The following is a 113,661-nucleotide window of genomic DNA, read 5'->3' as shown; positions in this document are numbered from 1 at the left end:
CGCTGGCACAGCTCGAAGATCTCCTCCAGGCGGTGCGAGATGAACAGCACCGCCGATCCCTGCTCGCGCAGCGTCTCGACCACGCCGAACAGCCGGCCCACCTCGCTGCCGGTGAGCGCCGCCGTCGGCTCGTCCATGATGAGGACACGGGCGTCGAAGGACAGGGCCTTGGCGATCTCCACCAACTGCTGGTCGGCGATGGAGAGTCCGCGGGCCGGCTGGTCGGGGTCGAGGGCGACACCGAGGCGGGCGAAGAGATCGCCCGCGGCCGTCCTGACCGTGCGGTGGTTCACCCTGCCCAGGGAGCGCCTGGGCTGCCGTCCGATGAAGATGTTCTCCGCGACGGACAGGTCGGGGAAGAGCGTCGGCTCCTGGTAGATCACGGCGATCCCCGCGTCGCGGGCGTCCGCCGGGCCGTGGAAGTCCACCGGCTCGCCGTCGAGGAGGACAGTTCCGGAGTCCGGACGGTGCACGCCTGCGAGAGATTTGATCAGGGTGGACTTGCCGGCGCCGTTCTCACCCGCCAGGGCGTGGGCCTCGCCCGCGTACAGCGGCAGCGAGACGTCACGCAGGGCTCGGACGGCGCCGAAGGATTTACTCACTCCCTCCAGGGCGAGCACCGGAGTGGCCTCCGGTTCGGGATGAGTCATGGGTGCTCTCCAGTACGTGTGCCGAGCGGAACGCTGCAGTGAAATGTTTCAATGAAGTTGCCGGGAAGCTAGCTTCAGCGCGTCCGGGACGTCAAGGGTCGGGGACCCGCGCAGTCGCCGGATCTCGTGGCCGGGTGGCAGGAAGCAGCTGGGTCGAGCCCTGTGGAGACCCTTGACGGAGATTGCGTCACGGGTTAGTTTCGGCGACAACCTGAATCGATTCATACAACAGGTCAATTCAAGTGCCCCATGAAGAGGCAACTTGCGCATCCAGAGGTGGACATGCCTGACATCACTGCCGTGAGAACCGCACTCGCCGACCAGCGGGTCGAGACGCCTTCCTGGGGCTACGGCAACTCCGGCACGCGTTTCAAGGTGTTCGCGCAGCCAGGCGTGCCGCGCACCCCGCGCGAGAAGCTGGACGACGCGGCCAAGGTGCACGAGTTCACCGGCGTAACCCCCCGGGTGGCGTTGCACATCCCCTGGGACGAGGTGGACGACTACGCGGCGCTGGCCGCGCACGCGAAGGACCGCGGCCTGGAACTGGGTGCCATCAACGCCAACGTCTTCCAGGACGACGACTACAGACTCGGCAGTGTCTGCCATCCGGACGCCGCGGTGCGGCGCAAGGCGCTCGCGCACCTCATGGAGTGCGTCGACATCATGGACGCCACCGGCTCCCGCGACCTGAAGCTGTGGTTCGCCGACGGCACCAACTACCCCGGCCAGGACGACATCACGGCCCGCCAGGACCGGCTCGCCGAGGCACTCCACGCCGTCCACGAGCGCCTGGGCGAGGACCAGCGGATGCTCCTGGAGTACAAGTTCTTCGAGCCCGCGTTCTACACGACCGACGTCCCCGACTGGGGCACGGCCTACGCGCACTGCCTCAAGCTCGGTGCGAAGGCACAGGTCGTCGTGGACACCGGGCACCACGCGCCCGGTACCAACATCGAGTTCATCGTCGCCGTCCTGCTCCGCGAGGGAAAGCTCGGAGGCTTCGACTTCAACTCGCGCTTCTACGCCGACGACGACCTGATGGTCGGCGCCGCCGACCCCTTCCAGCTCTTCCGTATCCTCCGCGAGGTCATCAAGAACGGCGGCCTCGACCCCGCCGCCGGCGTGGCCTTCATGCTCGACCAGTGCCACAACATCGAGGCGAAGATCCCGGCGATCATCCGTTCGGTGATGAACGTCCAGGAAGCCACCGCGAAGGCGCTGCTGGTGGATGACGAGGCACTGGCCGCGGCCCAGGCAGCGGGTGACGTCCTGGCGTCCAACGCCGTCCTGATGGACGCGTACAACACCGATGTCCGGCCGTTGCTGGCGGAGATCCGCGAGGAGAAGGGCCTGAACCCCGACCCGGTCGCCGCCTACCGCGCCAGCGGCTGGCAGGAGCGGATCGTCGCCGAACGCGTGGGCGGCGAGCAGGCCGGCTGGGGCGCGTAGCCGCATTTCCGGGGCGCCGCGCGACCTCTCAGGCGTCCTCCGTCGTCAACTTATCCGAAGGAAAGAGCATCATGGCCTCCGCCGTTCATCCCGAAGTCGCCGGGCTCCTGGCGCGCTCGCACCGCCTGGGCTCGGACCCGCGCAACACCAACTACGCGGGCGGCAACACCTCCGCCAAGGGCACCGCCACCGACCCCGTCACCGGTGGCGAGCTGGAGCTGCTCTGGGTCAAGGGCTCCGGCGGCGACCTGGGCACGCTGAAGGCCGAGGGACTGGCCGCGCTGCGCCTGGACCGGCTGCACGCCCTGAAGGGTGTCTACCCGGGCGTGGAGCGCGAGGACGAGATGGTCGCCGCGTTCGACTACTGCCTGCACGGCAGGGGCGGCGCCGCGCCGTCCATCGACACCGCCATGCACGGTCTGGTCGACGCGGCCCATGTGGACCACCTGCACCCCGACTCGGGTATCGCGCTGGCCTGCGCGGCCGACGGCGAGAAGCTGACCGCCGAGTGCTTCGGCGACAGGGTCGTGTGGGTGCCGTGGCGGCGGCCCGGATTCCAGCTCGGCCTGGACATCGCCGCGGTCAAGGAGGCCAACCCGCAGGCCGTCGGCTGCGTCCTCGGCGGCCACGGTGTCACCGCGTGGGGCGACACCTCCGAGGAGTGCGAGTCCAACTCGCTGCACATCATCCGCACCGCCCAGGCGTTCCTCGCCGACAAGGGACGCCCCGAACCGTTCGGCCCGGTGCGGGACGGCTACGAGCCGCTGCCCGACGCGGAGCGACGCGCCCGTGCCGCCGTGCTCGCCCCGCACGTCCGCGCGATCGCGTCGGCCGACCGGCCGCAGGTCGGCCACTTCACGGACTCCGAGGCGGTGCTGGACTTCCTCTCCCGCACCGAGCACCGGCGTCTCGCGGCCCTGGGCACGTCGTGCCCCGACCACTTCCTGCGCACCAAGGTCCGACCGCTGGTCCTGGACCTGCCGACCGGGGCGCCGCCGGAGCAGGCGATCGCCCGGCTGACGGAGCTGCACGCCGAGTACCGCGCCGAGTACCGGGCGTACTACGAACGGCACGCCGTCCCCGGCTCACCGGCCATGCGCGGCGCCGACCCGGCGATCGTGCTGGTGCCCGGAGTCGGCATGTTCTCCTTCGGCAAGGACAAGCAGACCGCCCGCGTCGCCGGCGAGTTCTACGTCAACGCGATCAACGTGATGCGCGGAGCCGAGGCCGTCTCCACCTACAGCCCCATCGAGGAGTCGGAGAAGTTCCGCATCGAGTACTGGGACCTTGAGGAGGCCAAGCTGCGCCGGATGCCCGCGCCCAAGCCGCTGGCCACCAGGGTCGCGCTCGTCACGGGCGCCGGCTCCGGCATCGGCAGGGCCATCGCGCACCGGCTCGCCGCCGAGGGCGCCTGTGTCGTGGTGGCCGACCTCGACGCCGCCAACGCGGCGGCCGTCGCCGAGGAACTCGGCGGCCCGGACAAGGCCGTGGCGGTGACCGCGGACGTCACCAGCGAGGAGCAGATCACCGCTGCGTTCGCCGAGGCGGTACTCGCCTTCGGAGGCGTCGACCTGGTCGTCAACAACGCCGGCATCTCCATCTCCAAGCCGCTGCTGGAGACGACGGCCAAGGACTGGGACCTCCAGCACGACATCATGGCCCGCGGCTCCTTCCTGGTCTCCCGCGAGGCCGCCCGGGTGATGACCGCGCAGAAGCTCGGCGGCGACATCGTCTATGTCGCCTCAAAGAACGCCGTGTTCGCGGGACCCAACAACATCGCCTACTCCGCCACCAAGGCCGACCAGGCCCACCAGGTGCGGCTGCTGGCGGCCGAACTCGGCGCGCACGGCATCCGCGTCAACGGAGTCAACCCCGACGGAGTCGTCCGCGGCTCCGGCATCTTCGCCGGCGGCTGGGGCGCCGAGCGGGCCGCCGTGTACGGCGTGGCGGAGGAGGAGCTGGGAGAGTTCTACGCCCAGCGCACGCTGCTCAAGCGCGAGGTGCTGCCCGAGCACGTGGCGAACGCGGTCTTCGCCCTCACCGGCGGCGACCTCACCCACACCACCGGCCTGCACATCCCGGTGGACGCGGGTGTCGCCGCGGCCTTCCTGCGCTGACCCACGAGCCCGCCCTGACGCCGGCGCGACGCCCGCGGCGGCATCAGGGACACCACTCCTCACCGCGCACAGCGGAGGTAACACCACGTGACCACCACCCCGGCCTCCTCGGCCTTCCCCTCGGCGTTCGCCGCGGTCGACCTCGGGGCCACCAGCGGACGGGTGATCCTCGGCCGGGTAGGGCCGGACAACCTCGACCTGACCGAGGCGCACCGGTTCCCCAACACGCCCGTACGCCTGCCCGACGGACTGCACTGGAACCTGCTCGCACTGTTCCAGGGAACCGTCGACGGACTGCGGGAGGCGGCCCGGGCCGGTCCCGTCGTCTCCATCGGCGTGGACACGTGGGCGGTGGACTACGGACTCCTCGACGCCGACGGCGTACTCCTCGGCACTCCGTACCACTACCGGGACAGCCGCACCGACGACGCCGCCCAGCGCGTCCGGCCCCGCGTCGGGCCCGAGGAGCTGTACCGGATCACCGGGCTCCAGCACCTGCCGTTCAACACCGTCCTCCAGCTCGCCTCGGCGGCGGGCAGCAGCCAGTGGGAGGCTGCCCGCACCCTGTTGCTGATCCCGGACCTGCTCGTCCACTGGCTGACCGGAACCATCGGGGCGGAGGCGACCAACGCCTCCACCACGGGTCTCTTCGACGCCCGCGAACGCGCCTGGTCCGGAGAACTCCTCGCCCGGCTCTCCATCGACCCGGCTCTGCTGCCGCCCCTGCGTCACCCCGGCGACCCGGCCGGAACCCTCCTGCCGTACGTCGCCGCCCACACCGGTCTCGACGCGAGCACCCCGGTGGTCACCGTCGCCTCGCACGACACCGCCTCCGCGGTCGCCGCCGTCCCGGCCACCGCACCGCACTTCGCCTACATCTCGTGCGGTACCTGGTCCCTGGCCGGCCTCGAACTGGACGCCCCGGTGCTGACCGAGGCCTCCCGGGCCGCGAACTTCACCAACGAACTGGGCGTGGACGGCACTGTCCGCTACCTCCGCAACATCATGGGCATGTGGCTGCTCGAGGAGTGCCGCCGCACCTGGGAAGCGCAGGGCCCGCCCACACCCATCCCCGTACTCCTCGCCGAGGCCGCCCGGTGCACGGCGTTCGGCGCGGTCATCGACCCGGACGACCCCGGGTTCCTCGCCCCGGGCGACATGCCGGAACGGATCCGCGAGTACTGCCGCCGTACGGACCAGCCGGTCCCCGGCAGCCGGGGTGCCGTCGTCCGCTGCATCCTGGAGAGCCTGGCGCTGGCCCACCGCCGCACCCTGCGGCAGGCGGCCGAACTCGCCGGCCGCGACATCACCCACGTCCACCTCGTCGGCGGCGGCTCCCGCAACGACCTGCTCTGCCAACTCACCGCCGACGCCACCGGACTGCCCGTCGTCGCCGGGCCCACCGAAGCCACCGCCCTCGGCAACGTCCTCGTCCAGGCCCGAGCCGCGGGGCTGGTGGCCGACCTGGCGGCGATGCGCCGACTCGTCGCCTCGACCCAACACCTCCGGCGCTACACCCCACGCGGCGGCGGCGCGGCCTGGGACGCCGCAGCCGCCAGGCTCAGCCCTGTCCGAACGGAGCCCTGATGCGCGTAGCCCTCTTCGCCACCTGCGTCAACGACGCCCTCTACCCGTCCACGGCGATCGCCACCGTCAAGGTGCTGGAGCGCCTCGGAGTCGAGGTGGACTTCCCCGCCGCCCAGACCTGCTGCGGCCAGCCGCAGTACAACACCGGCTACCGGCGCGCGACCGAACCGCTGGTGCGCCGCACGGCCCGGGCCTTCGAGGGCTACGACCACGTCGTCACCCCCTCCGGCTCCTGCGTCGCCATGGTCCGCGACAACTACCCCCGCATCGGCGCCAAGGCGGTGGCCGAGGGCCGGGGTGGGGAGCTGGCCGACGCCGCCGCGTCCCTCGTGCCGCACGTGCACGAGCTGACCGAGTTCCTCGTGGACGTGCTCGGGGTGACGGACGTCGGCGCCTACTTCCCGCACACGGTCACCTACCACCCCTCGTGCCACGGGCTGCGCGTGCTCGGCCTGCGCGACCGGCCCCGCCGGCTGCTGGAGGCGGTCAAGGGACTGGAACTCGTGGAACTGCCGGGCGCCGAGGAGTGCTGCGGCTTCGGCGGAACGTTCGCCGTGAAGAACGCCGACGTGTCCGAGGCGATGGGCGACGACAAGATCCGCAACGCCCTGTCCACCGAGGCGGACGTACTGTGCGGCGCCGACAACTCGTGCCTCATGCACATCGGCGGAATGCTGCGCCGCCAGGAGGCACCGCAGCGGGCGCTGCACCTCGCGGAGATTCTCGCGAGCACGGAACAGGAGCCGCTGCGATGAGTGGGACCTATCTGGGGATGCCGGCCTTTCCCGAGGCCGCGCGTGCGGCCGTACACGATCCGGGGCTGCGCGGGAATCTGCGGCACGCGACGCACACCATCCGGGGCAAGCGGGCCCGGGCGGTCGCGGAGCTGGACGACTGGGCGCAGCTGCGGGAGGCCGGGAAGCGGATCAAGGATCACACGCTGCGGTATCTGGACCGGTATCTGGTGCGGGTGGAGGAGGCGGTGACGGCGGCCGGGGGGACGGTGCACTGGGCCGCCGACGCCGAGGAGGCCAACCGGATCGTCGCGGACCTGGTGAAGGCGACCGGGGAGTCGGAGGTGGTCAAGGTCAAGTCGATGGCGACGCAGGAGATCGGTCTCAACGAGGCGCTGGAGGCGGAGGGCATCCGCGCCTACGAGACCGATCTCGCCGAGCTGATCGTGCAGTTGGGCAGGGACCGGCCCTCGCACATCCTGGTGCCGGCGATCCACCGCAACCGCGGTGAGATCCGGGACATCTTCCGCTCCGAGATGGGCGAGTGGGGCCGCCCGGCCCCCGAGGGCCTGACCGACACGCCCGCCGAACTCGCCGAGGCGGCCCGGCTCCACCTGCGGGAGAAGTTCCTGCGCGCCAAGGTCGGCATCTCCGGCGCCAACTTCATGGTCGCCGAGACCGGCACGCTCGTGGTCGTGGAGTCCGAGGGCAACGGCCGGATGTGCCTGACCCTGCCCGAGACCCTGATCTCCGTGGTCGGCATCGAGAAGGTGGTTCCCACCTGGCGTGATCTCGAGGTCTTCCTCCAGCTCCTGCCGCGCTCGTCCACCGCCGAGCGGATGAACCCGTACACGTCCATGTGGACGGGCACGACCGACGAGGACGGCCCCCGTGCCTTCCACCTGGTCCTGCTGGACAACGGCCGCACCGACACCCTCGCCGACGAGGTCGGCCGCCAGGCCCTGCGCTGCATCCGCTGCTCGGCGTGCCTCAACGTCTGCCCGGTCTACGAGCGGGCCGGGGGCCACGCCTACGGCTCGGTGTACCCGGGCCCGATCGGGGCCATCCTCAGCCCGCAACTGCGGGGCACGGGCAGCGAGATCGACGCCTCCCTGCCGTACGCGTCCTCGCTGTGCGGTGCCTGCTACGAGGTGTGCCCGGTCGCCATCGACATCCCCGAAGTCCTGGTCCACCTGCGGGAGAAGGTCGCCGACCAGGGGGGAAAGGGGCACCGTCTGGAGGGGGTCGCGATGCGGACGGCGACCTGGCTGCTCGACCACCCGGCCGCCCTCAACGCCGGTGAACGACTGGCCTCCAGGACCCGGAAGCTGCATCCCAAACGGCTTCCCGGCCCCGGCGCGCGCGAGTGGACCAACAGCCGCGACCTGCCGGCCATGCCCGCCGAACCCTTCCGTGACTGGTGGAAGAAGAACCACGCATGACGTCTCCGTCCTCCTCCCGCGACCGTGTCCTGGGCAGGGTGCGCCGGGCCCTCGCCGAAGCGCCCGAGGCCCCCGGGATCACGCGCGACTATCTGGTGAGCCACACGCCGGACGACCCCGCCGCGGTGCTCGCCCTCCTGCACGAGAACCTCGTCGACTACCGGGCCGGCGTGCACCGCGGCACCCGGCAGGGGCTTCCGTCACTCATCGGCCGGCTCCTCGCCGACCACGGCGCACGTTCCGTCGTCGTACCGCCGGGCCTGTCCGGCGCCTGGCTGGCCGACTCGGACGCCCGGCGACGATACGACGACCCGCCCCTGGCCCCGGCGGAGCTCGACTCCGCCGACGCCGTGGTCACCGGTTGCGCCCTCGCCGTCGCGGAGACCGGCACCGTCGTACTCGACGCCGGCCCGGGGCAGGGCCGACGTGCCCTCACCCTCATCCCCGACCTGCACATCTGCGTCGTCGACGTACCCGGTCAGGTGGTCGCCTCGCTCCCGCAGGCCCTGCCGCGCCTCGACCCGACCCGCCCGACCACGTGGATCTCCGGACCGTCCGCGACGAGCGACATCGAACTCGACCGGGTGGAGGGCGTCCACGGACCCCGGACCCTGGAGGTCGTCCTGGTGGTGGACTGACCTCGCGGTCGACGGGCGGACAGACCGGCCCGGGCAGCCCTCGCGAGAGCGGCTCGACGCCCGGACAGCCGGCCGTCAACGCGAGACATGGAACTCGTTCCCGCCGGCGTCGAGGGAGTCGCCGGCCCCCCATCGCCATGGCTGACCTCCAGACGCAGCCGGTTCCGCCCCGCCTTCGGCGCCGCGGGCGGACCCATCACCAGCGAGACCGTACTGGTGGTCTCCCGGCGCAGCCGGACGCTCCACTCGTGGGACTCGACCGCGTGCCAGTCGGCCTCGGACTGCCGGCCGGCCGCCTGCGCTCAGCGGTTCTCCTCGGCGACGTCGCCGGTCGCACCTCCCGGCGACGGCATCCCCGCACCGGACATCACCGTCAGGCCGGTTGCCGGATCCGGGCGAGCGTCGAGAGGGTGAGGAGGTGCTCGGGTCGCCTCCTGGTCCACCAGGGCGCCCCTCGCGCAGCAGGAGGCAGGCGCCGGCCGAGCGGGCGGCGTCCAGGTCGTGTGTCGCATGGACGACGGTCACGCCGTCGTCCACCAGTTCCATCAGCAGCGCCGCTGTGCCCCCCTGGCCTCGGGGTCGAGTGCCGTGGTCGGCTCGTCCAGGGTGAGAGGCTGCAGCCGGCCAGGACGATCGAACTGCCCGGGTTCAACCGCGTCAACGCGGCAGACGACCACTCCCACGTCGGCCGACCACACCGCGTACGTCTCCGAACGGGGCAAGCGGAAGCTGCACGCCGTCGATATCGAGTCCGGCGAGAAGGTCGCGTCGGTGACCGGGCCGAAGAGCACGGACGAACTGTCCGGTGTGGCCGCCGGCCGCTGACCTCCGGCCCACCCAGGCACAACAGGAGGCACGCGCCTGGGTGGACAGGCCGCCACACCGCCGGGGCGCGGACGTGCGCCGCTCGCCCGGTAGTTCAGGGACCGGGCGGAGGGAGCTGTCCGCGCAGCCACTCGGGGTCGGGGTTGACGTGCGGCCTGCCTGCCACCATGACGGTCGGCACGGTCTCGTCGCCCTTGTTGGCGCTTCGTACCACCGCCGCCCCGGCCGGGTCACGCCAGATGTCGACCCAATGCAGCCGTCGGGAGCCGCGGCCCAACCGGAACCGCAGGCGCAGGCAGTACTTGCAGCCCGCCCGCCAGTAGACGATCGGCCGGCCGTCGATCGCGCTCCGGCGTTGTGCCTCCACCGCTCCGATCGACCGGGGGAACGCCAACGGCGAGTGCAGGCCGGCGAGCAGGGCGAATGCCAGCAGAACTGCAACGGCGACACCGGGAGACCCGTCGACGAACCGCGTGGTCGCGACGAGTGCGCCGCAGACCACGAACGCCATCGGCAACACCCACGCGCGCGTCATGAGGGAAAGACTATCCGGGGGCGTAGGGGGCGTAGGGGGCGTAGGGGGCGTAGGGGGCGGATCATGGAGACAGCGCAGAGTCGGCAGCGGGCACCCGGGCCCTTCACTTCCTTCACCCGTTTCGTGCTCTGCGGAGGCGGAGTGGGGATCGCCTTCAGCTTCGCCGTGGCGGTCACCGCCCTCTGGACCCCCTGGATGCTGGCCAACGCCCTGATCACTGTGGCCTCCACCCTGCTCGCGACCGGGCTGCACGCCCGCTTCACCTTCGGCGCGGGCGGGCACGCGACCCGGCGCCGGCATGCGCAGTCGGCCGGGTCCGCGGCGGCCGCGTACGCGGTGACCTGCGCGGCGATGTCTGCCCTGCGTCAGCTGGTGGCGGCGCCCGGTGCGGTGCTCGAGCAGGCCGTTTACCTGTCCGCCTCCGCACTCGCCGGTGTCGCGGTTCGCGGTGCTGCGCCTCGTCGTCTTCGCCCGGCATCGTTCGCAGGTCGCGGCCACCGTCCCCACCGCCCGCCCGGTGCCCGCGACCGTGGCCCGCGACTCCGCCCCGGCCGCCCCCGCGGTGCTCTGCCACGCCGCCTGACCAGTCCGCCGGGCGGCGTACCGTGAATGCCGCGGCCGCCCGAGCTCCGGGCTCAGCTCCGGGCGGATGCGACGTTTTATGGTGATCCAATGCGACTTGCCCCCAAATGGGTTCTGCTCTCGTCAGGGTGTGCGCCCGTCCTGCTGATCGGAGGCTGGACGGGTGCGGCACTGTTCGAAGGGCCCGCCTATGACCCCGGCACCGAAACGATCAGCGCCCTGGGGGCCTACGGGGCTTCCGGATTCTGGGTGATGACGGCGGCGTTCCTGGCTCTGGGCGCCTGCCACCTGCTGACCGCTTGGGGACTGCGGACAGCTGCCACCGCCGGACGCGTGGCGTTGGGCGGCGGCGGTCTCGCGGCGCTGGCGGTGGCACTGCTTCCCGCACCGACCAGTGGGGGTTCACTGCGTCACGGAGCGGTGGTGGCAGTCGGATTCACACTCCTGGCAGTGTGGCCGGTACTGGCCGCCAACGGCGGCGCAGCCGCTCCCTGGGCTCTGAGGCTTGCGCCCTCGATCGTGGTGACCGTCCTGATGGCCGCCGGTGGAGCATGGTTCCTGATCGAGATGCACCGACACGGTAACGCCGGCGTCGCGGAACGCGTCGTGACGTTCATCCAGTCGGTGTGGCCCTTCGTGGTCGCCACCTCCTGCCCCCACCACTCCGAGGTGCCGGCCGAGCGGACTGCCGGCCCCGGCTAGGAGATCCCGTGGTGGGCGTCAGGGCCTGCGCCAGGTCGGACAGCCGGTCGAGGCGATCGCGCTGGTCGGACGTCAGGTGGACGCGTTCCGCGGCGAGGTTCTCCTCCAGGTGGTTCACCCGGGCGGTGCCCGGGATCGGGAGGATGACGGGCGAGGTTCTGCACGCTCGCGACATCGACGATCTGGCGTGCCTGGTCAAGTTCGTCCACGGTGACCTCGGACAGCCCGATCCGGTCGATCCTGCCCTCGGCTCGCAGGTCCCTAAGCGTGCCGAGCTGATCGGCGAGCGGCGTCTCCGGATCGATCCGGTGCAGCTGGAGCAGTTCGATCCGTTCGACGCGCAGCCGGCGCAACGCCCGCTCGACCTGATCGCGCAGAACGGCCGGCCGCCCGTCGAGCTTCCACTCGCCTGAAGGACCCGATCGGGCAACGCCGACCTTGGTGGTGATCAGCAGCCCATCCGGGTAGGGGTGCAGGGCCTCGACCAGCAGTTCCTCGTTGGCGTCCCCGCCGTACATAGACGCGGTGTCGATCAGGGTGACGCCCAGCTCAACGGCCCTTCGGGCCACCACGAGAGAGTTCTCGCGGGCTGCACCCCGCTCCGTCGGCAAGTGCATGGCCCCGAACCCGAGCCGCCGTACTCTCAGGTCCCCGCCGATACGAAACGTAGTCGCTGTCACGTGCCGCCCCCTGGCTCAAGAGGCGAAGCCGGCACCGCAGTTGGTCACGACGGCGTCCGTCCCCGGCTGTCGGATCCGGGCGGCCGAACAGGGCGGCCATCGACGAAGCCGTCCGCGTCGCCCCATCCCATAACCTTGTGTGTGGAGACGTCGGATGGCATGTGGATCGACAATCAGGAGGCGATGGTGCTCGCAAGGGGCAGGTGGCTGCTCGCAGGCGCCATGACAGTGGTCTGCGTGCTGCTCGTCGGCCCCAGCGTACCGGGCGGCGCCCTCTTCGTGAGGTCACTGCCCGTCGATGCCGTCGGGGATGTGGTACCGAACCGGGTCATGACGTGGAACATCTGCAACCCCTGCGAGGTGAGCAACGTCGACCGGGCGGCGGAGATCGCGACCTACGCGCCCCAGGTCATCAGCCTGCAGGAAGCATGCGTGCGTGACGTCGAGAGGATCCGGGATTACCTGGAGACCCTTTACGGGCTGGTCTATCACGTCGAGTACGGAATGGTTCTCCAACACCGGGGCCGCTGCGGGGGAGCGCCGTGGAATCCGGGGGGCTTCGGTCAGGCGGTTCTCTCGGCAGCACCGATGACGGACCGCGTCCACGTGGAATACCCCGACGGTGGTTCCGAAGACCGTGGGTACATGGCGGTCACCACCCTGGTGGGCGGTCAGCCCGTCCGGGTCTTCAACACGCACCTCGCGCAGCGACGCCAGGAAGCAGTCCGAGCGGACCAGGCCGCCGTACTCGCCGCCGAGGTCGCTCGGCACGACCGCGCGGTAGTCCTCGGCGACTTCAACGCCGTGCCGGACGCTCCCGAACTCGCCCCGATGTGGGCCCTGGCCGCGGACACGGACCCCCAGTGCCGCCCCTCGCCCGCCGGCTCCTGCGAGCCGACCACCGACTGGCAGAGCAAGTTCGACTACGTCTTCCTGCGAGGCCTCACCCCGCTCGAACACCGCGTGCGACCTACTCCGTACTCGGACCACCACCTGGTGCACACCGACGTGGACCCGACCTGAAGGGCTTCCACGCCGGTCTCTCCCCCCGTGCCGGTGCCGAGCCTCGGCATGCGGCAAGTCTGCGGCGTCGGTCCCGTCGACGTGCTGCCGATCGCCGCATGCCCGGGCATGATCCACCGGCCCTCCGGGCAGGGGAGACGTTGTTCAGTACCGGGCACTTCAGGGGGGAGCCTCCGTGACCACAGGCGGACGAGACACCACTGCTTCGCCGGAGGGGGCGGGCGACGACACTCCCCTGCGGCGGGCCATCGGTCCCAAACTGCTGATCCTCTTCGTGATCGGCGACATCCTCGGTACCGGCATCTACGCGACCACCGGTCAGGTCGCGGGCAAGGTCGGCGGAGCGCTGTGGCTGCCGTTCGTCATCGGGTTCGTCGTGGCGGTCCTGACAGCGGCCTCGTACGTCGAACTCGTCGGCAAGTATCCGAAGGCGGCCGGGGCGGCGCTGTACACCCAGAAGGCGTTCCAGGTACCGTTCCTCACCTTCATCGTCGCCTTCATGGTCATGTGTTCGGGCCTGTCCTCGGCGAGCGCGGCGGCGCGCGCCTTCAGCGGCGACTACCTCGCCGAGTTCACGGACTTCTTCCCGCCCACGCTCATCGCGATCCTCTTCATCCTCGCCCTCGCGGCCCTCAACCTGCGCGGCGTGTCCGAGTCGGTGAAGACGAACGTGGTCCTCACCCTGGTCGAGTTGACCGGCCTGTTCGTCATCCTCGCCGTCGGCGCCTGGGCGGTCCTCACCGGTGACGGCGACCCCTCTCGGCTCGGCGAGTTCCAGGCCGGGGGCACCGGCTACGCGCTGGTCACCAGCGTGCTGGGGGCGACGGCCCTCGGCTTCTTCGCCTTTGTGGGCTTCGAGGACTCCGTCAACATGGCGGAGGAGACCCAGGATCCGGTGCGTACGTTCCCGCGCGCCATCTTCATCGGCGTCGCCGTCACGGGGACCATCTACGTCCTGGTCGCCCTGGTCTCCTCGCTGCTCGTCGACTACCGCGTGCTGGAGGGTTCCAGCGGCCCGCTGCTGGAGGTCGTCAAGGCAGGCGGGCTGGACTTCCCGCCGAAGCTGTTCGCGCTGATCGCCCTGTTCGCGGTCACGAACTCGGCACTGATCAACATCATGATGGCCTCCCGGCTCTGCTACGGCATGGCGAACGAACGCATCCTGCCGCGCGCTCTGGGCCGCGTTCTTCCCCGGCGACGTACGCCGGTCGTCGGGATCGTCTTCGTCTCCGTACTCGCCATCGGACTGGTCTCCACCGGGGAGATCGCGGGCCTCGGCGACACCACGGCCTTCCTGCTCCTGTGCGTCTTCGCCGTCGTCAACATCACCGTACTGGTCCTGCGCCGCGACCGCGTCGAGCACAAGCACTTCCGTACGCCGACCGCTCTGCCGGTGCTGGGCGCGGTCACCTCCCTCATTCTGGCCGGCCCTCTGTCCGACCGGCCCGCGCACGTCTACATCCGGGCGGGCGTGCTGCTGGTCATCGGCATCGGGCTGTGGGTGTTGAACAGGGCGGTGATGAAGGCACGCGGCGAGGGCTGAGCCACTACTCGGGGCAACCGGTGCCCGGGGCGCGCTGCTGCTGCGCGTCGAACAGGTCGCCCTTCATGTACAGGCAGGTGGGTGCGGAGCCCATGTCGTGGATGTTGGCGATCCGCAGGATCGCGAGGTTGCGCTCGTTCCCGATGCGTGAGGCCCGAAAGTCGATCTTCCCGGTCGCGCCCTGGTAGGTGTTCTCCCGCAGCTCCTGGGCGATCGCCGCCCGGTGCGGCCCCGCTCCCTTCGTCTTCGTGTCCAACTGCTGGTGCAGTGTGGAAGTGGCCTCGACGAGCAGTCCAGCAACGTCATAGGCCGTGCCGGTTCGTTCGGCCGGCCACGGCGTCTGCGGTGACTCCTTGTCGGGCAGCGCCTTCCCGAGTTCCGTGCGGAGTTTTCCGTAGCCCGCGCAGAACGCGTCCAAGGGCGTCCCGGTTCCCATCAGGGGCGCGGGACGCCCCTCTTGTGAGCACGACGCACCCGCCAGCGTGACGAGGCCGCCCATCCCGACGTACGACATCGACCGGTTCGCCAGCGCACTCTGCTTACGATTCTCCCCCTGCGCGACGAACCGGGAGACCGCGTCTGCGGCGACGATGAGGGGCAGCTTCCGCTGACTGGTACAGCCGTTGGTCGCGGACCGGATGAAGTCCCCGAAGTCGTCCTCGCGCCCTATGTAGTAGACGATCTCCTCGCTCCGGTCGACGCCGTCCACGCACAGGGAAGCGACCTCGCCGGCTGATTCATCCCATGTCGCCTCTGCCACAGGCACGTTCCGCTCGTCCAGTGCCGCGCCGGCTGCCTCGGCCAGGGTGTCGATGTAACTGTCCGTCTTCTCCGGGTGGTACAGAGTGACTTTCCGCGCCCCGAGCAGCTGTGCGTAGCCGGCGATCAGCTGGGCCTGCGCCGTGTTGTCCGGGACCATCTGGAAGTACAGCGCCGATCTGTCGCCCAGCCCCGAACCGGTCAGAGTGGTACCGACGGCCGGAACACCGGCGAGGCCGATCTCGGTGATCGCCTGCTCGGTCTCCCTGACCGTGCGGTCCAGCCCGACGACAGCGACCACCGAGGGATCCTCGTCGAAGAGCGGTCGGAGCATGTCACGCGCCACCTCGGGCGCCTTGCGCATACCGTCCCCGCCGTTCGCCACGATGACGCGCAGTAACGGCTGCGTCTTGGACTTGACGTTCTGTGCCCGCTGGCGCAGGAGGAGCCCTTCGAGTTCCTCCGCGGCGGCGTGATCGGTGTCGGGCGCGGCCTCCCGGTGGGTCAGGCCTACGAAGTGCACGATGCTGAGATAGGGGCGGCCGGGCTGCTGGCGGTGCAGCTTCGTCGCCACCTCGTTCTGCGCGAAGATGGCCTGCTGGGCCCAGCGCAGGCGCTTGTTGCTGCCGAAGATCTGCACGGCGTCGTCGCTGTAGCCGATGCACTGGCGGTCGCCCGGGCCGATCTCGACGGTCTTGACCGATACGCCGTCGTGGAAGCCGGAACGGAAGTAGACGCACTCGGCGGCCCACGAGTCGATGACGTTCCGGGTCACTGGAAGCAGTACCAGGACCATGGCGATCGTCAGCAGGGTCTCGCCGATGCCCCGTCGGGCCAGCAAGGGGGGCGAGGGCGGACGGAAGGCCCCTGCTCTCGTCCGGGCTTCCCGGCCGTCGGGCCGGCTCACTCGCGAGGGCGGCAGCGCGATCCACGGGTAACGGGCGTTCTCCACCAGGCGTTGCCGTCTGCTGGGCAGGTTGTCCAGCCACGCCGTCAGCGCGGCAGGGGCATCCTGGGGGCTCCAGAGAGTGCCGGAGTCCCCTGCCGCGAGCGCGGCCGGGCGTTCGTCGGTTGCCGCGACGACGAGAAGGGGGTCGAGTTCTCCGGTCTCGTTGCGGACCTCGCTGATGAGCCGCAGCAGTTCCCAGCCGCCGTTGCCGTCGGTGATGTTGTCGAGCAGGACGGTCGTGTAGGTCGTACGGCGCCATCCGGAGCGCTTGGGGAAGACGATCCAGCGTCGACGGCGGTACGCCCGGCGCAGATCTTCCAGGAAGGCGTGCACCAGCAGCTTCTTGACCTGCTCGGGGCTCTCCGCTTCCCGGCCGCGTTCCGTGAGCCGCTCGGCGAAACCACGGAAGCTGGTCGAGTGGCGGGGCACCATGAACGGCTGTCGCCGCATGAACCAGCGTGCCTCCCGTCCCAGGCCGGGGCTGCGCCGCCCCAGCCAGCGCAGCCCCATACGGCGGCCGGCCTCCACGAGCAGATACAGGGTGGATCCGATGAGGCTGAAGGCCGAGGGGGCGGCGGCCGTGGAGGTGGTGAGAGCGCCGGGGTCCGACCGGTGCGCCCGGCCACTCCAATGGCGCAGCAGGTCGGCGAGTTGTTGCTCGTGGCGTCCCGGTGTGGGCGACAGCCGCTGCCCGGTCAGCCAGTCGGCCAGCCGGTAGTAGTCGAAGCGGAAGGGACGCCCGGGGCCGAAGCGGTCTCCGGCGAGTTTGGTCCTCAACTCGTCGAGCAGCGGAATCAGCGGAAGCGACCGATCCTGGACGTCCTGCCAGCGGTCCGTCACCGAGTCGTCCACCGAGTGGGCGTCGATATAGGCGTGGGGCACCGAGGACCGGTGGTCGGACGCCTCCAGCCGCTCATTGAGTGTGGAGAGGAAAACGTCCGTACCTCGGTCGCGCACGAGACACACCAGAGGCAGTGGCCGTTCGCCTCGGACTTCGTCGTCCGATGTCCTGGCCAGAAACCGGGGTCGCTGAGCCAACTCGCCGATGGTGGAGAGCAGTTCGGATGCGCCGGTGAAAGGGGGCCCCGTCTCTGGCATATCTGGCAGGCTACCCGCGTCCGTCACGTCCGATGCGCCATTTGCGCCAGAACGTGCAAGGTGCACGAGTGACGGTGGCCCTCCGGGTGCGGGAGGCTTCCCGTGTGTTGGCCGATGCGGACCGGAGCGCTCGTTCGGCGGGCGGCCGGGGTCGGCGAACCCGGGAATCCGGTGTTCCGCCGGGGCCGGGTGGCGGACCATGTATCGCAAGGTGTGGCATCGCCCCGAAAACGCGCCGCGTCGAGGGCCGACGGGGAGGAGAAACGGTGGACGGGCATCGATCGGAAGCGGCGGCCGCGCAGGTGCGGGAGGCGGTGCGTGCGCTGCTCTCCGTGCTGGAGCCGGAGCAGGTGCGCGAGCTGCGTGCGGGGTCCGCCAGGCCGGACGCGCCCGAACTGCGGGAGTGGACCTATCTGCCGGGCCCGCGCCCCGGTCTGCCCACCGAGGGTCTCGGCCGCCGGCAGCGCGACGCCGTCGATGCGCTGCCGGCCGCGGCGCACAGTGCGCCGGGCGCGGCGTTGGCGCGCGGGGCGATCGAGGTGGAGCGGCACCGCCGCGCCATGGTCGGCGCCACGGGGGCCGACCGCTACTGGGTGCGACTGCTGGGCGACCCGGACGGTGACGGCCCCTGGGGCTGGCGGATGAACGGCCACCACCTCGCCGTACACGTACTGATCACGGCGGCCGGGATCCGGGTGACGCCGCACTCCATCGGCGCGGAGCCGGCGCGCATCACGGACGGTCCGCAGGCCGGGCGCCGGCTGCTGGGGCCGGAGGAGGATCTGGCCCGGGACCTGGTCACGGACCTGGACGTCGGCCGACGGGCGAGGGCGGTCTTCGCCGCCGCGCCGCCGGACGACATCCTGACCCGCGCCGACCCGTTCGCCGGTCCGGACCTGCTGCCGGCCGGCCTGCCGTACGCCGCCATGACGCCCGGCCAGCGGCGGCTGCTCGAGCGCCTGGTGCGCCGCTACCTCGGCCGCGCGCCCGCGGAGTACGCGCGGGAGTGCTGGTCCGACACGGTGGCGCGTGGACTGGACGCCCTCTCCTTCGCCTGGGCCGGTGGCCGCGCTCCCGGGGACCGGCACTACTACTGCGTCCGAACCCCGGACCTGCTCATCGAGTACGACAACACCCAGGACGACGGCAATCACGCCCATTCGGTCCGGCGGCATGTCCGCCACGACTGGGGCGCCGACCTGCTGCGCGCGCACTACACGGAGCAGCACAGGTAACAGCACGAGTAAGGGGAGTGCAGGTTATCGGAGCCCGCGCGGACCGGACCAGCACGACGGGCGTGTGTCAGCGCGGGGTGTCACGCTGGGCCCACACAGGACCTGCGAAAGGGTATCGCCGTGATCACCAACGACTTCGTCCCCGGCTCTCCCTGCTGGCTCGACCTCGGGACCCCCGACGTCCGCGGTGCCGCGGCCTTCTACGGCGCCGTGTTCGGCTGGGACTACGAGTCCATGGGAGAGGACATGGAAGGGGGCATGTTCCGCAAGGACGGCAAGATCGTCGCCGGGCTCGGCAAGCTCACCGAAGAGGGCGCGCGCCCCGCCTGGATGATCTATTACCGCGTCAGTGACGCGGACGCCACGACCCAGACCGTGCGGAGCGCGGGCGGCACGGTGCGGGTGGCGCCGATGGACCTCGACGACTGGGGCCGGATGGCCCAGTACAGCGACCCTTCGGGCGGTCAGTTCGCCGTATGGCAGCCGGGGAAGAACAAGGGCGTCGAGCTGGTGGACCAGCCCGGCTCACTGTGCTGGACCGAGCTGTACACGAGCGACGCGGCGGCGGCCAAGGAGTTCTACGGCGGTGTCTTCGGCTGGCGGTTCGGTGACATGGCGCTGCCGGGCGGAGGGGGCACGTACTCCCTCATCACTCCGGCCGGCCTTCCCGAGGAGCGCATGCACGGCGGCCTCATGCAGGTCCGCGAACAGGATCTCGCCCTGGCCAACGGCCGACCGTACTGGCACCCGGTCTTCGCCGTCGGCGACTGCGACGCCGCGGTGGCCGCGGTCACCGAGAACGGCGGCAGGGTGCAGATGGGCCCCGAGGACGCGGAGGGCGTCGGCCGGCTGGCCGTGTGCGTGGATCCGTCGAACGCGGACTTCGTGGTGCTCACCCCGGCCCGGGAGTGACCGGACCACTCGCCGGTCCGCTGCGCCGGCCCGGCGGTGGCTCACGCGCGTTCGGGTACGCGCGACAATGATCCCCCGACCGTCGGAACGGCCACCCCGAAAGCCCGAGAGGCCCACCCATGATCTTCATCACCGCCAGGTTCCGCGTCCGGCCCGAGCACGCCGAGGCCTGGCCCGACATCACCCGCGCCTTCACCGAGGCGACCCGCGGCGAACCCGGGTGCCTGTGGTTCGACTGGTCCCGCAGCGTCGACGACCCGACCGAGTACGTGCTGCTCGAAGCGTTCCGGGACGAAGAGGCCGGTGCCGCGCACGTCGGTTCCGGCCACTTCGCCGAGGCCCGGAGGACGTTGCCGCCACACCTGGTGGAAACGCCCCGGATCGTCAACGTCACGGTCCCGCAGGAGGACTGGTCCCTGCTCGGGGAGATGGCGGTCCCGGGAGACGCGTGAGACGCTCGGTCCGGTCCCGTCCGGCCCGGAAGGTCGTCAGCCCGCGACGTCCGGTCGGGGACGCTCCGCCAGGTCCTTGATCCGCGACAGACGGGTCTCCCAGGAGCGGCCCATCCGATCGAGCTCGTGGGCGAGCGCGCCGAGTCGGGCCCCGACGGCGACGTACACGACCTCACGCCCGCGCTGCTCGGACTGGACCAATCCGACCTCGCGCAGGACCTCCAGGTGCTTGCCGATCGCCTGCCGGCTCACCGGCAGGATCCTGGCAAGCGCGGAAGCCGACATGGGGCCCTGGCCGAGCCGGGTGAGGATCTCCCAGCGCGTCGCGTCGCCGAGCGCGGCACACACGTCGGGAAGGGCGGGGGCGGTCACGAGTGCCCCGTCGGGGCCGGCGCGCTCTTCTCGACGAACGCCTTCGCGGCCGCCAGCTCGGTGAGCCAGCCCTTGTCGTTGCCCTCGCGCTCCTTCAGCCACGCCGCCGGATCGTCGGCGAGGGTGGAGAACCCACTCTCCACCACGCGCAGGGTCACCCCGCCGCCGTCCCGCTCGTCGATCCAGAACTCGACCAGGGTCGAGGGCGTCGACTCGTCCCGGGACGGGGTTCCGATCCAGCGGAACGCCGCGTAGCGCGGCTTGTCCAGCTCCATCGTCCGGAACCGGAACTCGCCCAGCGAAGGATGGCGCACCACGGCCACGTCGCCCTCGTGGCTCAGGTCCTGCTCGTCCTCGACCGCGCCGTCATTGATGTACCAGCCGGGCCGTACTACCAGTTCCCATACCCGGTCGGCCGGGGCGTCGATGTCGATCTGCCGGGCGATCCGGTCGAGCTCGTCGAGCTCCGCGCCCGTGTGGGTGGTGTCGTTCATGGTTCTCTCCCTCGCTTCTCTCGCTGCAACTCAATGGTTGCACTTCTCGCCATCCAGTGCAACCGAATGGTTGCACCTAACTCGTCGATGACGGAACCGGTAGGGAGAAGCGACCACAGAACTAGGTCCTTGGTGCCGGTCCACCAGGGACCGCGGCCCGATTCGCCGCCCCGCCGGCAACGGCTAGCGTCTGACCATGCGTATAGGACTACTTGGTACCGGCAACGTCGCCCGAGCACTGGCCCACGGCTGGAGCGCCGCAGGACACGATGTGCTCCTCGGTTCGCGCCGGCCCGGGGACAGGACGGACCTCGGTCTGCCCGTAGCGGGCCTGAACGAAACAGCCGCCCACGCGGAGGTGCTCGTCAACGCCACTCCGGGGACCGTCTCCGTGGACCTGCTGCACTCCATTGGGGCACCGGCCTTGGCGGGCACACTGCTGATCGATGTCGGGGTCGGCCTCTCCGACGACTTCAGCGAGCTCTCCCACCCCAACGGCAGTCTCGGGGAACAGATTCAGGAGGCCTTCCCCTCGACTCCCGTCGTCAAGACGTTGTGCACCATGGACTCCACCGTGATGACCGCCCCGGACGGTCTCACCGGCCCGAGCACCGTCTTCCTCTCCGGCGACGACGCCGAAGCCAAGCGGACCGCCGGCCGACTGCTCACCGACCTCGGCTGGCCCGCGTCGTCCCAACTGGACCTCGGGGGCATCGACACCGCACGTGGACAGGAGCACTTCGCCCTGCTCTTCATGGGCATCGCCGGTGTCCTGGGGGCCCACACGTTCAACATCAACGTGGTCACCCGTTCCCCCGCCTAGGACTGTTGGCACACGGCCCCGGGATCGCCGGCGGAGGTGACTCAGCGGGAGGGTCCGACGCCCCAGGCGGCGGCTATGGCGGCGGCGGCCGCGCGGTTGGGCAGGTCGAGCTTGGCGAGGATGTGCTCGATGTGGGTCCCCACGGTGCGGGGCGCGACGTGGAGCCGCTCGGCGATCGCACGGTTGGTGCGGCCGGTGGTCAGTTCGGCCGGCACCTGGAGTTCGCACGGCATCGGAGACGGCGGCGATCCGGGCCGCATACGGCTCCTGCGGAAGTTCCTCGCGGCCCTGACCGAACAGCTCCGGTCCGGCCGGCTGCCGAGCGACCCCGTCCGCCTGTACCGGGTCGCCGACACCGCCACCTCGGCCCTGACGACCGACAAGGACCTCGGCTCCTTGCGGGCCCTGACGGCGCCGGCGCGCAGCCTGAACGGCATCGACCACGACGGCATCGACTTCCGCTCCCTGCCCCTATCGCCGTACCCCGAGGACCCCGGCCGCGTGGTGGCCGCCCAGCCCGGGGGCCACGGAGTTCCAGCAGGCGGTCCGCCGCGACGGGCCGCTCCCGCCCGCGTGGGCTCCTGTGAGAAGGCCCGCCCCTCCACTGGTTCCGGAAGTGTGACGCAGGTCACGTGGCGTGTCCGAACCGCATGAATCGGCCTCTTCTGCGATAACCGAATATCGGACAGTCACCGCCCGCCCTTTGGGAGGTGAGAGTGACACCGGCCAATGTCCTCTGCTGTGCAGGCATACCTACCAAGTTGCCTTCAATCCCATGGTGAAGTGGGTGGCGGCGAGCCGAGTCACGTAGCGGCCACCACGGAAACCGCAGGACTTAACGTCTTGTTCATGACTCAGCTGGACGTGCGGCTGGAGGCCCCCGAGCCGGGTGACGGTGCCTCCGCCGAAGGTATGCGCGCCAAGGGCCTCAACGGGAACTCCGTAGGCCTGATGGGCAGTGCCGTCATCGGCGTTTCCACCGTGGCCCCGGTCTACTGCCTCACCTCCACGCTCGGCTCGACCGCCGGCGAGGTAGGGCTGCAGATGCCGGCGGTGTTCCTCGCCGGCTTCCTGCCGATGCTGCTCGTCGCCTTCGCCTACCGCGAGCTGAACAAGGCGATGCCCGACTGCGGCACGTCGTTCACCTGGACGGTGCAGGCGTTCGGTCCGCGCCTGGGATGGATGTGTGGCTGGGGCCTGGTGATCGCCACGATCATCGTGCTGTCGAACCTGGCCGGCGTGGCGACCTCGTACTTCTGGTTGCTCGCCGGAGAGATCACCGGGAGTGCCGCGGTGGCCGAAGTGGACGGCAACAAGTTCGTGCACATCGTGACCTGCCTCGCGCTCATCGCGGTCGCCACGGTGATCAGTTATCGCGGGATGACGGCGACCAAGGGCCTGCAGTACGCCTTGGTGGCGCTGCAACTCCTGGTGCTGGCCGTGTTCGTGGCGATGGCCTTCTCGAAGGCCGGAAGCGCTGGTCTCCCCACCTCCACCGACTTCTCCTGGTCGTGGCTCAACCCGTTCGCCGTCCAGTCGTTCGCCGCCTTCACGGCGGGCCTCTCGCTGTCCATCTTCATGTACTGGGGCTGGGACGCCTGTCTGACGGCCAACGAGGAGACCAGCGGCAGCAGCCGTACGCCGGGCCGGGCGGCGCTCGTCGCCATGATCGTGCTCGTCGGTTCCTACCTGGCCACGGGCGTCGCCGCGCAGATGGCCGTGGGCTCCGGTGACCAGGGCCTCGGACTCGCCAACCCCGACACGTCGGACAACGTCTTCGCCGCGCTCGCCGGCCCTGTGATGGGCCCGGGCCTCGGCGTCCTGCTGTTCGTCGCGGTCCTCGCGTCGGCGGCGGCGAGCCTGCAGACGACGTTCATCCCCGTCGCCCGCACGGTCCTGGCCATGTCGACGTACGAGGCACTGCCGGCCTCCTACGCCCGGGTCCACCCGCGCTTTCGCACCCCGGGCCGTGCCACGGTCACCGCGGGCATCGCCACGGGCGTCTTCTACACGGTGATGACACTGGTCAGTGAGCACGTACTGGTCGACACGATCTACGCGCTCGGCCTGATGATCTGCTTCTACTACGCGCTGACGGCCTTCGCCTGCGCCTGGTACTTCCGCGCCGACCTGCTGAGGTCCGGGCGCGACCTGATGTTCAAGGGGCTCTTCCCGGTCGTCGGCGGCGGCCTGCTCGCGGCCGTCTTCGGCAAGACGCTGGCCGACATGTGGGACCCCGCCTACGGCAGCGGATCGTCCGTCCTCGGGGTCGGATCCGTCTTCGTGATCGGCGTGGGGCTGCTCGCACTCGGTGTGGTGATCATGTGCGTGATGTGCCGGCGCAGCCCCGCCTTCTTCCGCGGCGAGGTGCTCACCCGGTCGACTCCCGCCCTGATCGCGGAGGACTGAGACGCCGAGGCGGCCCGTGGCGGACTTCGGCACCCACACTCTTGAACAATCCTCAGCTTTCCTGATGTGATCTGCGGCACTGTCGACCGACCGTGCCGGAGGTCCCATGTACCGCCGTCTGTGCGCCGCGCTCGTCTGCGTCGTCCTGCTGTCCACCGGAGCCGCTCACGCGAAGGCCTCCGTCCAGGACCACCGGGACCCGCCCCTCGGCATACCCCGGCTCACGGACGACCGGGGCCGCGTCCTGACCCTGCGCGGCTGGAACGTCGAGGACAAGACCCACCGCGGCGAGGCCGCTCTGTCCGCGATCGGCGAGCGGCACTTCCGGGACCTGCGGGCCCGGGGTTTCAACTTCGCGCGGCTGCTGGTCTTCTGGGACGACCTCGAACCCGAGCGGGGCCGGTACAGCGAGAGGTACCTCCGCAGGATCGAGCGCGTCCTGGACTGGGCGCACAAGCACCGCGTCCACGTCCTGCTCGACGCGCACCAGGACGTCTTCGGGCCCGCGTTCGGACACCGCGGCATCCCCGAATGGGCGACGAGGACCGACGGGCTGCCCTTCCGGCCGCACCCCGACGACTGGTTCGCCGAGTACTTCGAACCGGCCGTGCAGCGTGCCTTCACCCACCTCTACGAGGACCCGGACCTGCGGCGCGCGCAGGCGGGCATGTGGCGGGTGCTGGCCGGACGCCTCGGGGACCATCCTGCCGTCCTCGGCTACGACCTGATCAACGAACCCATGGGCGAGATCGGGCAGGGCGAGGACCTGCCGACGGCGGCCCGGCGCATAGAGCGCGATCAGCTCACCCCCCTGTACAACCGCCTCGCCGACGCCGTGCGTTCCGTCGACGACGACTCCTGGATCTTCTTCGAACCGACCCCGATCGTGGGGGAGGGCGTCCGCACCGGGCTGGGCCGGATCGACGACCCCAAGGCCGTCTACGCGCCCCACTTCTACAACACGGCGATGGAGGCGGGCGCCGACTACGACCCTTCGGCCGGCTGGATCGAGGCGTACGAGTCCGCGGTGACCGTCTATCCGCGCCGGTACCGCGTTCCCGTCGTGGTGGGGGAGTGGGGTCCGCTCAACAACTCCCTGCCGAACATGGGGCGCTTCTACCGTGACGCCCTGTCGTCCCTGAACGGCTACAGCTCAGGCTGGGCGGGCTACGTGTGGTGCTACGGCGGCGGGTACTGCGCCGTCGACGCGGAGGGACGTTTCCGGACCAACAAGGAGCAAACCGCGGCGCCGTACGCCCCCGCGGTCGCCGGCCGGGTCACCGCCGAGGTCTACGAGCCGGGCAGCGGAGTCTTCCGGCTGTCGTACCGGGCCGGGCGCGGTGCCACCGAGATCTCCGTGCCGCCCCGGGCGGGCGGCTGGCGCATCGGGCTGACCGGCGCCCGCACGGCGACGCCCGTGCTGGCGGGGGACCGCGCGGCGATCGCGCGCGTGCGGGCGCGGCCCGGCGCGCATGTCACCGTCGTCGTGACTCCGCGCACGCCACGATGACCCGCGGGCGAACCGCGGACGGAGGCCGGCGAGCCGGAGGCGGGACACAAAAGTTGAGCAGTTGTCTTGTTTCAAGCATTCCCACGCCGCCTACCGGCCAGTACAACCCCTGGTAACACCCGAACCCACCAGGAGGTGCAGTGAAGGACGAACGGCACAGACACCACTGGCTGACGGCGGCCGCCGCCGCGGTGGCGGTGGCATGCGGATCCATCACCGCCGCCGCCCCCGCGCAGGCCGCCCGGCCCGGCCCCGCCGAGTCCGTCTCCTCCGTACCGCTCTCCTCCGAACTGGAGGCCATCCGCGCCGCAGAGGCCACCAAGCTCTACGGAAATCCGGCGGAACGACCTCTCGGCGACCGCAGGACCAGCCTGATCTCACTCGGCGACAGCGAGATCTCGGGCGAGGGGACCGGCACCTACGAACCCGGTACCAACGGCCCCGACAACTGGTGCCACCGCTCGCCGGACGCCGCCATCCACCGCACCGGGATCCCCGCCGACCTCACGCTCGACGTGTCGTGCTCCGGCGCGTACACCGGGAACATCCGCATCGGCGGCGCCAGGCAGTACGCCGACGAACTCGTGCAGAGCGACAGTCTCGCGATCAAGGCGCGCAACACCCGCGTCAAGATGGTGCTGCTGGTCGCCGGAGCCAACGACGACCTCCAGTTCGGCCCCGTCATGACCGACTGCGTCACGCGCTACCTGCTCCTCCAGGGCCCCTGCGAATCCAAGTACGCCCCCGGCTGGCAGGACCGCGTCGACGCTCTCGTGCCCAAGGTCGAGCAGACCGTGCGCGACCTGAAGAGCGTGATGAGGGACGCCGGCTATGCCGACGGCGACTACGAACTCGTCCTCATGGGCTACCCCAGCCCCATCGGCCCCGACTTCCGCGACAACCCGGCCTTCGCCGGCAAACTCGCCTGCGGAGGCCTGGGCTACGACTCCGACACCGTCTGGGGCCGCGACAGCGCGGTCCCCGCCTTCGAACGCGGAATGCGCGAGGCCGCGGCCGACACGGGTGCGACCTACCTCGACAACTCACGGCTCTTCCACGGCCACGAGGTCTGCATGGAGGACACCTGGGCCCGGGGCGCCTACATCGACCTCTCCAAGCCCGGAATGCCGGACGAGAACTCCCTCCGCCAGTCCTTCCATCCCAACAAGCGCGGCCATGCCGCCTTCGCCTCCTGCCTCACGCAGCTGTACGCCTCGGGTGCGGACGAGGCGAGCTGCGCGGACGTCGACTCCTCCGGCAAGCCGGTCCTCTTCCCGTACGCCTGGGACACGGCCTACCGACCGCTGACGAACCGGGCGACCGGCACCTGCGTGGACGCCGACGCCGCCGAGAGCGCCAACGGAACCAGCGTCCTCGGCTGGGAGTGCCACGGTGGCCGCAACCAGGGCTGGTGGTACGACCCGGCTCGGGGCACCATCCATACCGAGCTGACCCAGGACCGCTGTTTGGACGTCCCCGACACCAGGTATCCGGCCGGCACGGGCCTGGTCCTGTGGAACTGCCACGGCGGGGCGCATCAGAAGTTCGTCCGTGACGGGGCCACCATCCGGCCGACGTCCGCGCGAGGGCTCTGCCTCACCCTGGCCGGCCCGAGGGAGCCGCTGCGGATCCAGAACTGCGACGGCTCGGAGAACCAGCACTTCACGGCCCTATGACGTCGACCGGACCGCGGAGATGTCGAACTGCAGCCGGACCTTCTCGCTCACCATGGTGCCGCCCGCCTTCAGGCGCTGGTTGTAGACCAGGCCCCACTCCGTACGGTCGATGGTGGTGGTGCCGTCGAAGCCGGCCCGCTCGGCGCCGAACGGATCCAGGACCGAGCCGAGGTAGTCGAGTTGCAGGTCGACGGGCCGGGTGACGTCGCGGATCGTCAGGTCCCCGGTCATCCGGAAGGTCTCACCGCCCTCGTGGACGGTGGAGGTGCTGCGGAAGACCATCTCCGGGTACCGGCCCACGTCGAAGAAGTCGCGGCCGATGAGGTGCGCGTCCCGTTGTTCCACGCCCGTGTCGACACTGGCGACCCGGATGACGAGGTCGGCCCGCGACTCGGAGGGCCGGGCTCCGTCGAAGTACAACGTGCTGTCGTAGTCGGCGAAAGCCCCTCGCACCGTCGTGACCATCGCGTGCCGTACGGAGAACCCGATGCGACTGTGCGGTCGGTCGATGGTCCACTGCCCGGTCAGCGCGCGAAGCGCGGGGTCGAGCGCGACGCTCCGGGCCGCGGCCTCCGCGCCTGAGACGCCGGTGTCGTCAGCCGGGTTCCGTTCGATGACGGCGGTCTGGCGACGGCTGAAGATACCCATGATCGTGAGCCCTTTCCCATCTGGTACTCCGTGCTATCACGGCGTCGCCGGGCACCGCCCAGCGAGATGGGCCGCCTCGTCCGGGTTCCATGGGGTCGACTGCGAAGCTGCACAGGACCCACATAATGTGCTCGCGTCGCAGTGGTGGCCCGGCTCGGGAAGGGTCCCGCGGAGGCGACGGACACTGGTCGGTACGCCGTACGCCGGGAACCGAGGAGACCAGCGATGCCCCTCTCCGCCAGCCTCGCGCGCGGTGTCGCGCCCACCGCGCCCGGGACGCTGCACGCCCGCACGGTCACCGGTGAGCCACCGGTAGATCTGGACGCGGCTGTGGCGCCCGTGGAAGCCTCTCCGCCGAGCAGGTCGCGGTACGAGCCGACCGTCCACATGCCGCGCCGCACTCCGCGGGACTCGTACAAGTAGGAGCGCGGCACGGAGGCGTACTGGAAGACGCAGACAGTGTCCTTCCGCTCAGGGTATGACGCCGCCGCCGGCCCGTGGCGTCCGGCCCGGACTGCCGGCGTTCGGCCACGGCCCGACGGTCGCCGCGCTCACCCCGCGACCGGCTACTCGGCGGGGTCCTCCTCCGTCCGCCGGACGGTGCGCTTGACCTCGCTCTCGACGGCTTCCGCCGACTGGCCGCTGACCGTGGCGTGATCGGCGATCGCCGCCTGCGCAGCCAGGGCGGCCTCCTGCCAGGCCCGGTGCTGCACGTCGGGGTCGTCTCCGCGGGCGAGGCCTTCGACGCGGCGGACTTCCTCCGCGCGCTGTCCCCGCACATCAGCCTGGAACTGCACCCGTAGGAGGGCGCGGAGCCGGAACGAGTCCGGCACGGCGACGGCGCGGCGGTGCGTCGGCGGAAGCCGCCCGACGAGCCTCAGAGCGGATTGAGGCGGGCTTTGAGCAGGCAGAACTCGTTGCCTTCGGGGTCGGTCAGGACGTGCCACTGCTCCTGCCCCGTCTGGCCGATGTCGGCCGGGCGGGCACCCAGCCCGAGAAGCCGTTCCAGCTCGGCGTCCTGATCGCGGTCGGTGGCGTTGACGTCGATGTGCAGCCGGGACTTCCCCTTCTCCGGCTCTTCCCTGCGACTGAGGATGATGGTCGGCTGCGGGCCGCCGAACCCTTCGCGCGGCCCGATCTCCAGCGTGCCGTCGTCCTCGCGATCGAGCACGACGAAGTCCAGGACCTCGCACCAGAACCGCGCCAGCACCTCGGGGTCGCGGCAACCGAGCACAAGCTCACTGATACGACACGCCATTGACGAAACCTGCTCTCAGTTCTGGGGAAGGCAGGGGAGGCCAGACACGAACCCCCTGGCACCCAGCAGCCACAACGATGCCGCGACCGTACCGGACGAAGTACTCGTCATCGAGTGTCGGGGACGAGAACGACCTTGCCTGTCGTTTCCCGCGCCTCCAGGGCGGCGTGCGCCGCTGCGGCCTGGGACAGCGGGAAGGTCTGGAAGGCGGGCACCAGACTCCCGTCGGCGGCCGCCGCGAGTGCGCGAGTCTCGTTGGCCGGCGCGTCCTGGCCCTCCAACAGCAGGGCCAGCGCGTCGGTGAAGCGTACGCCGCGCTCCTTCATCTCCGCCTCGCCCGGGCGGAACTCCTCCCGGGAGGCCGCACCGATGCTGAGGTGGCGCCCGCCTTCGGCCAGCAGTCCGAAGGCGGCCCGTCCTTTGTCGCCCTCGACACCGTCCAGGACGACCGTGACACCGCGCGGGCCCAGGGTGTCGCGGACCGTGTCCGCCCAGTCCGGCAGGTTGTAGTCGACCGCGACATCGGCTCCCAGCTCCCGCACGGCCGCCGTCTTGGCCGGACCACCCGCCGCGCCGATCACCGTGGCGCCGAGGCGGACGGCGAACTGGACGACCAGGCGGCCGATTCCACCGGCGGCGGACGTGACCAGAACGACGTCGTCGGAGGTGAGCTCCGCGATGTCGAGCAGGCCGATGGCGGTGGTGCCGGTGACGACCATCGTGACGGCCGCCTCGTAGCCCAGTCCGGCCGGGATCCGGTGCAGGGACGCGACGTCGGCGGCGGCCAGTTCGGCGTAGCCGCCCGGCCTGCCGTGAGAGGTCACCACCCTGGCGCCGATCCAGGCCGTATCCACGTCCGGCCCGACCGACTCGACGACGCCGGCCACCTCGCCCCCGAAGACCGCCGGAAGCCGGGGAGGCGGCGGACCGATCTGTAGCCCTTCGCGCAGCGCCGTCTCGATCTGATGGACTCCCGCGGCCCTCACCGAGACGAGGACCTCGCCGGCGCCCGGAACCGGATCGGGCATCGTCTCGTAGCGAAGGTTGTCAGCGGGTCCGAACTCGTGCAGCACGACGGCGCGCATGGCCGTTCCTTCCAGTAGTTCTGCAGCGGAACTCCCAGTCTGCGACCTCGACCTGACTTGAGGTCAAGCCTCATCAGCACGACACTCCGTAACAGCGGACCATCGCGGCCGCGCGGTCGCGCAGGGAGGCGCGCAACCACTGCGGGGACAGCGCTTCCGCGTCCCTGGTGAGCTGCCACAGCGCCCACTCGGCGTGGCGTGCGTCCTGGTAGGTCACCTCCAGCCGCAGCCAGCCGTCTGCGTCGGGTTCCTCGGCACGGACGGCCAGCGCGGTGCTGACCAGTTCCTCCCGACGCGGCGGGTTCACCCGTACCAGCACGCTGACTTGGTCGCCGTCGGACAGGAACTGCGCGCAGCGGTCCCGCCAGATCCGGTCCAGATCGACCTGGTTCGGTCGCTCCGCCGGTTCTGGGAGTTCCTCGGCGGCCGACATCCGCGACAGGCGGTAGGTGCGGTCCGTGCCAGCTCTTGTGGCCAGCAAGTAGCCCCGGCCGCGCACGGTGACCAGGCCGATCGGGTCCACGGTGCGCCACCGCGGGGCCTGGTCCGTGGCCGCGTAGTGGATGCGCAGCTTGTGGCCGACGAGTACCGCGCGCCGGACCTCGACCATCGTGGGGTCGGGCAGCTCCTCGGCGGGAAGGCGGCGTGAGAGCAGGTCGGTCTCCGGGTCGACGAGCAGTCGCCGGGCGGCGTCGCTCGCGGTGTCCCGATGGCTTTCGGGCAGCGCGTCGGCCACCTTGCGCATGGCCGACGCGAGCTCTAGGCGGCCCTCCCGCCCACTCCGGCCCGGGGTCACCACGCCTCGATGACCGGCGCGCCGGATCCGTGCTGCCGCCAGGATTCGCTGAGGCGCGCGAGCCGGTCCGCGGCGGCGACGCCGTGCAGGGACGCGACCTTGCCCTCGCGCACTTCGAACGCGACGGCGCCCACCACCCGGTCCTCGATCACGGCCAGGACGGCCGGGGCGCCGTTGATCCACGCGATATGCATCGCCGGCGAACCGCCGGCCAGCCGCCGCTTCGCCGGAGTGGGCTTGAAGCCGGCCCGTACGTAGGAGGCGACGCGCTCGCGCGTCCTGTACCTCAGCAGCCGCCTGGCCAGTCCGGCGCCGTCCGAGACCGCCGTCACGTCGTCGGTGAGCAGCGCCACCAGTCGTTCCGTGCGCCCTGACGTGGCGGCGGCGAGGAACTCCTCGACGACCCGGCGGGCCGACGCGGGGTCGGCCTCGCCGCCGCGGCGCCGCTCGGCGGTGACCCGGCCCCGGGCCCGGTGAACGTGTTGCTGGCTCGCGGACTCGGTGATGTCGAGGATCCCGGCGATCTCGGCGTGACTGTACGAGAAGGCCTCACGCAGGACGTAGACGGCCCGCTCGACCGGCGAGAGCCGCTCCATGAGGGTCAGTACCGCCAAGGCCACCGATTCGCGCTGCTCGAAGGTGTCGGCCGGGTCGAGCATCGGGTCGCCATCGAGGAGCGGCTCGGGCAGCCAGGCACCGGCCGCCCGCTCGTGACGCGCCTGCGCCGAGCGGAGCCGGTCGATGCAGAGATTGGTGACGACCTTGGTCAGCCACGCTTCCGGCACCTCCACCCGTTCGTGATCCGCGGCCTGCCAGCGCAGGAACGTGTCCTGCACGGCGTCCTCGGCGTCGGCGGCCGAGCCGAGCAGCCGGTACGCGAGCGAGGCCAGCCGGGACCGGCTGGCCGCGAAACGATCGACGGCTGCACTGTCCATGCGCGACAGCCTATGCGGCGCCCGGCGCACCGGACCGCTCAGGCGTGGCGACCAGGCGACGCTTGCGCCTGGGCATGCCGAAGGTCGGGTGGGCGATGCCCCACCCGGCCCCCTTGAGCACCCCTGACTTGAATCGCGAGGCGGTCCGGCCGCCGAGGTACCAGGACTTCGACCGGACGTCCCCGTCCACCATCTGGAAGATCGCGTCCCGTCGCCCGAGGCTGATGTGGTTGCCGTGGTACTTCAGCCCGGTGGTCGGGACCTCGCCGCCCGTCAGGCGCGCGATGATCGCGGCGGTCGCCTGCATGTTGGTGAAGCCGGCCGAGGCACAGGACATCGGCAGCGGCCGGCCGTTGTCGCCGATCGCGTAGGCGCAGTCGCCGGCGGCGTAGACGTCCGGGTGCGAGACCGAGCGCATGGTGCGGTCGACGACGATCTGGCCTGTCTGGGCGACCTCCAGACCGCTGGCGGCCGCGATGGGGTGCACGGCGAACCCGGCCGACCACACGGTCACGTCGGCCGGGACGGAGGTGCCGCCGGCGGTGATCGTCCGTGTCGGCTCGACTGCTTCGATGTGGGTGTGTTCGTGGACGGTGATGCCGAGCCGGTCGAACGCCCGGCGCAGGTGACGGCGGGCTCCCGGCGAGAGCCAGGCGCCCAGCTCGCCGCCGGCGGCGAGCGCGACCGAGAGGTCGGGCCCGGACTCGGCCAGCTCGGTGGCGGTCTCGATGCCGGTCAGCCCCTCACCGACGACCAGCACGGTGCCGCCCTTGCCCAGGCCGGCCAGGCGCTCGCGCAGCCGCAGCGCCGAGGACCGGCCGGTCACATCGAAGGCGTACTCGGCCGCCCCCGGGACGCCGTGGTGGGCGACGGAGCTGCCGAGGGCGTAGAGAAGCGTGTCGTACGTGAGCTCGCCGTGCCCGTCCTCGCCGGTCACGGCGACGGTCCTGCGCTCCGGGTCGACGCCGGTGACGCGCGCCAGACGCAGCCGCACCCCGGTGCCCGCGAACACGTCGGCGAGCTCGCGGAACGCGACGTCCTGGCCGCTCGCGACCTGGTGGAGCCGCATCCGCTCGACGAAGACGGGCACGGCGTTGACGACGGTGATCTCGGTGTCGGCGGGGGAGAGCCGGCGGGCCAGGTTCCCGGCCGCGAAGGCCCCGGCGTATCCGGCTCCCAGTACGACGATGCGGTGCTTCATGGCGTTGCTCCTGTCTCGTTCGCGTGCCCCTTGAACGAGATGGCGTCCCGATTGCTGACAGGAGGCGGGTGTGACGCGGGTCACCGGCCTGGCGCGGGCGACTGAGCCTTGGACAGGCGCTCGGCCGCGCCTGGGCCTCTCGATGCCGGGAGCTGAGCAGCCAAACCCCCTGCTAGGGTGCGCCGATGTCATCGATCAAGCAGTTCCAGGTCACCTTCGACTGCACAGAACCCGAGCGCCTCGCGCGCTTTTGGTGCGAGGTGTTGGGGTACGTCGTATCGCCGCCGCCGAAGGGGTTCGCCACGTGGGACGACTTCGATGGCTCACGGCCGCGTGAAGAACGGGGCTCGTGGTTCGCATGCGGCGACCCTTCCGGTGCGGGCCCGCGACTGTTCTTCCAGCGCGTTCCCGAAGGGAAGGTCGTCAAGAACCGGGTGCACCTCGACGTGCGGGTCGGCACCGGGCTCGTGGGCGAGGAGCGCCTCGCCGCACTCGAAGCCGAGTGCGCACGCCTGATTCCGCTCGGCGCGGTACGCGTACGGCTTCTGTACGACGGCAACGACTCGTGCATCGTGATGCGGGACATCGAGGGCAACGAGTTCTGTCTCGACTGAGCATCCCGGCCCGGAGCGGAGATCGCCGCCTGGTCACCCGGGTTCCCTCCGCGACGCCGGCACGCCCCGCCGCGTGCCGCCGCCGGACGACGAGGACCTGACGGTGAGGCTCCGGCTCGGCTCGGCTCGGCTCGGATCCGATCCGATCGGCTCGGACCGGAACACTAGAGCAGATCGCGGGGCACCGTCTCGTTCCAGGTGCGCGAGAACACCCGTCGGCCGCCTTCGTACCCGTCCAGTGTGGCGTCGACGGAGAACCGGCCTGCGTCACAGGTGAGACGGGTATGAGTGACCACCCGTACGTCCCAGTCCTCGCGCCGGAAGCCCATGGTCCACGTGGACTCGCCGCTGACGGACGTGAAGTCGTCGCCGACCGAGGCGTAGCGTTCGTGCGCGCGCCGGCCGACGTCCAGGCCGATGTCCTCGAAGCGGCCCGTGCCCCGGTCCTTCACCGTGTCCAGCTCGGAGTGGTAGCCGACCAGGTCCCGCTTGACGTCCCACCGTTCCTCCGGCGGTGTCACCGTCGTGGCGTCGATTGTCGTGGTGTCGATTGTCGTGCACGAGCTCAAGCGGGCGGCGTGTCCGAAGACCACACGCCGAACCACTGCTCGGCACCGTACGCCTCGAACCGCTCCAGCTCGGTGAACCCCAGCTTCGCCGCGAGGCGCATCGAGCGGGCGTTGGCCGTCTGGGTGTAAAGCACGACCGGTTCACCGGGCAGCGCGCCGGCGAACCAGTCAAGTGCGGCTGTGCACGCCTCGGTGGCGTACCCGCGTCCCCACGCCTTGGGCAGGAACAAGTAGCCGAGCTCGGTCTCCCCGGCCTTCCGTCGCCCGGCCGGACGCTCGGGGTCGTGCGGATCGAGTTGTATGGTGCCGATCGGCGCCCCGGCGAGTTCGACCACGAAGAAGCCGGAGCGCCGTCCGGGCACCTCGGGCACCGTGCGTTCGAGCGCGGCGCGCGGTCGAGGGCCACCGAGGTAGGTGCCCACCTCGGGCGAGGCGTTCAGCTCGATGACCGCCGCACGGTCCCGGGCCTCCGACTCGCGGAGTACGAGCCGCTCGGTCTTGATCGGGGCAGGCGGCCAGGCGATGGGTCTCGGGTCAGCCATGCCGGCCAACCTATCCATCAGGCCCGGAAGCGATCAATGCTCGCGGACCGGTCGGCTTCCGGCCTCCGCGCCGACGGCCTCCGGAAGATCACTCGCTTGCCCTCGACCGCACTTGAGGCCAGACGTCTCTCCGCATGACCCGCGGAGCGCGCAGGCTCAGCACCGAAATGCAGGAGCAACACCCCATGGCCACCCGGCAGATCTCCGACGCCGAACTCGCCGGACAGCCCGCCGCGTACTGGACCGGTGTCGCCTACCGGGCGCTCATCGCGTACACCCAGGCCCAGCTGGTCGAGAAGGGCTGCACCCAGCCCCAGTCCTGGCTGCTGCGCAATCCGCCGGCGAACGACATCTCCCCCGACGGCGAGGGAATGACCCTGCCCGAGCTGCGGGAGGCCATTACCTCCTGCGTCCGTCCCGAGGACGATCTGGCGGCGGAGGCCGGGGTGCTCCTGGAACGCGGCTGGCCGGCCCGGGACGCCGGGCACCGTCCATGGCTCACCGAGGAGGGGGAGAGAGCCCGCCTCGACCTGGCGCGCGACACGCCGGCGATCCGCGCCGCCCTCCATGAGGGCATCGACGACGCGGACTACGTCATCACGCTGAAAGCGCCCCGGCGACTGATCCGCGACGCGGGCGGGACGGTCACCTGACAGCGCGGAGCCCCCGCCGCTGTTGTCCGACGGGAGCTCCGGTGTGTGTGGCTCAGTAGATGTCGGCGTCGACCTCGTCAGTGCCGTCCCCGCGTGCCACGTTGATCTGGGCGCGCAGCGAGATCTCGTCGTACACGCGGTACTCCCGCACGATCCGGCCGTTCTGGATCAGGAACTGGGAGACGCCGAGCACGGTCACCGGCTGCCCGGTCAGAGCGCCGAAGGCGGGCGTGCCCCGGTACGTGCCACGCATGGTCCACATGACGGCGACGCGCAGACCCGCGTACCGCTCGTTGTAGTTGGCCTGGACGTCACGGACGGCGAACCGTGCGTCCGGGAACGGGCCGACCATGGCCGGCAGATCGGCCTGGCAGCGCTCGGGTCGGATGACGGTGCGGTCGCCGATCGTGTGCAGGAACAGGTCGCGGTCCATGTAGTCATGGACCTTGTCCAGGCGCCGCTGCGACCACACCTCCTCGATGAACTCCAGCACCATCTCGCACTCGGGACGGAACTGGCCGGGGCGCTCCCCGCTGTCACCGACCCGGAGCACCTCCTTCGAGACCGGCCGGCCACCCCGGGAACTTCCCCTGTACGAGAGCCGGATCGACCCGGCGCGGTGGCGCGGCGGACTGTGAGCGGGCCGCTTTCTGCCTGGGCGCCAGGCCACCTCCTGCGGGCATCGGACAGCCGGCGCGGGCTGGAGCGTACGGGCGAGCGGAACGGCGGTGAGCACTGTGGCGTAGACCTGCCGGAACGGAGCATTCGCAGGGCGACGCCGCCGAACCTGGACCGCGGCCGTCAGAGGGTGGGGGAGACAGTCACTTCCTCTCGGTGCGGGCCGGCCGTGCGGCGGGGCCCACGGCAGACGCCTTGCCCGGGCAGTACGCCGACCGAACAAGCGTCTCCCGCGAGGACGAGACGCCGTCGGCGCAGGCCACGTCAGGCGTCCGCGGCCGTCATCCGCAGCGCGCGTCGTCACGCTCTCGGGCGTGGCCTCCCAGGTCTGCGCGACGGAGCCGGAAGAGCCCTGATCGTGGAGAAAACGCGCGAATCCACGCGAAGGTCAAGTGAGCCGGATCTCATCGGGGCGTGACGACTTGCCTATGCAACAAGTTGCATAGAAAGATCCGGAACATGGCGCTCGAACACGCGATCCTCGTCTCACTGTTGGAGAAGCCGGGCTCGGGGTACGAACTCGCGCGCCGGTTCGATCGATCCATCGGATACTTCTGGACCGCGACCCACCAGCAGATCTACCGCGTGCTGCGGCGCATGGAGGGCGACGGCCTGCTGGAAGTCCGGGAAGTGGCACAGCAGGGGAGGCCGGACAAGAAGGAGTACTCCGTCGCGGCGCCGGGGCGCACGGCGCTCACCGCATGGCTGCACGAGCCGGTCGAACCGGAAAGCATCCGGCACGAGCTCGCCGTCAAGATCCGGGGTGCGGCCTTCGACGAGCCGTCCGCACTGATCTCCGAGGTCGAACGTCACCGCGAGGCACACGACGACCGGCTCCGGCGCTACCTGACCGGAGAGCGACGGGACTTCAGCGGCCCGGACGCTCCCCGGCCGCTCGGCGTCGGCCAGGAGCTCCAGCACGTCGTGCTGCGCGGAGGCATCGCCTTCGAGCGGATGACCATCGCATGGCTCGACGACGTCCTCGACACCCTCCGCGGGCTCCGCGCCGCGCGACCCGGCAACCGGGACTGACTTCGAGCCCCATCGGCCCCGAAACCTGCCCTTGACCTTTCGACAATCGCCCGCGATCTGTCCGAATCCGCCTGAATCCGTTCGACCCGACCTCCGGAAGGCACCCTCATGGCCGACCAGCTCCTGTTCAACCCGCGCACGTACGACCCGGCGCACTTCGACCCGGAAACCCGCAGGCTGCTGCGTGCCACGGTCGACTGGTTCGAGGCGCGCGGCAAGCGCAGGCTGATCGAGGACTACCGCTCACGCGTGTGGCTGGAGGACTTCCTCGCATTCGCCGCGAAGGAGGGGCTCTTCGCCACCTTCCTGACCCCGGCGGCGGACGGCGACCGTCCGGACCAGCGCTGGGACACCGCCCGTATCGCCGCCCTCAACGAGATCCTCGGGTTCTACGGCCTCGACTACTGGTACGCCTGGCAGGTCACCATCCTCGGCCTCGGCCCCGTCTGGCAGAGCGGCAACGCCGCCGCCCGCGCCCGAGCGGCCGAACTCCTCGTCCAGGGAGAGGTGTTCGCGTTCGGCCTCTCCGAGAAGAGCCACGGCGCCGACATCTACTCCACGGACATGCTGCTGGAGCCCGACGGGCAGGGCGGCTTCCGGGCGACCGGTTCCAAGTACTACATCGGCAACGGCAACGCCGCCGGGCTCGTGTCGGTGTTCGGCCGCCGCACCGACGTCGAGGGGCCGGAGGGCTACGTCTTCTTCGCCGCCGACAGCCGTCACCCCGCCTACCACCTGGTCAAGAACGTCGTCGACTCCTCCAAGTACGTCAGCGAGTTCCGGCTGGAGGACTACCCGGTCGGCCGCGAGGACGTCCTGCACACCGGGCGCGCCGCCTTCGACGCCGCCCTGAACACCGTCAACGTCGGCAAGTTCAACCTGTGCACCGCCTCGATCGGCATCTGCGAGCACGCCATGTACGAGGCCGTCACGCACGCCCACACCCGCATCCTGTACGGCCGTCCCGTGACCGCCTTCCCGCACGTCCGGCGGGAGCTGATCGACGCGTACGTGCGCCTGGCCGGCATGAAGCTGTTCAGCGACCGCGCCGTCGACTACTTCCGCTCCGCCGGACCGGACGACCGCCGCTACCTGCTCTTCAACCCGATGACCAAGATGAAGGTCACCACCGAGGGCGAGAAGGTCATCGACCTGATGTGGGACGTCATCGCGGCCAAGGGATTCGAGAAGGACAACTACTTCGCCCAGGCCGCGATCGAGATCCGGGGCCTGCCGAAGCTCGAGGGCACGGTGCACGTCAACCTGGCACTGATCCTGAAGTTCATGCGCAACCACCTGCTGGACCCGGTCGACCACCCGCGGGTGCCGACCCGTCTCGACGCGGCCGACGACACCTTCCTGTTCCGGCAGGGCCCGGCCCGCGGGCTCGGCTCCATCCGGTTCCACGACTGGCGCTCCGCCTTCGACACCTACGCCGGGGTGCCGAACGTGGCCCGGTTCCGGGAGCAGGCCGATGCCCTGTGCACGTTCGTCACCACCGCGGCACCCGACGAGCGGCAGAGCCGCGACCTGGATCTGCTGCTCGCCGTCGGCCAGCTGTTCGCCCTGGTCGTACACGGCCAACTGATCCTCGAACAGGCCGAGTCGACCGACCTGGACGAGGACGTCCTCGACGAGCTGTTCTCCGTCCTCGTCCGTGACTTCTCGAACCATGCCGTCGAACTGCACGGCAAGGCCTCGGCCACGGAGCTCCAGCAGAGCTGGGCCCTCGGTGCAATCCGGCGCCCCGTCGTCGACGAGGCCCGGTCGGCCCGCGTCTGGGAGCGTGTCGAGGCGCTGTCCGGCGCCTACGAGATGGCTCCCTAGGAGGAGCCGGTCCCGGCATCGGCTCACGGATCCGGTGCCGGGGAGCCGCCGGCGCGTCCGCGGAGACGCCGACGGTCTCACGCGGCCTGGAGAACCTGTCGTCAGACTCCCGTCTGCCTCGCGACGCCATGCACGCACTCTCGCCGCACGGGCCCCGATCCGAGTACATCCAGTACGAGGATCAGGGCCCCGCGCGCCGAGAGCACGCACCCGACGCCGCGAGGCCCGCCCTCCGGGCGGACGACGGGAGCTTGACGACAGGACCTAGTGGAACCGCCCGAACGCCTCCCGTACGCGCTGTGCGTCGCGCAGGCGCTGCTCGTAGGTGGCTCCGAGCGCGAGCAGTACCAGACCGGCCAGTGCGGGAGGCGCCCACCGGGGGAGCAGGCCGACGACCTGGGCGACGTGCGGGGCGAGTTCGTGCAGTGCCACCAGCGCGAGCACGACCCCGCCGAGGACCAGCGGTGCTTTGAGCCGGTTGCCGGCTCCCACCAGGGTGGCGGCCAGCGCCGCGGTACCGAGCAGCAGGGGCCGGAGCCAGTGCGGGTCGCCCCACGCCGCGAAGAGGCTCGGCACCGCGGTGACGGCCAGGCCGGCACCGTACGCCGTCCAGGAGGAGAGGGCCGGGTCACGGCGGCGCCCGAGTAGACCGACAACGAGTGCGGGCACGGTCACGGGCAGGGTGTAGGCCTCCGGCGTGGTGACGTCCCAGGCCGCCCATCGCAACCAGGTGGCCAGCAGGAAGAGCACGGCGGCCACATGGGCGACCGGCCGCCGCTCTCGTCGCAGCGCGGTCCCGGCCGCGATGACCCCGCCGAGCGAGAGCACCAGAGCCAGCATCGGCGGATCGGTCGCGGCGAGAACGAGGGCGAGCAGCCCCGCCGCCACGCCCGCCCCTTCGACCGGTACGGTCGTGGACGAGCCGACCGGACGTGCCGCGACGAGGGCCGCGACGGCGGGCACGACGAGAACCAGCAGCGCCGTGTGCTGCGGCTGCAGGCCGATGGACGCGCCGATCGCGCAGGCCATGGCCGTGGCGTGAACGAGAGCCGCCGGTGCCGCGAACGCACCGGTCCCGGGGCGCGGACCTGCGGCGCCGAACAGCAGGGTCAACACCACGAGCACACCGATCGTCACCGCCTCGGACGCCAAGGAGACGAGAGCGAGGGCGACGGAGGTCACGAGGGCCAGCATCATGGCCGTGAGGGTCAGCGGCGACGCTGCGTCAGTCGCACGGCGGGTCCACTCCGCGCAGCCCAGCGCGCCCACGACCACGGCACCCTGCGCCACCAGGCCCGCGCCGTAGGAGAGTTCGAGCACGAGCGGAAGTACGAGCACCGCAGCCCAGCCCAGGACGAGCGCTCCCACCGCGGCCGAGGGCCGCCGTTCCGCACCGCGCCGGGCCACCACCGCCAGCACGCCCGCGACGACGGTGAGCACGAGCGGCACGGTGGCCGCGTGCGGGGGCCAGGGCACGTCCGTGAACACGGCGGCTCGGAAATCCCGCGGCACACCGGACCAGGGCCGCCCCATACCGGCCACCGGGCCGAGGAGCGTCCCGGCGACCACGGGCACCGCCCACGCCACCGCGAGACCCTGGACGGTCAGCGAAGCGAGCACAAGCCCCCTGCGCGATGCCCGGGGCAGCGGCGTCCGGACGGCCGCCAGCAGGGCGACGCCGCAGACCAGGAACCCCGGCACAGTCCACGCTCCGGGCAGCGACACCCGAATCACCCCACCTGTTCCGGCAGCCACGCACAGCCCCGCCGTCAGCGCCGCGCCCACCGCGACGTCCGGCTTCGGGACGAACCGGGCCGCAACCAGGGCGATCGCCGCAGCGAGGGCCAGCAGCGCGGCCGACCGCGCGGCGGTGCCCGGGGCGGAAGCACTCCAGGTGAGCAGACCGGCCGAGACAACTCCCACGGCCCCCGTACCGAGTGAGCCGACGACTGCGACGATCCGCACCGGGGCCGATCCCGTCCGCAGTGCGACGGCGGCTCCGGCCGCCGCGGTCACCAGCAGCACGGCCGTGAGCGTGGGCGGCCCCGCACCGACGGCGAGTGCCCACAGAAGCAGTGGGAGGTGCGCGGTCGCGGTGGCCAGGGGGAGGGGAAGACGGAGCACGAGCCGTGCCGCCTGCTGATCCGTGCCCTCCTCGCCCGGGGCGTCCGTCGCGGGCGAGGAGCCCGCGCTCAGGCCGTAGGCGGCCCACGCTCCCGCCAGGACGGCCGTCGCGGCGGCCGTGTACGCGAGAACGTCCGTGCCGGTGAACACCACCTGGTACAGCGCGTAGGCGTCGAGCACGGTGAGGGCGAGCCCCAGGCCGGCGACAGCCTCGGCCGTCGACGCCAGCCCTCGGCGCAGGAGCGCCACCGGTGCACCCAGTGTCCCCACGGTCACGGCGCCGAGCACCAGTGAACGTCCGGTGATCCCCAAATGGCCCCAGCCGACCAGGGTGAACGCGACCCCGGCGACCGTCAGCAGGACTCCGCCGAGGACGAGGAGCAGGTTCTGCACGCCGGGCGCGGTGGTCTCCGGCCGGTGGGTGACGGCGGAGTCCCGGCCCGGCCACGCCGCCGGCCCGGCACCGCTGTCCTGGCCGCCCTGGGACGCGGCTGCCGACCGCAAGGTGTGGATCATCCACGCGCGTCGCTGCAGCAGGACGGCCCGGCGGGCGTCGAGGCGCCACAACTCGGCGTCGAGGAGCCTCAGCTCCTCGGCCGGGGGCGGAAGATTCGTCATGCCTCGGAGTGTGCTCCCCGTCACCCCTTCGGGCATGAGCGCACGTACTCACTTCCTACTCAGGTACTGCCCGCGTCACGGAACACCGGCCGCACCGGCGGCAACTCGCCCCGGCCCGGGACGCGGAGGAGCCGTCCCATGACCTCGTGCGTGAAGACATCGAACGCTCCGCACCCGGGGACCGCCGGGTGCGGGCGGTGGAGATCGCAGCGGAAGGGCCGGAGCTGTTCGGCGCGGCGCACATCGCGGCCGAGCCGCTGGCCGAGCGGATGGTGGCCGACCAGGGCCCCGAAGGTTCCGCACAACCGACACGTCTGCTGACCCGGCTCGCCCAACCGGACGGTGGCCAGGAGCGGGAAGCAACGGGGCGAAGGCTGCCTCTGCAGTGAGCCGGGCAGCCTCGGTGTCACCGCCGGCTGTGTGCGGAGGGACGAACCGTGAGTTCCGCAGCTTTGGCGGCCGCGTCGCTGTGCGCGCGCTCCCGGGAGGTTCCGTAGCGCGGGACCAGCCCGGACATGGCCGGGTTGCGGGGTGCCATCGTGAGCTGGGGGACGATGAAGTCGAGGTCCAGCCCGAGAGTGCTCCGGGGGCTGCCGACAGACCGAACGACGCCGACGGTTCTCTCACCCCGCCCCACCGGAGCCGTCCGTCAGTCCCTGCCGACGACGACCACCTCGTCCTCGACCGCCCAGCGGCGCCGCTCGCCCTTGGGCGGATTGATCCGCACGCCGTAACCGGGACTCGTGGACGAGTCGTCGTGGCTCCGGTAACCGATGGCGCATTCGCCGCGCTGACGTGCCGCCGCCACGACCGTGGCGAAGGTCGTCTCGCTCCCTGGCAGCACGTAGTCCGGGGCCGGCCGCAGGCCGACGCCGCTGCCCTCGGCGGAGAACAGTTCCTCGAACACCGCCGCCAGGTGCCGGCTCTGGGAGATCTGGGCCAGGAGCAGGCCGATGAGCTTGCCGCTGATGATCACGTCGGCTCCGGGGCTGATGGGGGCCAGCGCCCGGTTGCGGTCGTCGATCAGTTCGGTGACGACCGGCAGTTCGCGGCCGGTGGCTTCTTCCAGCTGGCGCAGAAGCAGGAGGGTGACGAGAGTGCGGTTGTCGGGATCGTCCGGCGGCTGCCCGGGAAGGGGGTCCCGACCGAGCACGATCACACTGTCGTAGGAGTGAACGTCCAGGCGCCGCAGGGTGTCCGGACGGGTCACGTCGCCGTGGTGCAGTGTCAGGCTCAGACCGGTACCGCTGTGCACGTCGACCTCGCTCACCTGTCGTACTGTCGCTTCACCCCGGTCAGCCACCACGTCGACGACTGATCCGGGCCGGGCGAGGCGGCGCAACTGATCGACTATGAGCGGCGTCCGGCGATTCCAGCCCAGCAGGAGGATCCGCTCCGCACGCGCGGGCGTCGAAGGGACGGATGCCATCGCCGCCTCCTCGACCAGTTCCGCGCAGTCGTCGAGCCATACCGTGTCGTCGTCACGGGAGATGACGACGAGCAGGTCGTCCGCGGCGATGGGCGTATCAGGCGGCGGGTTGAGCAGGGGGGAGTCTCCTCGCATCAACCCGACGACGCTCGACGCCGAGTAGGACAGCAGCGCGTCGCCGAACGGACGGCCGACCAGGGAGGGCTCGCTGGACAGGTAGAACTCGTCGCCGGCGAAATCGAGAAGTTCCTGGTGGACGAGGGAGATCCCGGGGCGACGGGCGGCCTGGACGATCAGCCGGGCGGTGACGGTGTCGCTCTCCAGGACGACGCCGCTGGGGCCGGCGGCGAGACAGGCGGCCAGGCGGTACCGGTCGTCCCGGACGGCGGCGACGACGGGCGGACGGCCTTCCTCCCCGGCCAGTGCGGCCTTGAGCGCCAGCAGCGTCTTCACCACCTCGGCGTCGGCGTCGGGCTCGTCATGGGGGAGGACCAGCACCACACCGGCCGTGGCCGGGCTGGTCAGGGGGAGCACGGCCGGGTCGGTGGGGGGGCCGCTGCGGCAGATGAGCCGCGTACGGCCGAAAGAGCCCACCTTCGTGCTCAGGGCCTCCTCCATGACGGTCTTGTCCCGGTCGGCCAGCACCACCACCGCCGCGCCACGCTGGTTGGCATTGGCGGCCACCAGCTCGCTCACCACCGTGAAGACCTGTTCCGACCACCCCAGGACCACGGCGTGCCCCTGTTCGAGGACGGTGGAGCGGCCCCGCCGCAACGCGGAGAGCCGCTCCGTGAGAGCCGTCGTGATCAGGCCGACGAGCGTGGAGACGTACAGCAGAGTGACCAGCGCGAGCAAGACCGACATCATCGCCCGCAGCGGCGTACCCGTCGCGCCGCCCAGCCGCAGTGTCTCCCCGGTGAGGCGCCACACCCCGGCCAACCGGTCCGCCAGGGACGCCGGGACATCAGGGTCGGTCCACACCAGCACCGCACTGGCCGGAACGACGACGGCCAGACACAGCAGGGCCATCCAGCCGACGAGAGCGGCCGCACCGCGGGTCAGCGTGCTGTCGAACCAGTACCGGGCTCTGTCACCGAACGGAGCGCGCCGCTGCGTCACCCTTCCCCCTCCATCGCCTCGCGCTCTCGCGAAGCCGCGTCGGCACCGCATGGGTGATGCGCCGTGGGGCCCCGCCGGAGAGCACGGATGTGGACACGCATGTCGCAGTGTGGGGGATCGATGGTCACGGCAGACGGAGTTCGATCAACGTTCATCCCTTCGGGGACCCGAGCTGTCCACGTCGGCGGACCTGCGACGACGTCAGGGGCGGCGCGGGATTAGCTCCTTCGAGTCAATGCCGGAGCGAAGGGCGGGCGCAGGGCCCATGGACGCCGGTACAAAGACCGCCATGACTGAAGATCACACGGTGGTGCGTTCCGACGGCGGTCTGACGCGGAGGAGCTTCGCGGCGGCGGCCGGCACGGCCACGGTGGCCACAGCCCTGACCGGCGGTGTCGCCACGGCGCTGCCCGCACCGGCCGCTCCGGGCGACAGCCGTGACACCGACTTCGAGCGGTGCCTCGCCGTCGCCCGCGCCCTCCTGGTACTGGACTCCGACGACCGCCCCCTCGTGCCGGGTTACCAGCGCGTCCTGCAGAAGGGTCTGCCGGCTCAGCGACGGGCACGGCCCAAGAACATCCTGGTCGTCGGCGCCGGCCCGGCCGGTCTGGTGACCGCCTGGCTGCTCAAGAAGGCAGGCCACCGTGTGACGGTGCTGGAGGCCAACGGCAACCGGGCGGGCGGACGCGTCAAGACCTTCCGGAGCGGTGGCCACGAGCGCGCCGAGCAGCCCTTCGCCGACCCCCGCCAGTACGCCGAAGCGGGCGCCATGCGCATCCCGGGCAGCCATCCACTGGTGATGGAGCTGATCGACCAGTTCGGCCTGAAGAAGCGGCGTTTCCACTACGTCGACGTCGACGACGAGGGAGACCCCGCCTACCGCACCTGGATCCACGTCAACGGCATCCGTGTGCGACGCGCCGACTACGCCCGCGCGCCCCGGCGCGTGAACCGGTCGTTCGGCGTCCCCCGAGCCCGCTGGGACACCTCCGCCGCCGCCATCCTGCGCTCCGCGCTGGACCCGGTGCGCGACGAGTTCAGCTACGTCGACCGCGACGGCAAGCGGGTCGACAAGCCGCTCCCGGACCGACTGCGGGGCTGGGCACGCGTGGTACAGCGGTTCGGTGACTGGTCGATGTTCCGCTTCCTCACCGAGCACGCCGGTCTCGATGAACGGACCATCGACCTGATCGGCACCCTGGAGAACCTCACCTCGCGCCTCCCGCTGTCCTTCATCCACAGCTTCATCGGCTCCTCCCTCATCAGCCCCGACACGCCGTTCTACGAACTGGAGGGGGGCACGGCCGTGTTGCCGGACGCCCTGCTGGAACGCGTGCGCAAGGAGGTGCGGTTCGACCGCCGGGTGACGCGCATCCAGTACCACCACCCCGACCGTCCCTCACCGGACGTCGAGCACGTCCGGAGCAAGGGCCCGCACGTGTGGGTGGACACCGTGTCGGAGGGGCGCGGCGGTCCCGTCGTACGCGAGCAGTTCACCGCGGACGTCGCGGTGGTCACGGTTCCCTTCTCCGGACTGCGTCACGTACAGGTCGAACCGCCCATGTCGTACGGCAAGCGCCGGGCGGTCTGCGAACTGCACTACGATTGCGCCACCAAAGTGCTGCTGGAGTTCAGCCGCCGCTGGTGGGAGTTCGACGAGGCCGACTGGAAACGCGAGTTGCACGCCGTCGACCCGGGTCTGTACGACGCCTACCGCACCGGCCGCGCCGCCGCGGACGGCAGCCTGCTCGGGGCCCATCCCTCCGTGCCGGCCGGGCACATCACACCGGGACAGCGCACCCACTACGCCGCCAACCGCGCGATCGCGCGCGATCAGCCGGAGGCGGTCGACGTCGTCGGAGGCGGCTCCTTGTCGGACAACGCCAACCGGTTCATGTTCCACCCCTCCCATCCGGTCTCCGGCAGCCCGGGGGGCGTAGTCCTGGCCTCCTACAGCTGGGCGGACGACGCGCTGCGCTGGGACTCCCTGGACGACGAGGCGCGGTACCCCCACGCCCTGTGCGGCCTCCAGCAGGTCTACGGCCAGCGAGTCGAGGTCTTCTACACCGGCGCGGGCCGCACGCAGAGCTGGCTGCGCGACCCCTACGCCTACGGGGAAGCGTCCGTACTCCTGCCCGGGCAGCACACGGAGCTGCTGCCCTCCATTCCCGTGGCTGAGGGACCGTTGCACTTCGCCGGGGACCACACGTCCGTCAAACCCGCGTGGATCGAGGGAGCAGTGGAGTCCGCCGTGCGCACCGCGTTGGAGATCCACACCGCCTGAGCCGCGTGGTCCACGTGAGATCACGGAGTCGCCGGGCGATGCGTGTGGACCGGCGACTCCGCGCTCCTCATGGACCGTGGCAGCAGGAGGAGTTCGGCGGAGACGATCGGCCGGGGTGGGGGAGGGGACTCGGACGTACGAGCCAAGGGTGACAGTCCCCCGTACCAGCAGTCCGGCGTCGTCCTTGCTGCCAGAATCTCGGCAGGAAGCACGCCGGCGAGGGCGGGGGACAAGGCGTGACAGGCGTGAGCGAGCACGGCACTACCGGTTGCGTCACTGCGGGGGGAGCGGGGCCGGGCATGACGGACTACGACATTCAGGGCGGACACTCGGCGACGGAGGCGACGGAGGGCCTGCCGGGCGGGGAACGGCGGAGCGACGGAGCGGCGCGCGCGGTGCCCCGGCACGTGGCGTGCGTGATGGATGGCAACGGCCGGTGGGCGCAGCGCCGTTCGCTGCCGCGCACGGCGGGGCACCAGGCCGCCGAGACCACCGTCATCGACATCATCGAGGCGGCCCGGTCCGCCGGTGTCGAGTGGCTCAGCCTGTACGCCTTCTCCACCGAGAACTGGAACCGGCCCGGTGCCGAGGTCGACTACCTGATGCGCCTGGTCCGCCGGGTGGTGCGCAAGCACGCGCCGCTGTTGCTCGCCCGTGGAATCCGCTGCCGTTTCACCGGGGCGGCGGACCCTCGCATCCCTCACAAACTGGCCAGGGACTTCGACGACCTCACGATGCTGACCGGCGACAACCGCGGGATGACGCTGACCGTGGCCTTCGACCACGGCGGACGCCGGGACATCGTCGAGGCCACCCGAGCGCTGATCCTCAGCGGGACGCCGGCGGACGAGGTGACCGAGCGGCTGTTCGCGGAGTACCTGCCGTTTCCCGACACCCCGGACGTGGACCTCGTCATCCGTACCTCCGGTGAGCAGCGAATCTCCAACTTCATGCTCTGGAAGGTCGCCTACTCCGAGTGGATCTTCCCCGAAGTGCTCTGGCCGGACTTCCGAGCCTCCGACTTCCTCGCGTGCCTGCACACCTATCAGCATCGCGCCCGCCGCTTCGGCGGCCTGCCGTCCCAGACGAACGGAGACCCACGATGACGACCGGAACGACCGGTCCCGCCGGTACCGGCACCCAGCGGCCGGCCGACGTGCCGCCCCTGTTCGGACCCGACTCGCAGTTCCACGCGTTCTTCGACGACCCGCGCTGGGCGCTCGCCATGATCCGCGCGACCGTGCTCGAGGCCGCCCACCCACAGATCGGCGCCGCCCTCGTCGACAACTCGACCTTCGTCGCTCACCCATGGCGCCGGCTCCGCAACACCTTCCTCAGCATGCGGCGCATGTTCGGTGACGACCCCGCGGCACGGGAGCGGGAGGCCGCCCGGCTCAACCGGCTGCACGCCCGCATGAGCGGATCCGACACACGCGGCCGGTCCTACGACGCGATGGACCGCGCGGCTCGGGCCTGGGTGGTCGCCACTCTCTTCGAGAGCGCCGTCACCATGTGCCGGTTCAGCGGCCAGCCGCTCGACCAGGCCACCATGGAGCGGATGTACGCCGAGTACCATGAGTTCCTAGCCGCTCTCGACGGCGACTCCAGCGAACTCCCCGAAAAACTCGACGACTTCTGGCCGTACTTCGACCGGGTCGTCGAGACCCGGCTGGAGAATACCGAAGCCGCCCGCGTCATCCTCTACCGGCTCTTCGACCACCTGCCCGCCCCGGCGCTGCTCGACGGCGCGCCGACGCTGTGGGCGGCCGGCCGGGCCGTCGCCGGACCGCTGCTCGGTGCGATCACCGTTGCCTCGCTCCCCGAGCCGTACCGGCGACGGGCCGGCCTGCCGGAGATGCCCGGCGCCCAGACCCTCATGCAGGGCGCGTACCTCGCCGCCGGGCTGGCCCGATTCCTGCCCGACGGCTGGCTCAACGCCGGAAGCGTCATCGAACTGCTCTCCCTGTCACCCGGAAGCGACGACCCCCGCGCCCGGACCGTGACCGCCCTGCGCGGCCGCATGAAGCGGGCTTCTGCCCTGCTCCGTCTCCTCACCCCGCTGGGCGACGACCTCGCCCAGGACCCGGCCTCCGCGTCGGGCGCGGACGAGGGCCGGCGCTCGGCGGAGGAATTCTTCCACCAGGTGCTGGACCAGACCGGCGACGGCCACCTCGACTGGCCCGACCTCGCCGCCATGGCCCGTGAACTCGCCACCCGACTCGACTTGGACGAGCCCGAGGAGACTCGGCTGTACGACGCCTTCGCCGCCTGGTGGCGCGAACTCCAGACCGCCCTCGACACGGACGGCGACGGCCGGGTGAGCGCGCAGGAGTACGCCGCGGCCGTGCCCTCCCTCGCGGGAGCCGCGCTCATTCGCGTCGCCGAGGTCCTCTTCGACGCCACCGACAAGGACGGCAGCGGAACCATCGACGCGGAGGAGCACCGAAACCTCTTCCGCACCGCCTTCCACCGCGACCTCGCCACCACGGGCGGTGCCTACGGCCGGAGCGCCTTCGTGAGCGACTTCCTCTCCTTCATGTCCGCCCGCCGCACCAGCACCCCGTACGACCCCCTCCTCGCGGACGCCTAGGGTGCGTGTCGCCCGTCGGCGCGGCCGCTTTGAGGCGGCGTCGCCAGAACGGGCGGCGCTCACACCGGAGCGAACGCGGTGACCACTCGACCAGTTCCGGCCCGGGCGCGCTCACGACCGGCGACGACGCCCGCAGCGGAGCGCGAAATGGCGGCTTTCCTCAACCTCTCCCGCGTTGGCGCCGCATGCCAGGATGTCGCCCATGACCGGATCGTCTTCCGCGCCTCTCGCCGAGGGCACGCCAGGCAGCGGCGGCCTGGGTTCCCGTGCGGCTGCCGCGCTCGTCTTCGGGGCCTCCGCCGCGGTCCTGGTGGTCGAGATCGTCGCTCTGCGGCTGCTGGCCCCCTATCTTGGCCTCACCCTCGAGACCAGCACCATGGTGATCGGCATCGCCCTCACCGCGATCGCTCTCGGCTCCTGGCTGGGCGGGCGCGTAGCCGACCAGGTCAATCCACGCCGGCTTCTGGGCCCCTCGCTCGGGGTGTCGGGAGCGGTCGTCGCGCTGACCCCTGCCGTGCTCCGCACCACCGCGGAGTGGGCACCAGCGATGCTCCTGTTGATCGCGGCGCTGACTGTCCTCGTGCCGGGCGCGCTGCTCTCCGCGGTGACGCCCGTGGTGACCAAACTGCGTCTCACCACCATTGCCGAGACCGGGACGGTTGTCGGACGGCTGTCCGGCGTCGGTACCGTCGGCGCGATCTTCGGCACTGTCCTCACCGGCTTCGTCCTCATCTCGCGATGGCCGGTCAGCGGCATCCTCATCGGCCTCGGAACACTGCTGGTGGTCGGCTCGGCGCTGGTCGAGTGGCGCGTGCGCGGGTGGATCGGCACCCCTGCCCTCATACTCGTGGTCGTCGCCGGCGGCCTCGCCGGCAGTGTGGCGCCCGGTGCCTGCGACACGGAGACCCGGTACCACTGCGCACGGGTCGTCGCGGATCCCGACCGGGTCGGCGGCCGCACACTCGTCCTGGACGGTTTGAGGCACTCGTACGTCGACATCGACGACCCGACCTTCCTGAAGTTCACGTACATGCGCGCCATCGCATCGGTGGTCGACACCGCCTACCCCGGAGGAGAGTCACTCACCGCTCACCATCTGGGCGGCGGTGGGCTCACCTTGCCCCGCTACCTCGCGGCGACGCGTTCCGGGACGCACAGTGTCGTGTCCGAGATCGACAGCGGGGTCGTGCGCATCAACCACGACCAACTCGGTCTGACGCCGCAGGCCGGTATCGACGTACGCGCGGAGGACGGCAGGCTCGGCCTGCGACGACTGGACACGAACAGTCGTGACCTCGTCGTCGGCGACGCCTTCGGGGGCGTCAGCGTCCCGTGGCACCTCACCACGGTGGAAGCGATGACCGACGTACGCAGGGTGCTCGACGAGGACGGCTTGTACGTCGCCAATCTCATCGATCACGGCGCTCTGGAGTTCGCACGCGCCGAAGTGGCCACCCTGGCCGAGACCTTCGAACACGTCGTCCTCATCGGTGAACCCGGCGACATCGGCCTCAGCCGGACCACCACCTCGAAGGGCGGCAACATGGTGGTGCTCGCCTCCGACCGGCGGGTCGACCTGCGCGCGGTCCAGGAGGCGCTCGATGCCCGGCGAACCGGCTGGAGGACCGCCTCCGGCGACGACCTCACCTCCTGGATCGGCGACGCCCAGTTGCTCACCGACGACTACGCGCCCGTCGACCAGCTCCTCCAGCCCTACGGCCCACCGAACAGTCAATGACCGGACGTCCCTATATGTTGTGCGCGTGGCCACATTCAAGGACTTCAATTTCAAGCTCATCGTCGTCGAGCAGCTGATGTTCATCGATGAGACGCTCGCGCCTCAGTTCCGCCTCGCCGACCTCCTGAAGCAGAAGGGGCTCGGCGACTCCCCTTGGGAGTACGCCGAGCAGCACGGACTCGCGTACCAGATCGTGCCCGAGGCACGCAGCTACTTCGAGTCACTGGAGATCAGCGACGAACTCCTGGCCGGCGTCGAGGAGCTGTGCATGGACGGCGGTAACCAGGTGTACCAGGAGTGCGCCCCGGTGTGGGACGGCGAGGACGACCTGTTCGACGTGACCTCCCTCGACGACCTCGTGCTACTTCCCCATCTCCGACGTGTGCTCGGCTCCGAGTTCCTGGGACCGGAGCTGCTGAACGTCCTCAGCGCCCGCGGCATAGTCGCCGACTAGCATCGACCAGGACTTCCCCGGCACGTACGCGGACGCCAAGAAGTCCGCAGGCCAGGTGGCACGGACGGGTGAGGACCCTCCGGAGGCCCGGCTGTTACCGGATGAGCCGCGAGTCCCCCAAGACCGGCCCGGCCAAGCTGCGGGAGCTGTGTCCCTCACTCAGCAGCGTCGCGTCCCTGTCATGGTTCGGGTTCGCGAGCAGCTTGAGCGCGTACTGACGTCGCACCGTCGCACGGGGCCCGCCTCGCACGGAGAAACGTCGCCCCTGGACGAAGCGGAGGGTCTTCATGCCGCGATCCCGAGCAGCGTTGCAAGGGGGCACTCCCGGCGAACGGCGGGTCTGGTGCTCGCACTTGCCGTCAGTCTGCTGTCTCTGCTTGCGCCTCACGGTCTCTGGAGGCGGATTTCGTCGCCGCCCAGCCGTTGTGGGGAAGGGTGATCAAAACCCGTCAGGCGGCGGTGGTCATCAGCGCGGCGGCGGCCAACTCGCCGCCGGCCGAGGCGAGCGCGGCGAGCAGTCAGGATGTGCGCGGTGGTCGTTGCTCAGTACGGCCACGCTGGTGTCGTCACGCAGAGGGCGCGCTGCGCTACTGGCTTCGCGCAGTACGACCGCTGCGATCAGCGCGGGGTCGAGGGTGAGGAGCTGTGGGTCGGTGGGCGGCGTCCAGCGGCTGGGCAGGCCGTCACTGTGCACGAGGAGGAGGCTGTCGGTCCGCCACGTTCCGTGCTGCAGGGGCAGGGATGCCGGCAAGCGCGCCCCGACGATGCCCGGGTGGGACAGCAGCGGTCGCCAGGTGCTGCCGGAGTGAAGGCGCGCACCGACGTTGCCGACCCCGCAGAAGGTGAACCTGCCGTTGGCCAGGTCGGCCTGGCCAACGGCGACTGCCGCGCCCCGGGTGGAACGCAACGCGCCATGGATGCTGCGCAGGACCTCGTCCGGTGGCAGGCCCGCGGTGATCCGCAGCTGGGCGACGGCGGCGACGGCGGCCTGCGCGGCCCTGATGCCGTGTCCGAGCCCGTCGGCCAGCATGAGCGTCAGACGGCCGCCCGAGCGCACGCAGCCGAAGGCGTCACCCGAGTACTCGCCCTCAGCCAGCGAGACGTTGATGCCGCCGGCTCGCACATCTCGTCCGGGACGCAGCGTGCGAGCCCCGGCGGCGGGTGCGGGCCCGACGCGAGCCACTGCCACGGTGCCCTGTCCGCGTCGGCTGTGCAGGTCGAAGGTGTTCGACACGCGCAGGCACGTCCCCAGTCCGGCGCCGAGCGAGGCCGGAACTGTCGTGCAGCCATCACGCAGTGCCGCTTCCACGTCGGGGATGCCGGGTCCGTGATCGAGAGAGGTGATCTGGACCCACGACGACGTGCCCTCGTCGATGTCGGGATCCTGGGCGAGAGTGATCACGATGCGGCCGCCGCCCGCGTGTTTGAGCAGGTTGGTGGCCAGCTCGGTGGCCACCAGTGCGCCGACGGCGGTGCGCTGGGAACCGAGCCCGGCACGGGCGCACGCCGCCTCGGCGGCCACGCGTACATCCCGGATGCGTGTGGTGTCGTGCACCGGGACATCCCAGACGCGGCTCACACGACACCGCTGCGGGGAGTGGGCAGCGCGGAGATCCACTCGGTGATGGTGACCTTGGTGCCCTGTCCGGGGCGGCTGTCCAGGGAGAACTCCTGCACCAGGCGCTTTGCCCCGCTCAGACCCAGGCCCAGGCCGCCCCCGGTGGTGTAGCCGTCGGTCATTGCCATATCGATGTCGCGGATTCCGGGGCCTTCGTCGATGCAGGACAGTCGCAGCCCACGGGCCTGGCCGTCGTCCAGCGTGGTCATCTCCATATGTCCGCCGCCGCCGTGGACGAGGGTGTTGCGGGCCAGTTCGCTGGCAGCGGTGACCAGCTTCGTCTGCTGGACCAGGCTGAAGCCGAGTGCGGCCGATGCCTGACGCACCTGATGCCTCGCCCAGGCGAGGTCGGCGTCGGAGCCGATCGTGACCCTGGTCGTCAGGCCGAGTTGGGCTTGCATGACGCGCCCTCCTGCGGATGTGGGGACTGTGCCGCCGAGGGAGCGTTCCCCAGCAGGGCCAGCGCGCTCTCGACGCCCAGTGCGGTGCGCAGACCGGGCAGGGCGAGACCCAGTTCGACCAATGTGATCGCCACGGCGGGGCGCATCCCGGTCAGTACCGTCCGCGCCGCCAACAGGTGGGCACTGGCGGCGATCTCGGCCAGGACGCGGCCCAGGAACGAGTCGACGATCTCCACGCCGGAGATGTCGATGACGACGCCGTTCACCGGCTGCTGCGCGATGCGGTGAGTGATGTCGTGCTGGAGTTGCTCTGCCGCGCCGTCGTGCAGGCCTCCCTGCAGGGTGACCAGCAGGATGTCGCCCAGCTCCAGGACCGGTACGGAGACCGCGGGATGCGAGGTCACCGTCGGCCCGCGACCGAGGGTGTCCGCGGGGAGACCTCGATGCCCTGCCGGCCCAGGGCGTAGGCGAGGGCGTCGGCCAGGCCGGCGCGCGTGGTGATGGGCCCGAGGTCGATGCCGAGGTGGACGATGGTCTGCGCTATCGCCGGGCGGATGCCCGAGAGGATGCACTCGGCACCCATCAGCTGCGCGGCGGCCACGGTCTTCATCAGGTGCTGGGCGACCAGGGAATCGACCGTGGGAACACCGGTGATGTCCAGGATGGCGTACTGGGCACGCTGAGCGACGATTGCCTCCAGCAGGCTCTCCATGACGACTTGGCTGCGGGCACTGTCGAGGGTGCCGATCAGCGGTACCGCCACGACGCCGTCCCACAGCCGGATCACAGGGGTAGCCACCTCGAGGAGCTGCTCACGCTGACGCTCGACGAGCTCCTCGCCCGCGCTGAGCGCCGTCTCCATCACGACCAGACGCAGGGTGCCCATCAGAACGGTCAGAGCCAGCGCGGCATCCCGGCCCTGCTGGTCAGCGGGTTCGGGCAACTCCGCGAGCAGCAGCTCGGTAGCCGATACCCGCAACGTGGCGACCTCATCGGCGATTTGGGCCGGCGAGAATCCGCTCCGGGCACGGGACGCGGCCATACGCCCCAGCTGGTCACGGACTGCCGCGAAGCCGGTCGCTGCGACGTCCTCGGGCCGGCCGGAAGAGGCAACGACGGCCAGCGCGTCCACCACGGCCTTGCCCGCTTCGACCGCCTCGTCGCGGGAGACGGTGAAAACCGTGCGGAACAGGGGAGCGTCCGCCCAGCGCTGGGCGAGCTGCTCCCGGCGATGTTCGAGAAAGGCGCCTACCTGCCGCGCCGCCGGCTCCTCGGCCGCGTCCCGCTCCGACACTTACATCTCCCTTGCGCACAGACTCCACGCCGCCGAGCGGCATGCACTTCGACAATAATTGCTATATGGCAAACATTAGCCCGGAGGCGCGGGGCGAACAAGCGTTACCCGCCGCGGGCCGCCGTGCGGCACCACCGGTCACCGTCCCAGCCAGTCCAGGCAGACCACGAGAGCGTCGTCGTCCGGGATCCGCCGGCCGCGGTGGCCCGTGAGCTCCCGCAGGATGGCCCGCGGAACCTCGGCGGTCGGCAGCAGGCGCGTGGCCTGGATCGCGCGGGCCAGTGAGACGTCCCCGTAGGCCTCGCCCTTCGGTGAGGCGACCGAATGGACTCCGTCGCTGACGAAGACCAGGCGGTCGCCGGGCTCGACCCGGAACTCCTGGGCCACGTAGTCGGTCTCCTCGAACATGCCCAGCGGCAGCTGTGCCTCCAGCTCGATGCGCTCCACGCTTCCCTCCCGCAGCCGGAGCATCTGCGGCGACCCGGCGTCCACTACCCAGGCCCGGCCGGTGGCGAGCTCGAAGTCGAACATCAGCACCGACAGGTAACACTCCCCCCGGTACTGGGCGAAGACCGCCTGGTCGGCCAGGGCCGCCTGGTCGGGGAGCGGCAGGCCCGCACGCCGGGCATTGCGCAGGGCGCTGATGGCCAGGTTCGTCAGCAGGGAGGCCTCTATGCCCTCGCCCATGCCGTTGGTGACGTACAGCATCAGGTGTTCCGCGGTCGCGGACCAGTCGAAGTTGTCGCCGAAGATGGCATACGCGGGCTCCAGCTGAGCCCCCAGCTCGTACTCGGGTCGAGCGGAGGAGCGGCCGGGCAGGAGCTGCCACTGCATCTCGGCCGCCAGCGTGAGCCGGTCCCTGCGGCGCGCCTGCAGATACAGGTCGGTGTCCCGCTCCGCCACGACGACCTCACGCCCGAGCACCTCGGCGATCTCGGCCAGCTCAGCCAGGCATCCGCGGACGTGGTCCCCGCCCGGCAGCACGACCGACAGCACGCCCAGGCGGTCACCACGCACGCTCACCGGTAGGTGCGCACGCACCAAGCCACCCCCCGGCGCGTCCTCCACGTACGGCTCCTGGGCGCCGAACGCCCGGCCCTCGGCGGTGTTGTGCACCGACACCGGCTCCAGGGTGTCCGGCAGAACGGACACCGGCTGCAGCACCGTCAGCCCGTAATCGGCCATGAAGAGCTCGACGCCGTCCGCCGCGTACTGCTCGACCAGTACACGACGGACAGCGTCGAGCAAGTCATGCGGTGCCGCCGTACGGACAGCACGTTCAGCGACCACGAATCTGTTCACGATGGAAGGTCCAATCATTTGTCTGGCATACCGTGATTGCCGAAAAATGTCCGGTCATATGATCAAAGGGAGAAGGGTTGGCTGCCCGAGACATCGGTAGCCGGAGGGCGGCCCTAGTACGCTGACATCCGTCCCAGCGTCTGCGAGAGTATGGCCGTGAGTATTATCCGCCCCCGCCCACAGCCCGACGAGGTCGCGCGCGTGACCTCAACGGCCGCGGAGCTCCTGGAAGTGCTCTGGGGCCGCGCCTCGACGGCTCCTGTCTCGGCCTCCCAGCTGCGAGTGCTGCTCATCCTCGAACACCACGAGGGCATCAACCTGCGCACCCTCGCAGACTCCCTCGCCTCGACGCCGCCCTCGACCAGCCGGCTGTGCGACCGGCTCCAGGCCACCGGGTTCGTCGACCGCGTAGTGAGCCCGTCCGACCGCCGCGAGGTTCGCCTGCATCTCAGTGATCGAGGCCGCGCTTTCCTCGACGACCTGCGCCGGCGCAGGCAGCGCGAACTGCGGGCGGTGCTGGAGGTCATGCCCGCGGCCCAAAGGGCGGCGCTGCTCGAAGGCCTGGAAGCCTTCTGTGACGCGGCGGCAGGCCAGATACACCATGAGGCCGACTCCGCAGCCCGGTCCGCCTGAAGCGAGCCCTGCCGCGCCAGACGTTCCGGCCAGGCGGCATCGCGGCAGCCGGCGTGCGGTGCAACGCCGGCCCGCCGGAGCACCCTGGCCCCTCCTTCATCCGCGTTCTGTCGGTGGGCACTTTGTTGCCTCACGGCTATAGTTGTCAACTGTCAACAATCCCTCCCTTTCTCTCGTTCAGCCACCTGATACCCGCTGAGCCGCCGCGCAAGGCCACTGCCGCACGCCTTCACCTCCGCCCGCACCGAGCCGGCGGTGTGACCAACACGCGTCCATCACGTAGGGCCGCCCTCGGCGGCCACCTCGCCGAGCCCCTCACCGTCTCTCTCGCGTACCTCGCGCACGCTGTCGGCCCACGACACCCCGACGCCTCAATCGGCCGGTGCTGGGCCACGACTTGAGGTGCACGAAGCCCCGGGCTTGGGTCGTCGTCTTCCTTCGCAGATGAATCGCCCGCCGGGGCGTTCACCGGATTCACCTACCTCGTGAGAGTGCTGGACGACGTGAGTCGACCGCATGCCGAGTTCGCCGACCACTTCGCCGTGGTACGCCGGATGCGGGCCGAGGCCGGGCACCTGCCGCGCGGCCGCTGGCCGGCCCCGGTCCGTACCGCGCTCATCACCGCCGGGGTGCGGGCGTTCCTCCACGGTTACCAGCCTCGAACGGCCTGGGAGAAGGCTACGCGCGACACCGGCTCGCCGTCGGTGGGCTCGCTGGTGCGGGCCGCGCAGCGCGCCGACGCGTGTCCGGCGCGGACAGTGGTCGGGAACCTGTTTTGGGTCACAATCGTTTTTCTGCCTGCACACCTAGATGAGGAGTCATCGCTTGTCCGCCAGATCGACGGACCCTTCGGGGCACGGTCCCCGACCAGCCCGCCCGGCGTTTCCTGAGCACGGCACGCGGCGGGGTGGTGTCGGATGAGTGCCGTGGAAGCCTGGCTGGGTGTGCTGGCGGTGTTCGTGCTGACCGCGGGTACCGGCTACTTCGTCGCCCAGGAGTTCGCGTACGTCTCCGCCGACCGGCTCGCCCTCGCACGCGAGGCCGACGCCGGGGACCGGAGGGCCGCCCGTGCCCTGAAGGTGCTGGGGCGGTTGTCGTTCATGCTCTCGGGTGCTCAGCTCGGCATCACCGTGACGGGGCTGGTCGTCGGCTTCATCGCCGAGCCGTCCGTTTCCGCGCTGCTGAGGCCGGGCCTGTCCGGCATCGGAATCCCCGACGGTGCGGTCACCGGGATCTCCGTCGTGCTCGCCTTCGTCCTGGCCACGGTCGTGCAGATGGTGCTGGGCGAGCTGGCGCCGAAGAACCTCGCCATCGCCGTCCCGGAACGGCTGGCGAAGTCGTTGGCGGCATCCACGCTGGCCTACCTGAAGGTCGTCGGTCCGGTGGTCCGGATCTTCGACGGCACCGCGAACAAGCTGCTGCGCAAGGCCGGTATCGAGCCGGTCGAGGAACTGCACCACGGTGCCACCCTCGAGGAGCTGGGCCACCTGATCGGCGAGTCCCACGAGCAGGGCCAGCTGCCGCGCGGCACCGCCGAGCTGATCGACCACGCCCTGGAGTTCTCCGAGCGGACCCTGCACGAGGTGATGGTGCCGCGCGTCGACGCGGTCTTCGTCCGCAAGGACGCCACCGCGGCCGAGGCCATTGACCTCATCGGCAAGCACGGTCACTCCAACTATCCGGTGCTCGGTGACCACCCGGACGACGTCGTCGGGGTACTGGGGGTGCGGGAGCTGATGGGGCTGCCCGCCGGCCGGCTCACCTCCGCCACGGCGGGCGCGGTGGCCCGGGGGCTGCTGCTGCTGCCGGACACCCTGCCCCTGCCGGATGCCGTGGAGCGGATGCGGGAGCGGAACGACGAGTTCGCCGTCGTCCTCGACGAGCACGGTGGTGTGGCGGGCGTCGTCACCTACGAGGACGTCGCCGAGGAACTCGTGGGCGACATCGCCGATGAGTCGGACACGGTCACAGTGGTCGCGGTCGCGGACGGCGACGGCTGGCTGGTGGACGCCGGACGCCGTCTCGACGAGGTGGCCGACATCACCGGCATCGAGCTGCCGGAGGACGAGGACTACGACACCGTGGCCGGTCTGATCGTCGACCGGCTCGGCCGCTTCCCTGCCATCGGCGACCACCTCACGGTCGCACTGCCCGGTGGCGGCGGCGTGGCGATCGACGTACGCACCCTCGACCGGCACGTACCGGAGCGTGTCCGGATCGAGCGAACGGCCGTGCAGGCGGAGGAGCAGGCATGAGTTTCCCGATGGCGATCTTCGTCACCGTCCTCCTGCTCGTCGGCAGCGGGTTCTTCGTCGCGGCCGAGTTCGCGCTGGTCGCCGCCAAACGGCACCGCATGGAGAAGGCCGTCGCCGACGGTCGGCGTGGTGCCAAAGCGGCACTGGCCGGCATGCGCGAACTCTCGCTGATGCTGGCCGGCGCCCAGCTGGGCATCACCGTGTGCACCCTGGGGCTCGGTTCGGTGTCCAAGCCCGCGATCTCCCACGAACTGGACCCTCTGCTGCACAAGCTGGGTCTGCCCACCGCGCTCAGTTACGGCGTGGCCTTCGCCGTGGCGATGATCGTGGTCGTGTTCCTGCACATGGTGCTCGGGGAGATGGCACCCAAGTCCTGGGCCATCGCCCACCCCGAGCGCTCCGCGATGCTCCTCTCCCCGCCCTTCCGGGCGATCGTGAAGGCCGTACGCCCGCTCATCTGGGTCCTCAACAGAATCAGCAACGCCCTGGTCCGGCTGTGCCGTGTCACCCCGCGCGACGAACTGGCCTCCGTGCACAACCGCGAGCAGCTCACCCACCTGGTGGAGGAGTCGGAACGGCTCGGTCTGATCAGCGAGACGGACTCCGACCTGCTGACCCGCTCGCTGACCGAGCCGGAGACCCCGGTGCGCGACCTGCGGATCCCGGCCGCGGACATCATCGTGGTCGGCGCGGACGCCGACGCGGACCAGATCCTCGCCCTGGCGACCGACAGTGACCGCACCCGACTGCTGGTCCGCGCGGGCGCGGACGTCCTCGGCTCAGTGCACGCGCGAGACGTCCTGGTCGCACGAGAGCAGGGCCGGCCCACCACCGCCCGCGCCCTGGCACGCCCCGTGCCCGAACTCGCTGAGGACGCCACGGTGGCCGAAGCGATCGAACTGCTGCGCCGACGCCGGGCCACCCTCGCGGTGGTCCGCGACGACACCGGCGCTCTCACCGGCATGGTGAGCCTGGACGACCTGCTGGCCCGCTACCTTCAGCCCCACCCGGTCTGACCGTCTCCTGACGAGCGCCCCGGTCGACCGGGGCGCTCGCGCAATCCCGTCCGGACGGAGCGGTCCGGTGGGCGAGCCTCACCGCGAAGAGACAGCGTTGGCCGCTCTGTCCGCGCCGGCACGTCCCGGTGAACACGCGGTCGAGCTGGTCGTCCAGCGCGGCGAATACGGCCGATTTCGGTGTGCCGGCGCCATCGATGTGTGTGCAGGGCGAGCCCCTCGGTGAACGCGACGATACGCAGGGCGGGGGTTACCGCAGCGCCACACGATGACCGGCCGCGGCCGGGTCGGCCCAGGTTTCCAGAGGCAGTACCACTTCGTGCGATCGGTCGTCCGGTGCGCGGCCGACCCCTCGGGGCCGACGGGTGTGCCGGGGCCGCGGAGTGTTCCCGAGCCGGGGAGCCCGGAAGATCACCGCCGTACGCCGTGCTTCAGTCCGCGTCGGAGCTGCGCGCGGTGAGGATGCGGACGGTGCGTTCACCGGTATGGCCGTCCCGTCCGTGCCAGCAGCGGTAGTTGTCGAGGACCAGGATGTCGCCCTCGTCGAGAGGGAAACGCGGGAGCGACGGTTCGACGCCGTGCACGGCGTCTGTCAGGCGGGCGAGCTGGGCGCGGATGTGTTCGATGTCGGGGTCGCGGTGGATCGGCACGGCGCCGTCCGTGCGGCGTATGATGCGCCGTCCGGTCCGTGTGTACTCGACGTGCCGCCCGATCCTGGGGATCGCCGGGAGGCCGCGCAGGTCCGCCCACGCGCCGTACAGATCGACGTCCGAGCCGGTGAGGAAGGCGTGGAGAGCCGGGTCGGTCGAGGCGAGACCGTCGACGAAGGCGTAGGCGTCCAACGCGAAGGAGTCGCCCCCGTGGGGTGCCGGCCGTGTGCACTGGACGAGGACGTGGTCCTCGTCGGGGTGCCGGCGCCGGTGGAGCACCCCGACGATGTCGACGACGATGTCGAAGCTGTCTGCGTGCAGGTGGACAGGCGTGCCTTCGTGCGAGGTGCGGACCCGGTGCGGGTACAGCTCGCGGAGGCGGTCGCCGGTGACTTGGGCCGCGGCGACCACCAAGGCGTCGGAGGTGTTCTCGTGGCCGGTGAGGATCACCGCCCCGTCGCGGGAGAGGAGTTCGCGCGCTTCGCGAACGCGTCCGTGCGGGACGCGGGTGGGGACGATGCCTGGGCCGGGGCCGAGGCTCTCCTGTGGAGGGTGGGGATGAGCGTGTGTGTGCATGGCTCCAGGCTGCCCGGTCACGGGTGGGTTCTTCGCTGCGGCCGTCAGTGGGCGTCGCTGCGCCCGGGTGCGGCGGAGAAGGTGCGGGCGCTGGGCACCAGGGCGGCGGTGGCGGGTGCCGCGAAGCAGACGAGCGCGCAGCCCGCGAGGACCGCCTCGGGACCGAAGGCGTCGATGGCGGGGGCGATGACGGCGAGGCCGACCGGGGCGAGGCCGTAGGAGAGCAGGAAGTCCAGGGAGGAGACCCGGGCCAGCTTGTCCGGTGCGACCTCGCGCTGGGCGGCGGTGAACCACGGCACGTTGAACAGTTCGATGCCGATGCCCGCGACGGCGTAGGCGGCCATCACGACGACCGGGTGCACGGGGAGGATGAGGCTGAGCGGGGCGAATCCGTAGGCGGCGAGGCCGGCCAGGGCGGCCCGGCCGGGGGAGCGGGGGCGCCAGCGGGCGATGAGCAGCGCACCGCCCAGCGCTCCGGCGGTGTAGGCGGTCATCGCGCCCGCGAGGACGACCTCGGTGCCGTATGCGTCGCGGCTGACCATGGGAAGGGCGACGCCGGTCGCGGAGTAGCCGGTGGCTATGACGGCGGTCAGCGCGCCCAGACCGGCGAGGAACCAGGGGTGCCTGCGAGCCTCGCGGACGCCCTCGGTGAACTCGGCCAGGAAGGACGCCCTGTCCTTCGCGGTCGAGGGCTCCGACCTGTCTTCCGCGGCTCCCGGCCGTGCGCCGCGTCCGGGAACGCAAGCCGCGACCAGCCACAACAGCCCGATGCCCACCAGCAGCGCCCAGGTGTCCAGGAAGACGGCGAGCAGCGCGGCCAGGGAGGGTCCCACGAGCGTGGTGACCCGTACCGCCAGGGTCATGGCGGCGTTGGCCTGCTGCCTGCGGTCGGCGTCGACCACCTCGGCGGTCAGGGCCTGGTAGGCGGGTCGGCAGGCGCCCTGGCCGGCTCCCGCCACCGCGGAGGCCGCCGCCATCAGAAGCACCGAACGGTCCAGTCCGGCGGCGATCACCGGTGCTGCGGCTCCGGCCGCGAGCCCCGCCCACAGGACGACGCCCCGGCGGGAGTGCCGGTCGGCCAGTACCCCGGCCACGGGTACCGCGGCGAGGAACCCGACGGTGCGCGCGGCGAGCAGCAGGCCGAGGTCGGTGGCGGTCAGGGTTCGCTCGAAGACGGCGAGGCCGAGGACGAAGGGCAGGGCCCAGGTGGCCAGGCCCGACGCGGTGGCGCCCGTCCAGAGGCGGAGGAAGGCCAGGTCGAGCAGGATCGAGCGCTGCTTGAGGGGCGGAGCCTCGGCGGAGGCGGGAGGGGCGGAGGGGGTGGGCACGAAGGCACTCCTGTCCTGTGGATGGGGCGACGGGCCGGGCGCGAACCGGCTGCAACGGCCCTGCCTGACAGCGAGGTTGTGCGGCGGGAGGGGCCGTGGCACGCGGCGGGCAGCGCGGCTTCGGCAACACACTATCGCAGTGATAATCATTTCCATTAGAGTGCTCTCGGCCGTTGCCTCGGGGTGGGGGCCGCGGTCCTGTGGCGCCTGCCGGTCCGAGATTTCCGTCGGGTCGGGTCCGCATGCGGGTCTGCATGTCGGGTCCGCATGCTAGGTTTTCGCATATGAACATGATTTTCATTAGCGAGGGAAAGTGAAGGTGACGCACGTGCCTCCGTCCTCGACCTCCGTGGCCTCGGCCGACGGGGACACGGCCGAGGCGTCGGCACCGCGGCCCGTGGCGCCTGCGCGGGGCCGGCTCGCATCTCGGAAGGCGCTCCTGCTCGGCTGCGTGGTGCTGGCCGCCGTCCTGCTCGTGTCCGTCGTCGTCGCCATCGGTCTCGGTCCCGCGGTCGTCAGCCCGGGGGAGACCGCCCGCCATCTGTGGGCGGCTCTCAGTGGAGGACGCATCGGCCCCGACGAGGTGACGACCTATCAGATCATCTGGCAGATCCGTACGCCTCGCGTGGTGCTGGCGGCACTGGTGGGAGCCGGACTGAGTGCGGTCGGAGTGGCGATCCAGGCCATGGTGCGCAACGCGCTGGCCGACCCCTTCGTCCTCGGTGTCTCGTCGGGCGCCTCCGTCGGTGCCGTCGGCGTCACGGTCACCGGAGGGTTCGCGATACTCGGCATCCACGCCGTCTCCGTCGGTGCCTTCGTCGGTGCGCTCGTCGCCTCGATCCTGGTGTACGCCGCATCCTCCAGCCGGGGCGCGCTCTCACCGCTGCGCCTCGTACTGACGGGCGTGGCCATGTCGCTGGGCTTCCAGGCTGTCATGAGCCTGATCATCTACTTCGCGCCGGACAGCGAGGCGACGAGCATGGTCCTCTACTGGACCATGGGCAGCTTCGGCGCCGCGACGTGGGGCGCGCTGCCCGTCGTCGCCATCGTGGTGCTGGCCGGTCTCGCGGTCCTGTACCGGTACGGGCGGGCACTGGACGTCCTCTCCCTCGGCGATGAGACCGCCGCGAGCCTGGGCTTCGATCCCGACCGGTACCGCAAGGTGCTGCTGGTCCTCGTCTCGCTCGTCACGGGCGTCATGGTCGCCGTGAGCGGCGCCATCGCCTTCGTCGGACTCGTCATGCCGCATGTGGTGCGGATGGTCGTCGGCGCCACGCACGCTCGCGTGCTCGCGGTGGCCCCACTGGTCGGAGCGATCTTCATGGTGTGGGTCGATCTGGCGGCGCGAACCCTGGTCGCCCCGCGCGAGCTGCCGCTCGGGGTCATCACCGCGCTCGTGGGGGTGCCCGTCTTCATCGCCCTGATGCACCGCCGGGGCTACACCTTCGGAGGGCGCTGACGTGGACCTCGAACTCGATGAACTCTCCGTGGTGATGGACGGTAAGAGTCTCGTGCGCGGGCTGTCCCTGGAGGTGCCGGACGGTCAGGTCGTGGGACTCGTGGGGCCCAATGGGAGCGGCAAGTCCACCGCGCTGCGGTGCGTGTACCGGGCGCTGCGTCCCAGCTCCGGAACCGTCTGGGTGGGCGAGCAGGACCTGACCCGGCTCCCGATGAGGCGCAGCGCGCAGACCGTCGCGGCCATGACGCAGGACGGCGGCGTCGACTTCGATTTCACGGTCGAGGAGGTCGTCGCGCTCGGACGCGCGCCCCACCTCCGTGGGAACCAGGCGCTCAGTGGCCGAGAACGCGGCCTGTGCGAACGGGCGATGGACCAGCTCGACATCGGACACCTCGCGCACCGGGGCGTTCTGACTCTGTCGGGCGGTGAGCGCCAGCGCGTTCTGCTGGCCCGGGCGCTCGTGCAGGAACCGGAGATCCTCGTCCTGGACGAGCCGACCAATCACCTGGACGTCCGCCACCAGGTCGAACTGCTCTCGCTCCTGCGCGGGGCGGGACTCACCGTCCTCGTCGTCCTGCACGACCTCAACCTCGCCGCGGCCGCCTGCGACCGGCTCGGCGTGCTCTCCCAGGGCCGCCTGGTCGCCTCCGGCGCGCCCGTGGACGTGCTCACGACGCAGCTCGTCGGTGATGTCTTCGGTGTCACGGCCAGCGTCGTCCCCCACCCGCTGACCGGCGACCCCCAGCTTCTGTACTCGCTCAACTCCGCCCGCTGAAAGGCTACTCGCACATGCGTACAACCCGAACCCTCGCCACGGCCCGCCGGCCTGCCGCTCTCGGCTCCGCCCTGGCGGCGGCCCTGGTGCTCAGCGGATGTGGCGCCGAGGTCACAACGGACGCCAAGGAGTCCGGCAAGGTCACCGTCGAGCGCTGCGCTGAACCGGTCGAGTACACGGTGCCCGAGCGGGCCGTCGCCTACGAAGGAGGCAGCGCGGACAAGCTGTTCGCCCTCGGTCTGACCGACCACGTCCACGGCTATGTGATGCCTCCCGCGAACCCGCCGGTGAGCGAGTCCCCGTGGGCGTCCGAATACGCGAAGGTGAAGATGCTCAGCGACGACCTCCTCAACAAGGAGGTCGTGGTCGAGGCGAAGTCCGACTTCGTCGTGGCCGGCTGGAACTCCGGCTTCAAGGACGAGCGGGGCATCACGCCCGAGATCCTCGACAAGCTCGGCGTCCAGAGCTTCATGCACACCGAGAGCTGCTTCAACTACCCCGGTTACCCCGAGAAGATGAGCCCCTTCGAGGCTCTCTACACCGACCTCGAACGGCTGGGCAGGATCTTCCGGGCCGACGAGAAGGCCACGGAGGTCGTCGGCGGGTTGAAGAAGCGCGTGGCGGAGGTCAAGGCCAAGGCACCGGAGGGCGATCCGGTGCCCGTCTTCCTGTACGACTCCGGCACCGACCAGCCGTTCACCGCGGGCAACCAGGTGCCCCCCAACGACATCATCAAGACGGCGGGCGGCCGGAACGTCTTCGACGGCCTCGACGAGCGCTGGACCCAGGTCAACTGGGAATCCGTCGCCGAGGCCGAGCCCGAAGTCATCGTCATCCTCGACTACGGCGACCTGCCCGCCGAAAAGAAGATCGACTTCCTGAAGAAATCCCCTCACACCAGGGGACTCCCGGCCGTGAAGAAGAACAACTTCTTCGTCCTCGACTACAACGAGGGCATCAGCGGCCCCCGCAACATCGACGGCCTGGAGAAGTTCGCCACCTACCTGCGCGAACTCAAGGGCTGAGCCACCGCGCGCCACGGCCTGCCCGGCGAACGTGAACGCCCGCCGGACAGGCCGGACTTCGACGTGGGTACACACCCCCCGCTATATGAGAAGAAAAGGACCCATGGACCGCTACTCGATCGGCCAGGCTCTTCTGGAGCAGCTGCCCCCGCCCCTGCCCGCCGACCGGATCATCGCCCTCAACCAGCCCAAGGCCGACCTGCACACCACTCGTTCCTACGAGTGGAACGGCTGGACTTTCGACGTACCGCCCGGCGTCTTCATACCCGGGTGGACCAGCCGCCTGATCCACGAGCGGGTGCTGGACGGCCGTATCGAGACCCGCGGCCTCCGGTACGCCGCCATGGGCGTCGGCCTGGGCGTCGAGGCCGTGGCGGCGGGCATCCGCGGCGCTCGGGAGATCCACGCGCTCGACGTCCACCCGGAGAGCGTGGCCGCCGCCACCGGTCACTACCGGCGCCTGGCCGGCGAGCGCCCGGACACCGCGTTCCTCCCCGCGGTGAGCGACGTCTTCGGCGCTCTCCCGGACGATGCCCGGCTGGACGTGGTCACCTTCAACCCGCCCGCCGTCAGCCAGACCGTCAGTGACGACCCCGACGTTGTACGCAATGTCTGCGTGGGCGCGCCGCTGCTGGCGAAGTTCTTCGCCCAGATCGCGGAACGGGACCTGCTGGCCCCCGGCGGCGAGATCTACGTCATCGCCTCCAACACCGCGGATCTGCGGGCCCTGGTCCAGCACGCCTTGGACCACGGGCTCAGTCCCCGCATCGACCATCTCCACGACTGGCAGGACGGCGTGCTGACCTTCCTCTTCCGTATCACCCACGACACGCCCCGCACCGGAGGACAGCGATGAAGAACACCGAGGAACTCCTGGCCGCCGTCCTGGCGGGCGAGCACGGCCCCCGCCCCGCCGACCTCGTCGCCACCAGCGTGTTCTGGGTGCACCACGGCACCCGGCTGGCCGGCGGGAACACCACCTACCTCAACCAGTACGTCCTCGTCCGCCTGGGCGATTCCTTCGGCGGCTGCGCCTTCGAGGCGGGCGAGGTCGACGCTTCCATATGCCGCGACGCCTCCGGAGCCACGCTCGACACGCTGCTGCGCGAGGCGCCGATGCCGCTGCGGATCGCCGCGCTCGACGCCTACCTCAGCGCCGCCCGACCGCACCGGGAGGCGACCGAGGCGGAACCGGTCACCCTGCCCGCCGGGACTCCCGAGACCCGGGCGCTGGCCCGGGACGCGGCCATCGCCGGGCTCCTGAACATCGATGCCGGGGCCAAGGTCGGTCTGATCGGGGTGGTCAACCCGCTCGTCGCGGCCATCCGCGAGCGCGGCGGTGATCCCCTGCTCTGCGACTTCAACCTGCGCACCACCCAATGGGGCGACCCGGTCACCGACGACATGCAAGAGGTCCTCGGCACCGCCGATGCCGTCGTGGCCACCGGCATGACCCTCGGCAACGGCAGCTTCGACACCGTCCTGGCTCGCTGCCGCGAACGCGGCGTGCCCCTGGTGGTCTACGCCCAGACCGGCAGCGCCGTGGCACGGGCCTTTCTCGGACAGGGTGTGACCGCCCTGTCCGCGGAGCCCTTCCCCTTCTCCCAGTTCAGCGCCGAACCCACCACCCTGTACCGCTACCGGGTGGCGGCCGGCGCATGACGGCCGCCACCCGCCCGCCGGAGGCCGCGGCCCGTGGCACGGAGGGCACCGGACGCGCGGCCTGCCACCACGGCGAGATCCTGCAAGGCGTCTTCCTCGACGAGCGGCGTCGCACCGTCCAGGCGCTGGTCACGCTGCCCATGAACGGACCCGGCAGCACCGCCCGGTTCGCGCACCGGCCCGGCAGCTCGCCGGACGAGGTGACGGTGACGCCCGCCGGCCGGACCAAGGCGCGGGCGGCGGCCGTACTCGCGGTACGGGAGTGCGCCGCACGCCGTGACGCGGAGCCCTGCGGCGGGGAGCTGACCCTCACCGGGGACCTCCCCGTCGGTCTCGGCATGGGCTCCTCCACCAGCGACGTCATCGCCACTGTGCGGGCGGTCGCCGACTCCTGGGGCGCGCTGCTGCCGGCGGAGACGATCGCGCGGATCGCGGTGCGCGCCGAAGGCGCCAGCGACCCCCTGATGCACGGTTCACGCCCACTGCTCTTCGCGCAGCGCGAGGGCCGTGTCCTCGAGGTCCTGGGCTCCGCGCTGCCGCCCGCCGTGGTGGTCGGGTGCGCGCTCGCCGGAGGCACACCGATCGACACCCTCGCCCTCCCCGCACTCCACCACGACGACGACCTCGCCGCCTACGGACACCTGCGCCGTATGCTCCGCAGGGCGGTGACCGACGTCGACACCGCCCTGCTCGGCCGGGTCAGCACCGCCAGCGCCCGTCTGCGCCAACGGGTCCTGCGGCACCAGGAGTTCCCGGTCCTCACCGGCATCGCCGACAGCACGGGTGCCGTCGGCGTGCAGATCGCCCACAGCGGCAACGTCGCCGGCGTCCTCTACGACCCCCGCACTCCCGGGCTGCACCACAGACTGCGCCGCTGCACCCGTGCCCTGGACCGCGAGGGCATCACACCGACCCGGACCTTCACCACCTTCGCGTCCGACACCAGCGAGGAGTTCCCGTGGACGAACACATTTCGGAAGCCATCGGCCGCCCGGACCTGATACGCCTCGACGACGGCCTCCTCTGCCTGCGCTTCGAGACCATGAAGGTCGTCTCCGCCCTGGCCGCCGTACGCCACCTGCTCGACACCGGATCCGTACGGCGCGGCGACACCCTCGTCGACAGCTCCAGCGGCATCTACGCCTACGCACTCGCCCTGGCCTGCCACCGCTACGGCATGCGCTGCCACATCGTCGGCTCCACCACCGTCGACAACACCCTGCGCACCCAACTGGACGTACTCGGCGCCCATCTGGAGCAGATGCCGCCCAGCAGCAGCCTCAAGCACGACCAGAACCGCCGCGTCGCGCGCGTCCGCGAAATCCTGCGGGAGAACCCGGACTTCCACTGGATGCGCCAGTACCACGACGACATCCACTACCTCGGCTACGAAGCCGTCGCCGAACACATCCACGACCGGACCGCCGGCGACGCGCTCACCTTCGTCGGCGGCGTGGGCTCCGGCGCCTCCACCGGTGCTCTCGCCCACTACCTGAGAAAACGCTCCGTCGACGTGCGACTCGTGGGCGTCCAGCCGTACGGGAGTGTCACCTTCGGCAGCGAGCACGTCGCCGATCCGGAGATCATCATCGCCGGCATCGGCAGCTCCATCCCCTTCGGCAACGTCCGCCACGACCTCTATGACACCCTGCACTGGCTCGCCTTCGACGCCGCCCTCTCCGGCAGTGTCGACCTGCTGCGCCGGCACGCCGTGTTCGCGGGCCTGTCCACCGGAGCCGCCTATCTCGCCGCCCACTGGGAACGCCGCCAAGAGCCCGGCCGTACTGCGTTGTTCATCGCAGCCGACACCGGCCACCGCTACGTCGACACCGTGTTCGCCCGGCACCGAAAGGCCGCGCGTATCGAGGATCTGGCCCCCCGGTCGGTACGCGGCACGGACGAACTGACCCTCCCCTGGTCACGTATGAGCTGGGACGGGGCACCGGCGCCCGCGGGAGCGGTCCTCGGATAGGTCGCCACTGGAACGGGCCGCGTGCCGGCGGGAGAGCGTCTCAGCGTCAGCGTCCCTCGTAGCCCGACGGCTCGGTGATCGCACGTTTGCGTCGCGGAGTCCAGCACCGGGGGCCAGGCCGCCGCCGAGGTCATGGGCTTCACCGAGGTCGAGCACACCGGCCTCCCCTGGGCTCTGCCGAGCAGCACGCCTGAACGGCCGGCAGCGGGGGAGGGGCCCTCATGACCTCGGCAGGCCAGGCGTCCGGAGCCGGGAGGACCAGTGCTGAGCGGGATCGGTGTGTGGGAGCGGGGCGGTGTGTGCTCACCGCGCCGACCGTCTTCGACCGGGCCGAGGAGGAAGGACTGTGTACCGGGCGGGACGGTGCCGTGGCCGCGACCACCGTCCGGCCCGGGGTCTCAGTGCCCCGTCACGGTGGTGAGGGGGGCGTGCTCGTGTGCGCAGCTCTCGGCGAAGCCGTAGGTGCCCCAGGCGGAGAAGGAGTCGAAGGCGGGCAGGGCTTCGCCCTCCTGCCAAGTGGGACGGGGAGCCGGGGCAGGCCTGCTCGAAGCGCGCCACCGAACCGGCCGGCGACCGGAGTCCCGTCACACGGGGTCGGCCGGCGAGGGCGAAGAGGCCCTTGGACCGCTGCCCAATGCCTCAGTGAGCGAACGTCCGCAACCGCCCGGGGTGGAAGGGCGTTCCGGAGTCGAAGCGGCCGGTGCCCAGGACCTCGCCGACCGGTACTCGGCACCGCACGGCCTGCACCACGCGGGCGACGGGGTTGAGCTTGTTGAGGACGGCGACGTCGGCGAACTCGGCCTGGTCCATTCCAGCCGGGCCAGTTCGCCGAGGGTGGCGCCGTCGTCGCGGGCGAAGGCGGAGGCGGCCGCCACCGGCATGGGTTCGGAGATACCGGAGGACTCGATGAGGAGGTGGTCGAAACGCCCCTCGCGCGCCAGTCGGTTCGCTTCCTCCAGTAGGTCGCCGCGCAGGGTGCGACAGATGCACCTGTTGGTCATCTCGACCAGGACGGTGACGGGAAGGCGCCGCGAGGGGGCGTAGGTGGTGCCGGGGTCAGCCTTCGGGACGGAGCAGGCCGCGCTCGTACGCCTTGGCCAGCCGCTGGGGGACGCGGTAGGCCGCGCCGTCCACCGTGACCGTCACCAGTTGCGACGTCGTGGCCTTCCACTGCGCGCGGCGGTGACGGGTGTTGCTGCGCGACATCTTGCGTTTTGGCACGGCCATGAGGACCTCCGGGTGCGATCGGTGAGCGAGGCAGACGATACATGAAAATGGATGTCATTACGATGAGGCGGTGCCTTGGCCGGCTTGGAATATCCGGATGTCGTAGGTCCCGGCGTCGATGGACCGCGGATCGGTGACCGTGCCGGGCTTGAAGTCGCTGAGCAGCTCGTCGCCGTCGGCGTAGACGTCGACCGTCATTCCCGGAATGCCGTGGAAGACGGAGACCATGGCCTTGTCCTGTGCCTGGGCGGGAGCCGCCATGGCGGGTGCGGTCACGCCGAGGGCCAGGGCGCAGGCACCGGCCGAGGCGGCGACGGCGATGTGGCTCCGGGATTGTATGGGGATCATCCCTTCGAGCGGAGTCTCGGTTGTGTTCCGCGGTTCCGCGGTGCCACGGATGCGCCCGCGGCATGGCTCCTTCGGTTCGGCCAGTCGGTCGTGCCGTGCGCGCGGGCCTGGTCGACCACCAGACGCAGCCGGTGCAGGCCGCGGCGGGTGTGACTCTTGACCGTGCCCAGGGGCACACCGGTGCGTTCCGCGATCTGGACCTGTGTCAGGTCTTCGTAGAAGGCCATGCGCAGCACCTCTCGCTGAGCGTGAGGCAGCTGGGACAGGGCATCGACGAGCAGTACCCGGTCCAGTACTTCGTCAGGTGCCGACTGGACGAACCGGGCGGGCGTGGACTCGTGAATGGCCGAGTCGACGAGGGCCAGACGCCTTGTCCTGGCTGCCAGCGCATCGACGATCTTGCGACGCGTGATGCCGACCAGCCAGGCACCGAGCGCGCCCCGCTCAGGCCGGAAACCGTGCCGCCCGCGCCAGGCGCCGATGAAGACCTGCTGCGTCACGTCCTCGGCCTCGTAGGCGTCGCCGAGGGACCGGGCGGCCATGGTGTGGACAAGCGAGCCCCAGCGCCGGTAGATGATCGCGAACGCTTCCTCGTCGGCGGCGGCCAGGCCACGGGCCAGGTCCTCCTCGTGCCGCGTCTCCTCCACGGGCGGGACGAGGTGGTTGACCGGTCGCATGTTCGTCTTCATGGCCTGGTTCCTCCTGCCGTGCGTCGTACGGGGACGGAAGGCCGTCCACCGAACGGTAAGTCCGCCGGTCCGCCGTGCCGGTCCGCCGGCTGCCGTGCGCGTGTCCCCAGTCTTGGGCCTATGAACGACGCAGACAACATGCGTCGTTTATGCGTCGTACAGTGGGTGAATGAGTGCGCTTGCGGGAAACGGTGAGGACCGGCGCGGCGAGGACGGCCCGCCGGGCGGTGGGCTGACAACGGGCGAGGTGGCCAGGCGTCTGGGGGTCGCCCCCACCACGATTCGTACGTGGGACCGCCGGTACGGGCTGGGCCCCGACGCGCGCGCAGGTGGCCGGCACCGGCGCTGGACTCCCGGGGACGTGGCCCGGCTGGAGCGGATGTGCGCGTTGACGGCGACCGGGCTGGCGCCGGCGGAGGCCGCACGCATGGCTCGCGGCGACGAGCCACCGACGGCGGCCCCACCCGGACGGACGACGGCCGTCGGGCCTGGGCGGAGTGCGGCCCGGGGCCGCGGCCGGGCGGGGAGCGGGCTGCAGCTGAGTGACGCACGCCAGGAATGCAGGGGGATCGCCCGTGCCGCCCTGCGCCTCGACGCCGCCACCCTGGACGAACTACTGCTCGCGGCGATCGCCGAGCACGGACTCGTCGCCGCCTGGACCGAGGTGATCGTACCGACTCTCCAAGCCGTCGGCCGCAAGTGGGAGACATCGGGCGAGAAGTACGTCGAGGTCGAGCACTTCCTGTCCTGGCACGTCTCCGGCGCGCTACGGCGAACCACGCCCAACACGGTCGCGGACCGTCCCGGCGCCACCACGGTGCTCGCCTGCGTGCCGGGGGAGAACCACACGCTGCCTCTGGAAGTGCTGTCCGCGGCACTGACCGAGCGAGGTGTTCCCGTGCGGATGTTCGGTGGTGCCCTGCCCGTCGAGTCGCTCGTGGCGGCGGTGCGCAGGACCGGGCCGGCCGCGGTGGTGCTGTGGGCCCAGTCCCGCGGCACCGCCAGCCGGCCGCTGGCCCAGCACGTGGCCGCAATGCGGTGGGGAGTGCGTGGCGCCCGCCGCGGGCCGGTTGTCCTGACCCTCGGCCCCGGCTGGGCGGGGCCGACAGTGGCCGGCTTGGCGCGCCCTTCGGGGCTTGCCGAGGCCGTCGCCGCTCTGGAGCCGCCGGTGTCCTCGTGACCTCGCCGTCCGGGGCGATCGGCCGTGGCGTCCGGCAACGCCCGGCGGGGAGCGTGGTCCGCTGGACCGGAGGTCGTTCCCGCGTCGTCACCGTGTCGCTCGTCGTCGAGCGGTCGCCGCTCCGGCGCCGCGTTGGGGCACGGGTCCGCGCCGGCGTGCCTTTGGGGCGCCGGCCGAGCGGCACTCACCGCGCCGGACGCCGTACTGCCCGTATGCGCTGCCAAGCGGTGCCGGGACCGCTCCGACTCAGCAGCCCTGTCCCGGGCGGAACTGTGGCGGCACCCTCCTCATGCGGCCTTCCCTGCGCGGCTCCGGGGCATGTCCGTCGCGCGCTGGACCAGCCTGGTGAACTCGTGCCGTACGGCAGGGGGTGCGCCGGCGCGCTCGAAGTGCCCGAGACTCATGTCCGTCAGCTCCGCGATCTTCGCTTCCACCAGGTCCAGCGCACCGGTGCGCTTCAGCGCGGCCCGCATCCGCTCGACGGCGTGCCCGGACCCGGGGGCCGCATCCGGTGCCAGCGCGGCGGCGGCGTGGTGGTCCCCGGTGGCGTCGGCGAGTCGCAGTGCGACAGCCAGGAGGTAGGTGAGCTTGCGCGACCGGAGGTCGTCGTCGGCCGGCTTCCCGGTCAGTGCCGGGTCGCCGAAGGCGCCGAGGAGATCGTCACGGAGCTGAAAGGCCAGCCCTGCGCATCGGCCGGCCGCCCGCAGCGCCTCCAGCGCGTGGTCGTCGGCGCCGGCCAGCGACGCCCCCAGGGCGAGGGGCCGGGCGACGGTGTACAGGGCGCTCTTCAGGGCGGCGATGGAGAGCGCCTCGTCGACACCGGACGAACGTGCGGCTTGAGCGCGCAGGTCGCGGTACTGTCCGGCGACCATCTCGGTACGCATCGCCTGCCACTCCTCGTGCAGGCGCCGTCCGTGCGGCGTGCCGAGTGCCGTCTCCGTCAGCAGGTCGTCCGCCCAGGCCAGCGCGAGGTCACCGGCGAGCACGGCGGCGGATGTCCCGAACGACTCCGCGGAGCCGTGCATGCCCGCGGCCCGGTGCGCGCGGGCGAGTTCGACATGCATGGCCGGGGCGCCCCTGCGCTGCAAGGACCCGTCCATCACGTCGTCATGTACGAGGGCGCACGCCTGGAGCAGTTCGAGGGCGGCTCCGGTGTGCAGCACCGCGGTGGTGTCGCCCGAGCCGCCCGCGGCGCGCCAGCCGCAGCAGGCGAACGCCGTGCGCAGCCGTTTGCCGCCTCGCTCGGCCAGCCGGGCCAGGCGATCGGCCAGCTCCTTGGCGAACACGGGATCCACGGCACGCGAGTGACGTAGGCGTACGTCGATGACCTGCTTGAGGACGGTGCCGACGGCGTTCGCGGCGTCGGACGCGGTGAGAGGGGCGTCGACGAGTTCGGCCGGTGCGGCCGCCATCGGCGGCATTTCAAGCATGCACAATCCCTTCCCGCTCTCGGCTGTCTGCCAGTCAGTGCTTCCGCCGAGTGCCCCGTCACGGATGCGCTGATGCCGGCCCGGTCCGGCCCGGCGCCGGTGCGGGCGAACTCACCTCAGCGGCCCATCGGCGCGGAACTCATGGCGGAGTGTCACCCCACGCCTCTTCCCGGTCGCGTATGTACGCGAGGTCGGCCCACCGGTCGAGCCGGCGTACGGGCTGGGTGACGCGGTGGTTGCCTGTCGGCCGTTCGCGGTGCCGACGGCTCGGGCAGATGCCGGTTCGCACGGGAGATCACCGATCTGCCGAAGCCACAGGCCGGGTGCGCGTCACCCGGGATGCCAGGTGTCCGTCAGGCCACGAGGCGATGGGCGAACGCCAGGGAGTGGGCGAAGAGCCCCTCCACCTGGACGTCGGAGAGCCCAAGCCAGCCATGGTCGGCGCGCTGTACCGTCCGCAACTCGACCGGCGACCCCGCCTGCTCCAGTGCCGAGGCGAGGGATCGGCTGTGTGAGCAGTCCACCATGGTGTCCTGCTCGCCGTGGACGAGAAGGAACGGTGGCGCGTCCGCGTGGACGTGGGTGAGCGGGCTGGCCCCACGGGCAAGCTCCGGGGCGGCGGCCGGGGCTGTGCCGAGCATGAGTGCCTCGGGGGTGGTGGCGTCCTCGGGAGTGAAGCGCCCCCGTGCGGCGGTGAGGTCGCTCGGTCCGTACCAGATCACGGCGCCGACCAGTGCCGGATCGGCGTGGGTCAGGGCGAGGAGAGAGGCGAGATGTCCGCCGGCGGACTCACCCCACACGACCGTTCTGCTGGTATCGATGCCGAGTTCGGCGGAGCGCAGGGTGAGCCAGCGCAGGGCGGCCCGCAGATCGTCGAGGGGGGCGGGGAAGGTGGCCTCGCCGCTGAGCCGGTAGTCGGCGCAGGCGACGGCGAAGCCCTCTGCCGCGATGCGTGCGAAGGGCCGGGGGGCCCAGTGCCGCGTGCGCATTCCCATGTCGTCGCGTCGGCCTCGTCGCCAGGCGCCGCCGTGTACGAACAGCACCAGCGGAAGAGGCCCTGGCCGGGAGGACCCGGGCAACCAGAGATCGAGTTCCAGGGGCCGGCTGCCCTCGACTTCGGCGTAGGGCACGCCACGCAGTTCGTGTACATCGGGCTCGCTCGGGGCGCGGGACGGCAGCGGAGCGTGGTCGGGGTGAGGTGCGGCGATCAGTTCCCGCAGCGAGTGCCCGGTTGCCGTCATCGGTTCCGCCACTGGTGGTCCGGCACGAAGCGCACGTCGTACTGCTTGGGGACGCTGGCGAACTTGTGCGGTGCCGGTATGACGGGCTGGTGCGGCAGGCCAAGTTCCTCCGCGGGCGCGCCCAGGTTCTCGAAGAACCGCTCGAAGGTGCCCCCGGGGCCGGCGGCGACGCCGACGACCTGGCTGTGGTGGCGCTCCATGCGATAGGCGTGCCGGCAGTTCCTGGGTACGAAGCCGAAGTCGCCCGGGGTGAGCAACTTCTCCTGCTGATTGCCCTCGGTGTCCTCGACGAACAGCCGAACGGCACCCTGGGTGATGTAGAAGACCTCGTACGTGTCGGTGTGCAGGTGGGCTGGGATTATGTCGCCCTTCGGGCCTTCGACGGTGAAGAAGTTGAAGGCGTTCTCGGTCTGCTCGCCGCCCGCGTAGACGGTGATCAGATCGCCGAACAGGTGGGCGCGGTCCCCCTCGCCCTTCTCGATGAAGTACGGCTTGCCCGGCTCCGGGGGAATGCGCGACGCCTGTCGGTAGCGGGTGGCGTACTCGATGGTCATGCCGTCTCCTCGGATCCACCATTGACGTTCATGTCAGGTAGCCTGACATGGGAGGTTGCCGAAATCAAGCCGTGAGGTGGTCGACGTCCTGCGGGCGACGTTGGAGGAGCCGTGGGGGCGACCACCCTCGCCGAGCTCGCGATGAGACCGCCGCGAGCCTTCCGGAACACAGCCGGGAGCCCCTGGGACCCCAGCTCGAGAATCTTCCGGTGCGCGTTGCCGACGTCCTCGGCGCGTAGTCGGACCCTTGAGGCACGGCGCCGGCGGGGGAGGAGTCAACTTCCGTGCAGGGCGGCACTTGGGCTGGCGGCGACCCGCGGCACGGTCCCGCCAACCATGACGGCACCGCCGGTGGACTTCTGCCGTTCGGATCAGGTACCGGCCCTCGCCTCGGTCCACGAGCTGCCAGGCATGGTCGCCGGTGCCGGAGTTGTCGAACTGCACGACGCGTGCGCTGTTGCGCAGGGACATGCCGTCGACGGCGAGGACCGTGCCGCTGCGCTTGTTCCGGATCCGCCGGAAGGGCGGTTCGGGCGTCCAGGGCCGTCCGTCCGGGGTGGCCGTGGGGAAAGCGGTGATACGCGGCCGCGCCGCGCCCATGGGGACGAGGGTGACGGTCTGCACGGGGGCGTCGCTGCGCGCCGGGCCGACCTGGCATTCCGTTCGGTCGGACAAACGTCGGCGGAACAGGGGCGGAGCGCTCGGTCACCGCCTTGTCAGCGTGGCGACAGCGAATATATAACGTTGTAAAACTAGCGCACGGGCTCGGCGCACGGCTCACGGTGACGGACACTGAACCCGCACCGACCACCCGAGTCGGGCGGTTCGGGAAAGGAATGACGTGCGGGTCAGCCTCAAGGACGTCGCCGCGCACGCGGGGGTGTCCATCAAGACCGTCTCCAACGTGGTGAACAATTTCCAGCACGTCACCCCCGCCATGCGCGAACGCGTCCAGCGCTCCATCGACGAGCTCGGCTACCGGCCCAATCTGACCGCCCGGCACCTGCGGGCGGGACGCACGGGCATCATCGCGCTCGCCCTGCCCGAACTCGGCAACCCCTACTTCGCGGAACTCGCCGCGGCCGTGATCGACACGGCGGCCGAGCACGACTACACCGTGCTGCTGGACCACACCGGCGGACGGCGCGAGCAGGAGCTCCTGGTCAGTCAGGGTTTCCGGGCGAGGGTCATCGACGGACTGATCCTCAGCCCCATCGAGCTGGAGACCGAGGACCTGCGCGACCGCGCGGAGAACGTACCGCTGGTACTGCTGGGTGAGCGGGACTACGACCTGCCTTACGATCACATCGCCATCGACAACGTCGCCGCCGCCCGCGCGGCCGTCGCGCACCTGGTCGGTCTGGGACGCCGGGAGGTCGCGTTCATCGGCGCCCGGCGTGGACGCAACGAGCCCGCCCAACTGCGCGTACGCGGCTGGCGCGAGGAACTGACCGCCGCCGGGCTCCCCGTCGATGAGGGGCTCGTCGCCGCTACCGACGGCTGGGGACATGCCGACGGCGCGGCGGCCATGACCCGCATCCTCGACGCCGGAAGGCGTCCCGACGCGGTCTTCGCCTACAACGACCCCATGGCCATCGGCGCGATGCGAGTGCTCCACGCGCGGGGGCTGAGGGTCCCCGAAGACATCGCCGTGGTCGGGTTCGACGACGTGGTCGAGGGGCGGTTCGGCGCGGTGACCCTCACGTCCGTCTCCCCGGACAAGGTGGCCATCGGCCGCCTCGCGGTGGAGTCGGTCCTCGCCCGGCTCGGCGGTGCGGCTCCCGAAGCGCGCCGCGTCTGGGCGGAATACCGCCTGGTCGAACGGGAGAGCACGCTGGGGCGCAGCGGTGCGAGCGAGGGCACGAGCGGCTGAGACGACGCGCCCGTCATCCATGGGTCTCGCCTTCACCGGCAGCGCAGGGCCGGGCGTGGCGACCGGCACGCGCCCGGCTCCGGGCGCCCGGCGGGCATGGTCACCAGAGTCGTCACCCTCGGCCGTGGCGGCGAGAGTCGAGGCGTCCAACGGCGTCCGGCTCTTCGTCGTCGCCGCGTCCTTCGGCAACGTGGCGGTGAGCCCAGCGCGGTGACGCCCGGTCGGCCCTTCACCCGAGGGTCTTCGCCCGGCGCCCGCCACTTCGGCGGGCGCCGCCTTGCTGCCGCGGACGGCCAGTTGGGTGGCGGGCCCGGGCGGGACGGGGTGCCGCGGACCGTGCGGCCCTGGCGAGTGAGCCGAGCGGCACTCGCCAGGACCGTCACAGGGGCCGGGGCTACAGTTTCTGCCGCGCGTGGAGCATGCGCACCTCCTCGGCGGTCAGAGCCCTGTCGTAGGCGTGGACCTCGTCGACGGAACCGTTCCAGAAGTCGCCGTCCTCGCCGTTCCACTGGGCGCGGCCCACCGCGAGCGGACCGGAGCCGACGTAGTTCGGGCCGGCGGCCGCGGTCGCCGCCGGCTCGCCATCGACGTAGAGACTTATCTGGTTGCTCGCGCCGTCGCGTACCCCGACGAGGTGGTACCAGCGGTCCGTCTCCGGTGTGGTCACCAGCCGGGCACGGTTCTCACCGGGCGTGCTGAAGGCGAAGGCACCCTGGCCGTACTGGAGGTAGAACGGGCTCGCCTGGAAACGGCTGTCCTGGCTCACGGCGGTGGCGTAGTTGCCGGGCAGCTCGTCGAGGGTCACCCAGGCCGAGACCGAGTAGCTTCCGGTGGTGTCGAGCACCGGTCCTTCGGTCTCGGCGTGCTGCCCCTCGCCGTCGAACGTCAGCGCGCTGCCGCTGACACCGGGTGTCCAGGTGGTGCCCTCGGAGAGTTCCAGGTCCTTGCCGTTCGGACCCTCGTCCCCGGCGGTGGTACCGGTGCCCTCGTCGAGGGACCAGTACCCGCCGCCGTTCGGCGCTTCCCGGTCGCCCGCGGCGGCACCGGCCGCGACGACCTTGCGGTTGGCCTCATGGACCCGGACCGGGTCGACCTTGATCTCCCGGCGGTCGTACGTGTACAGACCGTTGAGCTCGTTCTCCAGGTCGGAGATCTGCGTGTACACCGAGCCCGACAGCTCGGCGCCGGCCTGTTCGAGGTAGAACTCCTCGGTGTTCTCCACGTACTTGCGGGTCAGCGCCTCCTTGTCGGCGACGCCGCTGTAGATCACGGTCGGCGCGCCCGGCCACATGTGCCCCGGGTTGCGCAGGGTGAAGCCGCCGTGCTCGCCGTCCATGGCGGCCCGGTGGTCGGGGAACGGCGGGTCCTCGTTGTTGTAGTCGTGGTGGTCGATGATGTCGCCCTTGCCCGAGTCACCCTTGGAGTTGCAGCAGTTCACACCGCTGTGGGCGTTGACGATCCGGGAGGGGTCGGCCGCCTTGACGGCCTCGGCGATACGGCCGCTCTCCTCGCGGTCCCACTCGCCCCAGCCCTCGTTGAAGACGACGTTGCCGATGACGGACGGCGCGTTGTGATGCTGCCGCATCGCCTCCATGCCCTGGTCGACGAACGCCCTCTGGCCGGTCGTGTCGGTGATGTTCCCGGACACGAAGTCCTGCCAGACCAGCAGGCCGAGCCTGTCCGCGTGGTAGAACCACCGGTCCGGCTCCACCTTGATGTGCTTGCGGACGGAGTTGAAGCCCAGTTCCTTGTGCGCCTTCAGGTCGAAGGCCAGGGCCTCGTCGCTGGGGGCCGTGTACAGGCCGTCGGGCCAGAAGCCCTGGTCGAGGGTGGCGAGGGAGAAGACGGGCTTCCCGTTGAGCACCAGCTTCCGGTAGCCGCCGACCTCTTCGATGCCCACCTCGCGCATGCCGAAGTAGCCGTCGATCTCGTCCTTCGAGCTGCCGTCGGTGAGCTTGACGTCCAGGTCGTAGAGGTAGGGGTCGTCCGGGCTCCAGAGGTGCTGCTTCGCCACGGGCAGGCGCAGCTCCTCGTTGGCCGGACCGCCGACCCGGCCGACGACCTTGCCGCGCTTGTCGCGAGCGACGGCCTCGACGCGCGCCTGCGCGGAGGCGCCCCCGGACTCGACGGTCACCGCGAGGGTGCCGGTGTCGATGTCGGGGGTCGTGACTACGTTGTCAATGGAGGTGTCGGCGACCGGCTCCATCCACACCGTCTGCCAGATGCCCGACGACTGGGTGTAGAAGATGCCGCCCGGGTGGGTGGTCTGCTTGCCCATCGGCTGGTCGGCGCCGCCGGTGTCGGTGACGGCGACCACGATCTCCTGCGGCCCCCTGCCCCTCAGCGCGTCGGTGATGTCGGCGCTGAACGCGGTGTAGCCGCCCGTGTGCTCGGCGACCTCCTTGCCGTTGACCCAGACGCGGGCCTGGTAGTCGACGGCACCGAAGTTGAGCTTCAGCCGGTCACCCTTGTGGCCCTTGCCGACCTTCCAGTCCTTGGGCACGTCGACCAGCTTGCGGTAGAACATGTGGTCCTCGTGCCGCTCCAGACCGGAGAGCTGTGACTCGACCGGGAACGGCACGACGATCCTCTCGTCCAGGTCCTTGCCGAAGACCGGTTGCTCGCCCGCCTCCGCCGCGGCGAACTGCCAGGGCCCGTTGAGATTCTTCCACTTGTCGCGCACCTGCTGCGGGCGCGGGTACTCCGGCAGCGGGTTCTTCGGGTCGAGCTCGTCACCCCACTTGGTGGTGAGCCGGTGGGTGGAGTCGTTCTGCGCGTAACGGAGGATCTTCGGGACGTTCTCGCCGCCGGAGGTCAGCCCGCCCTCGCCGTCGTACACCACCCGGACCTGCTGGTTCTTCTGGACCGGCTCCGCGAGGGTGATCAGCAGGGCGTTGCGGTCACCGGGGGCGACACTGACCGAGCCGATCGGCATGGGGGTGGTGTCGGCCTCGACCTCCAGGTGGTCCGCCAGCGTCTTCACGTCGCCGCCGACCCTGCCCTCGAACCGGGCGCGCACCTGCCGGCCGTTCTCGGGGACCGACGGTTCCACCGGGTAGACCTCGAACCCGGCCGGCGGGGTGAACGCCGACATCGGGACGACCTGCTTGGGCAGGCTCCGGGTCGACCAGCGCAGGAACATGTTGGCGCCGCCGGTGTCCTGGAACATCTCCAGGCGGAAGTCGTGCTTCTCGCCGGCGGCCAGCCGGACCGGCACGCTGGTCTGTTCGTTGTCCCAGTCCGGCTCCCAGTGGTCGATGACCGGCTCGCCGTCGATGAAGAGGCGGAAGCCGTTGTCGCCGCTGGCGTAGAAGGTGTAGTCACCGGTGGCGGGTGCCTCGATCTGCCCCGTCCAGCGGGCTGTCGTGTGCTCCGTCCGCCCGGTCAGCTCCTCGAAGGTGCTGGTCAGTCCGGAGAAGTTGACCTGCGGGTCGAGCAGGGTGCCACCGAGTTCGGCGAAGTCCCGCGCGCCCGGGGCCGACATGCTGAAGTACTCGCCCTTCAGACCGTGCACCGCGACGGCTGCCTGCTCGGACGCGAGGGCCGACGCGCCGGCGGATGACTCGGTGGCCGACGCGGTGGACATCAGACCGGTCGTGGGCAGTGTGAGGGCTGCGGCTGTGAGCAGTGCCCACGCTCTCGCTCGTGGGCGGGTGTGTCGTTGTCTCATCGAACCTTTCCTCGCGTAGAGGTCCCGTCCCAGGACCTTTCGGCAGGCGGCACCGGCTTGGGCAGGCGCCGGGACAGCGGTTCTTCCAACGTTGGAAATTCTTGACAGCGGAATGACAACACGTCACCCGGCGACTGTCCAGACCTCGCGCACCACGTGCCCGGCTCCCCGGGAGGCCTGACGCCTCCCGGGGAGCCGGGCTGCTGATCAGAGCGCCCAAGGCGCCGCGAGGGGTGTCACTTTCGAGTCGATCAACGTCCCAGGTGCGTTGCTGCGGCATCACGCCTCGCAGGTGTACATCGCCTCCGGCGGCGGCACCGGTGACGTCTTCGACCGTCCGCAGACCCTTTCCGCCGACAGCAGTTGGGTGCCGCCGCCGGCACCGTCCCAGCTCGGTGAATCGTTTGGTGTCGCCAGCCAGGAGCGGGGCGGCGGTGCGCGGGAAGGACGTCGAGGGGAGGACACTGGCTTGGAGGATGGGGGAGACGGCGTCGGCGGTGGGTACCCCGCGGTTGACGACCGCCATGTCGCTGGGGGCGGGCCCCGCTCGCACGTGCAGGGCGTGGACCGCGGTAGGCAGCTGTTTGGTGGTGCTGAGGTCCGGGCCCCGGGGCCGCCGGGCCGGGGTGCCGGTCCTGGACCGGAGCTCCTCCGACTCCCACGCGGCGCGCAGCAATACCGGATCGGCCCCGCAGGCCTGGGCGAACCTGCGGGCAGCGCTCAGTGAGAACGCGTTCGCCAGACAGGATGTCCGGCGGCCGACTTCGTTGTTGGTCAGCTGGGCGGTGCGGATCAGCAAGGGCAGCCGGTTGCAGACGGCCCGAGACGGCCCGAGACGGCCCGAGACGGCCCGAGACGGCCCGAGACGGCCCGAGACGGCCCGAGACGGCCCGAGACGGCCCGAGACGGTTCGACCGGCGCGGTCTGCTGGTCCGGGTCTTCACCACGGTCGGCAGCCGTGTCACCGCATTCGCCGTCCGGAGAGGACGGTGCCCCTTGTCGCCTTCACTGCCTCCGGGTACCCCAGGGCATGCGGGACCGCAGGGGAGACAGCCTAGGGGCGGCCCAGGGCCCGGTGGAGCCGAGCAGAATGAGGCAGACGAGGCAGACGCCGAAGAACCGCCTCGGTGTCTCCACTTCGGAGCAGGCTTCTGCCCCGTCGCCGCCCCGCCGGTCCTCGTTTTCACCAGCCGTGACGGCGGTCCCGCAGTCAAGTCTGACCATGGACACGAGTCCGTCCTGTCCGCCGGTGTCGTCGTCTTCGAAGAGGCCACCCGGCAGGGTCATGGCCTGGTCGCTCGTGTCCCAGGAGTACAGGACGCTCACGTCGTACGGATGGCCTTCGTCATCGACGACATACGAGGCCGTTCGGGGGACCAGGATCAGCCGGCCGGCCCCCGGAAGCGCGGCAACTGACGCGAGTCGCACCCATAACTCCGGCCTGCGAAGGAATTTCATGGCCCGGGTCGTAGGAGATATCGCCTGGGACCGGTCCCGGCAGGTGACTGCTCTGCCGGGGAGGGTGGGTGAGCATGTGGTGGCGACGGCTACTGGTCAGCCTCTGCCCGGGCAGGTACGGGAGGTTCTGGAACGGGCCTCGAACGCCCGGTGCCATCGGGGGCGGCTTCGGCGTCCGCGTGGGAGGGGCGGTTGGTGTCCTGGCCGCCGTTCGTGTCGGTGTCCCCGCCTGCCTTGCTGAAGTCGAGCACGTCGGCGGCCTTACGCAGGGCGTTGGCCGCGACGTGTGCGGCGTCGGCGACGACGTCGCCGCGTTCGGCTATCAGACGGTCGTAAATCGGGGCGGGAGTTCTGTCGATGGCTTCCACGGCACAGTCCGTTTCTCGGCTAGTGGTTACGGGGCGGCCGGCCCGTAACCGGTCCAGGATCCGCTCCGTGGTCTGCGTCCCAAACCATCAGTCCGCTACCCCGATCTTCTGCCCCTCATGTCGCAGACCTGAAGGCCGACGACTGGTGTCTGCCCGCCCGGCAACCGTGTCCTCCGCAGCCGTCGTCCGAGGGGCAGGCGCATGCCGGCCAGATGGCGAGGAACAAGCCGCACGATCTGCGCGACCCACCGAGGACACCGCCAACCCCATCGAATCGATCAAGCAACGCGGCAATCGCTCCGCAAGGCCTCTGCTGGAACCGGAGCTGATCGGACAGGCCGGAGAGGGCAGTCAGCTCCAGCGAGTTCCTGGGTGCTGCTTCTGTCGGCGGCCTTCATGCCTTGCCCTGGTGGGCGGCGCCGCAGTCGTAGTCGTTCACCGCGTCGAAGGCGGGACGGTTGCGCTCGCCGTACACGGGGTCCACGACGTCACGCGTCTTGGCACCCGGTTTCAGATGGCCTGCCGAGGTGGCGATCGCCTTGAGCACCGTGCGGAAAGTGTTTGGCGACGTCCGGCGGCGCGCTCGCCTGCCCCCTCTCACCCATGTCGGCGATCAGGACGGCCTTCCTCCGCAGCTCTTCGAAGTCCAGCGGCTCCCCTTCGATCGGCGCACCGACTTCGGCGCCGGTGTCCGGTCCGGGAGCAACGGCTCGATTCGCGCCCACTGCGTATCCGTCAACGCCACACCGGACCATCGACCGACTGATCCAAATCCAACCGCCTCCAGGTCAGCTCGTCGGACCGGCCGGCTTTGATGCGGGACCACTGGGCGATGGGGCGCCCGTTCGTTCGCCACTCCTCGGGGTTCTCGGCGGAGTACCAGGGCTGGGGCCAGCCGCTGGGGGAGTCCTCCCAAGCCTCCTGGCGTCCGTAGACGGTCATGTCCAGCAGCCCGTGGGTGGGTGCCATGACCTCGACGCCGCGACCGCCGGTGTAGTACGTCTCGAACACCCGCTTTCCGTCGCGGACGTAGCAGACGAGGTGGTGACGCTGCCAGTCACGACCCTCCAAGAGCTGGGGCGCCGTCTTCCCGAGGCCCGGCCGGCACCGTGCAGCCTTGAGCGGTTCGGGCGGGCTTGGTCAGTACCGGCCAGTGGAGGGGACGGTTCCCATGCGCATGGCTGACCCTGCGGGGTCGCGCGATCTCATCGACCAGTACGAAGCCCTGCAGATGCTGCATGCGTCCGAGGCGGGCAGACCAGCAAGGTCCACTTCGCCCGGGAGCCGGGCGGGCGCCCGGTGCAGCTCGACCACGACTGGAGACGCGCCCCAGTGGGGGCAGGTGGCGAAGACGATGTGGTCGACGACGTCGTGCGTGCTGGAGCGCTGCCGGTAGGCGGCGCGCTGGCGGTCGGCACCGGTTCCTTCGGCGCGCAGGCGCTGCCACTGCACCGCACACCACGGGTACGTACGCGGTCCCAGCTGCCCGCCCCGACCTGTCGCCCATCGGCGTCGGCCACCAGTACCTCGGCCCCGAAGCAGGTCGAGCGCACTGAGTACCCCGAGCACTCCGAGCCCGTCACGACCTCGGCTCCCAGGAGCCGCCGTCGCCGCGTCAAGATCATCCTGGGAATCACCGCGCTGACGCTGGCCGCGGCCGCGGGTGGCGGATACCTGTGGCTCAACGCCGTCTCCGACGTGAAGGATCTCGGTGTGAGCGACTGCAACGCGGTCAAGCCACAAGTCACCGCCACCCCGGCCGGCGCCGCGGCCGCCGACGACCAACGAGCCGTCTGCCAGACCCTGCGCTCGATGAAGGACGCGTGGGCCCGACACGACGCCACCGCGTACGGTGATCAGTTCACCCAGGACGCCACCTACACCAGCTACGTGGGCACCGCCTATCAGGGCCGGGACGACATCGCCGAAGCCCACCGCGCCCTGTTCGACGGATTCCTCAAGGGCACCAAGCTCTCCGACTCGTGGCTCAGCCTCCGCTTCTACGGCCCCGACACCGCCGTGGCCACCAGTCGCGGCGACACCTATGAGGGCGGGGAGCCGGAGGCGGCCGATCTCTCCAGGACGCAGAGCTACACACTGGTCCGCCAGGCCGACGACACCTGGCGCATCGCCGCCTTCCAGAACACCAAGCGCCAGCGCGTCATGGAACGCATCTCGTTCCTGTTCTCCCCCGACACCAAGCCCGCGGCCGAGAAGTGAGCGCCCGCGACGACAAGGACTCCGCCAGAGCCACCGCGCTGGTTGCCGGTGAGTTCGCCGTGGGGGTCCGGGACGGGTGAAAACCAGGGGAGCGGAAAGCCGCGCGCTGCTACGGTCGGGCTCCATGAGCTGGCTTCCTGATGACTTCGTCCACCCTGCCCTGGTACCGCTGCCGGGCGGTGGTCATCACCTGCGGCCGATCCGGGAGGCGGACACCCCGCTCGACTATCCGGCTGTGATGGGTTCGCGCGAGCGGCTGTGGAGCATCTTCGGCCCGGCCTGGGGCTGGCCCGCGGCCACCATGACCTACGAGGCCGACCAGGCCGACCTGTTGCGGCACGAGAAGGAGATCGCCGCACATCAGTCCTTCAACTACGCGCTGTTCGACGCGGGGGAGACAGCTCTGCTCGGCTGTGTCTACATCGACCCACCGGAGAGGGCCGGCGCGGACGGTGAGATCTCCTGGTGGGTGGTGGACGAGCTGGTGGGCAGCAAGGTCGAGCAGGCCCTCGACGCGCTGGTGCCGCAGTGGATCGCCGCCGACTGGCCGTTCGAGCAACCGCGCTTCCTCGGGCGCGAGGTCTCCTGGTCGGACTGGCTCGCCATGCCGGAGTATCCCGTCGCGTAAGTAGCTGCTGAGGTGATCCAGAGCGCCGAGGCTGTCGGATAGGGCTGGCGACGACCGATGAGTTTCTCCATGATGCACAGTCATGGATCGTGATTGGTGCACCGCAGCCCCGAGGGTGGAAACGTGCACCGGCCGCACCCGCTGAGATCCAGACACGAGACATCGAGGAACCGAGATGCGCACCCTGATCAGCACTGCCTTCATATCGCTCGACGGCGTCGTGGAGGGCCCGGGAGGCGAGCCCGGTTACAGGAACTCCGGATGGACATTCAAGGACGTCGAGTTCCTCCCCGAAGCCTTCGAGATCAAGGGCCGGGAGCAGAAGGAAGCTGCCGCGATCCTGATGGGCCGTACCAGCTACGAGGCGTTCAGCCCGGTGTGGCCCGACATGGAGGACTTCGCCGACTACAAGCTGATGCCGAAGTACGTCGTCTCCACCACCCTCACCGAGGACGACCTGGCAACGAACTGGGGCGAGACGACGATCCTGCGCAGCCTCAACGAGGTCGCCGCGCTGAAGGAGACCGAGGGCGGCCCCATCATCGTCCACGGCAGTGCATCCCTCAACCGGGCCCTTTCGGACGCCGACCTGATCGACCGTTACCACCTGCTCGTCTTCCCGCTGCTGCTCGGCGCGGGCAAGCGGCTCTTCAGCGGCACCGACAAGGACACACAGAAGCTGAAGCTCGTTGAGCACGAGGCCTACGCCAACGGGCTGCAGAAGAACGTCTTCGACGTCATCCGCTGACAAGCCTCCCGCGGTCCCCCCGCCGTCGTGGCACTCGGCGGCCCGCGCCCGGCACGCCGCTGCGGACGGTTTCGCCTCGGCCACCATCGAACTCCCCGGAAGCGGTGACCGGCCCCGTTGGACCGCCGCCGAGCAGGCCGCGCCGACCTGCGCCGCACACTGGAAGCCGGCGAGCCGGTCGGCGACGAGATCGTCGACGCCCTCATGCCGCCCCTGGTCGAAAGGTCGGTCCCGGAATGGCGGGCCGCCCTGGACGCCCTTCTGACGCTGCCGGAGATCGGTGGCCCGGTCGGCTACTCGGGAGGAATCATCTCCATCGGCGTCCGCCTCGCGCTGGTCGAGCCGCGCATCTCGGCCGCTGTTCCGCTCGCGGGGAGTTGCGTGCCTCGCGTCATACTCGAGGAGGCCCGCCAGGTCACCGTTCCGCTGCACGTCCTCCTGCAATGGGACGACGAAGCGAACGACCGGCAGTCGGTCCTGGACCTGTTCGACGCTTTCGGCTCCGAGGAGAAGACGCTGCACCCCAACATGGGCGGGCACACCGGCGTTCCGCAGCACGCGGGGGACGCCGCGGCCCGGCTCCTCAGCCGGCACCTGAAGTAAGGCCGTGGCTTCGGGCCACCGGCAGACGGTAGTCCGCGGCGGCCAGGACGCCCGGCGCGGACGCCATCGTGGCCGGCGTCCAACGCGAGCTCCACAATGGACCGACGATCTTCTGCACGCCCGCCGGGAGGGGGACCGTTGACCAGCCTTCGCGGCCCCCTCAACGGGTGAAGCAGGACTCAGTAGTTGCGCCACTCGTCCAGGACGTAGTCGAGCACGGCGGGGTCCATCAGAGTGCTGGCCCGTACGTCGGTGCGGCGGCGGTCGACGGGGAACACGGTCGCCGCCCTGAGCACCGCGTCGTCCAGGTACCGCAACTCCGGGACGTCCGAGGGGAGTCGCAGGGCCGGGGGTTCGGTGCCCCGGCCGGCGAGCACGAACCCCCAGTTGCCGAAACTCGGCACGTCGACCTGGAACTTCGTCGTCGCGTAGCCCGCCGTCTCGATCGTCTTGGCGATCGACCAGTACGTCTTCGGGGCGAAGAACGGTGATCCACTCTGCACCATCACCTTGCCCTCCGGCCCCAGGACCCGGCCGAGCAGATGGTAGAACTCCACCGAGTACAGCTTGGCCAACGACGCCGAATCCGGATCCGGGAAATCGATGATCACCGCGTCGTACTGCTGCCGGGCACCGCGCAGCCAGCTGAAGGCGTCGGCGTTCACCACCTCGACCCGGGGGTCGTCCAGCGCGCTCCCGTTGAGCGTGCGCAGTGGTGCGTAGGACCGCGCCAAGCGGGTCATGGCCGGGTCCAGCTCGACCAGGGTGACGTGCCGGACGTCCTCGTACCGGAGCACCTCGCGCAGCGCGAGCCCGTCGCCGCCCCCCATGACCAGCACGTTGGAGCGACGGCCCGAGAGCGCGGGGTGGACGAGCGACTCGTGGTAGCGGTACTCGTCGACGGAGCTGAACTGGAGATCGCCGTTGAGGAACAGCCGGATGTCGGGGCTCCCGGTGAAGGCGGTGGACCGGGTGATCACGATGTCCTGGTACGGGGTGGTCTCGGCGTGCACGATGGGATCGGCGTACATGTGCTGACGCGCCGTGACCTCCAGGTCATCGGCCAGCACGTACGTCGTGCCGAGCACGGCGAGCACGGCGACGACACCGGCCAGCAGGCCGGCCCGTACCGTGCGCCGGAGCTCGCGGCGGAAGATGAAGATTACGACGATGACGCCGGCGACCGCGTTGACCACGCCGACCACCAGCGCGCCCTTCAACTGTCCGAAGGTCGGCAGCAGCAACAGCGGGAAGCACAGACCGCCGACCAGGGCACCGATGTAGTCGACGGCGAACATGTCGGCGACGGCACTGCTTGCCTCCTGCCGGCGGATCCGCTGCAGGAGGGTCATCAGCAGCGGTATCTCGGCGCCGATCAGCAGGCCGACCACCAGGGACACCACGATCATCGCGGGCATGTACAGCTGCAGCCAGGCGAAAGCGGCGTACAGCACCAGGACGGACAGGCCGCCGATCAGTGCCAGTACCCCTTCCAGTACCGCGAACGCGACGACCGCGCGGCGGCGCAGCGGCTTCGCGGCCAGTGAGCCCACGCCCATGGCGAACACCATCACGGAGATGACCACGGAGGTCTGCAGTACCGAGTTGCCGATGAGGTAGCTGCCCAGCGCGGTCAGCGCCAGTTCGTAGACGAGGCCGCAGGCGGCACAGAGGAAGACGGAGAGCAGCAGAAGGAACCGCGCCCCCCGGGGAGGCGGTGATTCCGGGGGGCGGGAGGGAGCGGCCGCGGTGTCGCGGTCGTCCAGAGTGGTGGAGCTCATGGGTGGTGTCCTAGGAGAGGGCCGCGCCGACCATGAAGGCGGTGCCCAGGTACATGCCGGCCTGGACCCAGGCGGCGGGGTGCGGGCGGTTGTCTTCGTCCTCCAGCGCGATCGCGCCCATCTGACCCGGCGTGAGCATGCCGATCACCATGCCGACCAGCGTCATCACCAGCACGCCGGCCAGGCCGTAGAGGAGCGTGCTCAGCAGGCCCTGGCCCAGCCCCCGTTCCGACTCGCTCGCCCGGATGGCCTCCATGATGACCAGACCCACCGCGACGGACTGGCTGCCCAGCAGCACCGCCGCCCCGCGGTTGCGGTCCCGCCACACCACGTGGAAGAGCTTGCCGGGTGTGACGAGGTCGAGGGCGACGAAGCCGACGGCCATCACGGCGAGGCCCACGACTCCATAGAGCAGTGCCTGGCCGGCAGACTCGAAGATCTCGGTCACTGGGGTGCCTTTCTGGAGAGCGTCTGCAGGGTGGGGAGGTGGTGCCGGACTTCGAGCGCCGGAGTCACTTGCCTTCGCCGGGGCCGCCACCCCGGTAGCTCTGGCTGTTCGGGTTGGGCCAGTTCACGAGGTGCTGCTGGTGTCGCCGGTACCCGTTGCGGTAGTCCTCGATCTCGATCAGACTGCCGCCCTTGTGCGGTGAGACGGTCACCATGTCGTCGCCGTAGCGCAGGAAACGCATGCCGCCACCGGAGGACCGGTCGAGGGCCTTGCGGTGGTCGTGGATCGCGTTGGCGACCCGGGCCGGAGAACTGTCCTTGTCGAGCCATCGGGACCCGCTGGAAGCGGTGTACTCATCGCGGATCCAGGAGCGCGGGACGCCGTCGTCCCCGTCGCTCGAGCAGGCCGAGAGCAGGACCGTGACCAGCGCGGCGGCCACCGCTCCGCGGACGAATCGGACACTGTTCATCGAGTCTCCAGCGTGGTGTGCGTCGATACGATCTGCCCGTCCTGCGGGTAGGTGTGCCAGGTCCGCCAGGACAGCCGGGTGCGGCACACCTCGTCGGGCGCCTCGACGACCACTGCCGTCACGGCCTCCGGCGAACCTGGAAAGACTCCGCACAGACTGTGCTCCGCGTCGGCCGCCCGGCCGAGGATGTCCACCACCTGTGCGCTGAACTCGAGAGGGTCCAGGCGCGCCGTGGTGGCGCTGAAGTCGTAGTCCCAGGCGTCTTGTTGCCGAGTGAGCCTGGCCGGCAGGCCCCGGGCGGCACCCGGCAGGCACGCCACCGTCTCCCTCACGGGCCCGACGAAGACCTGGTGCGAGGCGCCGAGGAGCCTCATGCGTACGCTCACTCCCCCCACCAGCACCTCTCGTTCGGCGAGTGCCGGCCGTTCGGTCAGGTCCAGTGAGAAACAGAGCTGGTCCGCGGCCGTGTCCAGGTAGGGGGCTTGCAGAGAGAGCAGAGATAGAGCGTGCACGCGGCCCCCCGGTCCGATATTGCTACGAGCGGCGCTGAGTATCGCACATGAGCCCTCAGCGGCGCCTTGCGGCTGGGGTGCTCGCGTGGAAGCGCGCCCGCCGACCGCACGACGCGTACCCGCCGAGCGCGCAGGCCGGGCTCGCCGCCGTCGGCGAGTCCCTGAACCGGGCCCGGGCCCGCGCCGAGGAGACCGGTGAGCCGCTGCTGGACCGGCCGTGCAGCGCGGCGCTGCGCACGCTGCGCGCTTCGGCCGCCGAGGATCAACACGCCTTCGGTACCGCGCTGTCCGACCCCTTGGTCAGAGAGTCCACCCTGCACGGACCCTCAGCCTTTCCGAGCAGCCTTCTCCCGCTGGCCCCCATCGCCCTCGCCGCGCTGGCGTACCGCACTCTGGGCCGGGCCCCTGCCGTCCCCACCGGCTACCTGCCGCACACTTTGATCACCGGGTCGAGAGCCGAGGCCCCCGGTTCCTGGGATTCGGCCGGAACCGGCGGCGCGGTGCGGTGGCCGCGCACGGTGCAGGGCACCTGGTGGGGGAGCGACCGGACGGTGAGCGGACCGTGAGCGGGAAGCTCAAGACAATCGGCCGACACGGCGCTGGACTCGCTCCGCGATCTGTCCGGGGTCTTGGAGACTCAGGGCCGTGGCCACCATCATTGACTCGCAGTCAGTGAAGGCGGTCTCGGCAGTCGGCAAGGACCCCCGAGGTGCGACTCGGGGATGGAGATCAACGGACACAAGGGGCATTTCGTGGTCGACAGAAGCCGCCCCTCTCCGCCTCCGTGAGGTGCGCGCCGGTTGTCCTCCTCTTTCCAGTCAGGGAGTTCGCTCTCGCCGCGTTCGCGGCGGTGCGGGAGGGCCAGGCCTGTGCCCCGAATACAGCCCGCTCCATCGAGCTGCTCGCCGGGTTGGAGAGGAACGTCGGGGGCGTGATCGGGGTGCGGGTCGGGTTCGCCGTCCCGGAGCGAGGGAGCTTCCGGTGGGCCGTACAGCGGCTGCGTGGGGCACGTTGAACGGTCTGACCACGCCGTATCGTGGCCGGCCGGGCACAAGCCGTTGCCACAGGAACGGAACCGCCCCGGCTCGGCCGCCGACAGACAGCGTCGCGGGCCGGTGCGGCTCAGCGCGTCCGGTAGCGCGCGTAGATCAGTCCGCTGTCGAAGGCACGTTCCTCGACCAGCTCGAGATCGAGGCGGACGCCGTCGGGGAAGAACCGCTTGCCGCCGCCGACCACGCTCGTGGTGATGAACAGGTGGTACTCGTCCACGAGGCCGGCCGCGATCGCCTGGGCCGCGAGGTTCGGGCCGTCGACGGTGAGGTCGCGATCAGACTCGGCCTTGAGCTTGCGCACCGCGTCCGGGTCGAAGGTCCGCTCGAGCCTGGTCTGCGCGCTGGACACCGACTCAAGCGTCGTGGAGTACACGACCTTCTCCGCGGCCTGCCAGTCGCGGGCGTACTGCAGGATGTGCGAAGGCTGGTCGGGCTCGGTGTGCGCGGTCTCCCAGTAGAGCATCGTCTCGTACATCCGTCGGCCGTAGAGGTACGTGCCGACGGGGCGGAAGAGGTCGTTGATGAAGGTATGCACCTCCTGGTCGTCGGCCCCGGTGCCGAGGCCGCCCTCCGCCGCCTCGGCGTATCCGTCGAGTGAGGTGATCATCGAGTAGATGAGCTTTGCCATGCGTCTCCTTCGGGTACGACCGCGCCAGTCTGCCGGCGGCCCTGCAGGTGTGACCTCCGCACGACCCGGAACTCATCGGCCGGCCGGCCCGGTTTCGTCCACCGTCAGAGCCGGGATGAAGCGCACCGCGTCGGCGGGCCCAGTTGCGCGCTGCAGCTCACAGGCACGGCACCCCGCACGGTCTCAAGGACCGGCCGGCCGGTCGGCTCTATGGTGGAACGCCAGTCCACACCCGCGACGGACGGGGGCACGTGGAGGGGGCCGGGCATGGCGGGGTACCCCGTTCGTTGGTCACTCAGCCCGGGTTCTCGGCGGCCAGCCCGGCACTGACGATCTGTGCCTGGCGCCGGACCCGTCCATCGACGCCGGTCGTCACCATCGAGCGCAACGGCGTGCGGGTGACAGGGGACTCCGACGACCCGGCCGACGTCACCCGGATCGTTCGGGTGCTGTCGTCACCGACCCCAGACAGCCATCCGAGTTCATCAACGCCGTCCGACGCGCAGCCGCCGAAGCCACCGATGCACTTCTCGTCCACCACAGCGGACACGGCCCGAGACCCCGGTACGACGGAAACGCGCGGCCGGGCCGACGATGACGGCGAGCCGATCTCCCTGGTCCTACCCCCGCTGCCGACACAGACGCCGTAGTCGACGTCCGGCCCTGCGTGCCCCCTTCAGCCACACGCGCAAGCGCGGCCCCGGGGTCGGGCACGCCCGGCTGCAAGCGCGGCCGACCCGGGCGGCTGAGGGTGTCGGCATGCAAACAAACCGAGCGGGCAGATGAACGGTTCGCCACGGGAGGGGAGAAAATGAGTACGTCAACGGAGCCGGTCGAGTCGTCGGAAGCCGCGGCCGACCGGTGCTGTGGATGCGGCGACCACATGGCGCCTGTCCCGGGCGAGGCGCCCGAGACCCCGCGCGAGCGCGTCAACCGCAGATGGAACGAGATCATGCAGGAGACCCGGATCGCCCAGACGGGAGTGCAGATCCTCTTCGGCTTCCTGCTGAGCGTCGCGTTCACGCCCCTCTTCCGCGACCTGGGCACGTTCGACCACGTCGTCTACGTCATCACCGTTGTCTCGGGCGCCACCGCCACGGCCTGTCTCATCGCCCCGGTCTCCATCCACCGCTTCCTGTCGGGTCAGCGGATGAAGGACGAGATGCTGGAGGTGGCACACCGGCTCATGATGGGCGGCATGCTCCTGATGGCCGTGACCATCGGCTGCACCCTGCTCCTGATCCTCCACGTCATCGTGCCCGGCGTCATGGCGAAAGTTCTCGTGGGTGGCGTGATGCTCTGGTTCGCGCTGTCCTGGTACGCCCTCCCTCTGTGGATGCGTCGCCGGTCCGCCCGGCGCACCGCCCAGCAGGAGGCCTCCTGACGGACGTGCGCGCGGGAGCGGCGGCATCGTCACCCGCCACGGTCAGGGTTGCGCTCGAAGAACGGCAGGAGAACAAGCCGGCCCCCGTCAGTTGAGTGGGACGCGCGGCCAGAAGGGCCCGGGGGTGAAACGCCTCACCCGGGCCAACGGCATCGACGCGGAGGCGGCCAAGTGGCGGCGAGGACGTCGCGACCACCCCGGGACTCACTGGCGTCGGCCGTTGCCCGGTTCGCCACAGACCGAGCGGACGCCGCGACGAGCAGCGCCGGGGCCGTTACGGACCGGGCCGACGCACTGGCTGCCCAGGGTGTACGGAAGCAGGGCGAGCAGCACGAAGGCCAACGGGTGGACTCGGCCCGGTGCCAACGACGGGATCCCGACACCACTCGTCACTCAGGACCGGGAACGCCCCCTCTCCGCCGGAGGGCTGTGTCCGTGAGTACCGGTGACGCCGGAGGGCCTACGGTCGGAGCCGCCCACGAGGAGCCTCTGACCGAGACCATCACCCGCCAGGAACGCGCCGATCTCCTCCGGCGCCGGGTCCCGCCGGTCCTGCGGCGGCGTGGTACCTGGTGACGTGGGTGCAGAAGCGTTCGCGATCAGGCGGTCAGCGCCGCTAGCTCCGCGTCGGCACGCTCGGTGACCAGGGCGAGGACCCGGCCGGCGGCGGCCAGGTCCTCGGCGGGTACCCCGTACCAGATGCGGGCGGAGATGGGGGCGACCTCCGCGCCGACGGCGGCGAGCAGCTCGCGTCCCGCATCCGTGGGGCGGAGGTACGAGGCGTCCGCAACGAGCAATTGCCGGGCCAGCAGCTCGTCGAGAATGGCGCGGATATCGACCGGATCGGCCTTGAGGGAGCTCCGGACCTGGGTGACGACGTCGTCCGGTGTCTGCGGCGCGTCGGTGCTGACGGCGGCGCGCAGGACGATCTGCTGCCGGAACGTGACACCGTGCCGGTCCAGGACGTGTTCCAGGACGCCGCGGGCGGCGTAGTGGGCCAGGCCGAGGACGCGGGAGTCGGCGGCGGGTGCCGTGGGGGTGGCCGCAGTGGTGGTCATGGTGTTCTCCCCTTAGTTGTGTCGTCTAGTTGTGTCGTCGTTCGGTACGGACGGAGCGAGGGGTACGTCGAGCAGGGTCATCAGCTCGTCGGTGAACGCACGCGTCCGCGAGGCGTCGAGGCCGCCGAGAGGCTCCAGCAACTGCTGAAGCAGTTCGTGGACCACCACGACGGCCTGCCGAGTGACGGCCTGGCCCTGTTCGGTGAGAGCGAGCTGTACGGCTCGCGGGTCACTGGGATCGCGGGTGCGCTCGATCAGACCGGCCGACTCCAGGGCACGCGCCAGCTTCGAGACGTACAGCGCCTCCAGGCCGGTATGGTCGGCGAGCCGGCGCTGGCTGGGCCGCTCGCCGGCGCGCTGCATGCCGTGCAGCGACGCGACCAGTGAGTACTGCGCGTGGGTGAGGCCCAGTGGAGCCACCGCGCGATCGACCGCGACGCGCCACTTGTTGGCGAGCCGCCATACCAAGAAGCCAGGCGTAGGACCCGGTGAACCCTTACTCATGCCGATAGGTTACATGGCTACTATGTCCATGGCTACTATCCAGTGGATCTCGGTGCACCCCACTCGGCGGCGCGACGTCCCAGTAGAACGCCGCGAGTTCGTAGGCGCCGACCATGACTCCGGGATCTGCCGTGCCACCCCGCTGCGCGTGGCACGCAGAATCTCCGCGACCTCGCGGAATGAGGAAACGCACCGTTCTCGCGGGACGGCCGTGAAGCGCTGCTGACCCGTGCGCGCGCGGCCGGTCTCCCGGCGCACCGCATCGCGGAGCTGGCCGGCGAAGGGCTGACCAACGTCAGGCCGGGTCGATGGGCGGGCGCCGTTCGTCGGTCTGCTCAGGGCCCGGATCTCGCGCGGCCGCGCCTCGCGTCACTTCGTTACAGCTACGCCCTCTGGACAGCTACGCCCCTCTGGAAAACATGGCGGTTGTACCACGAGGTGGCTGCCCGGTCGGCTCTGCCCGGCCGTCGCCGCAATGATCCAAAGGCGCACCATCCACCATCCGGCATGGGGACGGATTGGGAACGCCACCAGCATGCGGGCGCTGCGGCAGGGCCACCGGTGTGGCCCGCCTGTCGCACGACCACCCGAAACGGGCTATTTAATCAGAAGATGCTAGAAAAGGGGTATGCAGGGGCGTACCGCTCGATCGAACCGTGCCGGTCAGCTCTCGGTCGACCTGACCGGTGAGGGAAGGAGCCCGGGCCGCTGGTGGGAGCTGCGTGGGCGCAGCGTCGCCGGGCAGGTGCTGTTTCTCCAGATCGTGGTCGCGGTGTTCCTCATCGCGGCCGCCGTCGCGGGTCTCACCCTGCAAGCACGCAACGACACCGAACAGGATGCGCAGGAGAGGTCACGGGCTGTCGCGGAGAGCGTCGCGCACTCGCCGGGGCTCGCCGCGGCACTGGAGTCGGACGATCCGACAGCGGCGTTGCAACCGTACGTGGCCGCGGCCCACGGGGGCACAGGGGTGGACTTCATCGTCGTCATGGCGAAGGACGGCACCCGCTACGCCGACACCGACCCGCAGCTGATCGGCAAGCGGGCGGCGGGCGTCGAGCGGGCGGCGGGAGGCGAGCCGTTCACCGAGATCTATGAGGGTGATCCGACGGATGCGGCACGAGCGGTGGTCCCGGTCACCAATGGTGACGGCGCGGTCCTGGGGCTCGTCGGGGCAGGGGTGAGCCTCCGAACAGTCGGACAGTCGCTGCAGAACCAGATCCCGGTGATCATGACCTCGGCCGGTGTCGCGCTGCTTCTCGCCGTCGGCAGCGCCGCGCTGGTCAGCCGACGCCTGCGACGTCAGACACGCGGCATCGGGCCCAGTGAGATGACTCGGATGTACGAGCACCACGACGCGGTGCTGCACGCCGTCCGCGAGGGGGTACTCATCACGAGCCGCGACGGTCGTCTGGTTCTGGCCAACGACGAGGCGCGGCGGCTGCTGCAGTTGCCGAAGGACTCCGACGGTCAGCACATCACGGAGCTGGGCCTGGAATCCGCCACGGTCGAACTACTCTGCTCCGATCGCCCCGTCACGGACCAGGTACACCTTGCCGGGGGCCGGCTGGTGGCCGTCAACACCAGGCGCACCACCCCGTCCGGCGGACCCTCCGGTCACGTGGCGACCCTCCGGGACAGCACGGAGCTGCGAGCACTGGCGGGCACGGCGGAGGTGGCCCGTGAGCGGCTGAACATCCTTCATGAGGCGGGGGTACGGGTCGGCACGACCCTGGAGGTTGCCCAGACGGCCGAAGAGCTGGCGGGTGTGGCGGTTCCGCGGTTCGCCGACTTCGTCACCGTGGACCTGCTGGACGCCGTCGCAAGGGGTGAGGAGCCCTCCGGCACGCCCAGGCAGATGCGGCGCACCGCCCTGCGCGGCATTCGGGAAGACCACCCGTTCCGGCCCGTCGGAGGCGTCGTTCCGCTCGACGTCACGGGCACGCCCGCTGCCTCGGCGCTGGCCAGTGGACGCGCGGTTCTGGAAGCCGACCTGACAGCCCTCCACACGTGGTCGGCCCAGGATCCCGAAGGGGCCGACGCCGTCCGCGCGTACGGCATCCACTCGCTCGTCACGGTGCCGTTGCAGGCGCGCGGCATCCCTCTGGGCGTGGCCCACTTCTGGCGTACGGAGGGCTCGGCACCCTTCGACCAGGAGGACCTGACGTTCGCCGAGGAGCTGACCGCCCGAGCCGCCGTCGCCATCGACAACGCTCGCCGCTTCACGCGCGAGCACACGATGGCGGAAGCCCTTCAGCGGAGCCTCCTGCCGCACGTCCTGCCCCATCAGAGCGCCGTTGACATCGCCTACCGCTACCTGCCCGCCCAGGCTCGGGTCGGTGGCGACTGGTTCGACGTGATCCCCCTGCCCGGTGCCCGTGTCGCGCTCGTCGTCGGTGACGTCGTGGGGCACGGGCTGCACGCGGCGGCCACCATGGGACGGCTGCGCACCGCCGTACAGAACTTCTCGACGCTGGACCTGCCCCCGGACGAACTCCTGACCCATCTCGACGAACTGGTCAGCCGCCTCGACCAGGAGGATCCCGAAGGTTCGAGCGGGGAAGCGGTCACCGGCGTCACCTGCCTCTACGCGGTGCACGACCCGGTTTCCGGCCGGTGCAGCATCTCGCGCGCAGGGCACCTCGCCCCCATGCTGGTCCATCCCGACGGCACCGTGGGGCTGGCCGACCTGCCCATCGCACCGCCACTGGGCCTGGGAGGCCTCCCGTTCGAGACCGCCGAGCTGCAACTGTCCGAGGGGAGCACGCTCGTCCTCTACACGGACGGGCTGGTCGAGCGGCGCGACCGCGACATCGACGCGGGCCTGGAAGCGCTGCGCAGCACACTCGCCGGGGCACACGAGCGCACTCCGGAGGAGACCTGCGAGGCCGTGTTCGACGGCATGCTGTCCGAGCACCGTCGCGACGACGTCGCACTCCTCGTCGCCCGTACCAGGCTGCTGGACCGTTCCCACGTCGCCGACTGGGACGTCCCCCGCGACCCCGCCGCCGTCGGCGCCGTCCGCAACGCGTGCAGCCGTCAACTGACCGCATGGGGTCTGGACGACATGGCGTTCACCACAGAGCTCATGCTCAGCGAACTGCTCACGAACGCCATCCGTCACGGTTCCGAACCGATCCACGTGCGGTTGCTCTACGACCGGGCGCTGATCTGCGAGGTGTCCGACGGCAGCAGCACCTCCCCCCATCTGCGCAGGGCGGCCACGACCGACGAGGGCGGACGCGGGCTGTTCCTCGTGGCACAGCTCGCCGAGCGCTGGGGAACGCGGTACACCTCGACCGGCAAGGTCGTATGGACGGAACAGTCCCTGACACAACCGTCCTCGGCCGAGGCGCCGTTTCCCGATCCACGTCTCTTCCCGGGGCTCGACGACCTGTCCGAGTTGGAGCCGTGACCGGTCCCCCAGGCGGCAAGGAACCGATGTGTCGCAGGCGTGGGGCCTACTTGTGTACCAAGGTAACGATCACTCCGCCGACCTGAGGTTTTTGCGCTGGTTGGCAATGAAGCGCGCTTTCTTCTGGCGATTCCCGCACGTGTTCATGTCGCACCATTTGCGGGTGCGACTTTGGCTGGTGTCGAAGAAGGCGGCTCGGCAGGTCGGTGAGGCGCACAAGGCCAGTCTTCCGTCTCGTTCGCCTGCGATGATGCTGATCGCGTCGGCGGCGATCACGCTGAGGGCGTCTTCCACGCGGGAAGCCGAGCTGAGTCTCCATTGCCGCTTGCCCTCGGGCGTGAGGATCGTCGCGGCCCGACCTTGAGCGCTGCGGCCATTGATGACTTGGACAGCCGGCGCGGGGAGGGCGTCCCGGACCGCAGCCGCTGTCGCGGCGGCGTGGATCGACTCCCTCAGTTCCCGGGCGAGGTCGAGCTGGGCAGGGGTGCAGGTGTCCACGGCGAGGCCGTTCACCTCCAGCCAGTCGACGAGTCGGTGCGGCACGGGAATGCGCTCCACTGGATCGCCGTGACGCTCCGACAGCGTCCCAGTGAAGCTGGTCGCCAGCACGTTGCCGAGGCGGAAGTCAGGGAATCCAGCACGCATGGAACCACCTTAGCCGGTTGCGGAGTGTCTCGAAGAACTGCTAGAACCGTCTTGGCCGGTTCTGCGATGGCCAGGAGGTCTCATGTCCCGCCCGACCAGCGACGTGCAAACATTTGAAGCCCACGCGACCGACGCCGACCTCGACGACCTGCGCGCGCGACTGGCCGCGGCGCGGTTACCGGAGGCCGAGACGGTCTATCGCGCCCCGCCCGGCCCTCGCCGATGGGAACAGGGCGTTCCGCTCGCCGACCTCGTCGATGTCGTGAACTACTGGCGCAACGGGTACAACTGGCGGTCGTTCGAAGAGCGCCTCAACCGGATCGGCCAGTTCCGCAGTGGCAGATCCGAAAGACGCAGACGCGCCGGCGTTCCACGTCGTGGTGCCGTCGCTGCCCGGCTTTGGTTACAGCGACAAGCCGGCAACCACCGGGTGGGGCACCGAAAGGATCGCGGCCGCGTGGGTGGAACTGATGGGAAGGCTCGGCTACAGCAGGTTCGCAGCCCACGGCGGTGACTGGGGAGGCAATATCACCACAGTTCTCGGCGGCAGGTTCCCGGCGCACGTTCTCGGCATCCACACCACGTTCGCGGAGGCGCCGCCCGGATTGACAACGGACGGGCTGACGTCGGTCGAGCGCAAGTGGATTGAGGAGACCCGCGAGTTCTGGCGCCACCGTGCGGCGTACGCGAAGCAGCAGGCGACCCGACCACAGACCATCGGCTACTCACTCGTCGACTCCCCGGTCGGGCTTCTCGCCTGGATCCTCGACAAGTTCGCCGAGTGGTCGGACACCGAAGACAGCCCGTTCGAGACGATCTCCAGAGACCGCGTTCTCGACGACGTCACTCTGTACTGGCTGACACGGACCGGGGCATCGGCCGCCCGCATCTACTACGAGAGCCACAACTCGCTGGACCCCGAACTTCGGGTCGACGTCCCAGCAGCGATCACCATGTATCCCCGCGACGTCGAGAAGTGCCCACGCCCCTGGGCACAGCAGCGGTACCGACAGATCGTCCGATGGAAGACGCCCGAACACGGTGGGCATTTCCCGTCGCTGGAGGTCCCCGAGTATTACGTCAAGGATCTGCAGGAAGGGCTCGCCGCAGTGCTGGACGCTCATTGGTGAACGCGGCCGGGTGCCGGCATTCGATCAGTGCCTGATCCGGCTCCAGGCATTGCCCGACGGCTTTACACGGGAGAGGAGGGCACCCCGAGGACATCCTGTCGCCCTGGCCTTGCAGCCCGATGTCCACCATGTGACCGCAGGCGGTACCCTCATCGTGGTGGGGTGCTCAGTGCTCCACCAGCAGCTCGGTCTACACCAACGTGACGTCTCCGGCTGCTCCCAGTTGCTCCAGGCACTGGAAGACCAGACCGGCCGCAGATGCCCACGTCGCCCCGCGGCGAGACGGCCGGCGAACGCAGCGCGACGAGCACCCGCCGGTACGGTGGGAGCGCGGCGCAGCCACTTCGACCGTGTGATCGGGTGGACCCCGAAGTCGGCGGCGATCTGTTCCAGCGTGACGCGGGGCTCGCGGTTGCGCGCGACCCGCACGACATCCTCGCGGAACACCCCGGATCCGGCTTGGGCACTGCAACATCCATGGAATAGAAGGTAAGGGCGGTCCCCACTGGCCCAGCCAGTACGGCGCCGGCCAGTTGCCGCGCAGTCTCGGTGACAGACGGGTCGTCCACCTGCCGACTCGCCAGGTGGGCCGCGGGCGCTGACAACGTCGTCCCGGGGCGCCGTCGATGAACTCGGCGCCTGAACGACGGCTACGAACCCGTGAACCGGGACCTATGTTCACGACTGACAGTGGCTAAGTGGCTGGCCTGGCCGGCAGGGCTCGGGGTGGGCCTGATGAGGTCAGCCTCCTTCGCTTCCTCACGGTCCGCGCTCACCGCGCTGGCGCAGGCCGGCAGGAGTGCCAGTGCCGCACAGGCGGCGCGCCTCTTGACGCGGGTGTGGCGCACAGCGGCGTAGCGGGTTGCGTACTCGTCGGCGGTTGGTCTGCGCGCGCGGCAACGGCCTGCAGCGGCTCTCCGGTCAGCCGGAGTCGTTGCTCGACGCAGCGACTGAGGGTGCCGAGGCCTCCGTCTGCCGTGGCGTCCCCCTCTCGGCCCACCCGCGCACAGCGTGCGTCGAGGGTGCCCCACCGGCCCTGCGCCCGGCCGCCGGGCTCACCCGTCTGCCGGGCACGGCCGCGAGGTCCGGGCGCCTGCGGCAGACTGAGGGCATGGGCGACCTCAAGGGCGCGGAGGCGTCGTCGCGACGGTTGCCGCGGCGGCCGCAGAGCGTGGCGGAGGCGCGGCGCTTCGTGCGGGCCGCTGCCGACGGCGTCGCGCCGGTCCTGGTGGACACGGTCGAGCTCCTGGTGAGCGAGCTGGTGACGAACGCCTTGCTGCATGCCCGGACGGACATCGACGTGTCGGCCCGCGTCGAGGACGGCACGGTACATGTGCGCGTGCGGGATCAGCGGCCGGACCGGAAGCTACTGCCGCAGGAATGTCCCGCGTACACCGGAACGGGACAGGGACTCGCCATCGTCGGCCGACTGGCGTCCCGGTGCGGTGTCGAGGCGGACGAGACGAGCAAGACCGTCTGGTTCGAACTGGGACCCGACGGAACGCCTCCGCGGGTGACTGACTGGGGGTCCGCCGAGCCGCCCGACTCCGGTGCGCATGTGACGCTCATCGACATGCCGGGCGCGCTGTACGTCGCGTCCCAGCAGCAGCGTCACACGTTGCTGCTCGAGACGATGCTCGCCGCGGCGGCCGGCTTCGATCTCGGCGTGCCGCCACGAGACCTCACCACCGCCCAGGACGTGAGCAACGTGATCAGCGCGCGGGTGACGGCCGCCCTGCGCCGGGAGCCCGCCGGGCAAAAGGCCCCGTCCCTTTCCGTGCGGCTGCCGGCGGACGCCGGGCCGGCGGTGGAGACCCTGCGCCGCGTGCTCGGCCTCGCCGAGGAGGCGGCCCGCGACGAGCATCTCCTCACCCTGCCGGCACTTCCCCGCAACGGTGTCTTCCAGCAGTGGCTGTTCGACCAAATCGTCGGCCAGCTCGCCGGCGGCCCCGCCACCGCCTGGACCATGGTGCCGCGCGAGCCCGGCGCCAGCCCCGTGGAGCTGGTGCCGTGGGACGCCGCGCAGGTGCGGTCCAGCAGGGTCCCGACCATTGCCGCCGACGAGCGCAACCGCATCATCGCGGCGAACGGTCCAGCGGCGGACATGCTCGGCTGGCAGCCGGACGACCTCGTGGGACAGCCACTCACCGCGCTCATCCCGGAACACCTGCGCAAACGCCATCTCACGGCGTTCACCTCCCTGCTGCTCAGCGGGCAGCCCCGAATCCTGGGCCGCTCGGTTCCGCTCCCGGCGCTGCACCGCGACGGCGGGGTGGTGCCCGTCCGGCTGTTCATCCAGACCCAGGAGACGACCGACGGCCACACCGTCTTCGTGGCGCAGCTCACTCCCAGGGCCTCCGCGCCCCCTGCTTCGGCCAAGTCGCCTCCCGGCCGCAGCCGGTCGGCCGCGGTGGATCCGCGCAGCGCGCCCTCGGACCTGCCGGGAGGTGAGGCCGTTCCGGACGGCGCCCCCGACGGTGCGGCGGCGGGTGCCCCGGGGAACGGCCCGGACCACGTCGGCCCGTCGGCCCTGGAACGCCTCTCTCTGCTGGTCGCCACCAGCGCCGCGATGAGCAACACCCCCGGTACTGAGGAAGGTCTGCGGGGTGCGGGCAGGGTCATGACCGAACGGCTGGCCGACTGGTGTGCCGTGGACCTGTTCACAGAGGACGCCCAGGCGGAACGGATCTGCGTCGTCCACCGCACCTTTCAGGACTTCGGTCCCGAGCGACACGAGGGCCTGCTCCCGCCCGTGACCGATGCCGCCCGCGGCCCCTTGGCGCGTGTACTGCGCGGAGCCGGGCCCTTGCTGCTCACCGGAGCACCGCCACCGGGCCAGTCGGCCAGCCCCCTGGACGCGCACTACCTCGATCTGCTGGGACATCTGCGCGCCCGCAGTGCCATCGTCGCCCCGCTGCGGGCGCGGCGTCAGGTGATCGGAGCCCTGACCGTGGCTCGCGGCGACGGGCGGCAGCCGTTCACGGAAGAGGACCTGCCCCTGGTCGACGAACTGTGCCGCGGGCTCGCCCTGGGCGTGGACAACGCCCGTCTGTACCAGGAGACCCGCAACATCGCCGAGCGGCTCCAGCGCTCGCTGCTGCCCGTACTGCCGAACATCGAGCACCTCCAGATGGCCGCCCGCTACGCCGCATCCTCAACGACCGCCCAGGTCGGTGGGGACTGGTACGACTGCTTCGTCGTCCCCAACGGCGAAACGGCGCTGGTCATCGGCGACGTCACCGGGCACGACCTCGACGCAGCCGTCGCCATGAGCCAGCTGCGCAGCATGCTGCGCGGTATCGCCGTCGACCGCCAGGAGCCCCCGGAAGCAGTCCTGCGCCGCCTGGACCTGGCCAACCAAACGCTCCACCGGGAGGCCACCGCCACGTGCATCTACGGTCTCGTCCGCGGAGGTACGGACGGCCCCTGGGAGCTGGTGCACTCCTCCGCCGGGCACCTGCCGCCGCTGCTGACCGCCCCGGACGGCCGGACCCGCTACCTGGACGCGGGCTCGGGGTTGCTGCTCGGCATGGACTCCGACGTGCCGCGTCCCAGCGCGACGGACGAGATCCCGCCTCACTCGACCCTGCTGCTGTACACCGACGGACTCATCGAACGGCGCGGCGAGTCCCTGGACGCCGCGATGGAGCGTCTTCGCCGGCGCGCCTCCGAGCTGGCCCGTGAACCCCTCGACGTGTTCTGCGACGAGCTGCTCATCGGACTCGGCGCCGACAACGACGACGACATCGCCGTTCTCGCCGTCCGACCGGTGCCGCCCGCCGCCTCCGGCTGAGGCGGCACGGGTGCGGTACGCCGCATCTACTACCGCCCCGCTCGGCGCTCGTGACATCCGCTGGGCGCCGCAGGTAGGAGCTGTGGACCGCGCTGATCCGGTTCCGCGTCCCAGGCAGGTGGCATCAGCCCCGGGGCGCCGTCCGATGCAGGCGTTGCCGATCCCCCGCATCAGCTCGTACGGCTGCGTGCCGGGAGGGCTACGCCCAGCAGCTCGGCCACGAGGTGCGCCCGACCGGGGTGTACGTCCCGTACGAGAAGGGCAGTTACCCGGACGGCTGGCACCGGCGTCTGCGCGACGCCCACCTCGCCACGATGGCTGCCCTCGGCCTCGGCGCCGGTCTCGCCCCCGACGGCTTCCTCGCCGCGAGGGGCGGCCGGACAACCGCGCGGCGGTCATTCCGTACTCGGATCACTCAGCAGGGATGAGAGGCACATGGCGACCAGGGAAGCGACCCGCACCGGACTCGGGCGCCGTACGGCGTCGACAGTGGCCCCCTACGCCGTAGGAGCTGCCGTCACCGGCGGGGCCTTTCTGCTCTTCAGGGGCTCCTTCGCGGACGAGATCGCCACCCGTTTCACGCTGGACGGGACAGCCGACGGATCTCACTCTCCGGGAGCCGCATGTGGCCTGTATCTAATGGTGTTCGGGATCGAAGCCGCCGGTTCCGCCGCCGCGCTACTTTCGATCAAAGGTCCTCGGACAAGAGGCTCGGTGGCCGCCTTCTCCTGGGGTCTGTCCGCCACAACGGCCTATCTCTTCGTAGTGGTGATGCAGGCCAGTACGCACCTCCGCAGCGGGGCGGTCAAGTTCCCTTCGTACCACCTCGGCATCGCCGTCGTCGCCGGCCTCGCCGCAGGAGGCGTGGCGTGGCTGGTCGGGAGGAGGCGCGCGTGAAGCGGCCTCCGGCACGCGGCACCGCCGCCGGCCGGCACCGCCCGGTGACAGCCGGCTGGAGGCTCGCGAGCGGCGCGGTAGCCACGATCGGTCTACTCGTCATCGCCGGGGGAGGAGAGACTGTGGGCCATGGCGAAGGCCTGGACACCTGGTCAGGACGGTGTGCTGTCGAAGTCCCCCAACGGGTCGAACGTCGGTAAGGGAGTCGGGGACCTACCGTCTACTCGGCTTCCCCGCAGCAGCGTTGCGGTCGGCCGAAGCCGGCCGATGGCGTGCGTCGCGTCAACGAAGCGCGACGCGAAGGTCAGTGACCGACGTCCCGTCCACTGCACGGGACTTGTGTGGACGTCGACGGTGGTGCCGGCGGTGCCGGAGGTGAGGGAGCCGGGGCCGAACGGGCATTATGCCCCGAATTGTTCCGATCTGCGCAACACTCGCCCCCACCCGGCTTCTGCCGTCCTCGCTGGAATCGGACAGGCTGAGCCGCATCAGCACGGGCTCTGCTCGGATGCCGGCCGCCCGGCTGTGTGGCCGGCGTCATGCGTTGGCGGGCCGTGTTCCCCATGCTTGGAAGAGTGTGGCGTGTACGACCAGGGTGTCAGGATCGTCGAGGTGCCGGGAGAGCGCTTCGATGTGATCGTCCAGTTCGGCGTCGGTGATGAGGTCGTGCTCGATCAGGGCCGATCGGCAAAGCTTGGCTCGGTCGACGAGCAGGGTTTGGTACGGGTCGGTGTGCTGGAAGACGTGCGTCGATGCCCGGACCTGAACGTCCTGGAGTCCTCGTCGGCGCAGCATGCCGGGCAGTCGGCGGCCCAGCATCACGTCCATGCCGTTGCGGCGCCAGAGTTCTGCGATCGCCGTGACGAGGCGGTCCCAGGAGGGATGGGGCGGTTCGCAGATCCGGGTCAGCCAGTCGACGTCCTGCACGGCCACGGTGCCGCCGGGCTTGGTCAGGGCCACCATTTCGTCGAGGACCTGGTCGGTGTGGGGGACGTTCATGAGGACCAGGCGGGTGTGGACCAGGTCGAAGGAGGACTGCGGCAGACCGGTGTCCGCTGCGTCCGCGTTGGTCAGCGAGACGTTGGACAAGTGGTGTTCGTCGATGGTGCGGCGGGCCATCTCGATCATGCGGGGTTCGGCGTCAACTCCCGTGACCTGGCCTGCTTCGCCGACTCGTTCCGACAGCGCGTCCATGATGCCGAGCGGTCCACAGCCGACGTCGAGGGCTCGGCCGCCCTGGCCCAGCGGCAGCCGGTCGAGTAGGGCGTGTGTGTCGTCCTTCAGTAGCTCCCCTTGGAAGATCAGGCGTCGGCGCTCCTCGTCCTCGGCTCCGAGGAGGTAGGGGGGCGGGGTGGAGGGGGTGGTGGTCATGGGCTTTCCTTCTGGTCGGGCGGGGACGCGGAGGTCTGCCGCAGCCGCTCCCGGAGTCCGAGGAGATGTCGGCTCAGGTCAGGCAGGTCGGCGGGGCGGAAGGCGGTGGGCAGGTCGGCTCCGTAGGCGCATAGGGCGGCGTGCGTGCCGGAGGTGAAGCGCAGCCAGCCGTCCTCGCCGAGCCGCACGCCGTCGAGATGCTCACGCTCGCGGTGGAAGGCGACCGCCTCGGTGCGGGAGAACCCTGGAGGCAGTCGCAGTGAGAGGACGGTGCCGGCGATGCGGACCGGGTAGCCGCCCGGCAGCCCCTGTGGCGCCGGCAGGTGACCCGTGTAGGAGGCGGTGGGGTCGGTGAGGGCGTGCAGCGCCGGCACGGCGCTCTGGGCGCCGAGTTCGTTGAGGAAGTCGCGGGGCATGGCACGGACCTCGTCGAGTACCTCCGGCAGTTCGATGAGCGGGACGCCGTCCAGCCATCCGGTGGCCTCGTCACGCGGGTCGTCCGGGGCGCTCAGGTGCGCGTGGTGTGCCAGCAGCGACAGGCGGCAGTCGTCACGCACGCCGAGCCGGGCGCGGGTCGCGGTGGCGAGGGTGGCGACGTTGCCCAGGCCGCACAGCACGGGCAGGCCCTCGGCGTGCAGCGCGGGGTTGACGAGGTCGGGGAAGCAGGCGTTGACCACCCGCGTGCTGGGTGAGGCGTCCATGCAGGCCAGTACGGAGTCGCGGACCAGTGCGGCCTGGAGCGGCAGTGTGGCGCCGAAGCCCGCCCGGCGCAGCAGCCGGGACCAGTCGGAGTCCTGGGTGCGTGCCTCGCTCGGCGACTGTGGTGAGGCGCAGACGATCAGCAACGCCGGTCGTAGGGCCTGCAGGAGGGGGCGTAGCCGGTCGGCGGGGGAGCGGCCGGCGTCGTGGGGGACGAACCTCACGTGCGTGCCGGCCAGTGTTCCGTGTCCGGTCGCGAGCGCGGCCACGCTGTCGGCGCGCTGGTGCGTGCGGCCGATGACGTGGACGGTGGTGACGCGCTCCGGGCCATGGGCCAGGCCGCGCAGCAGTCCCTGGGCGAATGCCCCGGTTCCCAGTACGGCCCACGCACGGGTCGGGCCGCTGGTCATGGCGCCACCGGTACCGGCGTCGGGACAGTGCCGTCGAACAGCGAGTTGACCGGGACGGTGTGCGGGACCGGCAGACTGGGACAGCGGGCGCTGAGGTCGAGTCGGGGCGGGCGTTGGTCGTCGGTGAAGTAGACCGGTACGAGTGAGCCGTCCGGCCGGTGGGAGAGCAGCGGGTTCGCCACGAGGAAGTCGCGCAGGGCGGGGGTGTCGCGGCGCGCGTACAGGCGGATGCGTTTGGTGGAGAAGTGATTCGGTGGGAGTTCGACGCGTGGGCCGAGGCGGCGTTTCCACTGGAAGATGCCCTTGCTGATGAACGCCTCCGTGCCGTAGAAGTCGACGCGGGGGACGCCTTGCGCCTGTGCCCAGCGCAGCAGGTGGTGGTACACCGCTTTGAAGGTACCGTCGCGGTAGAGCTGCTCGTCGCCGTCCAGGACGCCCAGGAGGCGGGTGGTGAGCGTGGTGCCGTCGGCCGACCAGTGGCACAGGACGCCCGCCACGCGGTGACCCGCGTCGGTCATGAAGAAGAGACTGCCGTTGGGCAGGATGGCGTGCCGGGCAACTTGCCATGCCTCGGTGCGGCTTCGGTCGCCGTGCCGGGTCGCCATGGTCGGCAGATGCATGCGCAGGTAGAAGAACTCGAGGGCGTCAGGAGTGGTGTCCTCCGTCCACGCCCAGTCGTGTCGTGCGTGGTCACGGCGGAACTGCCAGCGTTCGCGCTTGGAGATCTGCCGTTCCAGACCGTCGAGGTCTGCCGGTACGTCGACCGTGAGATGGATGCGGAAGGGTGCGGTGATGCCGCGTCCTGCGGGCAACTGGGCCAGTCGACCCGATTCGGCACCGATGACGACCAGGTCGGCCGGGGGCAGAGCGCCGCGGGCGAGATCGCGCCACGCCACGAGGGCTTGTTCCCGGCCGCCGGTGTCCATGCCGAGCCTGCTCCGCTGGTGCTCCAGCAGCTGGAGGATGTTGGTGCGGCCGGCGGGGAGCCCCACGTAGGCGATGTCCAAGAGACCGCGCCGCTCCCGGGAGACGACGGCCTGCACCCGCGTCGGCGCGTCGTCGATGAGGCGCCGGGTGGTCCGCCAAGCCGGGTGCCGACTGTTGTTCCAGGTGTAGCGCAGGCGCGCGGGCAGTGCGGGAACGAGATCGGCCGCCGGGTGCGGGGCAGCCGGACGGACCGGCGCGGCCGGTTCGAACGAGCGGGGTGAGAGCAGCAAAGGGGCTCCCTGTTGTGGCGGGAGGGCTGGGGTGGCGCGGGGCGCGGACCGGGCGCGGCCCCGCGCCGTTGCGGTCAGCTGACCGCTTCACGTACGGCGAGGGCCAGTTCTCCGGCGTCCGCGACCGGCCGTAGATGCTCCTCGGGAACCGCCTCGTAGTCGACGGCGGCGTAGGAACCGGAACCGTGGACGAGGATGTCGTCGGTGTCCACCAGATCGCGGTCGATGGCGTTGAGTACTCCGGTCAGTGCCATCACCAGGGACCACTCGCGCAGGTGACGCGGGTCGGCGGGAAGCTGGACACCGGTGGACGCGAGCAGGGAGCGCACTGCCGGATAGCGGTCGAGGCACTCCGCCAGGGAGACCACGATGCCGCCCCCGCCCTGGCGGCGGATGATCTCGTTCATGCGTGGTGAGGTCGCCGGCTGCCGGGTGTAGAACGTCGCGTCGAGTTGTTCGTCGGGCGCGTAGGCGACCCGGGGGAAGTGAGGGTCGTGGTCCTGCACGAGCCACCCGTCGCGCTCCGCCCAGCTCGGCCGGTAGTCGAAGCGGTCGTGGTAGAGGCTGGACACCATGTCCGGGGTGCCCAGGTGCTGGACCAGGAAGTAGCCGGCCGAGGTGTCCGGCCACTGCTTGCCGGTGATGTGCCGTTGCCCGTGGAAGTGCCCCAACAGTCCGAAGGCGCTGGACACGGCGTGGGCGTGCAACCGCGGCACGGCGGGCAGCCGGTCGCGCTCGAACAGGGCGCGCGCGGTGTCGGCGACGGCGTAGTTGAGCAGTTCCAGCGAGTGCCACAGCCGCACACCGTGCTCCCGGTGCAGGGCGGGGGACAGCGTGTCGGTGACGGTGCGGGCAAGCTCCTTGACCTTGCCCGGTTCGGCCGTATCCAGCACGGTCAGCGGGTTGGTCCGGCGCAGGTCCGGGTCGTCGGACAGGGCGGAGCGCCACAGCTTGGCGCGTGAGGAGGAGGGAACCACACAGGCGATGCCCAGAGCCTGTGGGGTGGCCAGGCCGCACTCGTGGGCGCGTAGCACGGCGTCTCTGAGCGCAGTCGCCTTGTTGGCGCTGGACGGGGTGAGGATGACAACCCGTTCACCCGTGCGCTCGATGTGCGCGACTGCGCGCGCGACGATCACCAGGGAGGCGTATGTCTTGGTAGTGCGGGTGCGAGGGTTGTGCATCAGGTGCAGCAGGGCCACGCGGCGGCCATGGTGTTCGGTCAGTGGGTGGGCGCTGATCGTGCTGGGGGCGAAGAAGGCGTCCAGCGCCGGGCTGGGGTGCGGCAGTTCCCAGCGCGGTACGAAGGCCGCGGAGTCCTGGTGTTCCTCTCCCGCGGTTTCGTGGAGCACCCGGCGCAGTTCCGTGTCGTAGTGGGCCAAGGCCGCGGGAAGTTCGACCTGGCCGGTGGTGAGGGGCGGGGCCGAGGTCACGAGGCAGCTCCTTCGAGCAGTTGGTCGCCCCGGACCAACTGCGCGGCGTCCGCCCCGGCGGGCACGTGAGCGGGGTCGGTGCCGATGTCCTGTGGGCGGTTGTGTCGGTCGACGAAGACGACGTCGGGCCTCAGCGTCCTCGCCTCCTCGTCGCTGACGGTGGCGTAGGCGATGATGATCACGAGGTCGCCGACGGAGATCAGACGGGCGGCGGCGCCGTTGATTCCCACCACTCCGCTGCCGCGGGCGCCCTCGATCACGTACGTGGTGAGCCGGTTGCCGTTGTCGATGTCGACGATGTCGACCTGCTCACCGGGTAACAGGCCGGCCGCGTCCATGAGGTCGCGGTCCAGCGTGAGGGAACCGACATAGTGAAGGTCGGCCTGGGTGACGGTGGCGCGGTGGATCTTACCGTGGAGCATGGTGCGGTGCACGGGTTTCTCCTTCTGGAAGGTCAAGCCGCTACCTGGATGCGCCGCAGATGCCGGCTGCGGTCGGTGAACGCGTTGCGGGCGTGCAGCAACCGCCAGTTGTCCCAGACCAGCATGTCGTTGCGCTGATAGGTGACGGCGATGTGCTCGGCCTCGAAGGCCCGCTTCCAGCGCTCCTGAAGGTCCGCCGCGGGGTCGTCGTCCTCCCGGAGGAGGTTGTTGCAGCTGAAACGGACGATGAGTCCCTTTTCGTGCTCCTCCAGGATCGGGTGCCGGGTCTTGAGGTCGAGTCCGAGGCGTTGGACGCCTTCGGTGGTCTTCCAGTCGTGGGTGTGGTCCAGCAGCCGCTTGCGCTCCTCGTCCGGCAGGGCCTGGACCCAGGGCCGGGTGTCGCACAGCGTGGTTTCGCCGCCGGCCCCGGAGGCCGGAGTGACGCACCACAGGGCGATGTAACGGGGCGGTAGGACGGCGAAGTCATACCCCTCGGTGTGCGGGGTCAGGGGGCGGGTGTTGCCCGCGTGGTAGACGTCGTCCATGCCAGGCTCCGGGCGGACGTCGCCGACAACGGCGCCCGTGTAGTTGGGCACGAAGGTGCCGAGTTCCCGGCAGAACCTGACCTGGTCGAAGGAGTCCAGGACATTGCACATGAGGACGTATCCGTGCTCGTCCATCAACTGGTGGAAGGTTTTCGCCAACAGCTCGTCGCTCAACGGATTTCCGTTGAAGTCGACCTGGGAAAGTATGCTCAGTGGGGAATGCGACAAGGCTGCTCCAGGGCGTAGGTCCTGCGGCGTTGAAGGCGCTGACGCCACTTGAGAGTTGCTTTCACGCGTTGGAACTCCATGACTGATGGATTCCTCCTCGGCTGACGACAGGGAGTGCCCGTCCAAAGAGTCTGCCAACGCGGCGACTCCAGCACGATAGGCCGCGCCCTGGGGAGCAAGTCAATGCCCGGAAGTGGTCGTTATTCGGTCATCAGCAGCAAGATCGACAAAAATCACTGACAGCCGAGAAGGCGCAGCCCAGGCACGATGATGCCAAGCATACGTGTCATGCTTTCCCCCGCATCCGATGGCCGGTTCGCATCTCTTCGACACGCCCGTGAATAGCCTTTCTGTGGAGGGGTACTCAGGCTGCTGCCGTCTGTCCGTATGTTCACTCCGGTGTCCGTGAGGGAATTACCATTCCCGCGCGCCGGGCGCTCGGGTACCTTTCTCACCGGAGTGTCGACGCTGTCGTACGGCGCGCTTTCTGACCCATCCGTACTAGGTGCGGGCCAGGTGTGAACGGGACGGAGAACAGGTGAGGGACAGCAGTGCGCCGAAATCTGAGATCGTGTCCAAGGCCGGCGTACAGGACGGCTCGGGCCAGGAGCGCGGGGCCGTACGGAAACTGCTGTACTCCGAGGCGGTGTCGGCCTTCGGCGGCGGCCTGTGGTTCAGCATGTGGGCCGTCTATCTGACGTCAGTCAAGGGAATCCCCGCCGCCTCCATGGGCTTGGCCATGGGGCTCGGCGGCGGGGCCGGCCTCCTCGCCGCTGTGCCGGTCGGCGCTCTCGCCGACCGGCACGGCGCCCGTCAGGTCTTCGTGTCCGTCAGCCTCGCCCGCGGACTTCTGGTATTGCTCTTCCTCACCACAAACGGTTTCTGGAGCCTGCTGGTGGCAGCGGCACTGTTCACCGCCGCCGAGACGTCTGGCCGAGGCGTGAAGGTCACCCTGGTGTACCTCCTGATGCCGGATCACCGGCGCCTCACGGTGCTGGCCCAGGCCCGGGTCGTCCAGCACATCACCTACGCCGCGGGCGCGGGCGCCGCCGCATGGGTCCTGTCCACCGACACAGCGGGCCCCTACTACGCCGCCCTGACCACAGTGGCCTTTTCGGCCTTCTTGTCCGCCGGGGTCCTCATCGGCCTGCCGCCCACCCCGCCCGTGCCCGCCGCCCGGCGGAGTTCCGGCACCCGCGCCGTACGCGACATCCCCTTCCTGACTCTGATGAGTACCACCGCGCTACTTTCCCTGTGCTGGCCGCTGCTCTCCAGCGGACTCCCCCTGTGGCTGCAGTACCAGACCGCCGCCCCCGTCTGGCTGGCACCGGTGGCCGTCGTCATCAGCTCCCTGTTCATCGCTCTCTACCAAGTGCGCGTAACCCGGCAGGGAGAGAGCCTGCGCGGCGCAGTCCGCTCGACCCGGAAAGCCGGCATCGCGCTGGCCGCCTGCTGTCTGCTGCTCGCCGCCGCAGCCTGGCCGGCAGATGCCCTGCTGTCCTCCCTCGTTGTCCTTGCCGGTCTCGGCGCGCACATCTACGGCGAACTGCACTACGTCGCTTCCCGCTGGGGTCTCTCCCTGCGCCTCATGCGCCGCGACGCCGAGGGCGAGTACCAGGGAGTGGCGGCGAGCACCGAAGGAGCAGTGGCCACCGTTGGGCCGGCAATGATCACCACTCTCGTCACAGGGGCACTGGTCGGCGGTTGGGCCGTGCTCGCCGTGATCTTCGTGGTGGCTGCCGCGCCCACTCCGACTCTCTGTCGGCGGGCGTTGCGGGCACGAAGGGCAGGGGGTTCGACCGGCCCGGCGCCACGCGAGGAGTCGGGCCGATGAGGAGGAGGTCGCCATCTGCTCAAGCTCGGCCCCCCGGGCCCCTGGGCCCGGGGGGACTGCTGCGTGATCAGGCGACACAGCGGGGTTCATGCAAGCAGCGCTGCGAGTGGGGTCATGATGGTCTCGTACTCGACAGGGGGCAATCCGGCCAGACGTCTCTGCCGCCGGACGCCGCCGGGCATCGGGACGCGGTCAGCTG

The 113,661-nt window shown here is 70.5% G+C and carries 98 protein-coding genes and 14 pseudogenes (1 of these 112 only partly in view); 57 read left to right on the top strand and 55 right to left on the bottom strand.

Annotated features, from left to right (window positions below; translation table 11 throughout):
- Positions 1-650: the start of a sugar ABC transporter ATP-binding protein gene (locus ACIQ1J_RS22555; protein ID WP_403559187.1), read on the bottom strand. It extends 880 nt beyond the left edge of the window; 650 of the gene's 1,530 nt are visible here — the first part of the coding sequence; it begins with the start codon at positions 648-650; its stop codon lies beyond the left edge, outside the window.
- Between the two features lie 282 nt (positions 651-932).
- Here ACIQ1J_RS22555 and rhaI point away from each other — a divergent pair, with 282 nt between their 5' ends.
- The 6 genes from rhaI (at position 933) to ACIQ1J_RS22525 (ending at position 8,617) form a co-directional block, all read left to right on the top strand.
- The gene (rhaI, locus tag ACIQ1J_RS22550; RefSeq protein WP_403559184.1) at positions 933-2,099 is read left to right on the top strand and encodes an L-rhamnose isomerase; all 1,167 of its coding nucleotides are present in this window, start codon (positions 933-935) and stop codon (positions 2,097-2,099) included.
- Between the two features lie 71 nt (positions 2,100-2,170).
- A complete protein-coding gene (locus ACIQ1J_RS22545; protein ID WP_403559181.1) occupies positions 2,171-4,216 on the top strand; it encodes a bifunctional aldolase/short-chain dehydrogenase in 2,046 nt (681 codons plus the stop codon).
- A gap of 87 nt (positions 4,217-4,303) precedes the next feature.
- A complete protein-coding gene (locus tag ACIQ1J_RS22540) occupies positions 4,304-5,803 on the top strand; it encodes a rhamnulokinase family protein (protein ID WP_403559179.1) in 1,500 nt (499 codons plus the stop codon).
- On the top strand, positions 5,803-6,558 hold the full coding sequence (locus tag ACIQ1J_RS22535; RefSeq protein ID WP_403559176.1) for a (Fe-S)-binding protein: 756 nt from the start codon (positions 5,803-5,805) through the stop codon (positions 6,556-6,558). The genes ACIQ1J_RS22540 and ACIQ1J_RS22535 overlap by 1 nt, the downstream gene beginning before the upstream one ends.
- A complete protein-coding gene (locus tag ACIQ1J_RS22530; RefSeq protein ID WP_403559174.1) occupies positions 6,555-7,979 on the top strand; it encodes a LutB/LldF family L-lactate oxidation iron-sulfur protein in 1,425 nt (474 codons plus the stop codon). The genes ACIQ1J_RS22535 and ACIQ1J_RS22530 overlap by 4 nt, the downstream gene beginning before the upstream one ends.
- Positions 7,976-8,617, top strand: a complete 642-nt coding sequence (locus ACIQ1J_RS22525) for a lactate utilization protein C (RefSeq protein ID WP_403559171.1) — start codon at positions 7,976-7,978, stop codon at positions 8,615-8,617. Before ACIQ1J_RS22530 ends, ACIQ1J_RS22525 begins: the two co-directional genes overlap by 4 nt.
- Before the next feature lie 373 nt (positions 8,618-8,990).
- Here the strand turns inward: ACIQ1J_RS22525 and ACIQ1J_RS22520 are convergent.
- Positions 8,991-9,228, bottom strand: a pseudogene (locus ACIQ1J_RS22520) (ABC transporter ATP-binding protein); the annotation flags it as partial.
- 308 nt (positions 9,229-9,536) lie between these two features.
- Positions 9,537-9,977, bottom strand: coding sequence for a hypothetical protein (locus ACIQ1J_RS22515; protein ID WP_403559168.1), 441 nt, complete (start codon positions 9,975-9,977; stop codon positions 9,537-9,539).
- 63 nt (positions 9,978-10,040) lie between these two features.
- Between ACIQ1J_RS22515 and ACIQ1J_RS22510 the strand changes: the two are divergent.
- Positions 10,041-10,560 (top strand): annotated as a pseudogene (locus ACIQ1J_RS22510) (hypothetical protein).
- Between the two features lie 89 nt (positions 10,561-10,649).
- A complete protein-coding gene (locus ACIQ1J_RS22505; protein WP_403559165.1) occupies positions 10,650-11,261 on the top strand; it encodes a DUF998 domain-containing protein in 612 nt (203 codons plus the stop codon).
- A gap of 28 nt (positions 11,262-11,289) precedes the next feature.
- Here ACIQ1J_RS22505 and ACIQ1J_RS22500 read toward each other — a convergent pair.
- Positions 11,290-11,941, bottom strand: a pseudogene (locus tag ACIQ1J_RS22500) (aldo/keto reductase); the annotation flags it as partial.
- Between the two features lie 159 nt (positions 11,942-12,100).
- On the opposite strand from ACIQ1J_RS22500, the gene ACIQ1J_RS22495 reads away from it, so the two are divergent.
- Both ACIQ1J_RS22495 and ACIQ1J_RS22490 read left to right on the top strand, forming a co-directional pair.
- The gene (locus ACIQ1J_RS22495; protein WP_403559162.1) at positions 12,101-12,964 is read left to right on the top strand and encodes an endonuclease/exonuclease/phosphatase family protein; all 864 of its coding nucleotides are present in this window, start codon (positions 12,101-12,103) and stop codon (positions 12,962-12,964) included.
- Between the two features lie 175 nt (positions 12,965-13,139).
- Positions 13,140-14,507, top strand: a complete 1,368-nt coding sequence (locus ACIQ1J_RS22490; protein WP_403559159.1) for an APC family permease — start codon at positions 13,140-13,142, stop codon at positions 14,505-14,507.
- A gap of 4 nt (positions 14,508-14,511) precedes the next feature.
- Here ACIQ1J_RS22490 and ACIQ1J_RS22485 read toward each other — a convergent pair whose 3' ends face one another.
- Positions 14,512-17,172, bottom strand: coding sequence for a hypothetical protein (locus ACIQ1J_RS22485; protein WP_403559156.1), 2,661 nt, complete (start codon positions 17,170-17,172; stop codon positions 14,512-14,514).
- Positions 17,173-17,579: 407 nt separating this feature from the next.
- Between ACIQ1J_RS22485 and ACIQ1J_RS22480 the strand changes: the two genes are divergently transcribed.
- From ACIQ1J_RS22480 to ACIQ1J_RS22470, 3 genes are all read left to right on the top strand, one after another.
- Complete coding sequence (locus ACIQ1J_RS22480) at positions 17,580-18,548, top strand: DUF3500 domain-containing protein (RefSeq protein ID WP_403559153.1); 969 nt, start codon at positions 17,580-17,582, stop codon at positions 18,546-18,548.
- A gap of 120 nt (positions 18,549-18,668) precedes the next feature.
- Entirely contained in the window at positions 18,669-19,460 is a 792-nt protein-coding gene (locus tag ACIQ1J_RS22475; RefSeq protein WP_403559150.1) for a VOC family protein, read from the top strand.
- 119 nt (positions 19,461-19,579) lie between these two features.
- Positions 19,580-19,912 (top strand): putative quinol monooxygenase, encoded by a 333-nt coding sequence (locus ACIQ1J_RS22470; protein WP_403559147.1) that lies wholly within the window; start codon positions 19,580-19,582, stop codon positions 19,910-19,912.
- A 36-nt stretch (positions 19,913-19,948) separates the two neighbouring features.
- Here ACIQ1J_RS22470 and ACIQ1J_RS22465 read toward each other — a convergent pair whose 3' ends face one another.
- Complete coding sequence (locus ACIQ1J_RS22465) at positions 19,949-20,284, bottom strand: ArsR/SmtB family transcription factor (protein WP_403559145.1); 336 nt, start codon at positions 20,282-20,284, stop codon at positions 19,949-19,951.
- On the bottom strand, positions 20,281-20,778 hold the full coding sequence (locus ACIQ1J_RS22460) for an ATPase (protein WP_210961955.1): 498 nt from the start codon (positions 20,776-20,778) through the stop codon (positions 20,281-20,283). Before ACIQ1J_RS22460 ends, ACIQ1J_RS22465 begins: the two co-directional genes overlap by 4 nt.
- A gap of 196 nt (positions 20,779-20,974) precedes the next feature.
- Here ACIQ1J_RS22460 and ACIQ1J_RS22455 point away from each other — a divergent pair, with 196 nt between their 5' ends.
- Positions 20,975-21,601, top strand: a complete 627-nt coding sequence (locus tag ACIQ1J_RS22455) for an NADPH-dependent F420 reductase (protein WP_403559143.1) — start codon at positions 20,975-20,977, stop codon at positions 21,599-21,601.
- Positions 21,602-21,642: 41 nt separating this feature from the next.
- Here ACIQ1J_RS22455 and ACIQ1J_RS22450 read toward each other — a convergent pair whose 3' ends face one another.
- Positions 21,643-21,816, bottom strand: coding sequence for a response regulator transcription factor (locus tag ACIQ1J_RS22450; RefSeq protein WP_403559141.1), 174 nt, complete (start codon positions 21,814-21,816; stop codon positions 21,643-21,645).
- Between ACIQ1J_RS22450 and ACIQ1J_RS22445 the strand changes: the two genes are divergently transcribed.
- From ACIQ1J_RS22445 to ACIQ1J_RS22430, 4 genes are all read left to right on the top strand, one after another.
- Positions 21,797-22,255, top strand: a complete 459-nt coding sequence (locus tag ACIQ1J_RS22445; RefSeq protein WP_403559139.1) for a hypothetical protein — start codon at positions 21,797-21,799, stop codon at positions 22,253-22,255. The genes ACIQ1J_RS22450 and ACIQ1J_RS22445 overlap by 20 nt on opposite strands.
- A 195-nt stretch (positions 22,256-22,450) precedes the next feature.
- On the top strand, positions 22,451-24,010 hold the full coding sequence (locus ACIQ1J_RS22440; protein WP_403559137.1) for an APC family permease: 1,560 nt from the start codon (positions 22,451-22,453) through the stop codon (positions 24,008-24,010).
- 106 nt (positions 24,011-24,116) lie between these two features.
- Entirely contained in the window at positions 24,117-25,520 is a 1,404-nt protein-coding gene (locus ACIQ1J_RS22435) for a cellulase family glycosylhydrolase (RefSeq protein ID WP_403559135.1), read from the top strand.
- 140 nt (positions 25,521-25,660) lie between these two features.
- A complete protein-coding gene (locus tag ACIQ1J_RS22430; protein WP_403559133.1) occupies positions 25,661-27,196 on the top strand; it encodes a ricin-type beta-trefoil lectin domain protein in 1,536 nt (511 codons plus the stop codon).
- Here ACIQ1J_RS22430 and ACIQ1J_RS22425 read toward each other — a convergent pair.
- Positions 27,191-27,844, bottom strand: a complete 654-nt coding sequence (locus tag ACIQ1J_RS22425) for a YceI family protein (RefSeq protein ID WP_403559131.1) — start codon at positions 27,842-27,844, stop codon at positions 27,191-27,193. The genes ACIQ1J_RS22430 and ACIQ1J_RS22425 overlap by 6 nt on opposite strands.
- 225 nt (positions 27,845-28,069) lie before the next feature.
- On the opposite strand from ACIQ1J_RS22425, the gene ACIQ1J_RS22420 reads away from it, so the two are divergent.
- Positions 28,070-28,267, top strand: a complete 198-nt coding sequence (locus ACIQ1J_RS22420) for a hypothetical protein (protein WP_403559128.1) — start codon at positions 28,070-28,072, stop codon at positions 28,265-28,267.
- Positions 28,268-28,410: 143 nt separating this feature from the next.
- On the opposite strand, the gene ACIQ1J_RS22415 is transcribed toward ACIQ1J_RS22420, so the two are convergent.
- The 6 genes and pseudogenes from ACIQ1J_RS22415 to ACIQ1J_RS22390 form a co-directional block, all read right to left on the bottom strand.
- Positions 28,411-28,557 (bottom strand): hypothetical protein, encoded by a 147-nt coding sequence (locus ACIQ1J_RS22415; protein WP_403559125.1) that lies wholly within the window; start codon positions 28,555-28,557, stop codon positions 28,411-28,413.
- 164 nt (positions 28,558-28,721) lie between these two features.
- On the bottom strand, positions 28,722-29,102 hold the full coding sequence (locus ACIQ1J_RS22410; RefSeq protein ID WP_210961949.1) for a VOC family protein: 381 nt from the start codon (positions 29,100-29,102) through the stop codon (positions 28,722-28,724).
- Between the two features lie 107 nt (positions 29,103-29,209).
- Positions 29,210-30,187 carry a zinc-binding dehydrogenase gene (locus tag ACIQ1J_RS22405; protein ID WP_403559121.1) on the bottom strand — a complete coding sequence of 326 codons (978 nt, stop codon included), beginning with the start codon at positions 30,185-30,187 and terminating at the stop codon, positions 29,210-29,212.
- A gap of 73 nt (positions 30,188-30,260) precedes the next feature.
- Positions 30,261-30,944: pseudogene (locus ACIQ1J_RS22400) on the bottom strand (helix-turn-helix transcriptional regulator); the annotation flags it as partial.
- A 35-nt stretch (positions 30,945-30,979) separates the two neighbouring features.
- Positions 30,980-31,918, bottom strand: a complete 939-nt coding sequence (locus ACIQ1J_RS22395) for a sigma-70 family RNA polymerase sigma factor (protein WP_403559119.1) — start codon at positions 31,916-31,918, stop codon at positions 30,980-30,982.
- Between the two features lie 10 nt (positions 31,919-31,928).
- The gene (locus tag ACIQ1J_RS22390) at positions 31,929-33,119 is read right to left on the bottom strand and encodes an NAD(P)/FAD-dependent oxidoreductase (protein WP_403559116.1); all 1,191 of its coding nucleotides are present in this window, start codon (positions 33,117-33,119) and stop codon (positions 31,929-31,931) included.
- 185 nt (positions 33,120-33,304) lie between these two features.
- Here ACIQ1J_RS22390 and ACIQ1J_RS22385 point away from each other — a divergent pair, with 185 nt between their 5' ends.
- The gene (locus tag ACIQ1J_RS22385; RefSeq protein WP_403559113.1) at positions 33,305-33,733 is read left to right on the top strand and encodes a VOC family protein; all 429 of its coding nucleotides are present in this window, start codon (positions 33,305-33,307) and stop codon (positions 33,731-33,733) included.
- Positions 33,734-33,897: 164 nt separating this feature from the next.
- Here the strand turns inward: ACIQ1J_RS22385 and ACIQ1J_RS22380 are convergent.
- Positions 33,898-34,260 (bottom strand): annotated as a pseudogene (locus ACIQ1J_RS22380) (peptidase S15); the annotation flags it as partial.
- A 38-nt stretch (positions 34,261-34,298) separates the two neighbouring features.
- Positions 34,299-34,844 carry a GNAT family N-acetyltransferase gene (locus ACIQ1J_RS22375; protein ID WP_403559110.1) on the bottom strand — a complete coding sequence of 182 codons (546 nt, stop codon included), beginning with the start codon at positions 34,842-34,844 and terminating at the stop codon, positions 34,299-34,301.
- A 185-nt stretch (positions 34,845-35,029) separates the two neighbouring features.
- On the opposite strand from ACIQ1J_RS22375, the gene ACIQ1J_RS22370 reads away from it, so the two are divergent.
- Positions 35,030-35,497, top strand: coding sequence for a MarR family transcriptional regulator (locus ACIQ1J_RS22370; protein ID WP_403559107.1), 468 nt, complete (start codon positions 35,030-35,032; stop codon positions 35,495-35,497).
- A gap of 52 nt (positions 35,498-35,549) precedes the next feature.
- Here ACIQ1J_RS22370 and ACIQ1J_RS22365 read toward each other — a convergent pair whose 3' ends face one another.
- Positions 35,550-36,050: an ester cyclase gene (locus ACIQ1J_RS22365; RefSeq protein ID WP_403559105.1), complete on the bottom strand. Its 501-nt coding sequence runs from the start codon at positions 36,048-36,050 to the stop codon at positions 35,550-35,552.
- Positions 36,051-36,634: 584 nt separating this feature from the next.
- Between ACIQ1J_RS22365 and ACIQ1J_RS22360 the strand changes: the two genes are divergently transcribed.
- Positions 36,635-37,207, top strand: a complete 573-nt coding sequence (locus tag ACIQ1J_RS22360; RefSeq protein WP_403559102.1) for a PadR family transcriptional regulator — start codon at positions 36,635-36,637, stop codon at positions 37,205-37,207.
- Positions 37,208-37,315: 108 nt separating this feature from the next.
- Entirely contained in the window at positions 37,316-39,034 is a 1,719-nt protein-coding gene (locus ACIQ1J_RS22355; protein WP_403559099.1) for an acyl-CoA dehydrogenase family protein, read from the top strand.
- 264 nt (positions 39,035-39,298) lie between these two features.
- On the opposite strand, the gene ACIQ1J_RS22350 is transcribed toward ACIQ1J_RS22355, so the two are convergent.
- Positions 39,299-41,776 carry an SCO7613 C-terminal domain-containing membrane protein gene (locus ACIQ1J_RS22350; protein WP_403559097.1) on the bottom strand — a complete coding sequence of 826 codons (2,478 nt, stop codon included), beginning with the start codon at positions 41,774-41,776 and terminating at the stop codon, positions 39,299-39,301.
- Between the two features lie 146 nt (positions 41,777-41,922).
- Here ACIQ1J_RS22350 and ACIQ1J_RS22345 point away from each other — a divergent pair, with 146 nt between their 5' ends.
- Positions 41,923-42,165 carry a hypothetical protein gene (locus ACIQ1J_RS22345; RefSeq protein WP_403559094.1) on the top strand — a complete coding sequence of 81 codons (243 nt, stop codon included), beginning with the start codon at positions 41,923-41,925 and terminating at the stop codon, positions 42,163-42,165.
- A gap of 17 nt (positions 42,166-42,182) precedes the next feature.
- On the opposite strand, the pseudogene ACIQ1J_RS22340 reads toward ACIQ1J_RS22345, so the two are convergent.
- Positions 42,183-42,353 (bottom strand): annotated as a pseudogene (locus ACIQ1J_RS22340) (FMN-dependent NADH-azoreductase); the annotation flags it as partial.
- Positions 42,354-42,425: 72 nt separating this feature from the next.
- A complete protein-coding gene (locus ACIQ1J_RS22335; RefSeq protein WP_403559091.1) occupies positions 42,426-44,324 on the bottom strand; it encodes an NAD-binding lipoprotein in 1,899 nt (632 codons plus the stop codon).
- 289 nt (positions 44,325-44,613) lie between these two features.
- Between ACIQ1J_RS22335 and ACIQ1J_RS22330 the strand changes: the two genes are divergently transcribed.
- The 5 genes from ACIQ1J_RS22330 to ACIQ1J_RS22310 all read left to right on the top strand — a co-directional run bounded on the left by ACIQ1J_RS22330 (position 44,614) and on the right by ACIQ1J_RS22310 (position 51,390).
- Positions 44,614-46,608, top strand: coding sequence for a flavin monoamine oxidase family protein (locus tag ACIQ1J_RS22330; protein ID WP_403559088.1), 1,995 nt, complete (start codon positions 44,614-44,616; stop codon positions 46,606-46,608).
- Positions 46,609-47,027: 419 nt separating this feature from the next.
- Positions 47,028-47,714, top strand: coding sequence for a polyprenyl diphosphate synthase (gene uppS / locus ACIQ1J_RS22325; RefSeq protein ID WP_403559683.1), 687 nt, complete (start codon positions 47,028-47,030; stop codon positions 47,712-47,714).
- Entirely contained in the window at positions 47,711-49,198 is a 1,488-nt protein-coding gene (locus ACIQ1J_RS22320; protein ID WP_403559085.1) for an oxygenase MpaB family protein, read from the top strand. The genes uppS and ACIQ1J_RS22320 overlap by 4 nt, the downstream gene beginning before the upstream one ends.
- Positions 49,199-49,400: 202 nt before the next feature.
- Positions 49,401-50,936 carry a fused MFS/spermidine synthase gene (locus ACIQ1J_RS22315; protein ID WP_403559082.1) on the top strand — a complete coding sequence of 512 codons (1,536 nt, stop codon included), beginning with the start codon at positions 49,401-49,403 and terminating at the stop codon, positions 50,934-50,936.
- Positions 50,937-50,961: 25 nt separating this feature from the next.
- Positions 50,962-51,390 carry a DUF6892 domain-containing protein gene (locus ACIQ1J_RS22310; protein ID WP_403559079.1) on the top strand — a complete coding sequence of 143 codons (429 nt, stop codon included), beginning with the start codon at positions 50,962-50,964 and terminating at the stop codon, positions 51,388-51,390.
- Between the two features lie 466 nt (positions 51,391-51,856).
- Here ACIQ1J_RS22310 and ACIQ1J_RS22305 read toward each other — a convergent pair whose 3' ends face one another.
- The 5 genes from ACIQ1J_RS22305 to ACIQ1J_RS22285 form a co-directional block, all read right to left on the bottom strand.
- Complete coding sequence (locus ACIQ1J_RS22305; RefSeq protein ID WP_403559076.1) at positions 51,857-52,969, bottom strand: SpoIIE family protein phosphatase; 1,113 nt, start codon at positions 52,967-52,969, stop codon at positions 51,857-51,859.
- Positions 52,966-53,409 carry an ATP-binding protein gene (locus tag ACIQ1J_RS22300; protein ID WP_403559073.1) on the bottom strand — a complete coding sequence of 148 codons (444 nt, stop codon included), beginning with the start codon at positions 53,407-53,409 and terminating at the stop codon, positions 52,966-52,968. Before ACIQ1J_RS22300 ends, ACIQ1J_RS22305 begins: the two co-directional genes overlap by 4 nt.
- Positions 53,388-53,813 carry an STAS domain-containing protein gene (locus tag ACIQ1J_RS22295; protein WP_403559071.1) on the bottom strand — a complete coding sequence of 142 codons (426 nt, stop codon included), beginning with the start codon at positions 53,811-53,813 and terminating at the stop codon, positions 53,388-53,390. Before ACIQ1J_RS22295 ends, ACIQ1J_RS22300 begins: the two co-directional genes overlap by 22 nt.
- On the bottom strand, positions 53,810-54,703 hold the full coding sequence (locus ACIQ1J_RS22290) for an STAS domain-containing protein (protein WP_403559068.1): 894 nt from the start codon (positions 54,701-54,703) through the stop codon (positions 53,810-53,812). Before ACIQ1J_RS22290 ends, ACIQ1J_RS22295 begins: the two co-directional genes overlap by 4 nt.
- A 138-nt stretch (positions 54,704-54,841) precedes the next feature.
- A complete protein-coding gene (locus ACIQ1J_RS22285; RefSeq protein WP_403559065.1) occupies positions 54,842-56,023 on the bottom strand; it encodes a PP2C family protein-serine/threonine phosphatase in 1,182 nt (393 codons plus the stop codon).
- A gap of 132 nt (positions 56,024-56,155) precedes the next feature.
- Here ACIQ1J_RS22285 and ACIQ1J_RS22280 point away from each other — a divergent pair, with 132 nt between their 5' ends.
- The 4 genes from ACIQ1J_RS22280 (at position 56,156) to ACIQ1J_RS22265 (ending at position 59,909) form a co-directional block, all read left to right on the top strand.
- Positions 56,156-56,638, top strand: coding sequence for a MarR family winged helix-turn-helix transcriptional regulator (locus tag ACIQ1J_RS22280; RefSeq protein ID WP_403559062.1), 483 nt, complete (start codon positions 56,156-56,158; stop codon positions 56,636-56,638).
- 491 nt (positions 56,639-57,129) lie between these two features.
- Positions 57,130-57,528 (top strand): hypothetical protein, encoded by a 399-nt coding sequence (locus tag ACIQ1J_RS22275; RefSeq protein WP_403559059.1) that lies wholly within the window; start codon positions 57,130-57,132, stop codon positions 57,526-57,528.
- 27 nt (positions 57,529-57,555) lie between these two features.
- Complete coding sequence (locus ACIQ1J_RS22270) at positions 57,556-58,893, top strand: hemolysin family protein (RefSeq protein ID WP_403559056.1); 1,338 nt, start codon at positions 57,556-57,558, stop codon at positions 58,891-58,893.
- A complete protein-coding gene (locus ACIQ1J_RS22265) occupies positions 58,890-59,909 on the top strand; it encodes a hemolysin family protein (RefSeq protein ID WP_403559053.1) in 1,020 nt (339 codons plus the stop codon). Before ACIQ1J_RS22270 ends, ACIQ1J_RS22265 begins: the two co-directional genes overlap by 4 nt.
- Before the next feature lie 431 nt (positions 59,910-60,340).
- On the opposite strand, the gene ACIQ1J_RS22260 is transcribed toward ACIQ1J_RS22265, so the two are convergent.
- Positions 60,341-61,135, bottom strand: a complete 795-nt coding sequence (locus tag ACIQ1J_RS22260) for a TauD/TfdA family dioxygenase (protein ID WP_403559051.1) — start codon at positions 61,133-61,135, stop codon at positions 60,341-60,343.
- A gap of 44 nt (positions 61,136-61,179) precedes the next feature.
- Entirely contained in the window at positions 61,180-62,463 is a 1,284-nt protein-coding gene (locus ACIQ1J_RS22255; RefSeq protein WP_403559048.1) for an MFS transporter, read from the bottom strand.
- 397 nt (positions 62,464-62,860) lie between these two features.
- Here ACIQ1J_RS22255 and ACIQ1J_RS22250 point away from each other — a divergent pair, with 397 nt between their 5' ends.
- The 7 genes from ACIQ1J_RS22250 to ACIQ1J_RS22220 all read left to right on the top strand — a co-directional run bounded on the left by ACIQ1J_RS22250 (position 62,861) and on the right by ACIQ1J_RS22220 (position 69,356).
- On the top strand, positions 62,861-63,922 hold the full coding sequence (locus ACIQ1J_RS22250; protein ID WP_403559680.1) for a FecCD family ABC transporter permease: 1,062 nt from the start codon (positions 62,861-62,863) through the stop codon (positions 63,920-63,922).
- Between the two features lies 1 nt (position 63,923).
- Positions 63,924-64,697, top strand: coding sequence for an ABC transporter ATP-binding protein (locus ACIQ1J_RS22245; protein ID WP_403559045.1), 774 nt, complete (start codon positions 63,924-63,926; stop codon positions 64,695-64,697).
- 14 nt (positions 64,698-64,711) lie between these two features.
- On the top strand, positions 64,712-65,722 hold the full coding sequence (locus ACIQ1J_RS22240; protein ID WP_403559042.1) for an ABC transporter substrate-binding protein: 1,011 nt from the start codon (positions 64,712-64,714) through the stop codon (positions 65,720-65,722).
- 103 nt (positions 65,723-65,825) lie between these two features.
- Positions 65,826-66,578, top strand: a complete 753-nt coding sequence (locus ACIQ1J_RS22235) for a methyltransferase (RefSeq protein ID WP_403559039.1) — start codon at positions 65,826-65,828, stop codon at positions 66,576-66,578.
- Positions 66,575-67,384: a Rossmann-like domain-containing protein gene (locus tag ACIQ1J_RS22230; RefSeq protein WP_403559037.1), complete on the top strand. Its 810-nt coding sequence runs from the start codon at positions 66,575-66,577 to the stop codon at positions 67,382-67,384. Before ACIQ1J_RS22235 ends, ACIQ1J_RS22230 begins: the two co-directional genes overlap by 4 nt.
- Complete coding sequence (locus ACIQ1J_RS22225; RefSeq protein ID WP_403559034.1) at positions 67,381-68,385, top strand: GHMP kinase; 1,005 nt, start codon at positions 67,381-67,383, stop codon at positions 68,383-68,385. Before ACIQ1J_RS22230 ends, ACIQ1J_RS22225 begins: the two co-directional genes overlap by 4 nt.
- The gene (locus ACIQ1J_RS22220; RefSeq protein ID WP_403559031.1) at positions 68,343-69,356 is read left to right on the top strand and encodes a pyridoxal-phosphate dependent enzyme; all 1,014 of its coding nucleotides are present in this window, start codon (positions 68,343-68,345) and stop codon (positions 69,354-69,356) included. Before ACIQ1J_RS22225 ends, ACIQ1J_RS22220 begins: the two co-directional genes overlap by 43 nt.
- 398 nt (positions 69,357-69,754) lie before the next feature.
- On the opposite strand, the pseudogene ACIQ1J_RS22215 reads toward ACIQ1J_RS22220, so the two are convergent.
- The 4 genes and pseudogenes from ACIQ1J_RS22215 to ACIQ1J_RS22200 form a co-directional block, all read right to left on the bottom strand.
- Positions 69,755-70,366, bottom strand: a pseudogene (locus ACIQ1J_RS22215) (CobW family GTP-binding protein); the annotation flags it as partial.
- A gap of 46 nt (positions 70,367-70,412) precedes the next feature.
- Positions 70,413-70,583 carry a 50S ribosomal protein L32 gene (gene rpmF / locus ACIQ1J_RS22210; protein ID WP_403559028.1) on the bottom strand — a complete coding sequence of 57 codons (171 nt, stop codon included), beginning with the start codon at positions 70,581-70,583 and terminating at the stop codon, positions 70,413-70,415.
- A 72-nt stretch (positions 70,584-70,655) separates the two neighbouring features.
- Positions 70,656-70,931, bottom strand: a pseudogene (locus tag ACIQ1J_RS22205) (DUF4397 domain-containing protein); the annotation flags it as partial.
- Entirely contained in the window at positions 70,928-71,620 is a 693-nt protein-coding gene (locus ACIQ1J_RS22200; RefSeq protein WP_403559025.1) for a sigma-70 family RNA polymerase sigma factor, read from the bottom strand. The pseudogene ACIQ1J_RS22205 and the gene ACIQ1J_RS22200, both read right to left, overlap by 4 nt.
- 169 nt (positions 71,621-71,789) lie before the next feature.
- Between ACIQ1J_RS22200 and ACIQ1J_RS22195 the strand changes: the two genes are divergently transcribed.
- A complete protein-coding gene (locus tag ACIQ1J_RS22195) occupies positions 71,790-72,800 on the top strand; it encodes a MerR family transcriptional regulator (protein WP_403559022.1) in 1,011 nt (336 codons plus the stop codon).
- Between the two features lie 287 nt (positions 72,801-73,087).
- Here the strand turns inward: ACIQ1J_RS22195 and ACIQ1J_RS22190 are convergent, their stop codons facing one another.
- The 4 genes and pseudogenes from ACIQ1J_RS22190 to ACIQ1J_RS22175 form a co-directional block, all read right to left on the bottom strand.
- Positions 73,088-74,230: a polyprenyl synthetase family protein gene (locus ACIQ1J_RS22190; protein ID WP_403559020.1), complete on the bottom strand. Its 1,143-nt coding sequence runs from the start codon at positions 74,228-74,230 to the stop codon at positions 73,088-73,090.
- A gap of 353 nt (positions 74,231-74,583) precedes the next feature.
- Complete coding sequence (locus tag ACIQ1J_RS22185; RefSeq protein WP_403559017.1) at positions 74,584-75,471, bottom strand: alpha/beta hydrolase fold domain-containing protein; 888 nt, start codon at positions 75,469-75,471, stop codon at positions 74,584-74,586.
- Positions 75,468-76,025, bottom strand: coding sequence for a quercetin 2,3-dioxygenase (locus ACIQ1J_RS22180; protein ID WP_403559014.1), 558 nt, complete (start codon positions 76,023-76,025; stop codon positions 75,468-75,470). The genes ACIQ1J_RS22185 and ACIQ1J_RS22180 overlap by 4 nt, the downstream gene beginning before the upstream one ends.
- Positions 76,026-76,391: 366 nt before the next feature.
- Positions 76,392-76,679, bottom strand: a pseudogene (locus ACIQ1J_RS22175) (RICIN domain-containing protein); the annotation flags it as partial.
- 187 nt (positions 76,680-76,866) lie between these two features.
- Between ACIQ1J_RS22175 and ACIQ1J_RS22170 the strand changes: the two are divergent.
- Complete coding sequence (locus tag ACIQ1J_RS22170) at positions 76,867-77,898, top strand: LacI family DNA-binding transcriptional regulator (protein WP_210961913.1); 1,032 nt, start codon at positions 76,867-76,869, stop codon at positions 77,896-77,898.
- Between the two features lie 394 nt (positions 77,899-78,292).
- On the opposite strand, the gene ACIQ1J_RS22165 is transcribed toward ACIQ1J_RS22170, so the two are convergent.
- Positions 78,293-81,568, bottom strand: a complete 3,276-nt coding sequence (locus tag ACIQ1J_RS22165; protein ID WP_403559011.1) for a LamG-like jellyroll fold domain-containing protein — start codon at positions 81,566-81,568, stop codon at positions 78,293-78,295.
- Between the two features lie 229 nt (positions 81,569-81,797).
- On the opposite strand from ACIQ1J_RS22165, the pseudogene ACIQ1J_RS22160 reads away from it, so the two are divergent.
- Positions 81,798-82,295, top strand: a pseudogene (locus ACIQ1J_RS22160) (hypothetical protein); the annotation flags it as partial.
- Between the two features lie 820 nt (positions 82,296-83,115).
- On the opposite strand, the gene ACIQ1J_RS22155 reads toward ACIQ1J_RS22160, so the two are convergent.
- From ACIQ1J_RS22155 to ACIQ1J_RS22145, 3 genes are all read right to left on the bottom strand, one after another.
- Positions 83,116-83,394 carry a hypothetical protein gene (locus tag ACIQ1J_RS22155; RefSeq protein ID WP_403559009.1) on the bottom strand — a complete coding sequence of 93 codons (279 nt, stop codon included), beginning with the start codon at positions 83,392-83,394 and terminating at the stop codon, positions 83,116-83,118.
- Positions 83,395-83,788: 394 nt separating this feature from the next.
- On the bottom strand, positions 83,789-83,941 hold the full coding sequence (locus ACIQ1J_RS22150; protein ID WP_403559006.1) for a hypothetical protein: 153 nt from the start codon (positions 83,939-83,941) through the stop codon (positions 83,789-83,791).
- Positions 83,942-84,129: 188 nt separating this feature from the next.
- Positions 84,130-84,465 (bottom strand): DUF899 family protein, encoded by a 336-nt coding sequence (locus ACIQ1J_RS22145; RefSeq protein ID WP_403559004.1) that lies wholly within the window; start codon positions 84,463-84,465, stop codon positions 84,130-84,132.
- A 285-nt stretch (positions 84,466-84,750) separates the two neighbouring features.
- Between ACIQ1J_RS22145 and ACIQ1J_RS22140 the strand changes: the two genes are divergently transcribed.
- The 4 genes and pseudogenes from ACIQ1J_RS22140 to ACIQ1J_RS22125 form a co-directional block, all read left to right on the top strand.
- Complete coding sequence (locus ACIQ1J_RS22140; protein ID WP_403559001.1) at positions 84,751-85,614, top strand: SgcJ/EcaC family oxidoreductase; 864 nt, start codon at positions 84,751-84,753, stop codon at positions 85,612-85,614.
- 124 nt (positions 85,615-85,738) lie between these two features.
- Entirely contained in the window at positions 85,739-86,242 is a 504-nt protein-coding gene (locus ACIQ1J_RS22135) for an N-acetyltransferase (RefSeq protein WP_403558998.1), read from the top strand.
- Positions 86,243-86,417: 175 nt separating this feature from the next.
- Positions 86,418-86,990, top strand: a complete 573-nt coding sequence (locus tag ACIQ1J_RS22130; RefSeq protein WP_403558996.1) for a dihydrofolate reductase family protein — start codon at positions 86,418-86,420, stop codon at positions 86,988-86,990.
- 37 nt (positions 86,991-87,027) lie between these two features.
- Positions 87,028-87,593: pseudogene (locus ACIQ1J_RS22125) on the top strand (alpha/beta hydrolase); the annotation flags it as partial.
- 179 nt (positions 87,594-87,772) lie between these two features.
- Here the strand turns inward: ACIQ1J_RS22125 and ACIQ1J_RS22120 are convergent.
- The 4 genes from ACIQ1J_RS22120 to ACIQ1J_RS22105 all read right to left on the bottom strand — a co-directional run bounded on the left by ACIQ1J_RS22120 (position 87,773) and on the right by ACIQ1J_RS22105 (position 90,803).
- Complete coding sequence (locus tag ACIQ1J_RS22120) at positions 87,773-89,374, bottom strand: polyamine aminopropyltransferase (protein WP_403558993.1); 1,602 nt, start codon at positions 89,372-89,374, stop codon at positions 87,773-87,775.
- Positions 89,375-89,384: 10 nt separating this feature from the next.
- A complete protein-coding gene (locus ACIQ1J_RS22115; protein ID WP_210961905.1) occupies positions 89,385-89,822 on the bottom strand; it encodes a DUF350 domain-containing protein in 438 nt (145 codons plus the stop codon).
- A 64-nt stretch (positions 89,823-89,886) separates the two neighbouring features.
- Positions 89,887-90,291, bottom strand: a complete 405-nt coding sequence (locus tag ACIQ1J_RS22110; RefSeq protein ID WP_403558989.1) for a DUF4247 domain-containing protein — start codon at positions 90,289-90,291, stop codon at positions 89,887-89,889.
- A complete protein-coding gene (locus ACIQ1J_RS22105; RefSeq protein WP_403558987.1) occupies positions 90,288-90,803 on the bottom strand; it encodes a DUF2617 family protein in 516 nt (171 codons plus the stop codon). Before ACIQ1J_RS22105 ends, ACIQ1J_RS22110 begins: the two co-directional genes overlap by 4 nt.
- A gap of 47 nt (positions 90,804-90,850) precedes the next feature.
- Here ACIQ1J_RS22105 and ACIQ1J_RS22100 point away from each other — a divergent pair, with 47 nt between their 5' ends.
- Both ACIQ1J_RS22100 and ACIQ1J_RS22095 read left to right on the top strand, forming a co-directional pair.
- Complete coding sequence (locus ACIQ1J_RS22100) at positions 90,851-91,369, top strand: Imm49 family immunity protein (protein ID WP_403558984.1); 519 nt, start codon at positions 90,851-90,853, stop codon at positions 91,367-91,369.
- 73 nt (positions 91,370-91,442) lie between these two features.
- Positions 91,443-91,564, top strand: a pseudogene (locus ACIQ1J_RS22095) (IS5/IS1182 family transposase); the annotation flags it as partial.
- 35 nt (positions 91,565-91,599) lie between these two features.
- Here ACIQ1J_RS22095 and ACIQ1J_RS22090 read toward each other — a convergent pair.
- Both ACIQ1J_RS22090 and ACIQ1J_RS22085 read right to left on the bottom strand, forming a co-directional pair.
- Positions 91,600-91,677, bottom strand: a pseudogene (locus ACIQ1J_RS22090) (IS5/IS1182 family transposase); the annotation flags it as partial.
- A 248-nt stretch (positions 91,678-91,925) separates the two neighbouring features.
- Positions 91,926-92,483 carry a dihydrofolate reductase family protein gene (locus ACIQ1J_RS22085; RefSeq protein ID WP_403558981.1) on the bottom strand — a complete coding sequence of 186 codons (558 nt, stop codon included), beginning with the start codon at positions 92,481-92,483 and terminating at the stop codon, positions 91,926-91,928.
- A gap of 251 nt (positions 92,484-92,734) precedes the next feature.
- Between ACIQ1J_RS22085 and ACIQ1J_RS22080 the strand changes: the two genes are divergently transcribed.
- The gene (locus tag ACIQ1J_RS22080) at positions 92,735-93,133 is read left to right on the top strand and encodes a hypothetical protein (RefSeq protein ID WP_403558978.1); all 399 of its coding nucleotides are present in this window, start codon (positions 92,735-92,737) and stop codon (positions 93,131-93,133) included.
- A gap of 233 nt (positions 93,134-93,366) precedes the next feature.
- On the top strand, positions 93,367-93,867 hold the full coding sequence (locus tag ACIQ1J_RS22075) for a DUF6328 family protein (RefSeq protein WP_403558975.1): 501 nt from the start codon (positions 93,367-93,369) through the stop codon (positions 93,865-93,867).
- 599 nt (positions 93,868-94,466) lie between these two features.
- On the opposite strand, the gene ACIQ1J_RS22070 is transcribed toward ACIQ1J_RS22075, so the two are convergent.
- Both ACIQ1J_RS22070 and ACIQ1J_RS22065 read right to left on the bottom strand, forming a co-directional pair.
- Positions 94,467-94,925: a MarR family transcriptional regulator gene (locus ACIQ1J_RS22070; RefSeq protein ID WP_403558973.1), complete on the bottom strand. Its 459-nt coding sequence runs from the start codon at positions 94,923-94,925 to the stop codon at positions 94,467-94,469.
- 12 nt (positions 94,926-94,937) lie between these two features.
- Positions 94,938-95,429 (bottom strand): MarR family winged helix-turn-helix transcriptional regulator, encoded by a 492-nt coding sequence (locus ACIQ1J_RS22065; RefSeq protein ID WP_210961897.1) that lies wholly within the window; start codon positions 95,427-95,429, stop codon positions 94,938-94,940.
- Between the two features lie 628 nt (positions 95,430-96,057).
- Between ACIQ1J_RS22065 and ACIQ1J_RS22060 the strand changes: the two genes are divergently transcribed.
- Positions 96,058-98,841, top strand: a complete 2,784-nt coding sequence (locus ACIQ1J_RS22060) for a SpoIIE family protein phosphatase (RefSeq protein ID WP_403558970.1) — start codon at positions 96,058-96,060, stop codon at positions 98,839-98,841.
- A gap of 69 nt (positions 98,842-98,910) precedes the next feature.
- Here ACIQ1J_RS22060 and ACIQ1J_RS22055 read toward each other — a convergent pair whose 3' ends face one another.
- Positions 98,911-99,486 carry a CGNR zinc finger domain-containing protein gene (locus ACIQ1J_RS22055; RefSeq protein ID WP_403558967.1) on the bottom strand — a complete coding sequence of 192 codons (576 nt, stop codon included), beginning with the start codon at positions 99,484-99,486 and terminating at the stop codon, positions 98,911-98,913.
- 82 nt (positions 99,487-99,568) lie between these two features.
- Here ACIQ1J_RS22055 and ACIQ1J_RS22050 point away from each other — a divergent pair.
- From ACIQ1J_RS22050 to ACIQ1J_RS22035, 4 genes and pseudogenes are all read left to right on the top strand, one after another.
- Positions 99,569-100,616: pseudogene (locus tag ACIQ1J_RS22050) on the top strand (alpha/beta fold hydrolase).
- Positions 100,617-101,727: 1,111 nt separating this feature from the next.
- Complete coding sequence (locus tag ACIQ1J_RS22045; protein ID WP_403558964.1) at positions 101,728-104,409, top strand: SpoIIE family protein phosphatase; 2,682 nt, start codon at positions 101,728-101,730, stop codon at positions 104,407-104,409.
- 239 nt (positions 104,410-104,648) lie between these two features.
- Positions 104,649-104,837 carry a hypothetical protein gene (locus ACIQ1J_RS22040; protein ID WP_403558961.1) on the top strand — a complete coding sequence of 63 codons (189 nt, stop codon included), beginning with the start codon at positions 104,649-104,651 and terminating at the stop codon, positions 104,835-104,837.
- 7 nt (positions 104,838-104,844) lie between these two features.
- Complete coding sequence (locus ACIQ1J_RS22035; RefSeq protein ID WP_403558959.1) at positions 104,845-105,306, top strand: hypothetical protein; 462 nt, start codon at positions 104,845-104,847, stop codon at positions 105,304-105,306.
- 537 nt (positions 105,307-105,843) lie between these two features.
- Here ACIQ1J_RS22035 and ACIQ1J_RS22030 read toward each other — a convergent pair.
- The 6 genes from ACIQ1J_RS22030 to ACIQ1J_RS22005 all read right to left on the bottom strand — a co-directional run bounded on the left by ACIQ1J_RS22030 (position 105,844) and on the right by ACIQ1J_RS22005 (position 111,676).
- Complete coding sequence (locus ACIQ1J_RS22030) at positions 105,844-106,677, bottom strand: methyltransferase domain-containing protein (RefSeq protein ID WP_403558956.1); 834 nt, start codon at positions 106,675-106,677, stop codon at positions 105,844-105,846.
- Positions 106,674-107,786, bottom strand: a complete 1,113-nt coding sequence (locus ACIQ1J_RS22025) for a hypothetical protein (RefSeq protein ID WP_403558953.1) — start codon at positions 107,784-107,786, stop codon at positions 106,674-106,676. Before ACIQ1J_RS22025 ends, ACIQ1J_RS22030 begins: the two co-directional genes overlap by 4 nt.
- Entirely contained in the window at positions 107,783-109,003 is a 1,221-nt protein-coding gene (locus ACIQ1J_RS22020) for a hypothetical protein (protein WP_403558951.1), read from the bottom strand. Before ACIQ1J_RS22020 ends, ACIQ1J_RS22025 begins: the two co-directional genes overlap by 4 nt.
- Before the next feature lie 74 nt (positions 109,004-109,077).
- Positions 109,078-110,433, bottom strand: coding sequence for a DUF6002 family protein (locus ACIQ1J_RS22015; RefSeq protein WP_403558948.1), 1,356 nt, complete (start codon positions 110,431-110,433; stop codon positions 109,078-109,080).
- Positions 110,430-110,867 carry an aspartate 1-decarboxylase gene (panD, locus tag ACIQ1J_RS22010; RefSeq protein WP_403559677.1) on the bottom strand — a complete coding sequence of 146 codons (438 nt, stop codon included), beginning with the start codon at positions 110,865-110,867 and terminating at the stop codon, positions 110,430-110,432. Before panD ends, ACIQ1J_RS22015 begins: the two co-directional genes overlap by 4 nt.
- 20 nt (positions 110,868-110,887) lie before the next feature.
- Positions 110,888-111,676 (bottom strand): TauD/TfdA family dioxygenase, encoded by a 789-nt coding sequence (locus tag ACIQ1J_RS22005; protein ID WP_403558945.1) that lies wholly within the window; start codon positions 111,674-111,676, stop codon positions 110,888-110,890.
- Positions 111,677-112,199: 523 nt separating this feature from the next.
- On the opposite strand from ACIQ1J_RS22005, the gene ACIQ1J_RS22000 reads away from it, so the two are divergent.
- Positions 112,200-113,462 carry an MFS transporter gene (locus ACIQ1J_RS22000; protein ID WP_403558942.1) on the top strand — a complete coding sequence of 421 codons (1,263 nt, stop codon included), beginning with the start codon at positions 112,200-112,202 and terminating at the stop codon, positions 113,460-113,462.
- Positions 113,463-113,661 lie beyond the last annotated feature (199 nt).

The sequence above is a fragment of the Streptomyces sp. NPDC097107 genome (assembly GCF_044762405.1).
In the GTDB taxonomy this organism is placed as follows: domain Bacteria; phylum Actinomycetota; class Actinomycetes; order Streptomycetales; family Streptomycetaceae; genus Streptomyces; species Streptomyces thinghirensis.
Note: the sequence above shows the minus strand (reverse complement) of the source record. Positions and strands in the feature narration are given on the sequence as shown.

Coding starts and splice junctions, on each gene's coding strand:
- ACIQ1J_RS22535 (WP_403559176.1), top strand. CDS start 5,803: ATGCGCGTAGCCCTCTTCGCCACCTGCGTCAACGACGCCCTCTACCCG.
- ACIQ1J_RS22045 (WP_403558964.1), top strand. CDS start 101,728: ATGGGCGACCTCAAGGGCGCGGAGGCGTCGTCGCGACGGTTGCCGCGG.
- ACIQ1J_RS22260 (WP_403559051.1), bottom strand. CDS start 61,135: ATGCACACACACGCTCATCCCCACCCTCCACAGGAGAGCCTCGGCCCC.
- uppS (WP_403559683.1), top strand. CDS start 47,028: ATGGATGGCAACGGCCGGTGGGCGCAGCGCCGTTCGCTGCCGCGCACG.
- ACIQ1J_RS22390 (WP_403559116.1), bottom strand. CDS start 33,119: ATGAAGCACCGCATCGTCGTACTGGGAGCCGGATACGCCGGGGCCTTC.
- ACIQ1J_RS22265 (WP_403559053.1), top strand. CDS start 58,890: ATGAGTTTCCCGATGGCGATCTTCGTCACCGTCCTCCTGCTCGTCGGC.
- ACIQ1J_RS22285 (WP_403559065.1), bottom strand. CDS start 56,023: ATGATTGGACCTTCCATCGTGAACAGATTCGTGGTCGCTGAACGTGCT.
- ACIQ1J_RS22460 (WP_210961955.1), bottom strand. CDS start 20,778: ATGAACGACACCACCCACACGGGCGCGGAGCTCGACGAGCTCGACCGG.
- ACIQ1J_RS22235 (WP_403559039.1), top strand. CDS start 65,826: ATGGACCGCTACTCGATCGGCCAGGCTCTTCTGGAGCAGCTGCCCCCG.
- ACIQ1J_RS22195 (WP_403559022.1), top strand. CDS start 71,790: ATGAGTGCGCTTGCGGGAAACGGTGAGGACCGGCGCGGCGAGGACGGC.
- ACIQ1J_RS22410 (WP_210961949.1), bottom strand. CDS start 29,102: ATGGCGTGTCGTATCAGTGAGCTTGTGCTCGGTTGCCGCGACCCCGAG.
- ACIQ1J_RS22085 (WP_403558981.1), bottom strand. CDS start 92,483: ATGGCAAAGCTCATCTACTCGATGATCACCTCACTCGACGGATACGCC.
- ACIQ1J_RS22065 (WP_210961897.1), bottom strand. CDS start 95,429: ATGAGTAAGGGTTCACCGGGTCCTACGCCTGGCTTCTTGGTATGGCGG.
- ACIQ1J_RS22330 (WP_403559088.1), top strand. CDS start 44,614: ATGACTGAAGATCACACGGTGGTGCGTTCCGACGGCGGTCTGACGCGG.
- ACIQ1J_RS22075 (WP_403558975.1), top strand. CDS start 93,367: ATGGCGCCTGTCCCGGGCGAGGCGCCCGAGACCCCGCGCGAGCGCGTC.
- ACIQ1J_RS22495 (WP_403559162.1), top strand. CDS start 12,101: ATGTGGATCGACAATCAGGAGGCGATGGTGCTCGCAAGGGGCAGGTGG.
- ACIQ1J_RS22270 (WP_403559056.1), top strand. CDS start 57,556: ATGAGTGCCGTGGAAGCCTGGCTGGGTGTGCTGGCGGTGTTCGTGCTG.
- ACIQ1J_RS22420 (WP_403559128.1), top strand. CDS start 28,070: ATGCCCCTCTCCGCCAGCCTCGCGCGCGGTGTCGCGCCCACCGCGCCC.
- ACIQ1J_RS22225 (WP_403559034.1), top strand. CDS start 67,381: ATGACGGCCGCCACCCGCCCGCCGGAGGCCGCGGCCCGTGGCACGGAG.
- ACIQ1J_RS22200 (WP_403559025.1), bottom strand. CDS start 71,620: ATGAAGACGAACATGCGACCGGTCAACCACCTCGTCCCGCCCGTGGAG.
- ACIQ1J_RS22230 (WP_403559037.1), top strand. CDS start 66,575: ATGAAGAACACCGAGGAACTCCTGGCCGCCGTCCTGGCGGGCGAGCAC.
- ACIQ1J_RS22240 (WP_403559042.1), top strand. CDS start 64,712: ATGCGTACAACCCGAACCCTCGCCACGGCCCGCCGGCCTGCCGCTCTC.
- ACIQ1J_RS22165 (WP_403559011.1), bottom strand. CDS start 81,568: ATGAGACAACGACACACCCGCCCACGAGCGAGAGCGTGGGCACTGCTC.
- ACIQ1J_RS22030 (WP_403558956.1), bottom strand. CDS start 106,677: ATGACCACCACCCCCTCCACCCCGCCCCCCTACCTCCTCGGAGCCGAG.
- ACIQ1J_RS22060 (WP_403558970.1), top strand. CDS start 96,058: ATGCAGGGGCGTACCGCTCGATCGAACCGTGCCGGTCAGCTCTCGGTC.
- ACIQ1J_RS22100 (WP_403558984.1), top strand. CDS start 90,851: ATGAGCCCTCAGCGGCGCCTTGCGGCTGGGGTGCTCGCGTGGAAGCGC.
- ACIQ1J_RS22515 (WP_403559168.1), bottom strand. CDS start 9,977: ATGACGCGCGCGTGGGTGTTGCCGATGGCGTTCGTGGTCTGCGGCGCA.
- ACIQ1J_RS22190 (WP_403559020.1), bottom strand. CDS start 74,230: ATGCTTGAAATGCCGCCGATGGCGGCCGCACCGGCCGAACTCGTCGAC.
- rpmF (WP_403559028.1), bottom strand. CDS start 70,583: ATGGCCGTGCCAAAACGCAAGATGTCGCGCAGCAACACCCGTCACCGC.
- ACIQ1J_RS22545 (WP_403559181.1), top strand. CDS start 2,171: ATGGCCTCCGCCGTTCATCCCGAAGTCGCCGGGCTCCTGGCGCGCTCG.
- ACIQ1J_RS22505 (WP_403559165.1), top strand. CDS start 10,650: ATGCGACTTGCCCCCAAATGGGTTCTGCTCTCGTCAGGGTGTGCGCCC.
- ACIQ1J_RS22470 (WP_403559147.1), top strand. CDS start 19,580: ATGATCTTCATCACCGCCAGGTTCCGCGTCCGGCCCGAGCACGCCGAG.
- ACIQ1J_RS22120 (WP_403558993.1), bottom strand. CDS start 89,374: ATGAGCTCCACCACTCTGGACGACCGCGACACCGCGGCCGCTCCCTCC.
- ACIQ1J_RS22055 (WP_403558967.1), bottom strand. CDS start 99,486: ATGCGTGCTGGATTCCCTGACTTCCGCCTCGGCAACGTGCTGGCGACC.
- ACIQ1J_RS22035 (WP_403558959.1), top strand. CDS start 104,845: ATGGCGACCAGGGAAGCGACCCGCACCGGACTCGGGCGCCGTACGGCG.
- ACIQ1J_RS22355 (WP_403559099.1), top strand. CDS start 37,316: ATGGCCGACCAGCTCCTGTTCAACCCGCGCACGTACGACCCGGCGCAC.
- ACIQ1J_RS22530 (WP_403559174.1), top strand. CDS start 6,555: ATGAGTGGGACCTATCTGGGGATGCCGGCCTTTCCCGAGGCCGCGCGT.
- ACIQ1J_RS22185 (WP_403559017.1), bottom strand. CDS start 75,471: ATGACGGCAACCGGGCACTCGCTGCGGGAACTGATCGCCGCACCTCAC.
- ACIQ1J_RS22395 (WP_403559119.1), bottom strand. CDS start 31,918: ATGGACAGTGCAGCCGTCGATCGTTTCGCGGCCAGCCGGTCCCGGCTG.
- ACIQ1J_RS22130 (WP_403558996.1), top strand. CDS start 86,418: ATGCGCACCCTGATCAGCACTGCCTTCATATCGCTCGACGGCGTCGTG.
- ACIQ1J_RS22070 (WP_403558973.1), bottom strand. CDS start 94,925: ATGACCACCACTGCGGCCACCCCCACGGCACCCGCCGCCGACTCCCGC.
- ACIQ1J_RS22425 (WP_403559131.1), bottom strand. CDS start 27,844: ATGGGTATCTTCAGCCGTCGCCAGACCGCCGTCATCGAACGGAACCCG.
- ACIQ1J_RS22370 (WP_403559107.1), top strand. CDS start 35,030: ATGGCCACCCGGCAGATCTCCGACGCCGAACTCGCCGGACAGCCCGCC.
- ACIQ1J_RS22300 (WP_403559073.1), bottom strand. CDS start 53,409: ATGCAAGCCCAACTCGGCCTGACGACCAGGGTCACGATCGGCTCCGAC.
- ACIQ1J_RS22025 (WP_403558953.1), bottom strand. CDS start 107,786: ATGACCAGCGGCCCGACCCGTGCGTGGGCCGTACTGGGAACCGGGGCA.
- ACIQ1J_RS22455 (WP_403559143.1), top strand. CDS start 20,975: ATGCGTATAGGACTACTTGGTACCGGCAACGTCGCCCGAGCACTGGCC.
- ACIQ1J_RS22375 (WP_403559110.1), bottom strand. CDS start 34,844: ATGGCTGACCCGAGACCCATCGCCTGGCCGCCTGCCCCGATCAAGACC.
- ACIQ1J_RS22110 (WP_403558989.1), bottom strand. CDS start 90,291: ATGAACAGTGTCCGATTCGTCCGCGGAGCGGTGGCCGCCGCGCTGGTC.
- ACIQ1J_RS22320 (WP_403559085.1), top strand. CDS start 47,711: ATGACGACCGGAACGACCGGTCCCGCCGGTACCGGCACCCAGCGGCCG.
- ACIQ1J_RS22315 (WP_403559082.1), top strand. CDS start 49,401: ATGACCGGATCGTCTTCCGCGCCTCTCGCCGAGGGCACGCCAGGCAGC.
- ACIQ1J_RS22405 (WP_403559121.1), bottom strand. CDS start 30,187: ATGCGCGCCGTCGTGCTGCACGAGTTCGGACCCGCTGACAACCTTCGC.
- ACIQ1J_RS22385 (WP_403559113.1), top strand. CDS start 33,305: ATGTCATCGATCAAGCAGTTCCAGGTCACCTTCGACTGCACAGAACCC.
- ACIQ1J_RS22440 (WP_403559137.1), top strand. CDS start 22,451: ATGACTCAGCTGGACGTGCGGCTGGAGGCCCCCGAGCCGGGTGACGGT.
- ACIQ1J_RS22435 (WP_403559135.1), top strand. CDS start 24,117: ATGTACCGCCGTCTGTGCGCCGCGCTCGTCTGCGTCGTCCTGCTGTCC.
- ACIQ1J_RS22525 (WP_403559171.1), top strand. CDS start 7,976: ATGACGTCTCCGTCCTCCTCCCGCGACCGTGTCCTGGGCAGGGTGCGC.
- ACIQ1J_RS22360 (WP_403559102.1), top strand. CDS start 36,635: ATGGCGCTCGAACACGCGATCCTCGTCTCACTGTTGGAGAAGCCGGGC.
- ACIQ1J_RS22135 (WP_403558998.1), top strand. CDS start 85,739: ATGAGCTGGCTTCCTGATGACTTCGTCCACCCTGCCCTGGTACCGCTG.
- rhaI (WP_403559184.1), top strand. CDS start 933: ATGCCTGACATCACTGCCGTGAGAACCGCACTCGCCGACCAGCGGGTC.
- ACIQ1J_RS22180 (WP_403559014.1), bottom strand. CDS start 76,025: ATGACCATCGAGTACGCCACCCGCTACCGACAGGCGTCGCGCATTCCC.
- ACIQ1J_RS22280 (WP_403559062.1), top strand. CDS start 56,156: ATGGCCGTGAGTATTATCCGCCCCCGCCCACAGCCCGACGAGGTCGCG.
- ACIQ1J_RS22350 (WP_403559097.1), bottom strand. CDS start 41,776: ATGACGAATCTTCCGCCCCCGGCCGAGGAGCTGAGGCTCCTCGACGCC.